The 115343-nt window shown below is 36.4% G+C and carries 100 protein-coding genes (2 of these 100 cut by a window edge); 48 read left to right on the forward strand and 52 right to left on the reverse strand.

The features are described from left to right. The 3 genes from MR062_RS07875 to MR062_RS07885 all read left to right on the forward strand — a co-directional run. On the forward strand, positions 1–411 hold the 3' portion of the coding sequence (locus MR062_RS07875) for a hypothetical protein (protein WP_242203598.1). The gene continues 150 nt to the left of window position 1, outside the view; 411 of the gene's 561 nt are visible here — the last part of the coding sequence; its start codon lies beyond the left edge, outside the window; it ends in the stop codon at positions 409–411. 155 nt (positions 412–566) lie between these two features. Continuing rightward, positions 567–1367 carry a TIGR00266 family protein gene (locus MR062_RS07880; protein WP_242203599.1) on the forward strand — a complete coding sequence of 267 codons (801 nt, stop codon included), beginning with the start codon at positions 567–569 and terminating at the stop codon, positions 1365–1367. Positions 1368–1490: 123 nt separating this feature from the next. Beyond that, the gene (locus MR062_RS07885; RefSeq protein ID WP_242203600.1) at positions 1491–1688 is read left to right on the forward strand and encodes a hypothetical protein; all 198 of its coding nucleotides are present in this window, start codon (positions 1491–1493) and stop codon (positions 1686–1688) included. A gap of 309 nt (positions 1689–1997) precedes the next feature. Here MR062_RS07885 and MR062_RS07890 read toward each other — a convergent pair whose 3' ends face one another. After that, the gene (locus MR062_RS07890) at positions 1998–2939 is read right to left on the reverse strand and encodes a LysR family transcriptional regulator (protein WP_242203601.1); all 942 of its coding nucleotides are present in this window, start codon (positions 2937–2939) and stop codon (positions 1998–2000) included. 105 nt (positions 2940–3044) lie between these two features. On the opposite strand from MR062_RS07890, the gene MR062_RS07895 reads away from it, so the two are divergent. Continuing rightward, positions 3045–3524: a Dps family protein gene (locus tag MR062_RS07895; RefSeq protein ID WP_242203602.1), complete on the forward strand. Its 480-nt coding sequence runs from the start codon at positions 3045–3047 to the stop codon at positions 3522–3524. 78 nt (positions 3525–3602) lie between these two features. On the opposite strand, the gene MR062_RS07900 is transcribed toward MR062_RS07895, so the two are convergent. Genes MR062_RS07900 through MR062_RS07925 form a run of 6 tightly spaced genes read right to left on the reverse strand, consistent with a single transcriptional unit; the run spans position 3603 to position 9733 of the window. Next, positions 3603–4934 carry a DUF58 domain-containing protein gene (locus tag MR062_RS07900; protein ID WP_242203603.1) on the reverse strand — a complete coding sequence of 444 codons (1332 nt, stop codon included), beginning with the start codon at positions 4932–4934 and terminating at the stop codon, positions 3603–3605. Continuing rightward, positions 4934–5932, reverse strand: coding sequence for an AAA family ATPase (locus tag MR062_RS07905; RefSeq protein ID WP_242203604.1), 999 nt, complete (start codon positions 5930–5932; stop codon positions 4934–4936). The genes MR062_RS07900 and MR062_RS07905 overlap by 1 nt, the downstream gene beginning before the upstream one ends. Positions 5933–5935: 3 nt before the next feature. Next, positions 5936–7129, reverse strand: a complete 1194-nt coding sequence (locus tag MR062_RS07910) for a DUF4350 domain-containing protein (RefSeq protein ID WP_242203605.1) — start codon at positions 7127–7129, stop codon at positions 5936–5938. Continuing rightward, the gene (locus tag MR062_RS07915) at positions 7113–7847 is read right to left on the reverse strand and encodes a hypothetical protein (protein WP_242203606.1); all 735 of its coding nucleotides are present in this window, start codon (positions 7845–7847) and stop codon (positions 7113–7115) included. The genes MR062_RS07910 and MR062_RS07915 overlap by 17 nt, the downstream gene beginning before the upstream one ends. Continuing rightward, positions 7840–8760: a hypothetical protein gene (locus MR062_RS07920; protein WP_242203607.1), complete on the reverse strand. Its 921-nt coding sequence runs from the start codon at positions 8758–8760 to the stop codon at positions 7840–7842. Before MR062_RS07920 ends, MR062_RS07915 begins: the two co-directional genes overlap by 8 nt. A 1-nt stretch (position 8761) precedes the next feature. Continuing rightward, positions 8762–9733: a stage II sporulation protein M gene (locus tag MR062_RS07925; protein WP_242203608.1), complete on the reverse strand. Its 972-nt coding sequence runs from the start codon at positions 9731–9733 to the stop codon at positions 8762–8764. 33 nt (positions 9734–9766) lie between these two features. On the opposite strand from MR062_RS07925, the gene MR062_RS07930 reads away from it, so the two are divergent. Next, positions 9767–10492: an RDD family protein gene (locus tag MR062_RS07930; protein ID WP_242203609.1), complete on the forward strand. Its 726-nt coding sequence runs from the start codon at positions 9767–9769 to the stop codon at positions 10490–10492. 158 nt (positions 10493–10650) lie between these two features. Beyond that, positions 10651–11250, forward strand: a complete 600-nt coding sequence (locus MR062_RS07935; protein WP_242203610.1) for a trimeric intracellular cation channel family protein — start codon at positions 10651–10653, stop codon at positions 11248–11250. Positions 11251–11328: 78 nt separating this feature from the next. Here MR062_RS07935 and MR062_RS07940 read toward each other — a convergent pair whose 3' ends face one another. After that, complete coding sequence (locus MR062_RS07940; RefSeq protein WP_242203611.1) at positions 11329–12039, reverse strand: peptidylprolyl isomerase; 711 nt, start codon at positions 12037–12039, stop codon at positions 11329–11331. A gap of 4 nt (positions 12040–12043) precedes the next feature. Here MR062_RS07940 and MR062_RS07945 point away from each other — a divergent pair, with 4 nt between their 5' ends. The 5 genes from MR062_RS07945 (at position 12044) to MR062_RS07965 (ending at position 17184) form a co-directional block, all read left to right on the forward strand. Continuing rightward, positions 12044–12685 carry an NUDIX hydrolase gene (locus tag MR062_RS07945; protein WP_242203612.1) on the forward strand — a complete coding sequence of 214 codons (642 nt, stop codon included), beginning with the start codon at positions 12044–12046 and terminating at the stop codon, positions 12683–12685. A gap of 53 nt (positions 12686–12738) precedes the next feature. Beyond that, positions 12739–13536, forward strand: coding sequence for a lysophospholipid acyltransferase family protein (locus MR062_RS07950; RefSeq protein ID WP_242203613.1), 798 nt, complete (start codon positions 12739–12741; stop codon positions 13534–13536). A 102-nt stretch (positions 13537–13638) separates the two neighbouring features. Beyond that, positions 13639–14004 carry a hypothetical protein gene (locus tag MR062_RS07955; RefSeq protein WP_242203614.1) on the forward strand — a complete coding sequence of 122 codons (366 nt, stop codon included), beginning with the start codon at positions 13639–13641 and terminating at the stop codon, positions 14002–14004. A gap of 329 nt (positions 14005–14333) precedes the next feature. After that, positions 14334–16622 (forward strand): type IA DNA topoisomerase, encoded by a 2289-nt coding sequence (locus MR062_RS07960; protein ID WP_242203615.1) that lies wholly within the window; start codon positions 14334–14336, stop codon positions 16620–16622. After that, positions 16612–17184: a pseudouridine synthase gene (locus MR062_RS07965; protein WP_242203616.1), complete on the forward strand. Its 573-nt coding sequence runs from the start codon at positions 16612–16614 to the stop codon at positions 17182–17184. Before MR062_RS07960 ends, MR062_RS07965 begins: the two co-directional genes overlap by 11 nt. Here MR062_RS07965 and MR062_RS07970 read toward each other — a convergent pair. The 3 genes from MR062_RS07970 to MR062_RS07980 form a co-directional block, all read right to left on the reverse strand. Continuing rightward, positions 17181–17822, reverse strand: coding sequence for a hypothetical protein (locus MR062_RS07970; RefSeq protein ID WP_242203617.1), 642 nt, complete (start codon positions 17820–17822; stop codon positions 17181–17183). The two genes, MR062_RS07965 and MR062_RS07970, sit on opposite strands and share 4 nt — an antisense overlap. A 4-nt stretch (positions 17823–17826) precedes the next feature. Beyond that, a complete protein-coding gene (locus MR062_RS07975) occupies positions 17827–18321 on the reverse strand; it encodes an RNA polymerase sigma factor (RefSeq protein ID WP_242203618.1) in 495 nt (164 codons plus the stop codon). A 198-nt stretch (positions 18322–18519) separates the two neighbouring features. Beyond that, the gene (locus MR062_RS07980) at positions 18520–19188 is read right to left on the reverse strand and encodes a lysoplasmalogenase (protein ID WP_242203619.1); all 669 of its coding nucleotides are present in this window, start codon (positions 19186–19188) and stop codon (positions 18520–18522) included. Between the two features lie 141 nt (positions 19189–19329). Here MR062_RS07980 and MR062_RS07985 point away from each other — a divergent pair, with 141 nt between their 5' ends. The 13 genes from MR062_RS07985 to MR062_RS08045 all read left to right on the forward strand — a co-directional run bounded on the left by MR062_RS07985 (position 19330) and on the right by MR062_RS08045 (position 34445). After that, positions 19330–19641: a DUF6660 family protein gene (locus tag MR062_RS07985; protein WP_242203620.1), complete on the forward strand. Its 312-nt coding sequence runs from the start codon at positions 19330–19332 to the stop codon at positions 19639–19641. 92 nt (positions 19642–19733) lie between these two features. Further along, positions 19734–24068 (forward strand): CusA/CzcA family heavy metal efflux RND transporter, encoded by a 4335-nt coding sequence (locus MR062_RS07990; RefSeq protein WP_242203621.1) that lies wholly within the window; start codon positions 19734–19736, stop codon positions 24066–24068. Between the two features lie 4 nt (positions 24069–24072). Beyond that, positions 24073–25263, forward strand: a complete 1191-nt coding sequence (locus MR062_RS07995; RefSeq protein WP_242203622.1) for an efflux RND transporter periplasmic adaptor subunit — start codon at positions 24073–24075, stop codon at positions 25261–25263. 200 nt (positions 25264–25463) lie between these two features. Next, on the forward strand, positions 25464–25946 hold the full coding sequence (locus tag MR062_RS08000) for an Hsp20/alpha crystallin family protein (protein ID WP_242203623.1): 483 nt from the start codon (positions 25464–25466) through the stop codon (positions 25944–25946). 147 nt (positions 25947–26093) lie between these two features. Continuing rightward, positions 26094–26822: an energy transducer TonB gene (locus MR062_RS08005; protein WP_242203624.1), complete on the forward strand. Its 729-nt coding sequence runs from the start codon at positions 26094–26096 to the stop codon at positions 26820–26822. A gap of 602 nt (positions 26823–27424) precedes the next feature. After that, the gene (locus MR062_RS08010) at positions 27425–27970 is read left to right on the forward strand and encodes a nucleotide exchange factor GrpE (RefSeq protein ID WP_242203625.1); all 546 of its coding nucleotides are present in this window, start codon (positions 27425–27427) and stop codon (positions 27968–27970) included. Positions 27971–27979: 9 nt separating this feature from the next. After that, the gene (dnaJ, locus tag MR062_RS08015; protein ID WP_242203626.1) at positions 27980–29098 is read left to right on the forward strand and encodes a molecular chaperone DnaJ; all 1119 of its coding nucleotides are present in this window, start codon (positions 27980–27982) and stop codon (positions 29096–29098) included. 383 nt (positions 29099–29481) lie between these two features. After that, a complete protein-coding gene (locus tag MR062_RS08020) occupies positions 29482–30408 on the forward strand; it encodes an ABC transporter ATP-binding protein (RefSeq protein WP_242203627.1) in 927 nt (308 codons plus the stop codon). Positions 30409–30412: 4 nt separating this feature from the next. After that, on the forward strand, positions 30413–31726 hold the full coding sequence (locus MR062_RS08025; protein WP_242203628.1) for an ABC transporter permease: 1314 nt from the start codon (positions 30413–30415) through the stop codon (positions 31724–31726). A 1-nt stretch (position 31727) separates the two neighbouring features. Continuing rightward, complete coding sequence (locus MR062_RS08030) at positions 31728–32633, forward strand: mechanosensitive ion channel family protein (RefSeq protein WP_242203629.1); 906 nt, start codon at positions 31728–31730, stop codon at positions 32631–32633. Positions 32634–32653: 20 nt separating this feature from the next. Then, entirely contained in the window at positions 32654–33817 is a 1164-nt protein-coding gene (locus tag MR062_RS08035; protein WP_242203630.1) for a sigma-54-dependent transcriptional regulator, read from the forward strand. Positions 33818–33931: 114 nt separating this feature from the next. Then, positions 33932–34174 (forward strand): hypothetical protein, encoded by a 243-nt coding sequence (locus tag MR062_RS08040; protein ID WP_242203631.1) that lies wholly within the window; start codon positions 33932–33934, stop codon positions 34172–34174. After that, positions 34164–34445, forward strand: a complete 282-nt coding sequence (locus MR062_RS08045; RefSeq protein WP_242203632.1) for a type II toxin-antitoxin system RelE/ParE family toxin — start codon at positions 34164–34166, stop codon at positions 34443–34445. Before MR062_RS08040 ends, MR062_RS08045 begins: the two co-directional genes overlap by 11 nt. 291 nt (positions 34446–34736) lie before the next feature. Here the strand turns inward: MR062_RS08045 and MR062_RS08050 are convergent, their stop codons facing one another. Then, the gene (locus MR062_RS08050; protein ID WP_242203633.1) at positions 34737–35492 is read right to left on the reverse strand and encodes a hypothetical protein; all 756 of its coding nucleotides are present in this window, start codon (positions 35490–35492) and stop codon (positions 34737–34739) included. 89 nt (positions 35493–35581) lie between these two features. Continuing rightward, the gene (locus tag MR062_RS08055; protein WP_242203634.1) at positions 35582–36106 is read right to left on the reverse strand and encodes a flavodoxin family protein; all 525 of its coding nucleotides are present in this window, start codon (positions 36104–36106) and stop codon (positions 35582–35584) included. A 145-nt stretch (positions 36107–36251) separates the two neighbouring features. Here MR062_RS08055 and MR062_RS08060 point away from each other — a divergent pair, with 145 nt between their 5' ends. The 3 genes from MR062_RS08060 (at position 36252) to MR062_RS08070 (ending at position 39160) form a co-directional block, all read left to right on the forward strand. Further along, positions 36252–37103, forward strand: coding sequence for a PPK2 family polyphosphate kinase (locus MR062_RS08060; RefSeq protein ID WP_242203635.1), 852 nt, complete (start codon positions 36252–36254; stop codon positions 37101–37103). A 71-nt stretch (positions 37104–37174) separates the two neighbouring features. After that, on the forward strand, positions 37175–38578 hold the full coding sequence (locus tag MR062_RS08065; RefSeq protein ID WP_242203636.1) for a M20/M25/M40 family metallo-hydrolase: 1404 nt from the start codon (positions 37175–37177) through the stop codon (positions 38576–38578). 27 nt (positions 38579–38605) lie between these two features. After that, positions 38606–39160 carry a hypothetical protein gene (locus tag MR062_RS08070; RefSeq protein WP_242203637.1) on the forward strand — a complete coding sequence of 185 codons (555 nt, stop codon included), beginning with the start codon at positions 38606–38608 and terminating at the stop codon, positions 39158–39160. A gap of 62 nt (positions 39161–39222) precedes the next feature. Here MR062_RS08070 and MR062_RS08075 read toward each other — a convergent pair whose 3' ends face one another. The 10 genes from MR062_RS08075 to MR062_RS08120 all read right to left on the reverse strand — a co-directional run bounded on the left by MR062_RS08075 (position 39223) and on the right by MR062_RS08120 (position 51228). Further along, a complete protein-coding gene (locus tag MR062_RS08075) occupies positions 39223–40179 on the reverse strand; it encodes a TolB-like translocation protein (protein ID WP_242203638.1) in 957 nt (318 codons plus the stop codon). Between the two features lie 55 nt (positions 40180–40234). Further along, complete coding sequence (locus MR062_RS08080; protein ID WP_242203639.1) at positions 40235–41656, reverse strand: amidohydrolase family protein; 1422 nt, start codon at positions 41654–41656, stop codon at positions 40235–40237. Position 41657: 1 nt separating this feature from the next. Continuing rightward, positions 41658–42962 (reverse strand): APC family permease, encoded by a 1305-nt coding sequence (locus MR062_RS08085; RefSeq protein WP_242203640.1) that lies wholly within the window; start codon positions 42960–42962, stop codon positions 41658–41660. 12 nt (positions 42963–42974) lie between these two features. Further along, complete coding sequence (locus MR062_RS08090) at positions 42975–44159, reverse strand: DUF1624 domain-containing protein (protein WP_242203641.1); 1185 nt, start codon at positions 44157–44159, stop codon at positions 42975–42977. 11 nt (positions 44160–44170) lie between these two features. Continuing rightward, positions 44171–45586 carry an MBOAT family O-acyltransferase gene (locus MR062_RS08095; protein WP_242203642.1) on the reverse strand — a complete coding sequence of 472 codons (1416 nt, stop codon included), beginning with the start codon at positions 45584–45586 and terminating at the stop codon, positions 44171–44173. Positions 45587–45597: 11 nt separating this feature from the next. Beyond that, positions 45598–46626: a hypothetical protein gene (locus tag MR062_RS08100; protein WP_242203643.1), complete on the reverse strand. Its 1029-nt coding sequence runs from the start codon at positions 46624–46626 to the stop codon at positions 45598–45600. A gap of 23 nt (positions 46627–46649) precedes the next feature. Beyond that, positions 46650–47531: an ester cyclase gene (locus MR062_RS08105; RefSeq protein WP_242203644.1), complete on the reverse strand. Its 882-nt coding sequence runs from the start codon at positions 47529–47531 to the stop codon at positions 46650–46652. A 28-nt stretch (positions 47532–47559) separates the two neighbouring features. Continuing rightward, complete coding sequence (locus tag MR062_RS08110) at positions 47560–48612, reverse strand: hypothetical protein (RefSeq protein ID WP_242203645.1); 1053 nt, start codon at positions 48610–48612, stop codon at positions 47560–47562. A 315-nt stretch (positions 48613–48927) separates the two neighbouring features. Beyond that, positions 48928–49320 carry a hypothetical protein gene (locus MR062_RS08115; RefSeq protein ID WP_242203646.1) on the reverse strand — a complete coding sequence of 131 codons (393 nt, stop codon included), beginning with the start codon at positions 49318–49320 and terminating at the stop codon, positions 48928–48930. Between the two features lie 138 nt (positions 49321–49458). Continuing rightward, positions 49459–51228, reverse strand: coding sequence for an AMP-dependent synthetase/ligase (locus MR062_RS08120; protein ID WP_242203647.1), 1770 nt, complete (start codon positions 51226–51228; stop codon positions 49459–49461). 433 nt (positions 51229–51661) lie between these two features. On the opposite strand from MR062_RS08120, the gene pflB reads away from it, so the two are divergent. The 4 genes from pflB to ppdK all read left to right on the forward strand — a co-directional run bounded on the left by pflB (position 51662) and on the right by ppdK (position 58919). Beyond that, on the forward strand, positions 51662–53887 hold the full coding sequence (gene pflB, locus MR062_RS08125; protein ID WP_242203648.1) for a formate C-acetyltransferase: 2226 nt from the start codon (positions 51662–51664) through the stop codon (positions 53885–53887). Positions 53888–53965: 78 nt separating this feature from the next. Next, positions 53966–54724, forward strand: coding sequence for a pyruvate formate-lyase-activating protein (gene pflA, locus MR062_RS08130; RefSeq protein WP_242203649.1), 759 nt, complete (start codon positions 53966–53968; stop codon positions 54722–54724). A 20-nt stretch (positions 54725–54744) separates the two neighbouring features. After that, complete coding sequence (locus tag MR062_RS08135) at positions 54745–56001, forward strand: L-lactate MFS transporter (RefSeq protein WP_242203650.1); 1257 nt, start codon at positions 54745–54747, stop codon at positions 55999–56001. 188 nt (positions 56002–56189) lie between these two features. After that, a complete protein-coding gene (gene ppdK / locus MR062_RS08140; protein WP_242203651.1) occupies positions 56190–58919 on the forward strand; it encodes a pyruvate, phosphate dikinase in 2730 nt (909 codons plus the stop codon). A gap of 102 nt (positions 58920–59021) precedes the next feature. Here ppdK and purL read toward each other — a convergent pair whose 3' ends face one another. The 3 genes from purL to MR062_RS08155 all read right to left on the reverse strand — a co-directional run bounded on the left by purL (position 59022) and on the right by MR062_RS08155 (position 65313). Next, positions 59022–62828, reverse strand: a complete 3807-nt coding sequence (purL, locus tag MR062_RS08145) for a phosphoribosylformylglycinamidine synthase (protein ID WP_242203652.1) — start codon at positions 62826–62828, stop codon at positions 59022–59024. A gap of 343 nt (positions 62829–63171) precedes the next feature. Beyond that, a complete protein-coding gene (locus tag MR062_RS08150; RefSeq protein ID WP_242203653.1) occupies positions 63172–64032 on the reverse strand; it encodes a fructosamine kinase family protein in 861 nt (286 codons plus the stop codon). Positions 64033–64098: 66 nt separating this feature from the next. Beyond that, a complete protein-coding gene (locus MR062_RS08155) occupies positions 64099–65313 on the reverse strand; it encodes an RsmB/NOP family class I SAM-dependent RNA methyltransferase (RefSeq protein ID WP_242203654.1) in 1215 nt (404 codons plus the stop codon). Positions 65314–65477: 164 nt separating this feature from the next. Here MR062_RS08155 and MR062_RS08160 point away from each other — a divergent pair, with 164 nt between their 5' ends. Then, a complete protein-coding gene (locus MR062_RS08160; protein ID WP_242203655.1) occupies positions 65478–66527 on the forward strand; it encodes a WD40/YVTN/BNR-like repeat-containing protein in 1050 nt (349 codons plus the stop codon). A gap of 317 nt (positions 66528–66844) precedes the next feature. On the opposite strand, the gene MR062_RS08165 is transcribed toward MR062_RS08160, so the two are convergent. The 7 genes from MR062_RS08165 to MR062_RS08195 all read right to left on the reverse strand — a co-directional run bounded on the left by MR062_RS08165 (position 66845) and on the right by MR062_RS08195 (position 74024). After that, complete coding sequence (locus MR062_RS08165; protein ID WP_242203656.1) at positions 66845–67291, reverse strand: sensor of ECF-type sigma factor; 447 nt, start codon at positions 67289–67291, stop codon at positions 66845–66847. A 2-nt stretch (positions 67292–67293) separates the two neighbouring features. Next, the gene (locus tag MR062_RS08170; RefSeq protein WP_242203657.1) at positions 67294–67806 is read right to left on the reverse strand and encodes a hypothetical protein; all 513 of its coding nucleotides are present in this window, start codon (positions 67804–67806) and stop codon (positions 67294–67296) included. A gap of 34 nt (positions 67807–67840) precedes the next feature. Continuing rightward, positions 67841–68383: an RNA polymerase sigma factor gene (locus MR062_RS08175; RefSeq protein WP_242203658.1), complete on the reverse strand. Its 543-nt coding sequence runs from the start codon at positions 68381–68383 to the stop codon at positions 67841–67843. A gap of 294 nt (positions 68384–68677) precedes the next feature. Beyond that, positions 68678–70507 (reverse strand): ABC transporter ATP-binding protein, encoded by a 1830-nt coding sequence (locus tag MR062_RS08180; protein ID WP_242203659.1) that lies wholly within the window; start codon positions 70505–70507, stop codon positions 68678–68680. Beyond that, positions 70507–72237, reverse strand: a complete 1731-nt coding sequence (locus tag MR062_RS08185) for a phospho-sugar mutase (RefSeq protein WP_242203660.1) — start codon at positions 72235–72237, stop codon at positions 70507–70509. The genes MR062_RS08180 and MR062_RS08185 overlap by 1 nt, the downstream gene beginning before the upstream one ends. A 154-nt stretch (positions 72238–72391) precedes the next feature. Further along, positions 72392–73342, reverse strand: coding sequence for a glycosyltransferase family 2 protein (locus MR062_RS08190; RefSeq protein ID WP_242203661.1), 951 nt, complete (start codon positions 73340–73342; stop codon positions 72392–72394). Positions 73343–73493: 151 nt separating this feature from the next. Then, positions 73494–74024 carry a DUF4199 domain-containing protein gene (locus MR062_RS08195; protein ID WP_242203662.1) on the reverse strand — a complete coding sequence of 177 codons (531 nt, stop codon included), beginning with the start codon at positions 74022–74024 and terminating at the stop codon, positions 73494–73496. Between the two features lie 153 nt (positions 74025–74177). Between MR062_RS08195 and MR062_RS08200 the strand changes: the two genes are divergently transcribed. The 4 genes from MR062_RS08200 (at position 74178) to MR062_RS08215 (ending at position 77741) form a co-directional block, all read left to right on the forward strand. Continuing rightward, positions 74178–74429: a type B 50S ribosomal protein L31 gene (locus MR062_RS08200; RefSeq protein WP_242203663.1), complete on the forward strand. Its 252-nt coding sequence runs from the start codon at positions 74178–74180 to the stop codon at positions 74427–74429. 154 nt (positions 74430–74583) lie between these two features. After that, a complete protein-coding gene (locus MR062_RS08205) occupies positions 74584–75759 on the forward strand; it encodes a GlmU family protein (protein ID WP_242203664.1) in 1176 nt (391 codons plus the stop codon). A 281-nt stretch (positions 75760–76040) separates the two neighbouring features. Further along, the gene (locus MR062_RS08210; RefSeq protein ID WP_242203665.1) at positions 76041–76949 is read left to right on the forward strand and encodes a TolB family protein; all 909 of its coding nucleotides are present in this window, start codon (positions 76041–76043) and stop codon (positions 76947–76949) included. Between the two features lie 369 nt (positions 76950–77318). Beyond that, positions 77319–77741 (forward strand): lysoplasmalogenase family protein, encoded by a 423-nt coding sequence (locus MR062_RS08215; RefSeq protein WP_242203666.1) that lies wholly within the window; start codon positions 77319–77321, stop codon positions 77739–77741. Here the strand turns inward: MR062_RS08215 and MR062_RS08220 are convergent. Continuing rightward, positions 77728–79347 carry an ABC transporter substrate-binding protein gene (locus tag MR062_RS08220; protein ID WP_242203667.1) on the reverse strand — a complete coding sequence of 540 codons (1620 nt, stop codon included), beginning with the start codon at positions 79345–79347 and terminating at the stop codon, positions 77728–77730. The two genes, MR062_RS08215 and MR062_RS08220, sit on opposite strands and share 14 nt — an antisense overlap. Before the next feature lie 90 nt (positions 79348–79437). Here MR062_RS08220 and mtaB point away from each other — a divergent pair, with 90 nt between their 5' ends. Continuing rightward, the gene (mtaB, locus tag MR062_RS08225) at positions 79438–80769 is read left to right on the forward strand and encodes a tRNA (N(6)-L-threonylcarbamoyladenosine(37)-C(2))-methylthiotransferase MtaB (RefSeq protein ID WP_242203668.1); all 1332 of its coding nucleotides are present in this window, start codon (positions 79438–79440) and stop codon (positions 80767–80769) included. A 124-nt stretch (positions 80770–80893) separates the two neighbouring features. Then, positions 80894–81268, forward strand: a complete 375-nt coding sequence (locus MR062_RS08230; RefSeq protein ID WP_242203669.1) for a hypothetical protein — start codon at positions 80894–80896, stop codon at positions 81266–81268. Between the two features lie 76 nt (positions 81269–81344). Here MR062_RS08230 and MR062_RS08235 read toward each other — a convergent pair whose 3' ends face one another. Continuing rightward, entirely contained in the window at positions 81345–81641 is a 297-nt protein-coding gene (locus tag MR062_RS08235; protein WP_242203670.1) for an N-acetyltransferase, read from the reverse strand. A 118-nt stretch (positions 81642–81759) separates the two neighbouring features. Between MR062_RS08235 and MR062_RS08240 the strand changes: the two genes are divergently transcribed. The 7 genes from MR062_RS08240 to MR062_RS08270 all read left to right on the forward strand — a co-directional run bounded on the left by MR062_RS08240 (position 81760) and on the right by MR062_RS08270 (position 92512). Next, positions 81760–82437, forward strand: coding sequence for an alpha/beta fold hydrolase (locus MR062_RS08240; RefSeq protein WP_242203671.1), 678 nt, complete (start codon positions 81760–81762; stop codon positions 82435–82437). Between the two features lie 310 nt (positions 82438–82747). Continuing rightward, positions 82748–84532, forward strand: a complete 1785-nt coding sequence (locus MR062_RS08245) for a LamG-like jellyroll fold domain-containing protein (RefSeq protein WP_242203672.1) — start codon at positions 82748–82750, stop codon at positions 84530–84532. Positions 84533–84678: 146 nt separating this feature from the next. Continuing rightward, a complete protein-coding gene (locus tag MR062_RS08250; protein WP_242203673.1) occupies positions 84679–85947 on the forward strand; it encodes a Gfo/Idh/MocA family oxidoreductase in 1269 nt (422 codons plus the stop codon). A gap of 19 nt (positions 85948–85966) precedes the next feature. Next, positions 85967–89365, forward strand: coding sequence for a DUF1080 domain-containing protein (locus tag MR062_RS08255; protein ID WP_242203674.1), 3399 nt, complete (start codon positions 85967–85969; stop codon positions 89363–89365). Positions 89366–89434: 69 nt separating this feature from the next. Then, on the forward strand, positions 89435–91123 hold the full coding sequence (locus tag MR062_RS08260) for a GMC oxidoreductase (RefSeq protein ID WP_242203675.1): 1689 nt from the start codon (positions 89435–89437) through the stop codon (positions 91121–91123). 1 nt (position 91124) lies between these two features. After that, entirely contained in the window at positions 91125–91718 is a 594-nt protein-coding gene (locus MR062_RS08265; protein WP_242203676.1) for a gluconate 2-dehydrogenase subunit 3 family protein, read from the forward strand. Positions 91719–92011: 293 nt separating this feature from the next. Continuing rightward, positions 92012–92512, forward strand: a complete 501-nt coding sequence (locus MR062_RS08270) for a DinB family protein (RefSeq protein ID WP_242203677.1) — start codon at positions 92012–92014, stop codon at positions 92510–92512. Here MR062_RS08270 and MR062_RS08275 read toward each other — a convergent pair. From MR062_RS08275 to rplS, 9 genes are all read right to left on the reverse strand, one after another. Continuing rightward, positions 92505–92747 carry a DUF6095 family protein gene (locus MR062_RS08275; RefSeq protein WP_242203678.1) on the reverse strand — a complete coding sequence of 81 codons (243 nt, stop codon included), beginning with the start codon at positions 92745–92747 and terminating at the stop codon, positions 92505–92507. The genes MR062_RS08270 and MR062_RS08275 overlap by 8 nt on opposite strands. Then, positions 92734–93552, reverse strand: a complete 819-nt coding sequence (gene murQ / locus MR062_RS08280; RefSeq protein ID WP_242203679.1) for an N-acetylmuramic acid 6-phosphate etherase — start codon at positions 93550–93552, stop codon at positions 92734–92736. The genes MR062_RS08275 and murQ overlap by 14 nt, the downstream gene beginning before the upstream one ends. 141 nt (positions 93553–93693) lie before the next feature. Further along, positions 93694–95154: a TolC family protein gene (locus tag MR062_RS08285; RefSeq protein WP_242203680.1), complete on the reverse strand. Its 1461-nt coding sequence runs from the start codon at positions 95152–95154 to the stop codon at positions 93694–93696. Positions 95155–95230: 76 nt separating this feature from the next. After that, positions 95231–96607: an ABC transporter permease gene (locus MR062_RS08290; RefSeq protein WP_242203681.1), complete on the reverse strand. Its 1377-nt coding sequence runs from the start codon at positions 96605–96607 to the stop codon at positions 95231–95233. 2 nt (positions 96608–96609) lie between these two features. Next, the gene (locus tag MR062_RS08295) at positions 96610–97854 is read right to left on the reverse strand and encodes an efflux RND transporter periplasmic adaptor subunit (RefSeq protein WP_242203682.1); all 1245 of its coding nucleotides are present in this window, start codon (positions 97852–97854) and stop codon (positions 96610–96612) included. Positions 97855–97994: 140 nt separating this feature from the next. Beyond that, entirely contained in the window at positions 97995–98810 is an 816-nt protein-coding gene (locus tag MR062_RS08300) for a DUF4249 domain-containing protein (protein ID WP_242203683.1), read from the reverse strand. 4 nt (positions 98811–98814) lie between these two features. Next, entirely contained in the window at positions 98815–101181 is a 2367-nt protein-coding gene (locus MR062_RS08305) for a TonB-dependent receptor (protein WP_242203684.1), read from the reverse strand. A 72-nt stretch (positions 101182–101253) separates the two neighbouring features. Then, positions 101254–103464 (reverse strand): NADP-dependent isocitrate dehydrogenase, encoded by a 2211-nt coding sequence (locus tag MR062_RS08310; RefSeq protein ID WP_242203685.1) that lies wholly within the window; start codon positions 103462–103464, stop codon positions 101254–101256. Positions 103465–104302: 838 nt separating this feature from the next. Then, positions 104303–104653, reverse strand: coding sequence for a 50S ribosomal protein L19 (rplS, locus tag MR062_RS08315; RefSeq protein ID WP_242203686.1), 351 nt, complete (start codon positions 104651–104653; stop codon positions 104303–104305). Between the two features lie 200 nt (positions 104654–104853). Here rplS and MR062_RS08320 point away from each other — a divergent pair, with 200 nt between their 5' ends. Further along, positions 104854–105228, forward strand: coding sequence for a VOC family protein (locus tag MR062_RS08320; RefSeq protein ID WP_242203687.1), 375 nt, complete (start codon positions 104854–104856; stop codon positions 105226–105228). A 54-nt stretch (positions 105229–105282) separates the two neighbouring features. Continuing rightward, positions 105283–105939, forward strand: coding sequence for a TrmH family RNA methyltransferase (locus MR062_RS08325; protein WP_242203688.1), 657 nt, complete (start codon positions 105283–105285; stop codon positions 105937–105939). Positions 105940–106153: 214 nt separating this feature from the next. Here MR062_RS08325 and MR062_RS08330 read toward each other — a convergent pair whose 3' ends face one another. The 8 genes from MR062_RS08330 to MR062_RS08365 all read right to left on the reverse strand — a co-directional run bounded on the left by MR062_RS08330 (position 106154) and on the right by MR062_RS08365 (position 115215). After that, positions 106154–107641, reverse strand: a complete 1488-nt coding sequence (locus MR062_RS08330) for a cytochrome C (RefSeq protein ID WP_242203689.1) — start codon at positions 107639–107641, stop codon at positions 106154–106156. Between the two features lie 244 nt (positions 107642–107885). Continuing rightward, positions 107886–108422, reverse strand: coding sequence for a DinB family protein (locus MR062_RS08335; RefSeq protein WP_242203690.1), 537 nt, complete (start codon positions 108420–108422; stop codon positions 107886–107888). A 91-nt stretch (positions 108423–108513) separates the two neighbouring features. Further along, positions 108514–108885: a potassium channel family protein gene (locus MR062_RS08340; RefSeq protein WP_242203691.1), complete on the reverse strand. Its 372-nt coding sequence runs from the start codon at positions 108883–108885 to the stop codon at positions 108514–108516. A 153-nt stretch (positions 108886–109038) separates the two neighbouring features. Further along, positions 109039–109773, reverse strand: coding sequence for an NAD(P)-dependent oxidoreductase (locus tag MR062_RS08345; protein WP_242203692.1), 735 nt, complete (start codon positions 109771–109773; stop codon positions 109039–109041). Positions 109774–109909: 136 nt separating this feature from the next. Next, positions 109910–110686 (reverse strand): carboxypeptidase-like regulatory domain-containing protein, encoded by a 777-nt coding sequence (locus MR062_RS08350; RefSeq protein WP_242203693.1) that lies wholly within the window; start codon positions 110684–110686, stop codon positions 109910–109912. A 94-nt stretch (positions 110687–110780) separates the two neighbouring features. Further along, the gene (locus tag MR062_RS08355; protein ID WP_242203694.1) at positions 110781–112553 is read right to left on the reverse strand and encodes a DEAD/DEAH box helicase; all 1773 of its coding nucleotides are present in this window, start codon (positions 112551–112553) and stop codon (positions 110781–110783) included. Between the two features lie 499 nt (positions 112554–113052). Beyond that, entirely contained in the window at positions 113053–114285 is a 1233-nt protein-coding gene (locus MR062_RS08360) for a M48 family metallopeptidase (protein WP_242203773.1), read from the reverse strand. A 135-nt stretch (positions 114286–114420) separates the two neighbouring features. Continuing rightward, positions 114421–115215, reverse strand: a complete 795-nt coding sequence (locus MR062_RS08365) for a TrmH family RNA methyltransferase (RefSeq protein ID WP_242203695.1) — start codon at positions 115213–115215, stop codon at positions 114421–114423. A 78-nt stretch (positions 115216–115293) separates the two neighbouring features. On the opposite strand from MR062_RS08365, the gene MR062_RS08370 reads away from it, so the two are divergent. Beyond that, positions 115294–115343, forward strand: the 5' portion of a protein-coding gene (locus MR062_RS08370) for a DUF6503 family protein (protein ID WP_242203696.1). Its footprint extends 730 nt past the window's final position; only the first 50 of its 780 coding nucleotides appear in the window; its start codon is at positions 115294–115296; its stop codon lies off the right edge, out of view.

A 115343-nucleotide genomic window follows, 5' to 3' on the forward strand; every position in this document is an offset into this window, starting at 1 on the left:
ATTTCAATGGGTGAAGGAGATTATTCGACATTATATTCACAAAATAGTTTTTATGAATTGTTTAAATGGGACTCAATCTTTCAACCAACTTACAAATTAATTAATGTAGAGGAAGCGAATAGTGGAATAATAGCAATAGTTTCATCAGGTTCTCTGAGATATGAATTTTTAAAAAATAATCCCTTGACTTGTAAATACAAATTTTATTTTGAATCTGATAAAATTTCAAATATTGAGGTATTAGAATGCCCGAATTCTGATTGGGTTGTTTGGCAAAGAGAACGTGATTCTTTGGTTAATTGGACTAGTATCCATCATTCTGAACTAGATGGGTTTATTCATAATTTGACTGAGGAAGGTGCATTAAATTATTTAAAAGCAATTGAACTTTATAGGAACAGAAAGGGCTAACTGTAATGAATATGTATAGAACATGTTTGGAAAGTGTTATCTCAGAATTGCAAAAAATACAAAACCTTAAAGTTTAACCTAAATCTGTAACAAAATATAGAACAAATCAACATATAAACAAGTCAACAACAAACAACTTAACAACACACAATATTATGACAGCACACGAAATAGACTATAACATTTACGGTGAAGAAATGCAATATGTAGAAATTGAGCTCGATCCGCAAGAAGGCGTAGTTGCCGAGGCAGGGAGCTTTATGATGATGGACGATGGCATTAAAATGGAAACCATTTTTGGAGATGGCTCACAAAAAGATTCTGGGTTTTTGGGCAAAATATTAGGTGCCGGAAAACGTATTCTAACCGGTGAAAGCCTGTTTATGACCGCTTTTTATAATATTTTAAATGGTAAACGCAAGGTGTCTTTTGCATCGCCTTACCCTGGAAAAATAGTCCCCATAGACCTTACGCAATATGGCGGTAAGTTTATTTGCCAAAAAGATGCTTTTTTATGTGCGGCGAAAGGTGTAAGCATAGGTATTGAGTTTTCTAAGCGATTGGGGCGAGGGTTATTTGGAGGCGAAGGTTTTATCATGCAAAAACTGGAAGGCGATGGTATGTCTTTTGTGCATGCCGGAGGGACTATGGCTAAAAAAGTATTGCAGCCAGGCGAAACCTTACGAGTCGATACCGGGTGCATAGTTGGGTTTACCCAAGATATAGATTACGATATTGAATTTGTGGGAGGCATCAAGAATACCATTTTTGGAGGCGAGGGATTGTTCTTTGCTAAATTACAAGGACCCGGTGAAGTGTATATCCAATCATTACCATTTAGCAGATTGGCAGGTAGGGTATTGGCATCGGCTCCTAGAGGCGGAGGTAAAGATAAGGGTGAAGGTAGTATTTTAGGAGGCTTAGGTGATTTATTAGATGGTGATAACCGATTTTAATTTGTTAAAATTTTAAAAAATAAATCTAAGTTTGTAATTATTTATTAAATTTAGATGTTGAATTTAAAAATCGATGCCTATAGTATACCATTACTTTTCAAACCAAAATCCTAAATACTAATTATGGCAAGAGCAATGCTTGAGTATACAAAAACTGTACTAAAGAAAGTCAGTTTCGACACTACCCTGTTTTGCAAAGAAGTACAAAAGGCGTTAACCCGTTTATTGCCTTACGAAATTGAAGAGCTTAAAGTGTTCATTCAATCTCTTGTACAGCAAAACCCAGAATTAACCCAATGTTTAATTTATTTAAAACCATAAAAAAATTAGAAAAGCGACTTTAAGTCGCTTTTTTTTGTTAATCTAAATTGACATACGTGTATGGTTGCTGAGGTGTTCGAAGTGCTTATGAAGACTTGTTTTAGATTCTATCCATAATTGATGATCAATATTTAGAGCCAACGGTAAAAGATAGTTTTAGACCTCACAAGTTTTAAAACCTGTGAGGTCTTTATATTCAATTCATTATTAATATGTAAAGGGATTTTTGTTATGTACTAAAACCAAGATTACGAGAGCCTGAAACAGAGTGGCCTAACGTTATGGGTAATGATGGACAATCAAAAACTTTTAATTTTTAGACAGCGGACTAACAATCTTGACATTTTGAAAAGCTATGGCTCCTCTAATAATACCAGATATAATATCCTGTAGAGCTTCAATGATCTGCATTTTTAGTTCGCTTTTATGATAAATGAGACTAACTTCCCTGGCTGGCGAAGGTTCGTTAAAATAGTGAATGTTTTCAGTGTCTTTTTCACCTAAATCCAATGTATGTAAATAGGGGAGTAAGGTCATGCCCAAGCCTTCATTTGAAAGTTTTATAAGCGTTTCAATGCTTCCACTTTCCAATTGGAATTTATCGTCGGGATTGTCTTTAAATACCTTACAAAGGTTAATAACACCATCCCTAAAACAATGGCCGTCTTCCAGCAATAACATATCATCTAAATCTAAATCTTCAACAGTTATAGTTTTGTTTGCATGTAATCTGTGGTTTTTGGGAATATAACCTACAAAAGGTTCAAAGTAGAGGACACGTTCTTTAATGTCTTCTTCCTCTAGTGGGGTGGCGGCTATAGCGGCATCTAAATGACCATCCTTAATTTTATTGATTATTTCCTCGGTGGTAAGCTCTTCTATTTTAAGTTTAACCTTAGGGTGTTTCTTTATAAAGCTTTTCAAGAACATGGGCAGTAAGGTGGGCATAACCGTTGGTATGATGCCTAATTTAAATTCGCCGCCAATAAACCCTTTTTGTTGGTCTACAATATCTTGAATTCTATAAGATTCGTTAACAATATTTCTGGCTTGTGTTACAATTTTTTTTCCAACCTCAGTCAATTCGATGGGTTTTTTGCTACGATCGAAAATTTGAACGTCCAACTGGTCTTCAAGCTTTTGTATTTGCATGCTTAAGGTGGGTTGCGTGACAAAGCATTTTTCGGCAGCCTTTGTGAAGTTTTGGTTTTCTGCAACAGCCAAAACGTAATATAATTGGGTAATAGTCATAGGTATTAATTTAGGCTATAAAGATATAAAAACTATCAATAAAATTTATCGAAATACATCTTTATTATAAATTAAATTTGTGGTAAATATAAAAGAGCAATGATAATGACATTAAACAGTATAGGCTTAGAGTCCAATAAGGCAGTAGCCTTAGCTAAAGATTTAAATTATTTACTGGCTAATTTTCAAATATATTATCAAAATTTAAGAGGTATCCATTGGAACATTAAAGGGAAGCGCTTTTTCGATTTACATGTAAAGTTTGAAGAGTTGTATAATGATGCCAATATGAAGGTTGATATGTTAGCCGAACGTGTGTTAACGCTTGGTGAAACACCATTGCACACATTTGAAGATTATTTAAAAAATGCCCAGGTGCCCATTGGTAAAGCTATCTCACAAGATGAAAGGGCAGTCCAGCTTATCGTAGAGTCGCTTACAGAACTTTTAAATATTGAACGCGACATTTTAAATAAGTCGGACGAAGCAAATGATGAAGGTACAAATTCCATGATGAGTGATTTTATTACAGAACAAGAAAAAACGGTTTGGATGATGAAAGCCTGGTTAGGCGAAACCGTTTAGTTTGGTTGGTTAGTTAGTTTAAAAGTCCATTGGTTTCTGCTAATGGACTTTTTTATTCACGCCATTTCCTAATTGTAATTACAATAGTCCACGAGCCTTTATTTCCAGATATTTATTAATGGTGTTAATTGTAAGGTTTTCGGGTGCTGTTAAAATACTTTGTATACCGTGTTTTTGTAATTCGGTTACAATGAGTTTCTTTTCAAACACAAATTTTTCAGCAATGGTTTTTTCAAATATGGCATTGGTTTTGGTTGCAGGATTTTTAATAAAGTCATGCAATTCGGTATTTTCAAAAAATATAACAACCAGTATATGGTTCTTGGCTATGGCTTGCAGATAAGCTAATTGCCTGTACAGTCCATCTAGTGTTTCAAAATTGGTATATAGTAATACTAAGCTACGCTGGTTTAAATTGCGTTTAATATCAATATAGAGTCGGGAAAAATCAGACTCATAAAAATCGGTTTTCAAATTATAGAGTGTTTCCATAATCTGGTTCATTTGAGAGGGTCTGCGTTCTGCAACCACCATATTGTCTACTTTTTTTGAAAAAGTAAACATGCCGGCCTTATCTTGTTTTCTTAATGCAACATTGCTAATAACCAAAGTGGTGTTTATGGCATAGTCCAAAAGACTCAGGCCTTTAAATGGCATCTTCATGGTGCGCCCCATATCAATTACACTGTAAATAGGTTGGGAGCGTTCATCTTGAAACTGATTTACCATAAGTTGATTCCGTTTTGCTGTAGCTTTCCAGTTTATGGTTCTTATATCATCACCAGTAACATAGTCTTTAATTTGCTCAAACTCCATGGTGTGTCCAATTCGCCTTATTCTTTTCAAACCAAATTCAAATACTTTGTTTGAAAAAGCCAATAGCATAAATTTTTTAAGCTGTAAAAAGGACGGGTAATTGGGAACCATTGCATTATTGCCAAACTTAAACCGTCTGGATATAAGCTTAAAGGGGGAGCAGGTATAAATATTGAGATGGCCAAAGTGGTATTCGCCCCGTTCAAGAGGGCGTAGATTGTATTTTATAGTTTTACTGCTTAGCTTGTTTAATTTTGTATTGATTTCGAAATCCCGTTTTTGATATTGAAAAGGGAGTTCGTCTATTAATTTTATAGTGATGTTGAAATTATAATTGTTTTTTAACGTGATGTTAATTGGGTTATCATCACCATTGCTAAGTTTTTCAGGTAATTCCCGTTTGGCCATGATGCCATTTTGTTTGAAGAGCAAAACAACATCCACTAGCACTAAAATGGCAAAAATGAAGCTCAGCATTTTAGCAATAATCAATAGTCCGGGAAACTGAAATGCCAAGATATAAATGGCAATAAGGCAAATTAAGCCCACAAAAAAACTAAACTCTAAATATATGTTCTTTAAAAACAGCTTCACTATCTAGGGATTTCTATGGTTTCTAGAATTTGATCTATAACCTTTTCTACAGTAAATGCTTCCATTTCACGTTCTGGGGTTAGTACCAACCTGTGTTTTAGCACAGCTTTAGCGCATCGCTTAATATCATCGGGCGTTACAAAATCACGACCATTTATAGCGGCGTTTGATTTTGCGGCATTTAAAATAGCAATTGATGCCCTGGGTGAGGCCCCTAAGTATAAATTTGCATTTATTCTGGTGTTGTTCACTATTGCAGCTATATAATTTAATAAATGATCCTCGACTACAACTCGTTTAATCAATGCCTGATATTTAATAATATCGTCTGCTTTCAATATTGCTTTTATGGTATTGAAATCTATTTTGTCTTCACGTTTATGGTTGTCAACAAGTATCTGAACCTCTTCATCCAACGACGGGTAATCCACATCAATCTTAAACAGGAAGCGATCCAGTTGGGCTTCGGGCAAACGATAGGTGCCTTCTTGCTCAATAGGGTTTTGGGTGGCAAAGACCAAAAAAGGACTTTCCATAATAAATCTGTTGTTGTCTATTGTAATTTGACGCTCGGCCATCACTTCAAACAAGGCGGCTTGGGTTTTGGCGGGAGCCCGGTTTATTTCGTCAATTAAGATGATATTTGAAAAAATGGGGCCTTTTTTATATTCAAAGTCATTGGTTTTAATATTGAATATGGAGGTCCCCAAAATGTCACTGGGCATTAAATCTGGTGTAAACTGTATGCGGCTAAAACCAACATCTAATGTCTTTGCCAGTAATTTTGCCGTAATGGTTTTGGCAACTCCAGGCACACCTTCTATTAAAGTATGACCATTTGAAAGGATAGAAATGATTAGCAGCTCTACCATGTTGTTCTGGCCAACAATTATTTTCCCAATTTCGGCTTTTATTTGTTCAACATGTTCTTGTAATGGTTTTAAGTCTATCCTATTTGTAAAGTTTAGATCTTGTGTTTTAGGTTGTAAATCGTCCATGTGTTATGTCGTTTTAGTAAATTCTTCTATTTTTTTATTTAAGGCAATTAACTCTTTTTCAGAGTGTTGGGATTTGGATTTTAAAAATGTAATGAAATCTATCAATGCTCTGGTATACTTCACACTGTTTGCTGACTTTATAGCCAGTTTTTCAATAAATCGTTCATTTAATAAAGAAGTGTCCAAATAATAACTGCTCCTTACTTGCTCTAAAAAATAAGTGATTTTTTTGTTTATGATGTTTGTGTAATTGCCATGCTGAAAATACAAGTTGCCAATCGTTTTTGTGAAATCTAATGTGGTGTTTTTAAGAGGGTGCATTACAGGAATAATGCGTTGGGTGCGTTTGCTTCTAAAAACAATAAACAAAGCTAGGGCTAAAAGTGATAGATAAAACCCCCATTTTAGTGCTTCGTTTGATAGGATAAAACGTAACGGACTTTTTATGACCCTGCGTCCGCTTTTATAATAATTGTCCCAAATGATTTGATTTTTAGGTAAAAAGGAAAGTACCGTAGCCACATAATTTTCTTTGCCATTAAGCATGTGGTAATTGGTGAAAGCAAAGGGGTTGCTATGTACATAAAATGCACCGTTGTTGTTTCCAAAGGGAACTTTTATATAATTGACTTCTTTTTTGGTTTTATCATCTGTTAAAACATGTCCTAAAACAACAGTGTTTAAAGTATCTATTGAGGCTATATAGAAGTTTTCTATAACATCTTCAAACAATGCGTCGTTGGTCCTTAAGCTCGGATTTGTAAACGTGCTATACGAGGGGCTTTTAAAAAAGCCGTCTTGGTTTTGGGCAAATGCAATGTTTAAGGTGTCTGCAAGTTTTCCATAGAAATAATTACTGCTTATAAGCACATTGCTTCCATGTTCAACAAACTTTAAGAGTGCCATGGTGCCTTCTTCATCAATGGAGATATAATTATTGATGAGCAATAAATTGGTGTTGGCAGAATCTTTAAGGCTTTTTAGTTTTTCGTATACCGTTTGTTTTGAGAGTTCTACAGTGTAATCATTCTTCGCTTTTAACTCATTGTATAGTACATAGCAACCTAAGGGTATTTTATCGGAAGCCGAATAGGAATCCCTCCAGTTTATGGCTTTGGGCTTGGTTATTTCGGCAACCATAAGCAGCACGATTATAATGCCAATGGTATATAAGGCTATTTTAGATCGTCTGTCCATTTATGCTTGCATTTAGGTTGTTGAAATCTATTAGATTGCGATTGAATTGATCAACATTTATATCAAATTCACCATACCAAACATAATCGTAAATGTAGGATACACGCTTAAAATTGCTTTTTGCGGTTTTGTTTGTGATTTCGTTGATATAGTCGGAATTGGTTTTGTCGTAATGCCAATCTATTATTCCTTTTTTTGATAATACTTTTAAGGTTTTTAAGTAAAGGTAACGAGTCGCCAACCTATAATTAGTTGTATTTAAAGCCGATGCTATTAAAGTGTCAAAATCTACCTCATTAATGTTTTCTTCGATATAATTAAAACTTTCAATGTCCTGTTCTTCGGTCTTAAAAACAGAGCTAATGGGTGATTGCAATAAAAATTTTATTACCAGATATAATGCCCCTAAAGCCAATAAACCATAAACAATAATTTCCAAGGTACGGTAGTCAACAAAATCTATGTCTACCCCAAATAGGTCACCAAGCCACCGAAATAATTTTCTAAATAAACTTTGAACCAGGTTTATACCCCCCGAATCATTGATATTATAGTTGAAATCATTGCCGGGATAACGTTCTTTAATATTGTGTTCAAAATAGTTGACAACAATTTTAGAAGAATCTGTTTTTATGTCGTTTTGAGCATGTGCTAATGGTGCCATTAAGGAAAACAGGCACCAGATAAAAAAACGGAAATGTGAATTGTTTCTATTCATTAGCACCTATTTGTTCTATGCGTTCACGCAAAAATATATTGTACTTTTCTTCATGCAGATTAAAATATAGTACGCCATTTGCAATTTGCGAAAGTGTTTGCGTATAGATAAATGCTAAAATGAACAAGGCAAACCCAATGGTGAAAACCATGTTGGCAAAAACACTGGTAAATATATCGATAGAACTTTCTATAGAAAAATAGGCATAGATGCCCAAAATAAAGGTTGGGATTGATAGAATGAGCATGGTAATCATAAAATTTAAAATGCCTATGATCAATCCGTAAAATACCACACGCCAAAAATTTGAAAAAGTGAATGTCCAGCCTTCTCCCAAAGCATCTCCTACCGATTTGCTTCCAATAAAAAGAGCAGTAAAAGCGAGACCAAAAAAAGCAGATAGCGTAAAGCTAATGGCATATTGCGCAAGCATGCCCAGTAAGGGGATAAATGCTAAAATTATAGTTACAATAATATAGCCTAAGTACATAAAAAAGCCAATAATGATAAATAGAATTACAGAGCCAATACGTTTTTTAATTTCATGCCATACCGTTTTATGGTTTATATTTCCATTGGTTTTCACATACTGAACAACATAGGCACTGGAAAAACTATAATTCAACACGGCCGTAAGGCCCAAAATAACAATTAAAACAATAAGACCGCCATATAAATACATATCGTTATTGCCTCCACTGTCCATTCCAAAACGAAAGTCTCTGCTGGCCAACCCCATAAAACCCGTGACTAATAAGTATGACCCTATTAACGTTAAAATAATGCTAACCGTATTATAGCGTAAATAAAGATTGGTGTATGGTTTAACGTTGTATTTAAGCCATAAAAAATAAGTGTTAATAATATCGCCAAAACTATTTCTGGTGCGTAGTTCTATATAAGGTTTCTTCACGTTATAAGACGGGGTTGGTTAAATACTTTTTATTGAGTTTGATAGGATAAACAATATAATAATATACAATAAGACTTAGAGAAGCCGTAATGATTCCATAAGCAATACTATTGGGCATTATTTCTCCATAGCGAGTAATAAAGCCTTCAATGAATCCAGCAATTATAAAAAAAGGAATAGTGCTAACAACTACTTTTAAACCATCCTTGGCACCCTTCATAAAGGAAACTCGACGACTAAAGGTTTTAGGGAATAAAAAGCTATTGCCCATTACCAATCCTGCACAACCTGCAATAACGATTACAGATATTTCAATGGTACCGTGCAGCCAAATGGTAGATGTTTTTTCCAGTAAGCCATAATTATAAAAAAAGGTAATGAACGCCCCTAGCATAATACCATTGCTAAAAAGAATGTATATACTACCAACGCTAAAAAGTGCGCCCATCGCAAAAGCAATAATAGCTACTCTAATGTTGTTTATGGTAATCCCTAAAAACGAACCAATATTACTGCCACTTTTGTAAATGGCCATAGGCTCCCCGTTTTCTATATTCTCGATGGTCGTGTTTACATAGCTGTCACCTAGAATTAGGCGTACAAAACTATCGTCATTTAAAGTCGAAACTGTTCCAATTGAAACAGCTGCAATAAAAAACAAAAACGTGTACAATAATGTTTTATGGTACTGTTTAAAGAACAACGGGAATTCATATTTCCAAAACGAAACAATTTTGCTTTTGGACTCTTTTTTAGTGATGTAAATTTTTTGATGTGCTTGAGAGGTCAACGAATTTAAATACAAAAGCGTCTTACTGTCAGGGAAGTAGGTCTGAGCATAAGAAAGGTCGTTTGTCAATTGTATGTAATACGAAGCAAGGTCGTCTGGATTTATTTTAGCATTATTATGTAAAGCTTTTTCAAATCCTATCCATTTTTCCTTATTTTGCTTCACGAAAGATGCCTCGCGCATAGAAAAATTAAATTTAAACGAATATACATTTCCATGGGCAAATTAGCAATTAACACGGCGCAAAATGTCAATTTAGATTACAAATTAATTGGGCTAGGTGAGCGGATTGTTGCTTTTTTAATAGACGGGCTAATACTTACGGCATATATGATTATTATTGAAAACTTGGTTGAAGTTTCAGAAATATTTGATACGGATAGTTGGACTCGTATAGGTTTTCTAAGCTTGTTTATGTTGCCAGCCTTTTTTTATTCATTGCTTAGCCATATCGTTTTTGGAGGTCAGACCATTGGTAAAATGTTGTTGAAAATTAAGGTCGTGCGTTTTGACGGTTCGCCAACCCAATGGTATAATTTTATGGTGCGATGGATGCTTCGTATTATTGATATTTGGCTGTTTTTTTCGTCCATAGGAGTTTTAAGTATCTTGTTGTCCGATAACAAGCAGCGTGTCGGTGATGCGGCAGCAGGTACAGTGGTTATTAGTGTAAAAGAAAAGCATAATATAAAAAGCACTATTTTAGAAGATATCACAGACGATTATCAGCCTGTTTTTAATATGGTTACCCAGTTAAGTGATAAGGATGTTCGAATTATAAAGGAAGCGTATGCAATTGCTAAGAAAAATAACGATTTTAAAACCCTTACACTTTTAAAGAATAAGATTTGCGCAGTACTTCAAATAGAAACCGATTTATTTGACAAAGAGTTTATTGATACTATTTTAAAGGACTATAATTATTATACACAGAACATGTAAGCAGAGAACCTGTTTTTGTTATGCAAAAACAGTGTGAATCGCTTACCCTGAGCGTAGTCGAAGGGTCTTTAGGCCGCCCAATTTTTCAAATGCAATGCAGAAAAACTGAGCGACCCACTCACTCTGGGCTAGTCTCGGGATATTATAATAGAAAACATATGTTTTATACAATAGATATTTTAGGAACTATAGCTTTTGCCATATCGGGCGTGCTTGTAGCGATAAATAAAAAAATGGATTTGTTTGGAATTTTAATCATTGCCTTTGTAACAGCTGTAGGAGGAGGTACACTGCGCGATTTACTTATTGGAGCTACACCTGTAAGCTGGATGAAAGATATGACCTTTACTTATGTTATTGTAACATCCGCGATTTTTGCTATTGTTTTTAGGAGCAAGATCAACTATTTAAGGACTTCCCTGTTTTTATTCGATACCATAGGTATTGGCTTGTATACTGTTGTAGGTATAGAGAAAGGGGTTAATGTAGGGTTGCATCCAATAATATGTATTGCTTTAGGGACGATGACTGCCAGTTTTGGGGGTGTTATAAGGGATATTTTGTGTAATGAGATACCTGTGATTTTTAGAAAGGAAATTTATGCCACCGCTTGCATATTGGGTGGGCTCACATACTTTTTATTACGGGAATTGCCTATTGAAGACAATTTGGTTTTTGTGATTTCTGGAATAGTAGTTATAGTAGTTCGGTTGCTTGCAGTGAAATTTAAAATTGCATTGCCTACAATTTATAAATGAGGCTCCAGGTTTAAGGTTCAATGTTTAAACTTTAACATTGGACATTCACACTGAATACTGAATACTGATAACTAAAAGCTATTCAATAATCTCCACATTTCTAATGTAGATATTCTTTAGTGGCCAATCGGCTTCATCAGTTTCAACGGCAGCAATTTTATCAATCACATCCATACCTTTAATCACTTTGCCAAAAATGGTATAATCGCCATCTAAAAAATGGGCGCCACCTTTTTGTTGCACGATAAAAAATTCATAAGGCGAGGCCAGTTTATGCGGGTTGTCTATTTCGCTACTGGGCATGGATATAACACCACGCTCGTGGGTAAAGCCACGTTTGGTATCTGTAGGGAGTAGGTATTTGCCAATCTTTTTGCGTTTTCTCGCCGTTTTTCTATCGTCACTATTACCTGCTTGAACCATAAAATTGTCGATGACCCTATAAAATTGGGTGCCGTTAAAATACTTTTGCTTGGTTAAAAAGATGAAATTGGCGCGGTGGAACTTAGTCTCATTAAATAATAGAATGTCAACAACACCAAAATCGGTGGTCATACGCACTTTATTTTCTTTGTTCTCTTTTTCATAGTGTAAAAAGAACTCCATGGCGTTTTGGGAGTCTAATTTGGGGTATGTTCTCTCTGGTTTGTTTGTTGTGGGGGTGGGTGTAGTAGCCTTTTCTTCATTTTGTTCAATAGATGTAGATTGTGGCTTTGTGTTTTTTTTAGATTGTTTATCTTCACAATTCAGAATTATAAGGAAAGAGCAAATTAGAAAAACAAGACGCATGTAAATGAATTTTGATGAATTTGTAAAATCGATTTCAAAAATAAAAAATATACCGCTGCCAGGCGAATCTGCACACTTTAAAATGGTGCCGCCTTTCCGTAAGGCATTGCTCAAGAAACAGCAAGAAGCTATAAAAAAGGCAAAGCAAGCAGGGGTAGTGGCCTTATTTTTCCCTGACGCTAATATGCAAACCAAGTTTGTACTCATCTTGCGAAAAGCCTATAATGGTGTGCATTCTGCTCAAATAGGATTTCCAGGGGGTAAGCTGGAAGCGCAAGACCAATCATTACAACATGCAGCCGTACGTGAGACTTTTGAAGAAGTAGGCGTACCGGAAGACACTATTGAAATTGTTAGGTCGTTATCCCATGTTTATATCCCGCCAAGTAATTTTTTTGTATCTCCATTTTTGGGTATAACAAGACAGCTCCCTGCTTTTAAAAAGCAAGAGGATGAGGTGGAAGCTATCATAGAAGTTGCCTTGCAGGACTTTTTAGATGATAAAATATTGATTTACAAAACAGTAAAAACATCGTATAGTATTGCTGTTGAGGTGCCTGCATTTCGATTAAATGGCCATGTGGTCTGGGGAGCCACAGCAATGATGCTAAGTGAAATTAAAGACTTGATAAAGCAAGTGCTATAGCGATTAGATTTATTACTTTTGTAGCAACTAACCAAAATATTGACGTGTGATTTATGGGATTGTTTAAAAGAAATCCGTTTGGGCATATATTGTTTTTAAAAAAATGGCTCATCAGAATTATGGGAGCCATGACACATAGGCGCTTTCGGGGGTTTAATGAACTGCAAATAGAAGGTTCTGAAATTATAAAAAACCTACCAGATAAAAATGTGTTGTTCATTTCGAACCATCAAACTTATTTTGCAGATGTGGTGGCTATGTTTCATGTGTTTAATGCCAGTTTAAGCGGACGTGTAGATTCTATTAAAAATGTGGGTTACCTCTGGAATCCCAAATTAAATATATACTATGTGGCAGCCAAAGAAACCATGAAAGCGGGATTCCTGCCAAAACTTTTAGCTTATGCGGGGTCGGTGAGTATAGAGCGTACCTGGCGTGCCGAAGGTAAAGACGTTAAGCGACAGGTAAAGATGAGCGATATATCAAATATAGGAAAAGCTTTGGACGATGGTTGGGTAATTACCTTTCCGCAGGGCACTACAACACCGTTTAAACCCATTCGTAAAGGGACAGCCCATATTATAAAGCGTTATAAACCTATTGTTGTACCTATAGTTATTGATGGCTTTAGACGCTCTTTCGATAAAAAAGGCTTGCGCATTAAAAAGAAGAACATTCTACAGTCCATGGAAATTAAAGCGCCTTTGGAGATTGACTACGATAATGAAACCACAGAAGAAATAGTGAAAAAAATAGAATATGCTATAGAACAGCACCCGTCTTTCCTCAAGGTAATTTCTAGAAAAGCACTTGAAGAACAGGAAGCGCTTAATAAGTTGAGGGAGTGGTAAGAGGTATTTGTGAAAAGTAGTCAAACGTTTGGAATAAAGTTTGTTATATTTTGTTTAACAGGGGAATTTAAAATAAAATATTATATTTGTTTTACTTAAAAAATGAGAAAAGAAACTATTAACATTGACGTTAAAAAGAAAATCTTTAAAGCCAAGTTGAACGGAATTGGATTTAAAGAAGGTGATTCTCATATTGTTTATCTTCCTAGTCTTCAAATTTCTTCATATGGAGACACTATTAAAGAAGCTAATGAAATGATGAAGGTTTCTTTAAAGGAATTTTCAGAAAGTTTGCTTGAATTGAATGAAAATAAAATTCATTCAATATTAAAACAATTAGGTTGGGAAAAAACTAAATTCTTTAATAAGAGATTAGTTAATTTGAGTGAAACTACTTTTGAAGACATAAAAAAGGAGTTTAATCTTCCAGATGATACTCAAGTTCAAAAAATCCCAATTGCTGTTTAGGAATGGGGGAATACAATAAACCAGTTCCAACTAAATGTTGGGAAGCTTACCTTGTTTTTTGTGGATGTTTTTTTGTTAGAGAGCAAGGAACTCATCACCATTGGAAATGTCCGAATTGTTGGAGGACCATTACTTTTTGGGGGCATAAAAAAGAAGTTCCAAGATTTCATATTGGAACTTGCTTAAAAACAATGGGTAAAACCAATTCTCAATTTAATAAATGGGTAAAAAAAAATTGTTAAAAACGTTTGTCTACCCAGAGCAGAAGGTATGTATAAGTTCTTTAAAATTCCCAATAACTAATAACTTAATAACCATTAACTCAAACCGTGAAAGTCTGTATCGCCGAAAAACCCAGTGTCGCCCGTGAAATCGCAACCGTTCTTGGTGCCAAAACCAAGCACGATGGGTACTATGAAGGTAATGGCTATGCGGTAACCTATACTTTCGGGCATTTATGCACCCTTAAAGAACCTGTCGATTATAAGCCTTATTGGAAAAGTTGGGACTTGAACAACCTGCCCATGCTGCCCGAAAAGTTTGAGACCAAAGTCGTTTCAAATTCAGGAATTCAAAAGCAATTCAATATTGTAAAGCGTTTATTCGAAAAAGCCGAAGTTGTGATAAATTGTGGTGATGCCGGACAAGAAGGGGAATTAATCCAGCGTTGGGTAATGAATGAAGCTAACTATAAAGGCGAGGTGAAGCGTTTGTGGATATCCTCGTTAACTACCGAAGCTATAAAAGAAGGTTTTGATAATTTAAAACCATCCGAACAATACGATAACCTATTTTATGCGGGTTTTTCCAGGGCCATTGGCGACTGGTTACTGGGTATTAATGCTACAAGGCTTTACACCGTTAAACATGGTGGTTACAAGCAAGTATTGTCTGTAGGGCGTGTACAAACCCCTACTTTGGCAATGGTGGTCAATAGGTTTAAAGAGATAGAAAACTTTAAACCGCAACCTTACTGGGAATTGCAAACCGTATATCGGGAAACCTTGTTTGCTTATGAAGAAGGGCGCTTCTTTAAAAAAGAAGATGGCGAAGCACTAGCTAATAAAGTCAAGGAGAGTGAGTTTGAAATTGTATCGGTCGAAAAAAAGAAAGGTAAGGAATATGCACCCAAATTATTCGATTTAACGGGATTACAGGTGTATTGCAATACCAAGTTTGGCTTTTCGGCAGAAGACACCTTAAAGATTGTCCAGGAGCTTTATGAACGTAAAGTGGTTACCTATCCAAGGGTAGATACTACTTTCCTTCCAAGTGATATCTATCCTAAAGTACCGGGAATCCTTCAAAAACTAACCAATTATTCAGGCTTGACCCAACCGCTATTAGGGAAAAAGTTAAAGAAATCATCAAAAGTATTTAACGATAAAAAGGTAACCGACCACCATGCAATCATTCCTACGGGGGTGCAAATTAATTTGCAGGTCAATCAGCTAAAGGTTTACGATATTATTGTTAAGCGTTTTATTGCGGTGTTTTATGATGATTGTTCGGTGGCCAATACCACGGTTATTGGGAAGGCCGATGAGGTGTTGTTTAAAGCAACAGGCAAGGAGATTTTGGATAAAGGCTGGCGCGTGGTTTTCGACACTTCTGGTAAGAAAGAAAAAGAATCGGGGGTATTGCCAACATTCACTAAGGGAGAAACGGGACCCCATGAGCCCTCATTTTTGGAAAAGGAAACCAAACCACCTAACCAGTTTACCGAAGCTTCTTTATTGCGTGCTATGGAAACGGCAGGCAAACAAGTGGACGATGAGGAATTAAGGGATTTAATGAAGGAAAATGGTATTGGGCGGCCTTCAACACGGGCGAATATTATAGAGACCCTTTTTAAGCGCAAGTACATTAAACGTAATAAAAAACAGGTATTGCCTACGGTTACAGGTATACAGTTAATAGACACCATTCAGAATGAGCTTTTGAAGTCGGCCGAATTGACCGGGCGCTGGGAGAAGCAGTTAAAGGACATAGAAAAAGGTGAGTTTAGTGCCTCGGCTTTTATAAAAAACATGAAGCGGATGGTGGATGCCTTGGTATATGAGGTGCGTAGTGAAGCCAGACGCGCCAACATATCGCATGCTGCAACGATTAAAAAGCAGGCAGTTAAAAAGGCTAAAAATGAAAAAGTAGGTATTGCTACCGAAACTTGCCCGAAATGTAAGAAAGGAAGATTGTTAAAAGGGAAAACAGCTTATGGATGCAGTGGTTATAAGGAAGGTTGCAACTTTGTTTTACCGTTTAAATTTCAAGGGAAGAAAATTTCAGAGAAACAATATTTAAGGTTACTTCAAAAGGGAGCGACAGTCAATTTAAAGGGGTTTAAAACCGATTCTGGAACGGTTGAAGGAAAGCTTAGCTTCGATGCTAATTTTAAATTGATACTGGAGTCTAAGAATAAGCCCCAGGATATGAGCCAGTGTCCAAAGTGTAAGAAGGGCACTATTATAAAAGGGAAAACGGCTTATGGCTGTACTAATTATAAGTCGGGCTGTGATTTTAAGGTCACTTTCGAAACGGTTAAAGCGCAACTCAATGGCAAAAAACCTACTATGGCCTTGGTTTATGAGGTGTTAAGAAATAGTCATAATGGATCATAAGCATTATATCATCTATAAGCCCTATGGCTATTTAAGTCAGTTCCATAGTAATTCAAAGCAACAAAAGAAGAAGCGATTTCTAGGGGAGCTCCACGATTTTCCGGAAGGTATCATGGCAATAGGTCGTTTAGATGAAAAATCGGAAGGATTACTGTTGTTAACTACAGATGGTAAAACGAGCGATTATGTCAATAGTCAAAAAGTAGAAAAAGAATATTATGCTTTGGTTGATGGTGCAGTTTCAGAAGAAGCCATTGAACAATTGCGTACAGGTGTAGAGATTGGTTTTGATGGCAAAAAATATAAAACCAAGCCCTGTAAGGTGTTTAGATTGGAGAATGCTCCAAACCTACCGGAGCGTTCCAGGAAAATAAGGGATGCACGACATGGACCAACAACCTGGCTGTCTATAACCTTGCGTGAAGGCAAATTTAGGCAGGTACGAAAAATGACATCGGCAGTGGGCTGTCCAACATTACGTTTGGTACGTGTTAGGGTAGGTGTTATCAAGCTGGATAAAATGTTGGTGGGTGATGTTGTGGAAGCAGATAACTTTATTTAATTTTCCAGTTTCTTTAATTCCCTATAGTTTCTGTTTAAGCGCTTTAATAAAAGACCGTAGATAAGCCAATAAAACACTAACAATATTCCAATGGTGATAATCAATGCAATTATAATGGTTATAATGATGCCGGCATAGATTTTAAAGGTTTCTCCTTGGGATGCTGCCAGTTCTAGTTTTTCAATAAACTCTGGGCTATGGTTTAAGGCGTAAAAAGCCCCTATAAAAGTGCCGACTATTAATGCGGCTAAGTTGAAAATAACGTAGTATCTAACTGTTCTTCTGGTTTTTAAAATATTTTCCATTAATGTTTTAACATTGTCGTTAGCAGAAATGCTTCTATAGTTTCTATAGAAGAGATAGAAAAAATAAATTAAAATAATATAAGAGATTACACTTAAAGGAATCAAGATATGATCCATGTTAAGAGCTTCAACTTTATCAGTAAACGACGAGCCTTTAAATAAAAAAGATATGCCTAGCCAAAATACAAATTCCATAAGGCTAATGATGAAAATCCATTTGACTATTGAAGATGATTTTTTCAAAATCATCTTGTATATCTCGTTATATGAAAGTTTGGGGAAGTTATTGTCTTGTTTATTCCAATCCTTTTTTAGTAAATCTAATTCATTCATAAGCTTACGGATTTAATAGGGTTCTAAGTTTGGTTTTCACACGGTTCATTTTCACTCTGGCATTCACTTCGCTTATACCTAAAGTTTCACTTATTTCTCTATAATTTTTGTCTTCCAAATACAAAAACACAAGGGCTTTTTCAATATCGTTCAGTTGGTGGACGGCTTTATAGAGTTGCTTTAGTTGCTGTTCCTCGGTGTCATCATAATCTTCTGCTTTTAGTTTGAATTCAACGCCGTTAAAGTCTTGGGTGGAAATGCTGCGTTTCGATTTTCTGTAGAGTGTGATGGCTGTATTCAAGCCAACACGGTACATCCATGTACTAAATTTGGAGTCGCCCCTAAACTTGGGGTAGGCCCTCCATAATTGGATGGTAATCTCTTGAAACAAATCGTTGTGCGCATCGTAATTGTTGGTGTACAATCGACATACCTTATGTATGATGTTTTGATGCTTTTCCAGCAATTCTACAAAACTATGTTCGAGTTCTTTATTCAATGTTAACGGTTAGTTATTCTGTAAGTAGCTTAAGTGTAAAAAATGTTACAAAAAAATATTTTATTTAGAATTTTGTTTTAAATTGGGTGCTTCTTCAGGTGGTATGTTTTACAATAGTTAATTGTTAAAGTGATTGTTTAATGTTCGGCGTTTATTATTCTGATTAAAAATGCATTATATTATCACTATAGATTTTGTTTATTGTTGTTTTTTAATCCCTAAAACAATACATAATTGCGCTATTGCGTAAGTTACCATAATACTAATGTTGGCAAAAGGTAATGGTTTGTAAAATTTATTCAAAGCCAATAAACTGTCTGAAATTATAAAACACAAAGCTCCAATAAAAACAAAAATAAAGCTTGTTTTGTTAGCACGGTTTTTTCGTAAATAGGCCATAGTTGCCATGAGTAAAATAACAAACATATAGATAATAACAGGAACTAATAAATCGCCTAAACTATCCTTTAAAATATAAAACAACCCTATAGCGTATAGCAATAGAATAGTTAAAAAACCAATGGGTTTAATATGTGGGTTCCGCTTACTGTAAAATACGTTTACATACATAAGGTGTCCCAACAAAAAAGAGATTAAGCCTCCGATAAAAAAGTTTGGATTTATGTTTACAAACATTAAAAGCACATCACCTATAACAGAGAAGGCCAAAGCCCATAAAGTGATTTGTCTGGTTTTAGGATCCAGATGTTGAGTACTTCTGTAAAAATAAATGATAAGCGTCGTAACAATGGCCGGTTTGGCAACATAGTTAAGCATGTTTAAGGAAGCTATAGAACTAGAAACTAATTCTGAACCAAGAATTAGAACATAAATTAGGCTGAATGATTTTTCAGATTTGGTTAACATGCTACAGTCTGTTTTTTCAAAAGTATAAGAATTTTTTCATTATTGAATTACGTAAAAAGGGTATTAAATAATTTTTATCTTTGTTGGGATGAAATGAACATTAATTAATTTTAAATTAAATAATTACTAAAATTTAAACGTGTGAAGATCTTGACAACCATATTGGCCATTTACATTTTTGCACTTAATATAGTGCCTTGTGAAGATGGTGTGGCTATTAGCGATGAGGTTAAAACTGAACTTTCACAGGCAATAGATCATGACCATCAACACCAAGACGCAGATTTGTGTTCCCCCTTTTGTCAATGCCACTGTTGCCATATCCACGTTACCCATTTTAATGAAGTAGAGTATACCTTGTCCAATCCGCTTATATCTTGTGAAGTATTTTTTCATACTGAAGGATTGGTAAAAGCTTTCAATAATTCCGTATTACAGCCTCCCCAAGTTTAATGAACCTGTGCATACAGGTATCTGTAGGTTTAAGTAGCTAATATCTTATTAGGCTACCATACATTTTTATAAATTCATTAAACTGTTATTCCATGATTAATAAAATCATTGATTTTTCAATCAATAATAAATTCATTATTGGTTTGCTTACGCTTACCATAGTAGGAGCAGGTATTTGGAGCATGACCAAAGTCCCCATAGACGCTGTTCCAGATATAACCAATAACCAAGTTCAAGTGATTACCCAGTCCCCTAATTTAGGGACAGAGGATATTGAGCAAATCATTACTTATCCCATTGAGGTGGCTATGAGTAACCTCCCTAATGTTGAAGAAATCCGTTCCATTTCCCGTTTTGGGTTATCGGTAGTCACCGTAGTTTTCGATGACGATATGGGAACCTATTTACCACGGCAATTGGTGGCCGAAAAACTTAACGAAGTAAAAGGACAAATCCCAGAAGGTTTTGGAGAACCTTTTATGGGGCCTATTTCAACAGGCTTGGGAGAAATATACCAATATACCCTTAAGGTTAAGCCCGAGTATAAAGACCAATATTCAATTACCGATTTACGTACCATGCAGGATTGGATCGTGCAACGCCAAATGGCTATGGTGCCTGGGGTAGTTGAGGTCAATGCCATTGGAGGCAAAATAAAACAATATGAAGTAGCCGTAGATCCAAACGATTTAAAAGCTATTGGGTTGACCATTTCGGATGTATTTGAAGTACTTCGGGACAACAATCAAAATACGGGAGGAGCTTATATAGAAAAAAGCCATCAGGCTAATTTTATTAGAGGCGAAGGCTTAGTGCGTAATTTAGAGGATATAAAAAACATTACGGTAAAGACCGTTAATAATATCCCGGTAACTATAGAGGATATTGCTACAGTGCAGTATGGCTCTACCATTCGCTATGGGGCCTTGACACAAGATGGTGAAGGAGAAGTGGTAGGCGGTCTGGTGATGATGCTAAAAGGAGCAAATTCCAACGACGTTATCGATAATGTAAAAGAAAGAATGGCGCAAATACAAAAGTCGTTGCCCGAAGGTGTTATTATAGAGCCTCTTTTAGACAGAAGTAAGTTAATAGTGGAAACTACTTCTACAGTAGCCACGAACCTTATAGAAGGGGCGTTGATCGTTATTTTTATACTGATATTTCTCTTGGGAAATTGGCGTGGCGGTTTAATTGTAGCATCAACCATACCATTAGCCTTGCTATTTGCTTTTATATTGATGCATGTTTTTGATGTTTGGGCCAATTTGATGAGTTTAGGAGCTATCGATTTTGGGATTATTGTAGATGGGGCGGTGATTATTGTTGAAACCACAGTGTTCCTTATAGCTTCCCAAATCCATAAAAAGAAAAAACTATCGCCTGCTGAACGCGATACTTTAGCAGCCAAGTCATCAAAGAAAATGATGAATGCCGCTTTTTTCGGGCAACTCATTATCTTGATTGTCTTTCTGCCCATTTTAGCATTGCAGGGTATAGAGGGTAAGATGTTTAAGCCCATGGCACTCACATTCATCTTTGCTATGATAGGAGCCATGATATTGTGCCTTACCTATGTGCCTATGATGTCGGCCTTAATATTGCGGGCGCCGAAGCATTTAAAAGCCTCTTATGGCGACCGGTTTGTGCAATGGGTAGAGCACAAGTACCAACCTTTATTAGAAAGTGCTTTGAAGAAAGGTAGGCTTATTATAGGTGTTGCCGTTTGCTTATTTGCAGTAGCTGTATTTATCTTTACGAGAATGGGAGGCGAATTTATTCCTCAGCTCGATGAAGGTGATATTGCCTTTCACGCCATTTTAAAACCAGGCAGTTCGCTTACAGAAACCATAGAGACCACCACCAAGATTGAGCAGGTGGTAAAGGCAAAGTTTCCCGAAGTTGAAAAAATAGTAAGTCGTATTGGAGTGGCTGAAATCCCTACAGACCCTATGCCTATGGATATAGCCGATGTTTTTGTGATTCTGAAGCCAAAAAGCGAATGGACAACGGTCGCTTCAAAAGACGATTTGATTGAAGCTTTGAAGGAAGCCGTTGAAATTATTCCCGGGGTGAATTATGAGTTTACCCAACCCATAGAAATGCGCTTTAATGAATTACTGGAAGGCGTTAGGGAAGATATCGCTATTAAGCTTTACGGTGAAGATATTAATATGTTATCCCAAAAAGCCGAAGAGATCACCAAAATTATTGCTGGTACCCCTGGGATTGGTGACATGAAAGCCGAAGCGACAACAGGTTTACCACAAATGACTATTACCTATAACAGGAGCAAGTTGGCGCAATATGGGCTTCAAATTAATAAGCTTAATAAGGCGGTAGAATCGGCATTTGCTGGAGGTCATGCAGGTGAGATTTTTGAAGGGGAGAAGCGCTTCGATTTGGTAGTTCGTTTGCATGCCGAAAACCGAAAGGATATTTCAGATGTACAAAACTTATATGTTAACCTGCCTTCCGGTGTTCAAATTCCACTTCGTGAAGTGGCCGATATATCATATCAATCAGGCCCCATGCAAATCAGTAGGGATAATACGAACAGGCGCACTTATGTTGGGGTTAACGTAAGGGGGCGCGATGTAAAATCGTTGGTCACCGAAATCAAATCGAAACTGGATGCAGAACTTCAATTGCCATCAGGCTATTTTATTCGTTATGGCGGTGCTTTTGAAAACTTGGAACGAGCCAGCAGTCGATTGCAAACCGTAGTCCCAATTGCCTTGTTGCTCATTTTTGTGTTAATATACTTCGCATTAAAATCACTACCACAAACATTAATGATTTATATAGCCATTCCTATGGCTACCATTGGAGGCGTTGTGGCTCTTTGGCTTCGCGATATGCCCTTTAGTATATCGGCAGGGGTTGGCTTTATAGTATTATTTGGTGTTGCTGTATTGAACGGCTTGGTTATGGTTAGTGGTTTAAATGAATTGAAGGAAGAAGGGGTGACTAGTCTAAAAGATAGAATTGTGGAAGGTACAAAACGGAGGATCAGGCCTATTATGTTAACCGCATTAACAGATATACTGGGCTTCTTGCCTATGGCTGTTTCGGCATCGGCAGGAGCAGAGGTGCAACGGCCACTAGCTACTGTAGTAATAGGAGGTTTACTAACCTCTACTTTATTGACCTTATTTGTATTGCCAATACTTTACCAATGGGTGGAAAGTAAAACGTTTTCATTTAAATGGAATAGAGAATTGGTTGCAGCATCAACAATTCTAGTATTTGTGTTTGTGTTGCCAACACAGGTGAATGCACAACAAGATCTGAAAATACTTCCTAAAATAACCTTGCAGCAAGCAGTGGAACTGTCTAAAAGCAATTACCCCTTGTTAAAACAAAAGCAATTGGAAGTCGAAAAACAGCAACAGTTAAAATCTGCAGCATTCGATTTTGGAACAACCCAAATTTTTACAGGAGGAGAGGAAATTAAAGACGGGGTAGGTGTTTATACTACCATTGGTATTGGGCAATCTAATATTGATGTATTTGGAGTCGCTACCAAAAAGCGATTACAGGAACAACGTATGCAATTGGCCCAAAAGGCTTATAAACTTTCAGATTTAGAATTGGAATTAGAGGTGAAGAAGGCATGGGCCAAATGTTTTCAAACGAAAAGTGTCTATAAGCTTTACAAGGAGTTGGATTCAATATATTCAAAGTTTGAGCAATCTGTAGCGTTACATTATGAAGTGGAGGCCATTTCAAAATTGGAGTATGATGCAGCTAAAAGTCAAGTGCTTCAGATGGACAATAAAAAAAATCAAGCTTATAGTGATTATATCATTGCTTTACAGCAGTTAAACCTTTGGTTGGTTTCCGATAAGCTTTATACGGTTTCCGATGAATTGGATGCTACCATTTTACTTAATATTGAAAATTTTGATGTTCAAGCTCACCCGTCCTACACTATGGCGCAAAACTTATATGATGTGGCCGAAGCCGATTATAAAGCGGCAAAAGCCAGTAGTTTGCCAAGACTTAGTTTGCAGGGTGGTCTTCAGAAAGTAAGTGGTAACTCAGGATTTTATAGCTATCAAGCAGGACTGTCCATCCCATTTTTATCTGGTTCAAATAGAGTACGTATAAAGACCGCTAGGATTGATAAAGCAATAGCAGAAACCCAAATTCAGTTTAAAAAACAAGAAGTAAGTATAAAGTTTGAGCAGGCTAAAGCTAATTATAACAAGTGGAAAGCTTCTTGGGAATTTTATAAAAATAAGGTGTTGCCATTAGCTGCCAATCAAAGAACAGGTGCTTTGTTGGCCTATAAGGAAGGTGAAATAGACTACGCGACTTTTACACAGCTAATAAAAGAAGCCATTCAATCTGAGCAGGAATCGCAAGAGGCATTATCTAACTATTTAGAAAGTACATTTCAATTACAATATTTTAACCCATAAAATCATGCAAAAAACAGTATATAGATTTACAGTGATGTTTTGTTTGTCACTAATCATTTTTTCCTGCGGAAAAGGAGGGCATTCCCATGACGGACATTCACACGACCAAAAAACAGAGGAAAAACAAGAAGAACACCATGATAAAGTCATACTCACAGGGCAGCAGTTCGATGCCTTAAAAATGAAAGTAGATACTCTTACAAGCCGAAATATGGGAGACTATGTGGAAGCCAATGGGACCTTGGAAGTGCCACCGCAAAATGAAGCGGCAATTACAACAGTTGTAGGAGCTAATGTTGTGGCGATTGAGGTGATAGAAGGAGATAAGGTCAATAAAGGACAGGTCGTGGCATATTTATCACATCCAAACATTATTAAGCTTCAAACCGATTATTTGAATGCCTATAGCAATAGTAATCTTTTAAAAAAGGATTTTGAACGTCAAGAGAAATTGTATAAAGCAGGCGTAGGGGCTGGAGCAAACTTTCAAAAAGTAGAGGCGTCGTACCAAGCGTCAAAAGCTATGGTAAGTGGTCTAGCGGCACAATTGAAGTTGCTTAATGTCAATGTTAAAACATTGCAAAAGGGTTCGGTAGCCCAGCGCATCGCTTTGCTTAGTCCCATTGAAGGGTTTGTTCAAAAGGTTGAAGTAAAAACAGGTCAGTATGTTGAACCACAAACCGAGTTGTTCGAAATTGTAAACACGCATCATGTACATGCCGATTTAATGGTATTTGAAAAAGATGTGCATAAAGTTAAAAAAGGACAAAAAGTTACTTTTAAGGTGCAATCCATGCCAGATACAGAGCTCGTGGCTGAAATCTATTCTGTAGGTAAAACTTTTGAGGACAATCCTAAAGCAGTACACCTACATGCCGAAATTGAAAACAAGCAGGGTAACCTTATTCCGGGGATGTATATACAAGGAAAAATACAGGTAGACAACAAAAAAACAATGGCCTTACCAGAAAAGGCTATTGTTGACGATGGAGGAAAATCCTATGTGTTTACTGTGAAAAAAGAAGGTGATAAGTGGGCATTTAAGCCCGTAGAGGTGATTACAGGTGAAAAGGATAGCGATTGGATGGCAGTTACCTTAATGGAAGGGGTGCCTTCAAAAACCAAATTTGCGTTTAACAATGCTTATTACCTTATGGCTGAAATGAAGAAAGGAGAGGCAGAACATTCTCATTAGCTTGGCAATCCCAGTTTGATTATTGCAAAAGTGATTTCTGAAATTTTGTCGTTTGAAAACTAATTCAAAATGTCAAAATTTCAGAAATATGTTAAGGGATTCTTAATAAATATGTCAAAGTTTACAGGTTTTAGGTTTGGTATTTTATTTGTATATATATGGTTGTAAAACAAATGTTTAACAAATAAAATTTTTTAATTATGAGCAATCTAGCGACATTACCAAAAAATGGGAATTTAGCACAGAAAAGTAGAAATAGGTTGCCTAATTTCCCAGGCTTATCAACATGGTTTGATGATTTTACTTTGGGTGAATTCCCATCTTTATTTTCATCAAGTTTCAACACAGGTATTTCAATGCCTAAAGTTAATATCAAAGAGGTATCTGATGCTTTTATTGTAGAAATGGCCGTTCCAGGATTAAAAAAATCAGATTTTGATATCAACTTAGATAATAATCTATTGTCTATTTCAGCAGAACTTAAGGATGAAAGCGAAAATAAAGATGATGGTTATACCCGAAGGGAATTTGGTTATTCTTCATTTAAAAGAGCATTTACATTGCCCGAAACGGTTAATGATAGTAAAATAAACGCGAATTACAACGAAGGTATTTTAACAGTACATCTTCCTAAAAAAGAAGAAGCCAAGCAAAAACCAGCACGTACTATTAAAATTTCATAAAAGAACACAAATTTTGTAGTTAGAAAGCCTGTTGTTTAACAGGCTTTTTTTGTATAAAAGCATGATTTATTAGTTGTTGGTACATGATAATTATCATAGTAAAAGTGTGTGGTTTCCAATAATTTTAAAGTACAAAAATTATGAGTCATGAAAGCGAAAAAGAACCCCGAAAAGGAAATAGGCAGAAATAGTAGCCTATATTTTGCCATAGGGTTAATTCTTATGTTATTCATCTCTTGGAGAGCCTTGGAATATAAAACCTATGAGCAATCTAACATTGATATAGGTGTTGTTGATGTCACCGAAGAAGTCGAAGAAGAGATTCCTGTTATAAATATCAATATGCCACCGCCACCACCGCCACCAGTTACCATTCAAGAATCGATACAAATAGTTGAAGATGTTGAAGAAATTGAAGAAACAATTATAGAAAGCACAGAAACCAATCAAGAAGAGGCCATCGAGGAGCGAGTTATAGAGGTTAGTGAAGTTGAAGTTGAAGAAGTTGAAGAGGAAGTTGAGGTCGCTTTTGCTGTTATAGAAGATGTACCTATATTTCCAGGATGTGAGGGTCGATCTAAAGAAGCCTCTAAACAATGTTTTCAAGAAAAAGTACAGACCCACGTCAAGAACCATTTTAAATACCCTGAAACTGCAGTCGAATTAGGAATCCAAGGGCGCGTATCGGTTATTTTTGCTATTGATGCTAACGGCTATGTTACGGGCATTCGTTCTAGGGGCCCCGATAGGCTTTTGGAAAAAGAAGCCGAACGCATTATAGGTTTATTGCCTAAAATGATTCCTGGCAGGCAGCGAGGTAAAGCTGTAAAAGTAACCTATGCCGTACCTATTTTTTTTAAACTACAAGACATATAAAAGCATTATGTTTATGCCCAATAAAAAAGCAGCCAAGAATTCGGTTGCTTTTTTATTGGGGCGAAATCTGGACCATAATGCTTCAGTCGATAAAAACTACAATTCAGATAATCTCTTTTTTAAGTCTTAAGGCTCTGATGGATACTTGTTTTATAATCGCTATTGGATTTATTCCAATATTAAATTTAAACAGATGAAACATCCATGTCTAAATTTTAGACATATAGTGCAAAATGGTGATATGGATGTTGCATTCCTGTGCTGAGCGAAATCTAAGCATGACCTTTAAAGAAACAGTAAATATTAACACATAAAGCAATTAATCCATATTACAGCATTGCTGGTTAGCGGATTCATGCAATCGCAAACCAATTATAAAGAAGACATGCAAAAGGCCTTTGAATTATGGAAAAGAACTGACAGTATACAGTTATGATGTGTATTTAGGTTGAAAAAACGCTTCATCTCTTTGCGAAAAGAAATTTTCAAACTTAAAAACTAGAAAAAAAGACAAATTTTTTTCGTGACATTATGACATTTTTACAATAATGGCAGTACTTTTGCCAATCAATTTTAGTATTTGCATAAATTAAAAAATTGGCATGAGCAAAAAGGACAAAAATAAGATAGAGAAAGAACAGGTTGAAACCGCCCAAACGGAAACGGTCGAGGTAGAAGAGCCTGTGGTTGAGGAACAAACGCAAGAAGAAAAACTTAAAGCAGAGTTACAACAGGAAAAAGAAAAGTTTTTACGCTTGTTTGCTGAGTTCGAAAATTATAAAAAGCGCACGTCTAAAGAGCGTATCGATTTATTCAAAACAGCCAGCCAGGATGTTATGGTTGCATTATTGCCCATTTTGGATGATTTTGATAGAGCGTACTTAGAGATTTCAAAAACGAAAGAAAAGGAGCTTTTAAAAGGCGTGGAGTTAATTAGCAACAAGCTAAAATCAACTTTGGAACAAAAGGGCTTAACGCAAATAAAAGTGGAACAAGGAGATGAGTTTAATGCCGATAACCACGAAGCAATTACCCAAATACCAGCGCCAAGCGAAGATTTAAAAGGAAAGATTATAGATGTTATTGAGAAAGGATATGCTTTAGGTGATAAAGTTATTCGTTTTCCAAAAGTTGTTATCGGACAATAAACCAAGAACATGGCTAAGAGAGATTATTACGAGGTTTTAGGAGTAAATAAAGGCGCCAGTGAGGCTGAAATAAAGAAAGCTTACCGAAAAAAGGCTATACAATTTCACCCAGATAAAAATCCAGACGATAAAGAAGCAGAAGCTAAGTTTAAAGAAGCGGCCGAAGCGTATGAAGTATTGAGTAATGCCGATAAAAAGGCACGTTACGATCAGTTTGGACATCAAGCCTTCGAAAATGGTGGTGGCTTTGGAGGCGGCAGCATGAATATGGATGACATATTCAGTCAGTTTGGTGATATTTTTGGCAGTGCTTTTGGAGGCGGTTTTTCAGGTTTTGGCGGTGGCGGTGGAGGCCAGCGTCGTACCAAAGGAAGCAACCTACGTATTAGAGTAAAGTTGACTCTTGAAGAAATAGCCAATGGTGTAGAGAAAAAAATAAAAGTTAAGCGAAAAGTACAGGCTCCAGGTACAACATATAAAACGTGTTCTACATGCCATGGAACGGGTCAGGTTACTAGAATCGCTAATACCATTTTAGGTAGAATGCAAACGTCTGCACCTTGTAACGTGTGTGGAGGAGCAGGGGAAATCATAGATAAGAAACCAGCCGATGCTGACGCGCAAGGTCTAAAAATTTCAGAAGAAACCGTTTCTATTAAAATACCTGCAGGTGTGGTAGATGGTATGCAACTTAAAGTTTCAGGAAAAGGTAACGAAGCGCCGGGCAATGGTATTCCTGGAGATTTATTGGTGGCTATACAAGAAGTAGAACATGAGAAGCTGCAACGTGAAGGTGATAACCTACATTACGATTTATATGTTAGCTATCCAGAAGCTGTTTTGGGAGCTTCGAAGGAAATCGATACTGTAACTGGTAAAGTGCGAATTAAAATAGAGCCAGGGGTGCAATCAGGTAAAATTTTGCGTTTGCGAGGAAAAGGCATACCGAGCATTAATGGTTATGGTAAAGGGGACTTATTGGTGCATGTTAATGTATGGACGCCTAAAACCTTGAATAAGCAGCAACGTGAGTTTTTTGAAACCATGAGGGATGATGAGCATTTTACGCCAAAACCCGAAAGTACAGATAAGTCTTTTTTCGAAAAAGTAAAGGACATGTTTTCATAAGAAACTGACTTAAAAACCTAATAATCCGCCATTGAGCGGATTATTTTTTGTGATAAGTTATCGACTAGTTTTGCCAATAGTATCGAAAAAAAAACTATATTTGAACTATCACTAATTTGTTTTAGTGGTAATTTTTCTTTTTCATAGCAATTTTTTTCCCATCCTTAATTCGTTAAGGGTGGGTTTTGTTTTTAGTGAAACCTTGTTTTTTTTAATAACCAAGCTTTGAAAAAAACGCCTCTAGAAACTACTCCTAGATAAATATTAGGATATTATAAAACAACCACATTAAAGGTTTATTTAAATGGTTTTTCTAAGTTAATTCTGCTTCATAGCTACAACATTTAATATATTTACAATCAAAATACCATTAATGCAAATCCATGAGTAACTTACTAGACGTTAAAGAGGTGTCTAAACATTTTGGTGCACATAAAGCACTAAACAAGGTGTCGATTGCAGTGCCTCAAGGCAGTATTTTTGGGTTATTGGGTCCAAACGGAGCCGGTAAGACCACACTTATTAGGATTATCAATCAAATAACCATGCCAGATGAGGGGAATGTCATTATAGATGGAGAGCCTCTTCAGAGTAAACATATTAGGGATATTGGCTATTTACCAGAGGAACGAGGTTTATATAAATCAATGAAAGTAGGCGACCAGGCATTGTATTTAGCACAGCTAAAAGGGTTGAGTAAAACCGAAGCAAAAAAACGCTTGAAGTACTGGTTTGAACGCTTGGAAATAGGTGATTGGTGGGATAAAAAAATACAAGAGCTTTCAAAAGGGATGGCCCAAAAGGTACAATTTGTTGTAACGGTGTTGCACCAACCCAAATTACTTATTTTCGACGAGCCTTTTTCGGGTTTCGATCCTATAAATGCCAACTTAATAAAGGACGAGATTTTACGTTTACGCGAAGAAGGGGCCACTGTAATATTTTCAACCCACCGTATGGAATCGGTCGAGGAACTTTGTGATGACATTGCCCTAATTAACAAATCGAATAAAATATTGGATGGCAAATTGTTGGATGTTAAAAGGCAATATAAAATAAATACATACGAAGTAGGAATTAAAACCAATAATAAGTTAGTATTACAAAACGAACTCACTGAAAAATTTGAAATAGCACCGGCCAACTTTAAAACATTGGACGATGAGTTAAAACTCAATATTAAATTGCCACAAGGCGAGGATCCTAACCATTTGTTAAGCTATTTGACAACAAAAGGAGAGGTGTCCCATTTTGTTGAGCTTATTCCAAGTGTTAACGATATTTTTATTCAAACAGTAAAGAATAACTAGCCAGATGAACCATTTACCTCTTATTATAAAGCGCGAATACTTTACTAAGGTAAAAAATAAGCCTTTTATTGTGATGACCTTTTTAAGCCCCATGATAGTTATTGCTCTTATTGCTATTGTGGCCTATATTTCGAAAGTAAATAATGATAAAGTACACCTTATTTCGGTTTTGGATGAATCGGGAGTTGTTGGTGAGGTTTTTAAAAGTTCTGAAAAAATTAAATATAATGTACTGGATAATATATCGTTGGAAGCGGCTAAGTCCATTGCCAAAGAAACGAAAAGCTATGGCCTGTTGCATGTACAGCAATGGGATGATTTTGATGCAATATCCAATAAGGTTTATTTTTATTCAGAAGAATCGCCCTCACTTATTATAATTTCAGATTTGGAAAAAAAAATAGGAGATGAACTAACGAATTTAAAACTAGAGCAGAATAATGTTAATGTAGCCACGGTTCACCATTCAAAAATTAGTATAGACATTGTTCAGGAAAATTTTGATGGGGAAAAAACCTCAAAAATGGATAGCCTTTTAAAATTAGCCTTTGGTGGTGTAGCGGGGTATTTGCTGTTCATGTTCATCATTATTTATGGCAACATGATTATGCGAAGTGTCATTGAAGAGAAAACAAGCCGAATTATTGAAGTGATTATATCATCTGTAAAACCAGTACAGCTAATGCTGGGTAAAATTATAGGGACATCGTTGGCAGGTATTACGCAGTTTGTAATTTGGATTATTTTGGGTGGTGTTTTAATGACTGTGGTGTCTTTAATTTTTGATATCGATATGGGGCAGTTACAAACGCCACAGCAAGATATGATGCTGCAAGCCATGGAAAACTCCGAATTGAATATGCAGATCCAAAATGTTATGGCATCGTTTTATCACTTGCCCATAACTAATTTGATTGTAGCCTTTATTTTGTTTTTTATAGGCGGTTACCTATTGTACAGTTCATTGTACGCTGCTATAGGTGCGGCAGTAGATAGCGAAACAGATACCCAACAATTTGTATTGCCCATTTTAATGCCATTAATTTTGGCCGTTTATGTGGGGATTTTTACAGTTATTGAAGACCCGCATGGTACAGTTTCTGTGGTGTTTTCGTTTATTCCGTTCACCTCGCCTGTGGTTATGCTTATGCGAATTCCTTTTGGCGTGCCTTTATGGCAACAGTTAGTGGCATTGTTATTGTTAATTTTTACCTTTATGTTTACAGTATGGTTTGCTGCAAAAATATATCGTGTGGGTATTTTAATGTACGGTAAAAAACCAAGCTATAAAGAGTTGATTAAATGGATAAAATATTAAGATGAGTCAGGGATTAGAAAAAATAGAAGAAACAATAAAAGAAAGTTCTATCTGGGAAAAGATTGTAAATTTTTTAGAATTTAAGCTTATAGATTTTAACTATGGGACAGGTGATAACATGGGTCACATCGAACTAAAAGTATGGTATGTCCTAATTGTTGTTATTGTTTTATTAGCTACCACCTATATTTTAAGATGGACAAAAAAGGTGGTTACACGAAAGATGCCTAATGAAGATAAAGCAAAATTTAACACTGTTTTTTCGTTCTCAAGATGGTTAATCTACCTTATTGTAGTTCTTATTGTTTTTGATTCCATAGGGATAAATGTTACAGCCATTTTTGCGGCTTCGGCAGCTTTATTGATAGGTGTTGGTTTGGCCTTGCAAACCCTATTTCAGGATATTATTTCCGGTATTTTTATATTGGTAGACCAAACAGTGCATGTAGGAGACATTATTGAGATAGAAGGAAAAGTGGGTAGAGTAGAAGAAATTAAGTTACGAACCACTAGGGCGGTAACCATAGATAATAAAGTATTGATTATACCTAACCATCTATATTTAACCAATAGCCTTTACAATTGGACGCAAAATGGTACAACTACTAGGGAATCGGTTGCTGTAGGTGTGGCTTACGGTAGCGATGTGCAATTGGTGAAGAAATTGCTTATTCAGGCGGCAAGTACCCATCCCGATGTTTTAAGCGAACCAGAACCAACGGTTGTTTTTACCGATTTTGCAGATAGTTCATTAAATTTTAAAATTGTTTTTACGATAAACGATAGTTTTAAGGCACAGTTTCCAAAAAGTGATATTCGTTTTGAAATAGATCGTTTGTTTAGGGAGCATAATGTAACCATTCCGTTTCCACAAAGAGATATACACATTATAGAAAGTTCAAAATAATCAAGTAGAAGAAAATAAATATGTCAAGAATATTAGTAATCGAAGATGAAGCAGCCATTAGACGTGTATTGGTAAAAATCCTTTCTGAAGAAAACGATGCTTACCAAGTTGAAGAAGCAGAAGATGGTCTAACAGGAATAGAAAAAATTAAAAATGAAGATTTCGATTTAGTCCTTTGCGATATTAAAATGCCTAAAATGGATGGTGTTGAAGTCTTGGAAGCTACTAAAAAAATAAAACCTGAAGTTCCTATGGTGATGATTTCCGGCCATGGCGATTTAGACACGGCTGTAAACACTATGCGTATGGGGGCTTTCGATTACATATCTAAGCCACCAGATTTAAACCGTTTGTTAAATACGGTTAGAAATGCCCTGGATAGAAAGGAATTGGTGGTTGAAAACAAAATTCTTAAGAAAAAGGTAAGCAAAAAGTATGAGATGATTGGAGAGAGCGAGGCGATTTCCAAGATTAAGGATATTATAGATAAGGTCGCCCCAACCGATGCCCGCGTATTGATTATAGGGCCTAATGGAACGGGGAAGGAATTGGTAGCCCATTGGTTACATGAAAAGAGCGAACGCTCCAAAGGCGCCTTAATTGAAGTAAACTGTGCGGCAATTCCAAGTGAACTTATTGAAAGTGAATTGTTTGGTCATGTAAAAGGAGCCTTTACCAGTGCCAATAAGGATAGGGCGGGAAAATTTGAAGCAGCCAATGGTGGTACTATTTTCCTTGATGAGATAGGAGATATGAGTTTGTCTGCTCAAGCTAAAGTGCTTCGTGCTTTACAGGAAAATAGAATACAACGCGTTGGTAGCGACAAAGACATACAAGTTAATGTTAGGGTTATTGCGGCAACCAACAAAGATTTGAAAAAGGAAATTGAAGAAGGCAGGTTTCGTGAAGATTTGTACCATAGATTGGCCGTTATTTTAGTGGAAGTTCCGGCACTTAATGAAAGACGTGATGATATTCCGTTATTGGTTAATCATTTTGCTGAAAAAATAGCCGGTGAACAGGGTACGGCTATAAAGACGTTTTCCGATAAGGCCATTAAACAACTTCAGGAATACGATTGGACCGGAAACATTCGTGAACTTAGAAATGTTGTGGAACGCTTAATTATTCTTGGAGGCAAAGAAGTAAGCGAAACTGATGTTCAGCTTTTTGCGAGTAAATAGTAGGTTAATTAATTGCTAAATATGTTGGTTTTATGGTAATATTTAGATCTCAGGTTTTAAGTCTACTATTGTGGGTATAAAAATTGCTATATTTGTTATACAAACCCAACAGTTATGGATTTAGCGGCTAGAAAATATAGATTAATAGAGCGTCTTACTAATTTAGTGAGTGAAGAGAAGTTGGAAAAAATAGAACAGTTCTTGAATAAAGAAATATTTAACGACACTGAACCCGTACTTACCCAAGAGATTAAGGATTTATTAGATGAACGTTTAGACAGTCATAAAGCTAATCCTGGTGCAGGAAGAAGTTGGGATGCTATTAAGGCAGATTTAGATAAGAAATATGCCTCATAAATTGATCGTCAAGCCTGAAGCTGAACTAGAGTTGGTTGAAGCTTTGGAGTGGTATGAAGAGCAACTAGTAGGATTGGGCAGTAGATTATATCATGAGATAAATGAGGTCTTAGATGAGATAGTTGCTAATCCAGAATATTTCCAGAAAAAATATCGCAACATTAGGGTTAGATATACCTTTAAGTTTAATTATGGTGTACATTATACTGTTGAAAGAGATACAGTTTATGTGCATGCTATATTACATACCAGTAGGAAGCCAAAAAAATAAACAGTATTATTACTATATACTCATACTCCGTTCTTCGCTCTTCGGAGTTTGCAATTTCGAAGCAAACTAATAAGGTGAAATATAAATAAATACAACAAAGCTACATTTTGAGAAAAGTGTGGCTTTTTATTTTTATATAAATTAATGATATGAAGTGTTCTTGTACTGCGCTTGCCGAAGTAAAACTTTGTGTAATTACTTTGCATTTCATTGAAAATAAATTGTTTTGTAAATAAAAATGCCCCAGAAGGTGTCTAACATTTTGGGGCATTATAAGTAGTGACATTTTTGTTAATCATCACACAAATCCAACTGAGCCACATAATTAGTGGCCAACGTTTTGATAGTGCGGTTAAAATGGTTTTTTATGGCCTCTAAACTTTGGTTTTCTAAATCTTTTGTGTCCCCACTGGCAGTTAAAGCATCGTGTTTGCAATCGCAAACGTCCAAAGTTTTATTATAGGTTTTAAGATTTGAAGCTATTGCATTTTCATAGGCCTGTATTAACTGTTTCTTTTTTAGCGCTAATTCTTGCTTTTGCTGTTGGGCCAGCTTAGCTTTTATTTCATGTTCTTTTTGCTTTAAGGCTTCTTGTTGTTGCTTGAGTTTTAATTGTTCTTCTTCCAAATCGGTTAGTGTACTTACTTCAGGTGTTTCAATGGTTTCGGTACTTTCATTACCCGTAGCAACTGAACACCTATCAATTTCAATAACACTTTTCTTGCTTAATTCTCTAGCTTGCTTAACAAAAAAGCGACCATCTTCATAGGTGGTTACGTGCTCAACTTTTGCTAGCAAGTCAATACTTTTGTTGGCAAGGGTAAGCGCTTTTTCACAGCCACAATCGCCTAAAGTGTTTTTAGAGAGTTTAAAGGACTTTAAAGACCGATCGGCATAATATTTCAAGTGGCTAATGTTGTTTGAGTCGTATGAGTCCTTAACATGGGAATAAGCGCTAACTAAATAGGAATTGGCTTCGTCGCAATTGGTTTGTGCATTACTGGTTAAACAGACTATTGATAAAAAAAATAAATAATACGTTTTCATAGTAATTTGGGGTTGATTACATAAATAGGTTCAGCGAATGTATTAAAAACAATACACTTTAACGTGCCGTTCATCGAAAATCCAAAAAACTAATGGACAGGAATTTGCTCATTTATAGCCTTAATGAAGGCTGTAATACGTTGTTTAATATCTTGATTTATAGTGTCTTTGTCTATAAAAGTGTGGGTGTCGCCCAAATAATTCATGCCTAGGTAATTGGCAGTTTCATAAAAAGGCATATTAAAGCCCTTTTTTAAATCATCTGAGTTACTACAGCTAAGCATGGCCATATTTTTGCCCCGTAATTTTATGCCTAAGTCTTTGTGGATTTTGAGTAAATCGGACATGCGATCAAAAAACACTTTAAGCGTACCACTCATGCTGTACCAGTAAACGGGAGTGGCAAAGATTATCGTATCATATGTTTCAATAATATCTGTAATCAACCCCATAAAATCATCATTTTGGTTTTTATATTCATAATCAAAATGACCAATGGTTTTGGTACTCAAATCAATAATATCAAAATCGTTTTCAGAAGCGATATAATTTACAACCTTCCCAGTATCTCCATGGCTTCTGGAGCTCCCTTGTATAATAACTGTTTTTGACATAACCTAGAATTTGAAATAAGTCAAAGGAACAACTATTAAATTCGTTTGGAGTGTTGTTTATATTGAAACAATTAATGGGGCTAAAAATAAAATCGATAGTATTTTATATATTTAAACCACATAAATCTTAAAATAGACTCTAAGCATGAATGAATATAAAGTAACCTCGAATATATCATTAAAAGACACAAAAACAAAAGTTGTTATTGAAGGCGCAAAAAAGGAACTTAAAGCCATTAGAAAGCAATTGGGAGCGTGGCAAAATACCATGTACGCCCATAATAAATATTCCGTTTTAGTGTGTTTGCAAGGTATGGATACCTCGGGTAAAGACAGTTTGGTACGGGAAGTTTTTAAGGATTTTAATGTTAGGGGCGTAGAGGTGCAAAGCTTTAAAGAGCCAACCGAGCTGGAGTTAAGTCATGACTATTTATGGCGTCATTATATTGCGCTTCCAGAGCGGGGTAAGTTTGGTATTTTTAATCGAACACATTATGAGAATGTTCTGGTTACTAGGGTACACCCTGAATATATTTTAGGAGAAAACATTCCAGCAATAAATTCTATAGATGATATAGATGAGGCGTTTTGGGACAAGCGTTTTGAACAGATCAATGGTTTTGAAAAGCATCTTGCCGAAAATGGCACTATCATTTTTAAGTTCTTTTTGCACCTTTCAAAAGAAGAACAAAAAAACCGATTGTTGCGTCGTTTACGCAAGCAGGAAAAGAATTGGAAGTTTTCACCTGGCGATTTAAAAGAGCGTAAATTATGGGGCAACTATCAGGCATGTTATGAAGATGCGATAAACAGAACATCAAAAGCACATGCGCCTTGGTACACCATCCCAGCAGACGATAAACCAACAGCACGTTATTTGGTGGCAAAAATTTTGTACGATGCTTTAATACAGTATACCGATATAAAAGAACCAGAACTAGACGATAAAATTAAGGAAAACCTGGCCTTGTATAAAAATCAATTGCAAGAGGAATAACATATTTTAAGATTTCTTTTAGATTAACCGTCTTATTAAGTAATATATTTACCCAATATATAAACCCTACTATGAAATTTTTTAAAGCATCCATTTTATTTTTCAGTTTGATATGTTCAACTGTTCTGTTTTCACAAACCGATGAGGCCATGTTTAAAAACATATATAAAGCCTCGTTAACCAATGGAAAGAGTTACGATTGGCTAAACTATCTTTCAAATCAAATAGGGAGTCGTTTATCGGGGTCTTTAGGAGCCGAACGGGCCGTGGCCTGGGCTAAGGAAGAATTGGAAAAAGTTGGATTGGACAAAGTATGGTTACAACCCGTTATGGTGCCTAAATGGGTGCGTGGTGCCAAAGAATATGCGTATATTAAATCTTCTGAAGGTAAAACAACAACGGTTAACATATGTGCATTGGGAGGATCTGTGGCTACGCCGGCATTGGGCTTAAAAGCCAAAGTAGTCGAGGTGCATAATTTTGAAGAACTTGAAGCCCTGGGCAAAGCCCAAGTTGAAGGTAAGATTGTGTTTTATAATCGCCCAATGCAAGCCGATTTAATCCAAACCTTTGAAGCTTATGGCGGTTGTGTAAATCAGCGCTATCAAGGTGCTCTTGAGGCTATTAAGTACGGTGCCATTGGTGTTATTGTACGTTCTATGAATTTACGCTTGGACGACCTGCCGCATACAGGAAGTATGACCTATGGTGATTTACCTATAGGAAAACGTATTCCATCTGCAGCCATAAGCACTAACGATGCAGAACTGCTGAGCACCATGTTAAAATTAGACCCATCTATAGAATTCTTTTTTAGGCAAAACTGCAAGCAATTCAAAGATGTGCTGTCGTATAATGTGATAGGTGAAATTACCGGTAGCGAATTTCCAAATGAATATATGGTCGTTGGAGGCCATCTCGATTCTTGGGATTTGGGAGACGGCTCACATGACGATGGAGCAGGAGTAGTGCAGTCTATGGAGGTGTTACGTTTATTAAAGGAATTAGGGATAAAACCAAAGCGTAGTATAAGGGTTGTTTTATTTATGAATGAAGAAAACGGTTTGCGTGGTGGAACTAAATATGCAGAAGAAGCCAAGCAAAAGGGAGAAAAGCATCTATTTGCCTTAGAAAGTGATGCTGGAGGTTTTACGCCTCGTGGTTTTAGTTTCGATTGTACAGATGCCGTATTTAATCAAGTATTGGGGTGGCGGCACTTGTTTAAACCCTACTTAATTCATTTTTTTGAAAAGGGAGGAAGTGGTGCCGATGTAGGGCCATTAAAAACGAATACGAATGTATTAGCGGGTTTACGCCCAGATTCCCAACGTTATTTCGATCACCATCATGCCAGTAACGATACGTTTGATGCCGTAAACAAAAGGGAATTGGAATTGGGAGCGGCTACCATGACCGCTTTAGTGTATTTGTTTGATAAGTATGGTGTTAATAATGTAATGGCTTTAAAAAATTAATACGCTAATTATAAATAGAATAAGGCAATGAATAAACTAATTATAGCGATAGCGTTAATGCTATCGGTTTTTGCTATGGCACAACAAGAAGAAAAATTACCATATTATGAAATTCTGGAACATGCAGAGAGCTACACAGCTGGTGCTGTAGCTTCTAGAATGGTGGATGGTTTAGGGTTTCGCTACTACTGGGCAACAGAAGGACTGAGACCAGAGGATTTAAATTATAAACCAAGCGAGTCGGGGAGAACTTCAGGGGAAACCATAGACCATATTTTAGGCTTGTCGAATTTTTTATTAAATAGTATTTCCACTGAAAAGAGTAGAGGTGAAGATAAAGCATTGTCGTTTGAAGACAAGCGAAAGCAAACGTTGCTTAACTTAAAAGCAGCTTCAGATATTCTAAGGAATGCAGATGATTTATCACAATTTGATAATGAAAGGTTTCCATTTTGGAACCTTATAAATGGTCCAATAGCTGATGCTTTATGGCATTGCGGGCAAGTGGTATTATTAAGACGGGCCTCTGGTAACCCATTTAATTCTAAAGTGAGTGTGTTTTCTGGAAAGTTAAGGGAGTAATAAGTTGGTGAAATACCTAATTTTTAACTGAGTATTTTGACAGCATACTTCTAATTGAATAGCTATATTTGCTGATGGTGTAAAGGCTTGTTTTTAGGGCTTAAAGGCTCCTTTAGTAAAATTTTACAAATTTGGTAATGGCCATTTCGGTAACCGGTAATTAACAGGTTAATGTCGTTGGGAGACCAAGAGGGCAAAATATCCTCCACATTATTAAACGTCACTTGCGTTTTATGTCTAGAATCATTGCGCATAATAAATATTTCTGTTTGTTGCATGTCGTCCACTTTAGCGGCATAAGCCACTCTGCTACCTCTTATATTGGACCAACTGGGGTATTCGCTGTGGTCTTTAAAATAACTTAACCTATCTCGGTTTTTTGTAATAATATTATACGAGTAAATAATATGTCCTTCACCTTGTGTATTTCTGTTAGAAAAGTAGATGAGGTTGTCTCCTCTTGGCGTAAAGTTAGGGTATAAATTCATGTGCTTGTTGGAGATGATCTTTTTTAAGCGCTTGCCTTTGTTGGAACACATGTATATGTCGTATATACTGGCTTGCTCCCTATAACTAAAAACTACTTGAACCCCATTGGGAGCAAATCGGGCAAATGACTTATTGCCATTAAGGGCTATGGGGACTTTATCAATGCTGTTTGTTTCAAGCGCGTAGGTGTAAATTTCAGAAACGCCGCTTCTATCCGATTCAAACAGTACCATATCCTTATAGGGGTGCCATGTTGGTCGCCTATCGTTTGAATTACTTTTAAATAATGGTTTTTGGTGTCCCCCGTTCTTATCCATTGTGTAGATTTGCCAATGGCCGTCTCTATTCGACTCAAAAACTATTTTGGTGCCTTCCTTGTTATAACTGGCATATCTATTATCTGCCGATGTATTGGTTAACAATTCTTCTTTATAACCTTCTTTTATATTTTCATCCTGGGCAAAACTTGTTAAACCAAATAGTATGGTGAAAAGTAAAAAGGGAGGTTTAAAAAAGAGAGATAAGCGCATAGTAATGAGTTAGTTTTTAGCTAATTTAAAAAAAAATATACTCAACAAGTAGGCGCTAATTTCTACCAACTTGCCCATTAACCGATTCAAATAGTTTTTTTGAATTGTAACCAATCCCATCTTTAAAAACAATTTCCATATTTCTTATGGTCTTAATATTCTTTTCTAAGTCACCATCTACTAAAATAAGATCGGCTATTTTGCCGCTTTCAATGGTGCCAATTTCATGGGCTTTATTTAAGTATTTTGCACCGTTATGTGTACATATTTTTATAACATCAACTAAAGGAAATCCAGCTTCAACTAATAATTCAATAGTATGCTGATTGGCATAACCAGCTACGGTTCTTCCAGCGCCAGTTGGATCTGTTCCGGCAACTAATTTTCCGCCTAAGTCATAAAACCGCTTAAGCCAAGTCATATTTTTATGATATGAAGCTGTTTGAACGGAATCTTTGTATACCATACGATCATATATGTTTTTAACATCCTTGAGAACTTCTGGGGATACAGCACGTTCACCTCCACCAGGAATAAGTTCCCTGTTCGTATAAGGTTCGAATACATTTGGTGTTGTAGTTATGGTGGTGCCGTTTTTGATAAGAACTTCAATAAGGTGTTTTATTTTAGGACTGTCTATAGGTTCTTCGTTGAATGATTTTCTGGCCGCAAATGGGTCACAAATGTTTTCTTCTTTACGCTCAAGAAAGTCTGTTGAAACTCTAAAGCCATGTTCTAGATTATCAATACCTAAATTTGAAGCTTCTTCGTAAGTTACAGAACATAAGTGTCCAGTAACTTTAAAGCCACGTTTATGTGCTTCCGCAATGCAAACCTTCATATCTTCTTGTGTAATATTGTTGTAGAGTTTAAAAGAAGTCACTCCTCGTTTTGACCAAAAATCTACAATTTCTGATACTTCATCTGTTTTTTTAATAAAGCCCAGTTCGGCAATGGGTAGGCCTTCACGTTCTATAAAGGGGCTGGTAACATCCATTTTAGGGCCAATCATTTTCCCATCAGTAATCCATTGTTTTACATTAAGGTCACTTTGAGGTTGAATGCTTCCAGCAGTTCGCATAGTGGTTACCCCTCCAGCAAGATATAATCTGGGGAATGTAAAAGTGGATTGTCCTACACTAAACCAGTTTTCAAAGAATTTGGTGTAGAATAAATGCTCATGTAGCATGACCAAACCAGGGATTATTGTTTTTCCTGTTCCGTCAATGATTAAAGCTCCATCGGGAATTAAAACAGTATTTGAATGGCCAGTATGTTCTATTTTACCATCATGAATTATAACGGTTAGGTTGTTTTTAATGCTATCTCCTGTGCCATCAATAAGCTTAACATGGGTTATTGCCACCATTGTGGTGTCAATAGAGATAAAAGCTTTAACCTCCTTTGTGAATTCTTGGGCCCGAATTTGAAAGGAAACATATAGCAGGAGAACCAGTGTTAGTGTTAGGGATTTCATATTATTCCACGCTTTTGTTTTTAATAAATTTAATTAGCAAATAAATGATACTCAGCAAAGTAATGACAATTAGGGTGGTAATGATTTCATCAGATGCTAAATTGGCCAGAAAATAAGATATAATAAGTACTGATAAAACTGGTACCGTCCAACCGCCAGGTATTTTAAACTCTTCAGGATTACTCTTTAAAGCATACCGCAGTTTAATGACAGACAGCGCAACCAATAAATAGATGATGAGCATAGAGCTGCTCGCAATAACAGCCAACTGTTCAAAACTGCTACTAACAGCAATAGTAAAGCATAGCATGGTATAAACAATAATAGCTATATATGGCGTAGCAAAAGCTTTATGGATATTAGATAGTTTGTTTATCGGTATAACCCGATCTCTTGATAGGGCATAAATCACTCTAGGGTTATTAAGGATAGAGCCACTCAAATAGCCAAACATAGAAACCAAAGCCCCAATAAAAAGTAAGGTAAACCCCATGGGGCCAAAAATCGTTTTTGCCGTTTCAATAAGTGGTGTGGCGGTAAAATCTGGAAGCGTGTCGCCTAGAACACCTTGTGAAACACCTTGGATGAGTATATAAACTAAGACTACAGTTAAAATACTTATAAAAATACCTTTTGGGACGTTGCGCTTCGGATTTATAATCTCGCCACCAATAACAAGACCAGTTTCTGCCCCTTGAAATGCAAAGAACAGAATGAGGGAGGTTTCACCAAGTGTTTTAAAGCTTGGGGCAGATTGAATGTATAAATTTTCAATAGATACATCTTTCCAACCCAATGTCATCAAAATAAATAAAGGAATTAGTTTTACAATGGTATTAAATTTTACAACACCCATGCCTTGTTTTATGCCAATAACATTAATGAAGGCAAACCCGCCTAAAATAATGAATAAGAATATCGCCCGTACCCACTGGGCTTCAAAAAAAGGATACACAGTGGCCAGCATGTTTACCAGGGCATTAGATACAGCGGCATCTGCAAATAAGGCACTACCTATGGCAAGGAAGCCACCTATAAATCCCGCATAATTACCAAATGCCGTTTCAATATAGGTATAGGGACCACCAGTGGTGTTGACCTTACTGCCCGCTTCGGCAAAGCACAACATCACTAAGGTTATTAATATGCCACAAAGTAAATAGGCTATAATGCTGGAAGCTCCCATTTTGGAGGCTATTACTGCTGGCAGGGCGAAAATGCCTGCACCTATTATGATGTTTACAATATTAGCTGATAAACCTAATGCACCAATGCTACGCTTTAAACCTTCGTCTTTTTGTGTCATAATTTTAGTTTCTTAAAAGTAGCTTAACCACGATTTATCTTTATTATTGGCCTTATAGATCATATATTTTTTACAGGGGAAGTAAAGCAAAAAAACAAGAGCTAACCATACCATATAAGTTGTGAAAAGCGAATACCCATGACTGGCTAGGCCTCCAATAGGATTTCCTGCTATAGTAGACAATAATTCCATGCCGTTTTCATTTAACAGGGCAATACCTATCATAGCCCCTATATGAATGATGAACACATGTATAAAATAATAGAATAATGGGACACGCCCGAAAACCAAAAAGAAATCGGATATTTTATTTTTTAAATTTTCAAACACCTGTAACAACAATAATGAAGGACCGATAGTAATTAATAGATAGGCTAACGAGGGTGGGTATTTAGTAACGTTAAAGAATGATATGATTGTTTTAGCTGTAGTATCTTGGCTTATCCAAGGTACTAAGTCGCCATAATTATTTAAGCTTCGCAGAATAACAAATAATAATATAGAACCCATTCCTAGCCTAAGCAGCCATTTTTTTCTAACATCGGCATTATACCCTTTGGTATATAAAGAACCCAAACAGTAGCCCAGTGCCATTAAGCCAATCCAGGGTATAACAGGATAGGCAAAATAAACGAATCTGGTTTCACCCATTGGAATACCATTAGCTTGATGGAGTATATACCACATTACAGATTTAAGGCCACTACCCTGCATAACTATGTTGTCTAGCATATTATGTAGGCCAACCAAAATAAAGCCTATAATGGCAATAATCTTTTTAGGTAAAAAAATGAAAAAGGAAAGGCATACCATACTAATGCCAATGGCCCAAATAACCTGCAAGAGGATGAAACTATAGGTGAAATCGAATGTCCAAATGAACGTGTTGAGAACAATTTCCAAAATGATGAGCCATACTCCTCTGGTAAATAAGAACTTAAAAAGTCTAGGTTTTGTTTTGTTGCTACCATAAAGGAATGCCGATGTACCAGCTAAAAACACAAATACCGGTGCACAAAAATGCGTAATGAACCTAGTGAAAAATAAAAATGGTGTTGTCGTTTCTAAATCAGTTGGGTCATGAATTGCTGCATCGTAATGAAAATAATCCCTAACATGGTCTAAGGCCATTAGTACCATAACCAGACCTCTTAAAATGTCTATAGATGTTATTCTGGTTGATTTTACTAAGGCCATAGCTTAAATCCTTAAAACTGAAAATAAATAAACTGTTCACCACTTCCCTGCGCTATTATAATTAAAAAGGTCATGATGGCCCAGATAATGCCTAATACATAGGGAGATGTTTTAAGGGATACTTCTTTCATAGACGTATTTCTCATAAACCAATGGCATAAAAACATAATAGCAATGATTACAGATACTTTTAAAATGGTAAAAGTGTCCAAGATTTTTTCACCACCGGTTTGCATGTAAAACATAGATTTTATCATATTCCATGCAGTTTCAAAGGATCTTGCCCTAAAAAACACCCAGGTAATATTAACGCAGCTAAATGTGGTAAATGCTAGAAACATACCATTCCATTTGGTTATTTCAAAAGGTAAATAGCGCCTTTGCAAACGTTCTAGAATTAGATATGTGCCATGTAGACCACCCCAAACAATAAAGGTCCATTCGGCACCATGCCAAAGTCCACCTAATAACATGGTAAGCATTAAAGCCACATACATTCTTGTAATCCCATGACGGTTACCGCCTAACGGAATGTACAAGTAGTCTTTTAACCAGCTTGATAATGAAATGTGCCAACGTTTCCACAGGTCTGAAAATCCTAAAGAAGCGTAGGGATATTTAAAGTTGTCGGGTAAAATGATGCCCAACATTAGGGCGATACCTATGGCACAAGTAGAATACCCTGCAAAATCAAAGAATATCTGTCCGGAAAACGCTATGGTACCTATCCAGGCATCTACACCATGCAGTAATTTATCGGAACCAAAAACGGTATCAGATGTGTCGGCTAAAAGGGTATCGGCCAATACTATTTTTTGAAACAAACCTATGGTCAATAAAAATAGACCCCATATAAATTGGTTAGTAGTAGCCCTTTTTTCTTCATAAAATTGACTAATTAACTCTTTGGCTCTTACAATAGGGCCTGCAACCAATTGTGGAAAGAATGTAACATATAAGGCAAAATCTAAAAACGTTCTGGCTGGTTCTATTTTACGTTTGTACATGTCTATGGTATAAGACATGGTTTGAAACGTATAAAATGAAATACCCATAGGCAGGATAATATCCATAGGTTGGGCTTGAAAGTCTATGCCAAAGGCATTCATTAGTATTACAAAATTTTCAAGGAAAAAGTCCCCGTATTTAAAGAAGGCCAAAAAACCTAGGTTTACAATCATACTTAAAAGCAGCCACATTTTTCGCTTTTTTTGGTTTTCCTCAACGGCCAACTTTTTCCCTGCAGTCCAGTCTACAATAGTAGAAATCCATAGCAGTATAACCAATGGCGGGTTCCACATACCATAAAAGATATAGCTGGAAAGCAAGAGCATTCGCTTTTTACCTGTCCAGTTAAACAATTTTGTATAATATAAGGCTAAGACTATTATAAGAAATAAAACAAAACTTAATGAGTTGAATAACATAGTTGGTTGGTTTAAAGGTTGGTTAAAGCGTTATCTGCTTTCATTATTTTGATAATTTCAGATGTAAAATAATTGGCGTCTTCGAGTGATAAGTGAGATTCCTCTGGACAGCTTAAATTTTTAAGCTGGTCGTAATCCTCAAAATGATAACTTTTAACTTGCGCTTTTTTTACCAATTCATCCCAAAACTCTTCACGTGGTAATCCCATTTTCTCGCCCATTCTTACGCCCCCACTTGAAGGACATCTTACTAGAATTACAGTGCCTTTTCGGGCTTTAAATTTTTTCAGATCTTCTAAGAAAAATGCCATTGTAGATGCTTTGTCTGGCGGTGGAGCTCCCTTTCCGAAGAAATGCCATACCTTGATTATGGAATTAGCAAAGGCAGTGTCCTTTACGGTCTTGGGCATCATACTTATGTTTCTTGGAATTGATACATCTCCAAAATTGTAAAAAGGAGGCATTTTAGGATCGCTTGTTCTGTGGCCAATGGAGACATTTCTTAATAAAGATTTTAAATCTATATCATCACTCCATTCTTCTTCGTCGGCCGACATGAATACAAGGTTTTCCTGTAAAGGAATTGATAACTGAAAGTTAAGTTTTTGGGCATAGGTCTCATCTTCGTAATATTCAACTTTGGATTGTGCCCTTTTCCAGGGAGATGCACCTGGGAAGGTAGTTGAAAAGAATAGACCAGGTGTAACGCCTATAACAACGGTTCCTGAAAAATTGGTATTATTAACAATGTCATGAAAGGTGGGCAATGGTGACGAGCCTGTGGAAGCTAATTGAATGGGTTCTTGCCCTGTGTCTTCTCGCCATTTATCAACCTGGATATCAAAGTAGGCCCTGGAAGCGCCAAGGATGACTACATCACTTTTAGAGCCCGTTTCCACTTTTTTACGGGCTAATGCCCAAAGCGCTTTTTCGTCATTTACTGTGGGGTGAAACCCTTTAGATCTCCAATAGAGTTCCCAGCTTGCAGTTGCTATTAGTGTTATGGCCACTGCAAGGATTAGCGATTGCTTCAAATTCATTTTGGTTGCTTTTGGTTATAAAATTATTTTGCCATAGCATCGGTAATGCCTTTGGTATCTGCGAATTGTTGGAAGGATATAATTTTACCATCCTTAAGGGTCCACAAATGTGCCATTTGTAGGTTTATAACAGCACCGTTCTTTTTATATTTTGCCTCATACCTACCAGTTACCAAAACTTTATTGTTAGTCATTTCTTGGAATTCTAGGTTAGCAAGGTTCCAATACTCCCATTCGTTCATAATCCTGGAAAAAACACCGTCTACTACTGCTTTAAAACCTTTATACGGATTGCCATCTGCAAGGGGAAAATTTTCGGCTTCGTTCCATACTAAATTATCATCCATAACGGCTCCGACAGCTTCAATATCGCCTTTGGCAAAATCGTTGTATACTGTTCTAATGGTTATAACGTTGCTTGGATTTAATAAGGGATCGATACCAAGTTGCTCCATAAAAGCAAGGTTATCCATAAAATCTTGCTCTTGGGCAATCTTGCCATCCTTCATTTCTGTTATGGTTGCGCCTTCGATATCTATCGTTTTGCCAGTGGCGGGGGTACCAAAGAAGTCTCCCGTATGGGTACCTTTGTAGTGCCAATGTTTTACAATTTTATCGCCTTGTCCAAAGACATCAACAATGGTAAAGGAAACATCAGAGAAACCATTAATAAAGTTTGAATAATAGGCTTTGAAATCTTCAATACCAATAATGTTTTCTGGACTCGTAACAAGGGTAACATCCTCTGTAAAATTAGTACTGTTAATAAGATCTAAGTTAGCATCATTAACAATTTGATCCCAGGTTTCGGTATACATTTTAATGTTGTTTTCTACTTTCGAATCTTTACAAGAATACATTGAAAATAAGATTAAGCAAATAAAAGGTGTGATTAGTGTTTTCATTTTTGGTTAGTTTTAAATGTTGTTATGATTAGTTGTGTTTATTTAAATGGCCATCTGCTATTAATTTAATTACTAGGTCTTTGGTGTAGGTTTTGGCATCTTCAGCATTCATATGGGACCATTCGGGCAAAGTGTGCTTAGACATGAATTCGTAATCTTCAAAATGATAGCTAGGACAATTGACGGTTTTTATAAATTTATCCCAGACTTTATCCCGAGGGAGCATGCGCTTGGTGTATTTATTCCAGCCTTCTTCGGCCTTATGGCGAATGAAAATAATCTTACCGCCCCTTGCTTTAAAATTTTTGATAAGAACTGAGAGGTTATCAATTGCTTTTGAAACCTCTTTTTCTACATCACTAGAGTATTCTGTGAGCACAAAAGGAATCACCTTATCCCATTCGTCGGTAATTTCTTTTTGATACATAGGATTATTTGTCAGTCGGGGAATCATGATGAGGTTCCTGTCTTCATCATTATAGCCGATGTTAACTAGGTTAAATCGGTTGTGTTTTGATCTGCCATCATCAATGTAAATAGTATTTATAAGGGACTTTAAATCCAAATCGTTATAGCTCTTTGCTTCAGAGGCTGTAAGCATCACTAAATACTGTTGTAAAGGTTTTGAAAGAAGAAAACCAAGTTTTTGAGCATTAGTTCTGTGGTAATAGTGCTCTATCCAATTTTTTGCCGTTTGCCATCGGTCACCACCATTAAACAGAAAAACAGCGACTGGTGTTACCCCAAAAACTATGGTTCCGTTAAATGTGGTATTGTTTACGATGTCCTCAAAAAATGGCCCTGGCGGTTTCCCGTTGGCCGATAGGTTAATGGGTTTTATACCTTGTGTCTCTTCCCAGATGTGGGTATTAAAGTTATATCCGGTTCTTGAGGCGCCTAATAGGATGATATCTTTAGAAGTAGCGGTTTCTACTTTTAGTCTTTGTTCTGCCCATAAGTTTCTGTCGTCTTCGAGGTAAGCTATATAGTATTCTGGTTTAGACCTCCAATAGAATTCCCATAAGGTCAAAGCTATAATACTTAAAGCTAAAGCAGTTATTAAAGACGTTTTTAAATTCAAATGCTTTGGTTTTGGTTGGTTGATAATTTTTATAATAATCTAGATTGCATCAATAATAGGGAATACTGTTAGAATAGTTATAATTATGTTGAGAGGCTATACTGCTATAAAAGGAAGAGAAAAATAGCGCGTGCAGCATAGAAAGCCTTTGTTTAAAATTAATATTTATAAAGACTTAGGGGAAATACAGTTACAAGTTAAGAAAAATTTAAAAACAACAAAACTAATGTTCATAATTTTAAGATACGGTTGAAATAAAAAAGAACCATATGAATTAAGATATGGTTCCTTTTAATATCCTTATAAATTATGTGATCATCCCATTTTACCATTAACAATAGCAACTATAGCTCCTGTTATGGCTCCCATGACAACCATTAAAATAATGTCTAGTCCTACCATTTGATAGGTGACCTCAGAATTCATGGCCAATTGAAAAAAGTCATAATAAAGCGCAATAAATAATGATATGATTGCGCCTGCTTTAGCACCTGTGCCTCCTGTGGATATTTGTGCCCATTGTATAAAAATATAAGCCATAAATAACCCAAAGGTTAAGCATCCTAAAAAGATCATAAGCATGGTCGTGGAATTTTCTTCCGGTTGCGGAAAACTGTCCTTAAATAACATACCATAAAAAAGCCATCCTAATAGGAAGTTAACAACGGCGCCAGCAATACCAGCAGCTAGGAAATTTTTTGTTTTCATTTTTTTATAATTTTAATTAGTTAGTTGCTACTAAAAGTATAAAAAAAATGTTTATTTCTTAAATTTGAAGCAAAAAAATTAAATATAATGTATTTTTAATGTGTTTGTTTTGTGTTAAATGAATTATAGCAAAAAGACTCAAGGTCTATAAATAGCTTCAATAAGCGCACGGTATTTTTCTGTTATAATGCTGCGTTTCATTTTTAAAGTGGGCGTAAGATGACCGCTTTCGATAGACCATACATCTGGGGTTAACTTAAACTGTTTTATTTGTTCCCATTTGCCAAACTTTTCATTGCATTTATCAATCTCTTGTTGGATTCTAGAGCACACCACCTCTGCACTAACAATCTCTTCATTGGTTTTTCCAACGGAGTGGTGCTTTCTGTCTATCCAATCTTTTATAAACTCAAAATTGGGTTGTATTAGGGCGGCTGGCATTTTTTCGCCTTCTCCAATTACCATTATATGTTCTATAAAGCGTGATTGTTTCAATTCGTTTTCAAGTAGTGTAGGGATAACGTATTTGCCGCCAGAGGTTTTAAACATTTCCTTTTTACGACCTGTAATTTTTAAAAAGCCTTCATCATCAAATTCACCTTTATCGCCAGTATGAAAATAGTCGCCAGTCATGACACTGGCTGTTTTTTCGGGGTCTTTATAATAACCCATCATAACGTTTGGCCCTTTACAAAGAATTTCGCCATCGTCTGCAATTTTTACTTCAACACCATCAATCGCTTTACCAACATAGCCTATTTTCCAATTGTGGTTTCGTTTGTCACTTGCTGAAATGCCAGGCGATGTTTCTGTGAGTCCATAACATTCCATAATAGGCATATTTGCTGCTCCAAATATTTTGCCTAGCCTAGGTTGCAGAGCCGCACTGCCCGATGCCATAAAAACAATCTTTCCTCCTAAAGCTTCCTGCCATTTTTTAAAAATAAGTTTTCTAGCTATGCCAAGCTTTATAGCATAGCAAAAACCATTTTGTTTATAAGGTTTATATTCGGCGCCAACTTCAACTGCCCAAAAAAACAATTTCTTTTTTAGCCCTGTTAATTCGGTGCCCTTGGCAATAATCTTATCGTATACCTTTTCTACCAATCTTGGTACCACGGTCATTGTGGCGGGCTTTATTTCTTTTGCATTATCGCCTATTTTATCGATTGCTTCAGCAAAATAAGTTTCTATGCTTCCATATTGGTATAGGTAAGTGAAAACACGTTCAAAAATATGGCAGATAGGTAAAAAGCTTAAGGCCCTTTCTCCATATGCTAAAGGAAACCTTTTTGCTGCGGAGAGCACATTGGATACAATATTGTTATGGGAAAGCATAACGCCTTTGGGTTTGCCCGTGGTTCCCGAAGTGTATATTATTGTTGCTAATTCTTCGGGTTTTACATTGGCTTTTCTATGTTCAACTTCATCTTGATTACTCTTGTCCTGCCCCAAATCCAGCAATTCTGAATAGTGTTTACAGCCTTTAATATGATCAAACGAATAAACTTCTATTAGTTTGGTGTTGGATTTAATTTTATTGATTTTTTCCAAAACTTCCTGATCTGAAACAAAACAATAAATAGATTCACTGTGGTTTAAGATATATTCATAATCTTCATGGTTAATGGTTGGATAGATGGGAATATTTTGAGCCCCAACTTGGAGCACGCCAATGTCTACAATATTCCATTCAGTTCTATTGGTAGAAGAAATGACGGCAATTTTATCATTTTTTTTAACGCCGAGCTTTAATAATGCCCTGCTCAAGGCATTGGCTTTGTCTATGTATTCTTGGGTGGATGTTTTAACCCACTTACCATTATATTTTGTTACTAAACAAGCCTCTAAGGGGCTATTTTCTAGTTGGTAGTATGGAAAATCAAAAAGTCGTGTTATTGCTGTCATTCAAAATTTATATAAAGCGTCAACGCAAAGTATGAAATTAAAAAAGGATTTTCAAATTGCTCAAGAGAAAAGAAACAATTCCTAAAGTATTTAATGTTGGATTAAGGTTTAAACTAATGAGGAATATAGGGCTTTGAAAATTATTTTGAATGATTTGAAACTTTTACGAAAAATGATTAAAAAGCATTCAAAAGTGTTCTGTTTTTGCAAAGAAAATTAACTTTTGATGCTATTAATTTTGAATAGGGAATAAAACCTTGAATAATTCTCTTTTTTGGCGTGGGATTTCAAACGTTTTCGTAACAAAAAAAGCTCTCAGCTATTGTTATTATTGAGTTTACTGACTTTTGTCAGTTTTATTGTTTGTCATTGCAAGTACTTTTGGATTGTTCTTTTAATGAAGATTTTTTCAAAATATTAATTGTATATAGCCATGGAAGTAAAACCATTTGTAAACGGAATTTGGACAGATAGAGTGGATGTTAGAAATTTTGTTATTAATAATATTACACCTTATTATGGGACGCATCATTTTTTAGTTGGTCCGAGCAAAAGAACCCAAAAATTATGGGATATATGTAAAGAAGCTACTAAAGAGGAACGTAAGAATAATGGGGTTCGTGCCGTTGATACTGAAACGATTTCTACAATAAGTGCCTTTAGCGCAGGATATATAGATAAAGAAAACGAAGTGATTGTGGGCTTGCAAACCGATGAGTTGCTAAAACGTACCATGAAACCTTTTGGAGGTTTTAAAGTAGTTCAAAAAGCGTTGTCCGAGCATGGAGTAAAACCAAACAAAGCCATAACAGAATTATTCTCTAAATATGTTAAGACCCATAACGATGGCGTTTTTGATGCCTATACCAATGAAATAAAGAAATACCGCTCTTTAGGGTTTTTAACAGGCCTGCCAGATAATTATGCTAGAGGTAGAATTATTGGTGATTACCGTAGGGTTGCTTTATATGGAGTTGAATTTTTAATTAAAGCCAAAAAAGTCGATTTAAATAACATTCAAGGGCCAATGACCGATGCCGTTATTCGCTTACGGGAAGAGGTATCCGAACAAATTAAAGCCTTAAAAGAGATCATTGAGTTGGGGGCTAAGTACAATTTAGACTTAAGCCGTCCTGCCGAAAATGCTAAAGAAGCGGTGCAGTGGACCTATATGGCATACCTAGCTGCGGTTAAGGAACAGGATGGTGCAGCCATGTCTTTAGGTAATGTGTCTACTTTCTTGGATATTTATATTGAGAACGATTTGCAGGAAGGTTTAATTACCGAAGTAGAAGCCCAAGAATATATAGACCAGTTTGTGATGAAATTACGAATGGTACGCCATTTAAGAATGGGCGCTTACGACGAGATTTTTGCTGGCGATCCAACTTGGGTAACCGAAGCTATTGGTGGTATGTTTGAAGACGGTAGGACTAAGGTATCCAAAACTTCTTTTAGGTTTTTAAATACATTATATAACCTAGGCCCTTCACCAGAACCTAATATGACTGTGCTTTGGTCTGAAGATTTACCGCAAAATTTTAAGGATTATTGTGCCAAAGTGGCCATAGATACATCATCCATCCAATTTGAGAACGATGCCCTAATGCGAACAAGTAGGGGAACAGACGATTATGGCATAGCCTGTTGTGTATCCCACCAAGCCTTGGGGAAATCCATTCAGTTTTTTGGGGCACGTACCAATTTAGCTAAAACATTATTGTTGGCCATAAATGGTGGTCGTTGTGAAATTACAGGAACCAAAATGGTAGACGGTATTGCCCCATGCGATGGGGAGTATTTAGATTTCGATACCGTTATGGCTAACTTTAAAACAGCCATGAAACAAGTGGCTCGTGTGTATAACGATTCCATGAACATTATCCATTATATGCACGATAAGTATTATTACGAAAAAGCACAAATGGCATTAATCGATACCAATCCAAGTATTAACATTGCTTATGGTATAGCAGGCTTGTCTATTGTAGCAGATTCCTTATCGGCAATCAAATATGCCAAAGTAAAACCCATTAGAAATGAGGAAGGTTTAACCGTCGATTTTAAAATTGAAGGCGAGTTCCCTTGCTATGGTAATGATGATGACCGCGTTGATTTGTTAGCCGCTAAGGCGGTGGCCGATTTCAATAACGAACTCAAACAATTGGATGTCTATAAAAATGCAGAGCCTACCATGTCTGTGCTCACCATAACATCCAATGTGGCCTATGGTAAAAAAACAGGGGCAACACCAGATGGAAGAGCAAAAGGAGTGCCATTTGCACCAGGGGCCAACCCTATGCACGGACGGGATTCCCATGGGGCAATAGCTTCCCTTAACTCTGTAGCAAAGATTAATTATAGCGACTCCCAAGATGGTATTTCCAATACGTTTTCCATTGTGCCAAAATCTTTAGGGGCCAATGAAGGAGATAGGATTGAAAATTTGGCAAGTATTTTAGATGGTTATTTTTCTAGAAATGCACAGCATATTAATGTGAATGTTTTAAATAAGGAAACCTTGCTTGACGCCATGGAACATCCCGAAGAATATCCACAATTAACCATTCGTGTTTCTGGTTATGCCGTAAACTTTGTGAGGTTAACCAAAGAGCAGCAACTGGAAGTCATTACACGATCGTTCCACGAATCCATGTAAACATTTTTTAATATTTTGAATTAGCAGCACCTGAATAAGGAAGTGTAACAGCTTCTTGTTCAGGTGCAAATTTTAAAATTGGAAATTATTAAAACTGAAGATAACATATTGCACGTACACTCAGTAGAATCCTTTGGAACTCACGACGGACCGGGTGTTCGTATGGTTGTATTTTTACAAGGGTGTAAACTAAAATGCTTGTATTGCCATAATCCAGATACTATAGATACACATGGAGGTAAAGCCTATCCTATTGAGGAACTGGTACAAATGGCTATAAAAGAAAAACCCTATTTTGGAAAAAAAGGAGGGGTAACAGTTTCTGGAGGAGAACCTTTGTTGCAATCCAAAGCATTGATTCCATTTTTTAAGCGCTTAAAGGAAGAGGGCATTCATACCAACATAGATACTAACGGTAGAATATTAAACCATTTTACCGAGCAATTGTTGGATAACTATACAGATTTGGTGATGTTGGATATCAAGCACATGACCGAAGCAGGATACGAAACCTTAACAGGAGCTAAAAACAAAGAAACCACATTCAATTTTGCAAAATACAGAGAAGCTTCAGGAAAGCCAATGTGGTTGCGTTATGTGCTTATTCCTGAAATAACCAATAAGCCAGAGTTGTTGCATGCTATGGGGGAGTACTTTAAAGAGTATAAAACCATTGAAAAAATTGAACTGCAACCCTATCACAAGCTTGGCATTCATAAATGGGAGGCATTAGGATGGGACTATCAATTAAAGGAAGCTCGAGAAAATACAGAAGAAGAAATTGATGCAGCAGTACTGGTATTGCAACACTATTTTAAAGAAGTAAAAGTAAACTAACAATACTAAACTTATCAATAATGAATACACAAAAACTAAAAAACCGATGGTTAATAGCGGCTTCAGCAGTTGGGATACACATTTCAATAGGGTCTGTTTATGCTTATTCTGTAATGACCAATCCTGTTAAGGACATCTTCAGTGTAGAAGGTAGTACAGTAAAATGGGCCTTTAAGATTGCCATTTTGTTATTAGGCTTTTCAGCTGCTTTTTTAGGGCGTTGGGTTGAAAAAGTAGGCCCAAAAGTAAGTGGTACAGCAGCAGGACTTTTTTATGGTATAGGTATTTTGGGCTCGGGCATGGCCGTGCAGTTGGAGTCCTTGCCCTTATTTTTTCTATGCTATGGGGTTATTGGGGGAATAGGTTTAGGATTGGGGTATATTACTCCGGTTAGTACATTAGTAAAATGGTTTCCAGATAGACGCGGCTTGGCAACTGGAATGGCTATTATGGGCTTTGGGTTTGCGGCCTTAATTTTTGGTCCCATTATGCAATCCCTTTTTGATGCTGTAGGGGTTTCCAATGCCTTTTATATTTTAGGGGTAATTTACATGGTACTCATATTAGCATCGGCAAGATATATAGAAAAACCTCCTGAAGGCTATTTGCCAGAAGGGTTTCAGAAAGGAGAAGGTAAAAACATTAAAGCAGATATGGCAAATATCGATGCCAGCACAGCTTTAAGAACCACTCGTTTTTACTATATCTGGGTCATGATGTTTATAAATATTGCTTGTGGTATTGCTATTATCTCTGCTGCAAGCCCGATGATGCAAGAAAAACTAAACTATACGCCAATGGAAGCGGCTGCAATAGTGGGCTTAATAGGAGTGTTTAATGGCTTGGGCAGAATATTATGGTCAACCCTTTCAGATTATTTAGGAAGATCCAATACCTATATCGTGTTTTTTGTATTTCAAATATTGGCTTTTTACTTTTTGCCGAAAATCTCGATGGAATTAACATTCTTAGTGGTTCTGTTTACAGTTATTACCATGTATGGTGGTGGTTTCTCAACACTACCAGCCTTTTTGGGCGATTTATTTGGTACCAAACAATTAGGAGCCATTCACGGGTTGGTATTAACGGCTTGGGCATTGGCGGGTGTTGTAGGGCCCACCATTTACGATGTGGTTAAATCGGCTACAGGATCCTTAGATACAACCTTAATGGTGTTTGCAGGATTGTTTTTAGTGGCTTTTGCTATAGCATTATTAATGAAGCGTGAAGTAGCCAATGCCTATAAGAAATTAGATAAAAGATTAAGGTTTGCTTAGTTAAGCTGTAGAAATCTGTTTTTTTCATCAATTGCCTTAAACCATCTTCATAATTATTGAAGGTGGTTTTTTTATGAAGAATGAGGGTGTATAAATCATTCATAATATGACTTTTATCATTAAAATACTGCTTTTTAGTAGGTACTTTTATCTAAGTTTTTTAAATTATAGAATCAAAATTAGTAATCATGGAAATACTAGAAGATGTGAAAACAAGAGTGTATAAATTCGGTAATAAGACAGCCGATGGAAATAGTACAATGCGTAACCTTTTAGGAGGAAAAGGAGCTAATCTAGCAGAAATGAGTGCCATAGGAATTCCTGTGCCACCAGGTTTTACCATTACAACCGAAGTTTGTACAGAATATAACCAATTAGGTCAGGAAGCTGTTATTGAAATGATTAAACCAGAAGTTGAAATTTCTATAGCAAATATTGAATCTTTAATGGGAAGTACTTTTGGCGATAAGGAGAATCCGTTATTGGTTTCGGTACGCTCTGGTGCTCGGGTATCCATGCCGGGTATGATGGATACCGTTTTAAATTTGGGCATGAACGATGAGGTGGTACAAGGTTTGGCTGCAAAGACCAATAACGAACAATTTGCATGGGATTCTTACCGTCGCTTTATCCAAATGTATGGGGGTGTGGTTTTAGGTATGAAGCCAGCTTCAAAAGAAGATATCGATCCTTTTGAGGAAATCATGGAGCACTTAAAACATAAAAGAGGCATTCAATTGGATACCGAGTTTACGGTACAAGATTTAAAAGATTTGGTATATGATTTTAAGGATGCGGTCAAGAAACGAACTGGGCATGATTTTCCAACCAATCCTTGGGATCAGCTTTGGGGGGCAATTGTAGCCGTATTTAATAGTTGGAATGGCGATAGGGCAGTATATTATAGAAATATGCATGGTTATCCAGCCGATTGGGGAACCGCAGTAAATGTGCAGGCCATGGTGTATGGTAATATGGGAGATAATTCCGGTACGGGGGTTTGTTTTACGCGCGATGCAGGAACCGGAGAAAATGTGTTTAATGGAGAGTACCTTATAAATGCTCAAGGTGAAGATGTGGTTGCTGGTGTGAGAACGCCACAGCAAATTACAAAGCTAGGGTCTCAACGTTGGGCAGAATTGGCAAAAGTTGAAGAAGAAGATCGCTTGAAAAACTATCCTTCTTTAGAAGAATTAATGCCGTCCATATTTAAAGAATTAAACAGCTATCAGGACACTTTAGAAAAGCACTATCGAGACATGCAGGATATGGAGTTTACCATTCAGGATGGTAAACTATGGATTTTACAAACAAGGAATGGTAAGCGTACAGGAGCTGCTATGGTGAAAATTGGAATGGATCTTCTAAAAGAAGGTATGATTGATGAAAAAGAAGCTTTATTATTGGTTGAGCCTAATAAGTTGGATGAATTGTTGCATCCTATTTTCGATCCTTCAGCATTAAAACGAGCCCATGTTATTGCACAAGGGTTGCCAGCCTCTCCTGGTGCAGCTACAGGTAAAATAGTGTTCTTTGCCGATGAAGCAGCTAAATACAAAAACAGTATTTTGGTTCGTATTGAAACCTCGCCAGAAGATTTGGAAGGGATGAATATCGCCAAAGGTATTTTAACGGCTCGAGGCGGTATGACCTCACATGCAGCTGTTGTGGCCCGAGGTATGGGTAAATGTTGTGTGTCTGGAGCGGGAGCCTTAAAAATTAATTATAAAACGAGAACATTAACTGTTGATGACCATGAGTATCATGAAGGCGATTGGATTTCATTAAACGGATCAACAGGTAATATTTTTGAAGGCAAAGTAGCGACTATGGAGCCTGAGTTAAGCGGTGAATTTGCAGAACTTATGGCGCTAACAGATAAGTATGGCGAAATGAAGGTGCGTACCAATGCCGATACACCTAAAGATGCTAAAATAGCCCGTAATTTTGGAGCGCAAGGAATAGGGTTGACCAGAACGGAACATATGTTCTTTGAAGTGGATAGGATTAAGGCCATGCGCGAAATGATTCTGGCTGATACGGTAAAAGGTAGAAAACAAGCCCTTGAAGAATTGTTGCCTATGCAGCGTTCAGACTTTGAAGGTATTTTTGAAGCTATGGAAGGGTTATCGGTGACCATTCGTTTATTGGATCCGCCGTTACACGAATTTGTACCCCATCAGTTAGCAACCCAAAAGGAACTGGCTGAAGATATGCATATTTCGTTACAGGCCGTAAAAAATAAAGTGGCCGAATTGGAGGAATTTAACCCTATGTTGGGGCACAGAGGTTGTCGCTTAGGAAATACCTATCCAGAGATTACCGAAATGCAAACCCGGGCCATTATTGAAGCAGCGCTTAATTTAAAAGAACGTGGTATTATTTGTAAACCGGAAATCATGATTCCGTTAGTGGGAACCGTTAAAGAGTTTGAAGCTCAAGAACAAGTTATTAGAACTACGGCGAATACGGTTTTTGAAGAACGAAATGATAGTGTTGAGTATTTGGTAGGAACCATGATTGAAGTGCCTAGAGCGGCATTGATGGCCGATTTAATTGCTGAAAAAGCCGATTTCTTCTCCTTTGGTACTAACGATTTAACACAGATGACCTTTGGGTACTCTCGCGACGATGCTAGTAAGTTCTTACCTATATATATTGAAAAAGGCATTTTGAACGTCGATCCTTTTGAAGTACTGGATCAAGAAGGCGTAGGGCAATTGGTTAAACTAGGTACTGAACGCGGAAGAAGTGTAAAACCAAACTTAAAAGTTGGTATTTGTGGTGAGCATGGTGGTGAACCAAGTTCTGTTGAGTTTTGCTATAATACAGGAATGGACTATGTAAGTTGTTCACCTTATAGAGTGCCTATTGCACGATTAGTTTCTGCACAAGCGGCTATAAAAGCCACTATGTAATAAGTTTTTCATTTTTATAAGTTTGATAGTAAAAAAGCCTAAGATGATTTTAAATCACTTAGGCTTTTTTTATTCTAGATTTTTTGCTTTTTATAACTAGTTTTAATTATGGCTTTCAATCCACTTTCGTGCATTTACAAAAGCTTCCAGCCAAGGCGAAACTTCATCTGTCCTGCCTTCTGGGTAGTGTGCCCAGTTCCATTGGAAAGTAGAACGTTCAATATGCGGCATGGTTACCAAATGACGTCCAGAGGCATCACACATCATCGCGGTGTTAAAATCTGAACCATTAGGATTATGCGGATACTCTGCATAACCATATTTGGCTACAATATTGTATTGGTCTTCGGTATAAGGTAAACTAAATTTGCCTTCACCATGTGAAATCCAAACACCTAGCGTACTGCCTGCCAATGTAGATAACATCACCGAGTTGTTCTCTTGTATTTTTACCGAGGTAAAGGCGCTTTCGTGTTTATGGGATTCGTTGTAGGTTAATTTTCCATGAATCTCATGGTCTGGATTAATTTCTTCCAATTCCATAAACAATTGGCAACCATTACAGATACCTACCGATAAGGTGTCTTTTCTGTTAAAGAAATCCTGAATGGCCTTATTGGCCTTTTCATTATATTTAATAGCACCGGCCCAACCTTTTGCTGATCCTAAAACGTCTGAATTAGAGAAACCACCAACAGCACCTAAAAACTGGATGTCCTCCAAGGTTTCGCGACCAGAGATTAAATCGGTCATATGCACGTCCTTAACATCAAAACCAGCTAAGTACATGGCGTTGGCCATCTCACGCTCGGAGTTACTTCCTTTTTCACGTAATATGGCTGCTTTTGGTCTTGCAGTCTGAGGCTCTCGAAGACTTGGCGAGGCAATCTCACCATCAGATTGCTTCACTTCGTTCGCAATGACGTCGGTTAATTTACCGGTGAAATGTTTAGGGAACGTGTATTTTAAAGGTTGATTTTTATAATTGTTATATCGGTCTTCAGCTAAATTATTGGCAGTTTGCTTTTGGTCCAATAAATAGGATGTTTTGTACCAAGTATCACGAAGCGTAGAAACTGTTAGGGTAAATACATCGGTATCGTTAATTATACTTAGTGTATCAGATTCTGTTACTTTACCAATATTGAAGAATTCAATATTAGCTTCAGATAAAATCGCTTCTATTGAAGCATCTTTGGACTGAATAACAATTCCTGCATTTTCAGCGAACAATAGTTTTAATGAGTCTTTCTCGCTTAAAGCCGATAAATCTAATGCAGCCCCTAAGTTGTTATCTGCAAAACACAGTTCCAATAGGGTAGTAATCAATCCACCCGATGCCACATCGTGTCCCGCAACAATTTGTCCGTCTACAATTAATTGCTGAACAGTATTGAATACGGTTTTAACATAACCGGCATTTTTTACGGTTGGAGCTTGATTACCCACTTTATTAAGAATTTGGGCAAATGAACTACCACCTAATTTAAAGTTGTCTTGGGATAAATTGATGTAATAAACAGCACCGCTATTTTTCTTGAAAACAGGTTCAACTACTTTATTGATATCGGTACAATTAGCTGCTGCCGAAATAATAACCGTACCAGGAGCAATAACCTCTTCATTAGGGTATTTTTGCTTCATGGACAACGAGTCTTTGCCTGTTGGTACGTTAATCCCTAAATCGATGGCAAATTCCGAAACCGCTTCAACCGCTTCATATAAACGGGCATCTTCACCTTCGTTTTTACAGGGCCACATCCAGTTTGCCGATAATGATACATTTTTTAAACCCTCTTTTAAAGGCGCCCAAATAATATTGGTCAAGGCTTCTGTTATGGAATTTCTACTTCCTGCAACGGGGTCTATAAGTCCCGAAATAGGGGAGTGTCCAATAGAGGTTGCAATACCTTCTTTTCCTTTATAATCCAGAGCCATAACCCCTACATTATTTAAAGGAAGTTGTAATGGGCCAGCACACTGTTGTTTCGCCACTTTACCCCCAACACAGCGGTCTACCTTGTTGGTTAACCAGTCTTTACAGGCAACAGCTTCCAACTGTAATAACTGTTCTAGGTAGTCGTGGAATTTATCTGTTGCATAGTTTACATCTTGGTAATTTTGCTTTACCGTTGTATCGGTCATGATGGTTTTTGGAGAACTGCCAAACATATCCTCCAAAGCTAAATCCATTGGAGTATTGCCTTTGGTTTTAGATTGGAACGTGAATCTATCGTCACCTGTTACATCACCTACGGTATACATTGGTGAACGTTCACGATCTGCTATTTTATGAAGAATTTCTAAGTGTTCCTCGCCAATAACCAATCCCATACGTTCTTGGGATTCGTTACCAATAATTTCTTTGTCGGATAGGGTAGGGTCTCCTATAGGTAAGGCGTCTAAATCTATCTTTCCTCCGGTATCTTCAACCAATTCAGAAAGACAATTTAAGTGGCCACCAGCACCGTGGTCATGGATGGAAACAATAAAGTTTTCTTCACTTTCTACCATACCCCTTACAGCATTGGCAGCACGCTTTTGCATTTCCGGATTGGAACGTTGTACGGCATTTAATTCTATACCAGAAGCGAATTCCCCGGTATCTGCCGATGATACCGCAGCACCACCCATACCAATACGGTAATTTTCACCACCTAGAATTACAATTTTATCGCCTGTTTTGGGAGCGTCTTTTAGCGCTTGGTCTTTTTTGCCATAGCCAATACCCCCAGCAAGCATAATAACCTTATCGTAACCTAGTTTACGTGATTTGGAGGCTGAGGTTCTCGAAGCCTCCATATTTCCTGCTCCTTCTGGCACTTCGAGAGCCTCAGTGCCCGCCACATCTCCTTCAGTGTCTTCCTCATGCTCGAAAGTCAATACCGAACCACAAATAAGGGGTTGACCAAATTTGTTTCCGAAATCGGAGGCGCCATTGGATGCTTTTATTAAAATGTCCATTGGGGTTTGGTATAACCAGTCGCGTTCTACAAAAGCTTTTTCCCAGGGACGTTCGTCTTCCAATCTGGAATATGAGGTCATGTAAACGGCTGTTCCTGCTAGTGGTAAAGAGCCTTTACCTCCTGCTAATCTATCGCGAATTTCCCCTCCAGATCCTGTTGCAGCACCATTAAAAGGTTCTACGGTAGTAGGGAAATTATGGGTTTCGGCTTTTAATGAGATAACCGATTCAAATTCTTTTGTTGTATAGTAGTCTGGAACATCGGCGCGTTTGGGTGCAAATTGTTCCACTTTAGGGCCTTTAATAAAGGCTACATTATCTTTATAGGCAGAAACAATATCGTTAGGATGGGTTTCAGAGGTTTTTTTGATTAATTTGAAAAGTGATGTAGGTTTTTCTACGCCATCAATAACAAAGGTGCCATTAAATATTTTATGGCGACAATGCTCACTGTTCACTTGAGAAAACCCAAACACTTCAGAGTCTGTTAGCGGTCTGCCAATTTTTTTGGCTACCCCTTCTAAATATTCAATTTCTTCATCGCTCAATGCTAAGCCTTCTTGTTCGTTATAGGCCGCAATGTCTTCAACATCTAAAATGGGTTCAGGTTCAATGTTTATTGTGAATGATTCTTGGTTCAAACCGTTAAATTTCTCCGAAATCATTGGGTCGTAATCCTTGAAATCTTTTGAAACAGCTTTAAATTCCTCGATACGGAGAATGCCTTCGATGCCCATATTTTGGGTGATTTCCACGGCGTTGGTACTCCAAGGCGTAATCATGGCTGCTCTGGGACCAACAAAAAAATCCGCCAAGGCGGATTGCTCTATTTTAGGTTGGTTGCCAAATAACCACGTTAATTTCGATATGGTTTCGGGTGATAATTCTTTTGTTGCTTGAACAGCAAATACCTTACTGTTTGTGTTTCCAAAGAAATGAATCATTGTAGATGTATTATGTTGGGTTTTGAAAATGCAAAAATACGTTTTTATTTTAGATTGTATAGTGCCGAATTTTGATTTTTGAGCAGTTTGTGAACAAGCTTTTTAACAGGGGTTTTATTTGGTAGGCAGTAGCAGTATTCTGTATGCAGTTTTCAGTTTGAAGTAGCGATTTTGGACGTGTTGGAGACGGAAGACTAGTGACAGGTGGCGGGGTGGTGGAAGAAATTAAAAAACAGAACTCAAAAGTATGAAACTTTAAGCTTGAAACTTAAAACAGTCATAGTCTCAGTTTGTGGTACTGCAAGTTCTATTCACTATTAATGATTCAGTCATCAGGAAAGGCCTAGAAGTACTTTTTTAAAATAGAAATCACCGATTGGTGATAGGAAGGTCCAAACAAATTTAAATGTACCAAAAGATAATACAGTTGATAGATTTCTATTCGTATTGAAGTGTAGTCGTCTTGCGGTATGATACTAAAATAGGTGTCATAAAAAGCTTCGCCAAAACCGCCAAAGAGTTTGGTCATGGCCATATCTACTTCATGATGGCCATAATAAACAGCGGGGTCAATAAGATAGGGGATATCGTCGTTTGAAATTAAATAGTTGCCATTCCATAAATCGCCATGTAGCAGGGATGGTTTTATGTTCTTGAATAGTGGCTTTAAATTTTCAAGAATTTGTGGTTCGCTTGGGCATTCTTTATCTGTAAGCAAGTGCTTTTGTTTGGCCAATTTCAATTGAGGCCATAAACGTGCTTTAGTGTAAAAATCCAACCAGTTACTGCACTGCGTATTGCTTTGGGATAAACTGCCAATAAAATTATCTTGGGCTAAGCCAAAAGCGTTTGATGTGCATAGGTGCAGTTTGGCCAATTGGTAACCTAAGGTTTCAAAATCGTTAGGTGAAGGTGACTTACGCTCTATAAACTCCAAAAGTAGGAATGGCATATTTTCAAAAGTATCGCAAGCGAAAACCTTTGGCGTTTTTATGGTATTGGTATTACGAATTGATTGCAGCCCGTTAGCTTCAGTCTGAAACATTTGTAAGGCACTGGATTCGCTATTTAGTTTTAAAAAGTATGAATTATTAGGGGTGTCAATTTTATAAGCTTTAGAAATGTCTCCACCAGTAACCGATTGAACTTTGCCTATGGTTTCATTTAAAAGGGTTGATAGGTGAATTTTTAGGTCGCTAGTCATGGCTTAAAAATAAGAAAGACCAGCAAATATAGCTGATCTTTTCTATTATAAATACAAACCATTTATTTATGCTTTCCGTTCCAATAGAGCCATGTAAAACCCATCAAATCCAGATTTATGTGCTAAAACTTTCTTGTCTTTAGCCAAGGTGAAATCTTTTCCAGATTCAGACTTTAAAAATGTTTCAACTTGTTTTTGGTTTTCAGAAGGTAATACCGAACAGGTAGCGTAAACCAATTGTCCGCCAGCCTTTACCATTTTAGAGTATTGTTGTAAAATATCTTGTTGGGTGGCTTTTATTTTGTCGACAAAAGCAGGTTCCAATTTCCATTTGGCATCGGGGTTTCTGCGTAATACTCCCAATCCGGAACAGGGCGCATCAATTAAAACGCGATCGGCTTTTCCATATAGTTTTTTGATGACTTTTGTGGAATCGATATGACGTGTCTCAATGTTATGGGCACCGTTGCGCTTGGCCCTACGTTTTAATTCGTGTAGCTTGTTGGCATAAATATCCATGGCAATAATTTGCCCTTTATTTTCCATTAACGAGGCGATGTGCAATGTTTTGCCACCTGCACCCGCACAGGCATCTACCACGCGCATGCCTGGTTTTACATTTAAAAATTCGGCTACTAATTGCGACGAAGCATCTTGTACTTCAAACAGGCCATTTTTAAAGGCTTGTGTCGTAAAGACATTAGCACGTTCATTAAGTTTTAAGGCCTGTGGGTAGCCTTTTAAAATCGTGGTTTCGATATCTAGATCGAATAATTCTGCCTGAAGTTTTTCTTTAGTTGTTTTAAGGGTGTTTGCTCTTAAAATAACGTCGGCTTGTTCATTTAGTGCAGCAATCTCCTTAGTCCATATAGCTTCACCCAATTCTTCAAGCCCTATCTTATCGATCCAGTCTGGGATGGACTCTTTGAATTTTCTTATTTTAGAAAGTTCATCGAAGCGTCCTTTTATTTTTCGGGTTGGGGTGCTTTCAAAATATTTCCAATCGGGTAGTTTAATGCCTTTTAGGGTTGCCCAAACGGCAAATAAACGCCAAAGGTTATCCCGGTCAAAAGGAGGTTTAACTTCGGCAATTTCGGCATATAAGCGTTTCCAACGAACAATATCGTAAGTTGTTTCGGCAACAAAGGCCCTGTCTCTTGCTCCCCAACGTTTATCACGTTTTAATAGTTGCTGAATGACTTTATCGGCATAGTGGCCTTCATTAAAAATAAGGGTCAAGCCATCAATAACCGCAAAGCATAAGTTTTTGTGTAGTCGCATTTTTTTAGTCCTCGGTGTTCAGAGTTCAGTACGCAGTTTCTGCATTCACTAAAACCCAAACTATTAAATTATTGAGAGCGCAAAGTTACGTTAAATGCCACGAATACACGAATGTTTTTATTATTTGAATGTTTAACTTATCTTTCTCAAAAAAATCTTAGTTTATGAAGTTCTCTTTGCCCTTTTTTGTATGCTTTATGCTTTTGTGTTCTTGTGGAAGTAAGGATCGGTTCACTCCTAGGGATTTTAGCGAAGTTGAAATCGAAACTATTTTAGATGATTCGTTGCTAAGCATTAGGGCCATAGAAATACTTAATGACCAAAGCTTAGCTTTTGCAGCTAACAATGGTGCTTTTGGCTTGTATAATCCAAAATCTAAATTATGGCAAACGGCTGTAAAAAAACAGGATTCTATAAATCTTCATTTTAGATCGGTTGCCCATACTAGTGAAGACTTTTTTATGTTAAGTATAGAAAACCCGGCGTTGTTATTTAAAACAGGGGATAAGGGGAGTATGGAATTGGTTTATGAAGAGTTTGCTGATGGCGTCTTTTATGATGCTATGAGGTTTTGGAACGATAAAGAAGGTATCGCTATAGGAGATAGTGTAGCAGGGTGCATGTCTGTTATTATTACGCGGGATGGAGGGGAGACTTGGGCCAAAATACCTTGCGATGATTTGCCAAAAGGATTAGAAAATGAAGGGGCTTTTGCTGCTAGCAATACCAATATTGCCATTATTGGTGACCATACTTGGATAGCCACTACTGCTGGACAGGTTTATTATTCACCAGATAAAGGTAACACATGGGAGGTTTTTGAGACACCTATCGTTAAGGAAAAAGCGACAGAAGGCATTTATTCTATCGCTTTTTATGATGAACTCAATGGCTTTGCCATAGGTGGTGATTATACCAAACCCAATGTTAATGTTGCCAATAAAATAAAAACTAATGATGGTGGTAGGACCTGGCAGTTGGTAGCAGAGAATGAAGCGCCCAGTTATAGAAGCTGTGTGCAATATATGCCAGATAGAGCGGGGAAGGAGCTAGTAGCTGTGGGTTTTAAGGGCGTTGATTATAGTAATGATTCTGGAATTTCATGGAAGCATTTAAGTGATGAGGGTTTTTACACTTTACGCTTTCTAAACGATAGTGTAGCTTATGCTGCAGGTGCTGGACGGATTTCAAAATTGATGTTTAGGGAACAATAGCAAATGGTGTGTCTCGTTAAGTCGCAAGGCTATTAAGTGTTTGTTTACTGTTAACTGTGAACAGTGACTGTGACTGAACATTGTGAGCTATAATTCCGCAAAAGCGATTGGAGCGGCAGCTTTTTTAAAATATCTAGTAAGGGAGCCAAGACACAAAGAATCAAGAACCAAGATGGCTAACAATTATAGTTGTTGAAAAAAACTTACATATTTTAAAAAACTATAGCGGAAAGCGCGGTGGCTTGCCATTTGCCCAAAATCTTGCTGCAATTAAAAGAGGAGTATAGGTTTGATTTGCGTGAAGACTTAGGCTTTAGTTATTTCTTTTGATGTTCTGGTCGATGTCTTTTATATTGTTCAAAGAGTTTTCTTTTAAAGTCTTCTTCGGCTATTTTTAGCATCAGTATTTTTTGTGCAGGTAAAATGCTTTTCAATTTAGAAATCAATATTTTATTTTCCTTTTGAAGTTTGTCTTGGGCCATAGTTAATCTGTCTAATAAAGCTTTGGCGTCGTTCTCTGAAAGTGTACTTAAGTTTTGCTTTATCTCTTTTCGAATGCTTCTTAACTCTTTATGCTTAATTAGCATGGTGTTTTCTTCAAAAGTATTATAGATTGGCCAAAATGCTTGGGCTTCCTTTTCGGTTAAGCTTAACCTTTCGGTTATAAAGGACACTTTTAGTGCTTTAATTTCTTCTCGCTTGGGTTGTGCAAAAGCGCCAGCGGTAAATAACAAGATGTATAAGGAGAGTATATAATTTTTCATGACTATTCGTTGTAGTTCTTCTCAAGAATTAAATCTTCAATATCTGAATTATTTAATAAATAGGTTTCAATAGTTTCATCTTTCAAGTTATAATTAATAAAATCGGCTTCCTTTAAACCATCATCAAGTAATAAGGTTGCTATTTCGTATGAGTCTATATTTTCATCAATAATATAGTTTTCAACGGTTTCCGTGTCTAAATTATTCCATTGGGGTTTGTGATTAAATACAACGAGTGTTAAAAGCAATAACACAGCCGCTGCAATACCTGAAACGTAAATGAGGTTTTGTTTGCTAAAAATGGAAATGACCTTTTTAGGCTCTTGGTCTATTGTTTTTTTAACGATGTGTTCCTCAACAGATTCAAAATAGAGTTCAGGAGTTTTAAAACCAGAACTACTAGCTAATTCCTTGAGTCTGATATTGCTCAATAGACTATCCTCTAGATTATTAAAATAATCCTTTGGGACTTTAAATCCAGTTTTCTCGATGTTATGTATTTGTTTTTTGTTCATCTTATTTAATAAGACTTCTTTTTTTGTTAATGGTTTAATTTTTAGTTAAATAAGCTTCTATTTTTTTTACTGCAATATGGTATGATGCTTTTAGAGCACCTTCGCTAGTCTCTAAAATCTCTGCCATATCTTTGTATTTTATATTTTCGAAATATTTCATATTGAAAACCAACTGTTGTTTTTCTGGTAGGGTAGCAATAGCTTTTTGTAATTTTAATTGAATCTCATCACCTTCAAAATAGACGTCTGAAGTTAAATTGCCAATGGCAAGTTGTTGCACCTCTTCATTGGTAATCTGTAATCGTTTGGCTTTTTTGTTTAAGAACGTAATGGCCTCGTTGGTAGCTATACGGTACATCCATGAAAACAGTTTGCTATCGCCTTTAAAGTTGTGGATGTTTTTAAAAACCTTAAGAAAGGTATTTTGTAATACATCATCTGCATCGTCATGTAACTTTACAATATTTCGAATGTGCCAATACAAACGTTCTTTATAGAGTTTTACTAATGTTCTATAAGCTTGTTCCTTTGATGTATTGGATTGTAATTGTTTTACTAATTGTACCTCGTCGGTCACTAATTTTTTTCTTATTTGACATCTAAAGATAGCAAAAGTTTAAATGCATGATTTTTTTATTTTAAATAGCTGATAGTAAGAGTTTTAAAAGTTCGAAATTCGATTAAGTGCGTGAAAACAACGATAAAGTGTATTTTTTTCTTGTTTGGTAAGAAGTTTTGTGTTATGTTTGTATCAGAAACCTACTTATGTTGTTAGTCGTCCCCAAATCTAACAATGGACAAAAAAAAGGATAGAAGCCCAAATCTCTATCCTTTTTTCTTTTTTATCACTTAGTCTTAAAGCGGTGCTGTGTTATTCGAAGCTTTGCATGTCTACCAACTTTTTGTAAACGCCATTTTGGGCAATGAGTTCGTTATGTTTGCCTTGTTCTACGATTTCCCCTTTGTTAAGTACAATAATGGTATCTGCATTTTGAATGGTAGATAATCTATGTGCAATAACAATAGATGTTCTATTTTTCATCATGTTTTCCAAAGCTACTTGTACTAAGCGTTCGCTTTCAGTGTCCAATGCCGATGTGGCTTCGTCCAGTACCATTATGGGTGGGCTTTTAAGTACAGCTCGAGCAATGCTTAAGCGTTGTTTTTGTCCGCCAGAGAGTTTATTGCCAGAGTCTCCTATATTGGTGTCTATACCTTCTGGTAAATCTTTTACAAACTCCCAAGCATTGGCTATTTTTAGGGCATCGATAACGTCTTCATCTGAGGCTGCATCGTTTCCTAATTTCAAATTGTTTTTGATACTGTCGTTAAACAAAATGGCGTCTTGGGTAACAATACCAAGTAGGCCTCTTAATGATGCCGTTGTTAGGTCGCGTATGTCTTGCCCATCTATTAAAATGGAACCTTCGTTTACATCGTAAAATCGTGTAATTAAATTGGCTATGGTAGATTTTCCACTACCAGATTGTCCAACCAAAGCAATGGTTTGTCCTTTGTTTATGGTTAGCGAAAAGTGTTTTAGTACATATTCTTTTTCATATTTAAATGAAATGTCATTAAACACAATATTCTTGACAAAATCAGGTTTATTAACAGCGTCAATTTTATCCTTTAATGGGTTTTTGGTATCTATAATTTCTTGTATACGTTCGGCTGCGGCATTCCCTTGTTTAATATTGTAAAGCCCTCTGGAAATGGCTTTTGCAGGCACCATAATATTGTAAGCCAAACCTATATAGGCAATAAACGAAGCGCCATCAAGAGATTTGTCAACTAAAACCAACTGGCCTCCATACCAAAGCAGGATTGAAATTACTAAAATGCCCAAAAACTCACTGGTTGGCGATGCCAGATTTTGTCGGTTTAACAATTTATTGGAAAAGCTGTAGAAGCGATTTGAAGACTCATGAAATTTTGTTCTAAATCTTTCTTCGGCATTAAACCCTTTAATGATTCGAAGCCCAGTTAACGTCTCTTCCAGAATGGAAAGAATAGTGCCTTGTTCTTTTTGAACGCGATCTGATTTTCGTTTTAGGCTTTTACCTATTCTAGAAATTACAATTCCGGATAAAGGAATAAAAACAAAAACAAAAAGAGTAAGCTTAAAACTGATGATAAGCATCATGATTATTGTAAAAATTATCATTAATGGTTCTCTCGCAATAAGCTCTAGAACAGGAAGCATGGAATATTGTAGCGTGGCTACATCATTAGTTACCCGAGCCATAATATCGCCCTTTTTTTGCTCTGAAAAATAAGATAATGGCAAGGCTACAGTTTTCTCATAAACAGCATTTCTTAAATCACGAACAACACCGTTTCTTAAAAATACCATGAAGTAGTTAGCCAAATACCCAAATATATTTTTTAATAGAAAAAGGGATATTATAAGGCCAACGACCATAAGCAAAGCTTTTTGTGGGTCGTTTTCAGCGTAAAGATTTACTTGATAGGCTAAATAGTCTTTGAAAAAATCTTTTAGATTTCCAATACCAGAGTATACAGGTTTTACAATTTGGGTGACTTTATCTTTTTTTTCGAATAAAATATCGAGCATTGGAATTAATGCAACGAAAGATAATGCTCCAAATAAAGCAAAGAACACATTAGAAATAATGTGTCCTATGGCAAAACGTTTATAAGGCTTGGCGTACCTTAAAATATTATAAAAATGGTTCATTAAATAAGTTTCATGTCTTTTAGAATGGCTTCAGCTTTTATGTCAAGAGTAGTTTCGGTTGCTTTAAAGTCTTCAATTGACTCTAACGTCGTGTTAACACTCACATAAAATTTAATTTTTGGTTCAGTCCCACTAGGTCTTAATGCCACTTGACTGCCATCCTCGGTATAATATATCAATACGTTGGATTTAGGAATGTCTATTGTGGTCTCTTCCCCTGTAAGCATGTTTTTTGAGGTAGAGGCCTCATAGTCTTCAACTTTTAAAACATTGGAGCCATTAATCACCTTAACAGGCGTTTCCCTGGCATCCACCATCATTTGTTTGATTTCCTGAGCGCCTTCAATTCCTTTTTTGGTTAATGACACCAATTTCTCTTTGTAGAAACCGTGCTTTATATAAAGTTTTATTAATTCATTAAAGAAAGAACTTCCGTTAGACTTTGATATGGCAGCAATTTCACAAGCTAATAGGGTTGAGGTAACGGCATCTTTATCGCGTACAAAATCGCCAACCATATACCCGAAACTTTCTTCGCCACCACCAATAAAATTGAGTTCAGGGTGGTCTTTAATTAACTTGGCAATCCACTTAAAGCCTGTTAATACAATTTTACTGTCTACGCCATAGGCTTGTGCCAGTTTAGTTAACATAGGTGTTGATACTATGGTAGAAGCAATAAATTCCTTTCCTTTTATCTTGCCATCGGCTTTCCATTGTTTTAAAAGGAAGTCGGTCATCATAAGCATGGTTTGGTTACCATTAAGCAATTGCAGCTCGTTATCGTTATTACGTACGGCAACGCCCAATCTGTCGCAATCTGGGTCGGTTCCAATAACAATATCGGCGTTTACTTTATCGGCCAGTTCCAATGCCATTTTTAAGGCCGCTGGTTCTTCGGGGTTTGGAGAATCTACAGTTGGAAAATCACCATTAGGAATTTCTTGTTCCTTTACAATATGTACATTTTTATAGCCTGCCTGTTTTAAAGTTTCAGGGACTGCTGTGATTGACGTACCGTGTAATGAAGTGAACACAATAGTCAAGTTATCTTTGGCTTCTTGGGTAGCCCCTACGCAGCCGTTTTCAACAGATGCTTTAATAAAAACATCATCCACATCTTTTCCTATATGATGGATTAGGTCTTCATTGGCATCAAACTTGATGTCGGAATAATCAATTTCGTTTATCATGCTAATAACGGCACCATCATGCGGTGGTACCAATTGACCGCCATCCTGCCAATATACTTTATAACCATTGTACTCTGGTGGGTTATGGGATGCCGTTAACACAATACCACAATGGCAATTTAAATGTCTTACGGCAAAGGATAGCTCTGGTGTTGGGCGTAAATCTTCAAATAGGTACACTTCTATACCATTGGCCGAAAATACATTGGCAACCACTTTAGCTAATGATTTACTGTTGTGCCTACAGTCGTAAGCAATTACAGCCTTGGGTGTTTCGTTTGGAAACTGTTTATGTAAATAAGCACTTAAACCTTGTGTGCTTTTACCTAATGTGTATTTGTTTATTCGGTTGGTGCCTACACCCATGATACCACGCATACCACCTGTACCAAATTCCAAATCCTTATAAAAGCTTTCTTGAATATCCTTAGGATTGTTTGCTATACTTTCTTTAATGGTTTCTTGGGTTTCACTATCAAACACAGGGGTTAACCATGTATTGATGCGCTCTAGAATTTTTGGTTCGATGTGTATCATGTTGTCATTAAATTAATATTTGCAAAATTAAGCAATTGATAAATAACAATTTTTGAAAACTTGTAATTTTGGATCAAATTGGAACGAAACCGTAATAGTTGCTATTAAACAAACATAGGGCTCATGTAAAAAAAAGTTAAGGTGATACCTCCCCTTACTTAAAGTTCAACTTGTCTTTTATAAGGTAGCGTTTTTTTCCATCTTTGGTTCGTAATATGATCTCTCCTAAAAATCCAGCTACAAAAAATTGTGTACCTATAATCATGGTTGAAAGCGCAAGATAAAATTGAGGACGTTCTGTGATGAGTCTTCCTGCTGGGTTTAAGAACAATTTATCGATGCCCAAATACAAAGCAAAGCCAAAACCAATAGCAAACATAAGCACACCCAAAGCACCAAACAAATGCATGGGGCGTTTACCAAAGCGTGATAAGAACCAAATGGTTATTAAATCTAAAAAACCATGAATAAAACGGTCCATGCCAAACTTGGTGTAACCATATTTTCTAGCTTGATGGAGTACTACTTTTTCTCCTATTTTGGTAAAGCCGGCATTTTTTGAAAGCACAGGAATGTAACGGTGCATCTCACCATTAACATCAATGTTTTTAACAACAACTTTATTATAAGCCTTTAGGCCACAGTTGAAATCATGTAATTTAACACCAGAAGTTTTTCTGGCCGCCCAATTGAATAATTTGGAGGGTAGATTCTTTGTAAGTATGGCATCGTAGCGCTTTTTTTTCCAGCCCGATACCAAATCGAACCCGTCATTAACAATCATATTGTAGAGTTCGGGTATTTCATCTGGATTGTCCTGTAAGTCGGCATCCATAGTAATTACTACATTGCCTTGTACTTTTTCAAATCCTGCATGTAGTGCTTGGGATTTGCCAAAGTTTTTTAGGAATCTAATGCCTTTTACGCTTGTGTTTTCTTCAGAGAGTTGCTTAATCATTTCCCATGAATCATCCGTGCTGCCATCATCAATAAAGATAATTTCATAAGAAAAATGATTGGCAACCATGACTTTAGCAATCCAATCATTTAATTCTTTTAAGGATTCATACTCGTTAAGTAGTGGTATAACTACAGATATATCCATAGGGTGATTTGAAATTTAACCTTTCAAAAGTACGTGAATTTTTTCATTTGTAAATTCATATAAAACAAATAATAAAAATCTTGTGCTAAAGAAGTGGTTGCCAAGTGGGCTTAAGTCTAAAATTTAAATTTTTTAGAAGGGAAATACGAAGTTATTGTGAATCAGGTTTGGTTCTTTTCATTGCTGCAGCAACAATAAGTCCTATTATACTATATATTACAATGTTTATAGCAAGGCTTTTTAATATATTGGCAATGCCAAACTGATTTTGCGACTCAATTTGCTCAACAGATTTCGCTATAACCTCGTTAGGAGTGTTAAGGCCTTCAAGTATATTAACGGTTTTTTCGATAGTCTTTTCTTTCAGAACTAGAGCGGCATCGGTATCAATAACATTAAAAATTAGAAAGTAAACAAGCGTGCTAATAGCAATGCCTATAATAATGGTAATAAAGAACCCTGTAAATGCTTCTTTAAAGGAAGCAAATCCATTTTGGGCTTGCTTTACTTTAGCAACAGCAATTATACCCATAACTATAATTATAGCCATTAGGGTTAGTCCGAACCAAACTTCTGTAAATAGCCCTAAATTTACGGCGTAGGTTAATATTGAAACTACGGCTAAAATAGCACCGAGATATAGGCCGTAATTGGATGCAACAGACTTTAAAGATTTTTCCATAAGTTTAAATTTTTGGGAGTTTAGTTGTTAGTAACCAAAGGTACTAAAACGTTACGGTATTATTAAAAATAAAAAATAATTAAAAGTATTGCGCATTTATAAAAAATGCTTAAATTTGCAGCTCGAAAATTGAATAGACAAAAGCATTTAGCGATGAGAAAAGGTATACACCCAGAAAATTATAGATTAGTAGCATTTAAAGACATGTCTAACGACGATGTTTTTATAACAAAATCTACTGCTAACACTAATGAAACTATTGAAGTGGATGGTGTTGAGTATCCATTGATTAAAATGGAGATTTCAAGAACATCGCATCCATACTATACTGGTAAATCTAAATTAGTAGATACAGCTGGTCGTATTGATAAGTTTAAAAATAAATATGCTAAATTTAAAAAATAAGTTTAGTTTAAATATAAATAATGAAAGCCTTTCAGTAATCTTGAAAGGCTTTTTTTATGGATCATGTTAATGTTTTCGAACACATTTAAAGTATTTTTATAAAAGCTTAAATGGTATTTTATAGCAACATTTTGTAATTTGAAATTACTTTTTTATGAATTATATTCTTTTTGATGGCCCTTCGCGTAATAATTTATTGCCATTTACATTTACTAGGCCAGTGGCCGATATTAGAGTGGGTATTTTAACCATTCGCGACAAATGGGAAGCCTATTTACAAACAACCACAACTACGGTTACCGAGGATTACTTATCTGATAAGTACCCTATGGTGGAAATGGATGAAAATATTATGATTAATGCCGCTTTCTTGCCTAATCTGGAATTGGTAGAGATGGTAAAGGCACTACAAGAAAACCAAGCCATTTTTAAAGGGGAAGATATCATTGCTTTTTATACTAGAGAAGCCCAAGAGGATATCGATTTTGAACTATTTGAAGCTTTAGAGTTTGAAGATGATATTATTAAGATAGAAAACACTTGGGATATATTCTCTAAGAATAACGAGGCGATTCAGGAAGATTTTAATTTGCTTACCAAGGATAGAGCGTCTCAACCTATTCCCTCAAGTAATAACGTAACAGGGGCAGACCAAATTTTTATTGAAGAAGGGGCTACAGTAGAATTTGCAACACTAAATGCCAGTACAGGGCCAATTTATATTGGCAAGGATGCTTTAATCATGGAAGGCGCCTTAATTAGAGGGCCATTGGCTTTAGGTGATCATGCTGTTATTAAATTAGGAACTAAAATTTATGGAGCAACAACTATAGGGCCTTATTCCAAAGTAGGTGGGGAATTAAAGAATGTAGTGATTTTTGGTAACTCAAATAAAGGTCATGAAGGTTACCTTGGAGATTCTGTATTGGGTGAGTGGTGTAATTTAGGTGCCGATACCAATAATTCCAATCTTAAGAATAATTATGCTGAAGTAAGATTGTGGAATTATAACACAGAAGGCTTTGCTAGAACTGGATTACAGTTTTGCGGACTTATGATGGGAGACCACAGTAAATGCGGTATTAATACTATGTTTAATACAGGAACTGTAGTGGGGGTTAGTGCCAATATTTTTGGTTCTGGATTCCCAAGAAATTTTATTCCTAGTTTTAGTTGGGGTGGTCATAGCGGATTTACAACGTACCATACTAAAAAAGCTTTTGAAGTTGTTGACAAGGTGCTCTCTAGACGGGGCATTGAGTTTAACCAACAGGAAAGAGCTATTCTTGAGTATGTTTTTGAGTTAACGAAATCATACAGAAGATCCTGATTTTTTGATACATAACCGATAACTTTATGCTATTGCTTTCAAAATGCTATTTTTGAATAGTATTGAACCTCTTGGTACATGACTGTTTTTTTCTTTGGGTTCTTTGTGCTTCTTTGTTGGCTTGTGGTTATAGTAAAACACAAAGGACACCAAGAAAGGCACAAAGGGTACTAAGTAGGATACCTTTTTGGTTAATAACTACTGATGGAAAGTCATTGGTAGATAGTAAACACATTAGGTAGAAGGTGGTCCGTGTACTAAAATAACATTTAGCATACGTTATGAAGCCTATTTTTCTTGTTGTCTTCTTTTTGGATTTATATTGTTTTTCACAGAATTTAGATTATAAACTAACCAATATAAGTATTAATACAGAACAGCCCCATTTTGGTTTAATGAAAATCAAATCGGATAAAGTTTTGTTTACTTCCTATATGTTGAACAAAAGGGGCAAGGTGCAATTAGTTGGGGGTAACCCTGTACTAACCATTTATGAAGGCGATTTATCCGAAAGAGGCGAAATTATAAATCAGCGTGCCATTAAAATTGACGATAGTGCTAATATTCCAACCATAACCAGTGCGACACTATCACCAAACGGTGAACATTTAGTCATTACCACGTTGTACACCAATAAAAATAAACCCAAAGGTAATTTTAAAGACACAAATTTCCATTTAGAAATAGGAACATTTCAAGACGGTGTGGGCTGGACCAATTTTAAGGTATTACCGTTTTGTAATCCAAAATATTCCTATGCCCACCCAGCTTTTAGTAACGATGGAAAAACACTGTATTTTACGGCTAATATTAGGGGAGGTAAGGCTACTACAAAGGGTGGGTCGGATATTTTTAAGGTTGATGTTTTAGGTAAAGGTTCCTTTAGTGAGCCTATTAATCTAGGGAGCAATGTGAACTCGTATAGCCGTGAAATGTTTCCTTGCGTAGGTGATGATAATGCGTTGTATTTTGCCTCAAACCGTCCGGGTTATGGTGGGTTTGATATCTATAAATGTAATATGAATGAAAAAGGCGATTTTGAAAAAGCCGAAAAACTACCCAAACCCTTAAATAGCAGTAAGGATGATTTTTCGTTAATTATAAATACAAATAATACATCTGGTTTTTTGGTTTCTAAACGATTGGGGGGTAAAGGTGATGATGATATTTATTATTTTATGCAGGATTAGCTTAGAACTGTTGTAAATAAAAGTGCATTTCATCTAAAAAAAGCTCCGTTTATTTGTTTTTAATAAATTTTAACTTTTCTTGTTGATAAATATAGACAATGAAAAGTTTCTTTATCAATCATAAAAAAATTGCTTTAATTTTTTTTATAATTCTTTTTATTGATATTTATGTTAAACACCATATTTCGGTTTTACATATTAGGTTTATTTCTAAGCCTTTCGTATTGATGCTTTTATTTGTGTATTATTATTTTAATAGAGAAGAAAACAAAAAGAAAAGTGTATGGGTATTTTTAGCGTTGGTTTGTTTTTTTTTTAGGAGATTTAACAATAATATATCATGCAAACATCGTATTTCTAAGTATTAGTTTGTTCTTTTTCTCATTAGGGAAAATATTTTTTTGTTTTAGGTTTTCTCATAAAAAAGACTTTAATATTTTAAAGTTGATTCCTTTTTCCTGTATTTTATTTTTATATGCGGTATTTATTATAAGCATTGTTTTCAAAGGGTTGGGAGGATTTTTAATCCCCGTTCTTTTAAGTTTCTTTTTAACTCTATTAATGTTTCAATTTGCTTATTTGAGAAAAGGAGTTTATGCAACGAGAAGTTATGGCTTTGTGTTCTTTGGAGTTATAATGTTTATGATTAGTGAAAATATTATGGCTATAAAAACATTTAGGCAAGATTTGCCATTTCAAGATTTTATGATTATGTTTTTTTATGGATTGGCAATGTACAGTATTGTTTATGGATTGGTAAAGGAAAGGATTGGTATTCCTACTCTTTCTTAACATACCTTAAATCCAATAAGTTTATAGGGTTAATACCCAGTCCTTTTACATTTTTTCTAGTAAAGCGCACCACTTCGTCATAAAACAATGGCACCATAATGGCATGTTGCATGGCTATGGAATCCATTTTGGTATAAAGTAATTTTCGTTCTTCTATATTGGTAATGGTAAAGGCTTTATTGTATAAGCTATCTAATACATCATTTTTAAAATGAAAATAGTTGGAGCCGTTAGGCGCAAAATTTTTACTGAAGAAAATTGATAGGTAGTTTTCGGCATCCAAATAATCGGCCACCCAGGAGCTTCTAAACATATCTACCTTGCCATTGGACCGCGCACTACGTAATGTAGCTTCGGGCATTACATCAACATTGATTTTCAATCCGGCTTTTTGGAGTTCCCGTTGAATAAATTCACAAAAACTCAAATAATTACTGGTCGTATTTAAGGTGATTTCAGGGTTGCGTATGCCACTTTCGGTTTTAAATTGTTCAACAAGCTGTTTGGCTTTATTTGGTTGATAGGTGTAACCAATAGATGTACTATGCCCCGGTAACCCCACGGGAATAAAACCACCAATAGCAGGATTGCCAACGCCATTATTTAAATAAAGCATCATTTTTTTTCTATTGAAGCCATAGTTTATGGCCTTCCGTATTAATTCCGATTGTATTTCTGGTGTTTCGGAGTCTAAATAAAACCCAAGATATTCTGTATTCAAATAAGGGCCTCGAATCATATTAACCGTTTCATGATATTTTTTACGAAGCTTGCCATCACTGGTTAACAGCTCATCTTTATAAGAGGCGTCCAATCCAGAGACATAATCGATGTTGCCTTGGGCAAATTGCAAAAATTCACTTTGTTTATCGGGAAGAAAAGTAAGTGCTACGGCTTCTAGATAAGGTAATTGATTGTCCTGTTCGTCTTTTTCAAAATAAAGCTCATTTTTTCTAAATACCAGTTTTATGTTTTCTTCCCAGCGTTTAAACTTAAAAGGCCCGGTGCCTATGGGGTGCGATCTAAAATCTGTGCCATAATGCTCAACAATTTCCTTAGGAACGACCGAGCAATACTTCATAGTCAATAAACCAATAAAAGCAGGGAAGGGTTGTTTTAGTTTAATTTGAAAAATGGTATCGTTTATGGCTTTAAAATCATCAACTTTATTGAGCACCCAGCTTCCGGGAGCTGCTATTTTGGGGTCGCGCAATCTGTTGAGGCTATAGTAGAAGTCTTTTGCGGTGACGGTTCTTGTTGAATCTTTTCCAAAAAGGTAATGCTTATGGAAATACACATCGTTTCTTAAGCTGAAGGTGTAGAGGATACCGTCTGGGGAAACGGTCCATTTTTTTGCAATGCTAGGGGTAATGTTAAGGTTTTCATCAAATTGAACCAACCCGTTAAACAATTGGTTGCAAGCCGAATTATCTTGTAGGGTCCTAGAAAAAGCGGGGTCTAATGTATTTAGGTTAGCATATTCATTATACCGAAAAACCAAATGATCCTTGTTGAGGTTTGAATTGTTTTTGCAGGAGAAGAACAGTAAAGCAATACAACTAATTGATAAATAGTTTATTAATTGTTTTAATGTTGGTTTTATCATGTAACTTATTAGTTGTAAATTTGCAATCTTTTAACGGTAAATATAAATCTTAAAAGCTCCTGAAACAAGTTCGGGATAGTAAAAGACTAAATGAACAAAAAAGTCGCATTTTATACCTTAGGTTGTAAGCTTAATTTTTCTGAAACATCAACCATAGCCAGAAGTTTTAAAGATGAAGGCTTTGAGCGTGTTGACTTTTCGGAAAAGGCCGATATGTACGTAATTAATACTTGTTCGGTTACCGAAAATGCCGATAAGCGTTTTAAAACCATTGTGAAGCAGGCTCAAAAGGCAAATCCGAAGGCTTTTATTGCTGCAGTTGGTTGTTATGCCCAGTTAAAGCCTGAAGAATTAGCCGATGTTAATGGGGTGGATTTGGTGCTTGGTGCAACCGAGAAGTTTAAAATTACCGATTATATAAACGACTTAAGCAAGAACGACTATGGCGAGGTACATTCTTGTGAAATAGAAGAGGCCGATTTTTATGTGGGCTCTTATTCCATAGGAGATAGAACACGTGCCTTTTTAAAGGTTCAGGACGGATGCGATTATAAATGTACCTATTGTACCATTCCGTTGGCCCGGGGTATTTCGCGAAGCGATACGATGGAGAATGTGTTGAAAAATGCCCGGGAAATTTCAACCAAAAATATTAAGGAAATAGTATTGACAGGGGTTAATATAGGCGATTATGGTAAAGGTGAGTTTGGTAATAAAAAACACGAACATACCTTTTTGGACCTGGTTACCGAATTGGACAAAGTAGAGGGTATCGAGCGTTTGCGCATTTCGTCCATAGAACCCAATCTATTAAAAAACGAAACCATTGAATTGGTGTCTAGATCCAGGGCATTTGTACCACATTTTCATGTGCCCCTGCAATCTGGAAGTAATGACATTCTAAAAAAAATGAAGCGTCGTTACCTACGTGAGTTGTATGTGGATAGGGTTGCTAAAATAAAGGAAGTGATGCCACATGCTTGTATTGGTGTTGATGTGATTGTTGGTTTTCCAGGTGAAACTGACGCTCATTTTTTAGAAACCTATAACTTTTTGAACGAACTGGAGATTTCTTATTTGCATGTGTTTACCTATTCAGAACGTGATAATACGGAAGCCGTTGAAATGGATGGTGTTGTGCCTAATAATGTAAGGAGCAAGCGCAGTAAAATGTTGCGTGGCTTATCGGTAAAAAAACGTCGTGCATTTTATGAAAGCCAAATAGGAACTACAAGAACAGTTTTGTTTGAAAGCGAAAATAAGGAAGGTTATATACATGGGTTTACCGAAAATTACGTCAAGGTAAAGTCGCCATGGAATCCTAATTTGGTTAACACCTTACATGAAGTAGAGTTGACCAAAATTGATGATGATGGTTTGGTAAGATTTGACTTTGTGAAGCACTTAGAACCTGTGAAATAGCCGGAAAATCGTCCATTTGACATTTTTTATTGACTTTAAACGGATTTTTTTGACACCCCCGAAAGACTAATGTAGGTTTGGCTTGTAATGATATTTCAATACTAAGAATCCAAATCTATTAGTTATGAAAACTATTTTAAACTTAACCGTTGTTTTAATTTTTGTTTCACTTTTCGCTTCTTGCTCTAAAGAGGATATTAATCAAGATGATAATTTATTGGGAGTCTGGGAGACTAGCATTTCCAATACAGCGTCTGTAAAGACCCATACCTTGGTTTTTGGGGAAGATAATACGGGACTAAGTATAGAAACTAATAAAGTTGGTTCTGAAATGACTTCTAGTGCTGTCCCTTTTAATTGGGTAAAAAGCAATAAAGAAGTTAGGCTTTTAGATAACGGATCTACATATACAATAAATGCCGAAGGCCAATTGGTATCAAGTACTTCCAGCAATTTACACTTTGTGAAGATTTCAAAAGATTATTCAAAATACTATTAAGCTAAGATAAAGAGTAATAAAACAAAAAACTCCAAAGCCATTGACTTTGGAGTTTTTTGTAATACGTTATTTAAACTTATATCCTTACACCAACGGGAAGCATACGTTTGTATTTTCTATTGCTCCTTACAAATTTTGCGATTTCTGGACTTGTAGGAACAATGCTTAAGTTGCGTTCTTCAATCAGTTCAAAGACAGCAGCTAAAAAATCTTTTTTAAAACCATCATCGTTAATCTCGTTAGGAATTACAAGCTTTGTTAAAAAAATCTTGCGTTCTTGAAGCGAGTATTCGATTTTAGCTAAATGATTGTCGATTTTTAATTCGTATTGGCGTAAAAAATCGTTGTCAATTAATTCTGCTACATCAACCATGGCAAGTGTGTTAATTTATTTTTAAGGAGTGATAAATAGTGACTACTATTTGTCTAAATTTGTTTGCAAAAGTACAAAAAAAAATCGCATAATAAAAGAGAATGTGCGTTAAAAGCTTATGAGTCAAGAGTTAATACATGTGTACTTAATGCCAGGAATGGCTGCTAGCCCAAAGATTTTTGAGTATATCCAGTTGCCAGTAGACCAATTTGAGCTTCATTATTTAGAGTGGATAATTCCTGTTGATAACGAGCCTATTGCAGACTATGCCTTGCGTATGGCATCATTCGTAAAGCATGATAATATTGTTTTGTTAGGCGTATCGTTTGGTGGCGTTTTGGTGCAGGAAATGAGTAAGCACATTTTGGTTAGAAAATTGATTATTGTGTCTAGCGTGAAGTCTATGTACGAACTCCCTAAGACCATGGTATTGGCAAAAAAATCTAAAGCCTATAAATTATTGCCTACCCAATTGGTTTCCAATATTGAATTGGTAGCTAAATATGCCATGGGTGAATATGTCCAAAAGCGATTGGATATGTATAAGATGTACCTATCTGTTAACGATCCTAAATATTTAAAATGGGCGATAACCAATATGCTGTGTTGGGAACAAATAGAAGTTATCCCAAATATTGTGCATATACATGGTGATAAGGATACTGTTTTTCCTATAAAACATATAGATAATTGTATTATCGTAAAAGGAGGTACGCATATTATGATTCTTAATAAACATAGGTGGTTTAATGAGAATTTGCCTAGAATTATTTTAGAAGGTAGTAAGACAGATTAATGAGATTGAAAGAGATTGATGGGATTGATGGGATTGATGGGATTGAAAAGGGAGAATTGATATTTGATATAAAGTTTGAGTTGCAACCAGCCGACTAATGGCTAATGCCTAACGGCTAAACTACCGCAAAAACGATAGGAGCGGCAGCTTTTTTAAAATCCAAAAAATTTTTAAAAACTATAGCGTATAGCGTGGTGGCTTGCCATTTGCCCTAAAAGCAACTAAAAAGTTTAAATGGGTTCGATTAAATATAATTTATAGATTTCTATTTTAGATGTTTTTTATACCTTCGGGGAATTGTTGGATAGCTATGGGAATATCGAAAAAGATAAGTGTAATTTATTTAAGCTTTGTTGCCTGGATATGTTATTCCCAAGAGCCAATAGACTCCCTAAAAACCATACCTGTAGAATTGCTCGGGCATGATTATAGTGTTAGTGCCGAAATTAACGGAGAACCTCTAAAGGAGGTTAGTTGGATAGAACTCCCGGGTAAACGCACTACGGGGGTCTTTACTTCAAATACCAGTAAGTTAACGCCCCAAAAAAGAGGATACTGGTTCTCTCCAGATATATTTAATTTCAATAGCTATAATGAAGATACTCCCAAAATTTTTAGGGCGCATAAGTACAATTTAAGAGAGAAATTAAAGATTTATATACCGCTGGAAGGGCATGTAAATAATTTGGCTTCATCGGACAATCTGGAAGTATCTAATGACATCTCTTTTTTTGAAGATAAAAAGCATGGTTCGGTAGCATATTTTAATGGAGTCTCCAGTTATATAGATCTTAGGGATGAAAGCAATGTTGTTTTTAATGAGCTTACCGTTTCGGTTTGGGTAAAACCAGATAAAATTGATGGAAAGTTAAGCGTTATTGGTAAGGGAGAAGTGTTTTCGGCTAAGATAACCGATGGTTTTTTGCAATTTACAACACCTGGAATTAAAGACCATTCTGGAGGCAAACGCGTGGTTGAGCCAAATGTATGGACCCATGTGGCGTTTGTGTATTTGCCAAACAAAGACATGTACTTTTATGCTAATGGAGAATTGGTTTATAAAAGTATAGCATCTGGGATTGAGCAAACCAACCATTCCATGCTGGTAGGTACAAATCTGTGGGGCGAGAACTACATGGGGTTTATGAGTGATTTGGCCGTATGGCAGCGCGCCCTAAGTGACGATGAGATTAAAGAGGTTTACAGTGCAGGTATTGCTATTAATGAAAACATATCAGACCTGTTGATTGTTGCTGTTATAGGTGGCGTTTTTATTTTGATCCTTATCATAGTAATTGGTGCAAAAGCTAAAACAAAAAAGCGTAAATCATCAAATGCCCCTAAGAAACGCCCAATTATAATTGGTGAGGCTATAGAAACGCAGTACACCATTCAATGTTTGGGAGGGTTTAAAGTCTATAATTCAAAACGAGAGGATATTACACATAAATTTTCTCCCAAACGAAGGGAATTGCTATTATGTTTAATATTATATACACTTCAGGAAGGGGGGATAACTTCAAAAAAGATGGGGCAAATGCTTTGGCCTGGCTTCTCACCTGCACGTGTTAAAAACAACAGAAGCACACAAATTAAAGAGATTCGAAGTATTTTCAATGATCAGCCTCATATAGAAATTGTGTATTCAGATAAGAAATGGAGGCTTAAAATTGAAGGCACGAATGTTTTAGATATCTTAGAGCTGCAATATATGGTGCCTAACCTATTTAGTTATAAGCAACATGGAACAAAAACTATAGGAGACCTAAAAAAAATATTGTCCATAGTAAAGGTAGGTGTGCTTTTACCAAATTTTGATGCAGAATGGATAGACCCTTTTAAGGCCAGATATGATAGCTTTATTTTGGAAATTCTAACGCCATATTTGGATGAAAATGATTTTGAAGATGATTTTCTAATTGAAATAATTGATGCTATTTTGGTTATAGATCCATTGCATGAAAATGCAGTTAAGGCAAAAATTGAGATTTTAATTAGACAAGGGAAGCATATGTCGGCCCAAAAAGTGACCGAACATTTTAAAAGATTGTACGAGCAATTTTATAAAGAGCCCTATATAAAAGAACTTATTTAGCTTAAAATTCACTTATTTTAAGTTAATTACCCTTTTTATTACCCCTGTTACTATATCCCTAGCTTATAGATTTACGGTTCAAAATGAGTTCATGATATATATTGAACGCATTGAATTTAATGTTTACCTTATTATAAATAATCTATATGAAGAAACAATTAAATACCAGAAGGGACTTTGTTAAAAAAGCAATAGTCGCAACAGCAGGTATAAGCATTATCCCGAGACATGTTATGGGGGGAACCAATTTTATAGCCCCGAGTGATCAACTAACAAAAGCAGTAATTGGTGTTGGGGGTATGGGACAAGGACATTTAAATTATGAAGGCACCAAATTACTAGCCATTTGTGATGCCGACGGGAATCACCTAGCCAATACTTTAAAAAAAGTTGGTAGCGACGTAAAAGGCTATCGAGACTTTAGGGAAGTCCTGCAACGTCCAGATATAGATATTGTTCATATAGCAACACCACCGCATTGGCATGGTCTAATGTCTATAATGGCTGCTGAGGCAGGTAAAGATGTTTGGTGTGAAAAGCCAATGACACGAACCATAGGAGAAGGAAAACGTGTCGTTGAAGCCATGAAGCAACACGGAAGGATGTTTCGATTGAATACATGGTTTCGATTTAAGGACAATTTCTACGGTATGGGAACACCAGTTAAAAAACTTAAAAAAGTTGTAGATAGTGGTGTTTTAGGTTGGCCGTTGAAAGTTACAATAAGTGGTGTTACAGGATTTAACTGGAAGTTTTATTGGGTTGGAAAAGAAAATCTAAAACCCCAATCCGTTCCTGCTCATTTAGATTATAACATGTGGTTAGGGCCAGCACCCGAAAAACCATATAACCCGCATAGAGTTCATTCTACGTTTAGAGGGTATTGGGATTATGATGGTGGTGGATTAGGAGATATGGGGCAACATTATATAGACCCCGTTCAGTACTTTTTAGGAAAAGACAATACCAGTCCGGTAAAAGTAGAGGTCGATGCCCCACAACAACATTATGATGCGATTGGTACTTGGCGAAAAATAACTTTTACCTATGCCGATGGCTGTCAAATTATTTTAGATGGCGCAAATGAAGATAAGAACGCTGCCTATATAGAGGGGCCAGATGGTAAGATCTTTAATGGCTTTAAGTCTACCATCCCTAACATAGAAGGCATTATTAATAGTATACCTGATCCTGAAGAGCAAATAATAACATTTACAGAATCTGTTAAGACACGTCAAAAATTTGCCTTAAATGAAGAGAATGGTCATCGTTCAGCAACTGTTGTTAATATGGGCGTAGTAGCGCTTCGTTTAGGAAGAACATTGGAATTTGACCCTGTTAAACAGGAGTTTATAAATGATGAAGAAGCTAATAGGTTAATAAATCAGCCCATGAGAAGTTCTTGGGCATATTAAAAACAACAAAAATATAGAGATGAAACGAATTATAGCGATTATATGTACAGTTGTTTTAATGGCAACTCAAACAGTATCAGGACAAATTAATAGAACACTAGAAACCAAAGTCGCCGATATTTTAGCACAGTTACCGACCAAGGATTTAAGCCACAGAGATAGATTGATGGAAGAAATGATTGGTCTTAATGTGGCTGGGATATTGCAATTTACAGATATGTTAGTGCCTCTAGGAACAGGAGATGATACAAAAGCACGTTACGCTATACAAAGCGTAGCGGTTTATGGTGGAGGAAAAGCCAATGAGGTGCAGCAGGGAAATGTAGTGGAACAAGCTTTGCTTAAGGCGATTAGCAAGACTTCTAACAATGAAGTGAAAACCTTTTTGTTGGAACGTTTGATGTTTTGTGGAACCAATGCAAGTATTCCACTTTTAAAAAGCTATTTATCCAATGCAGATTTATTTAAGACAGCATTGGGCGCTTTAAGATCCATAGGGACCAATGAAGTCGCACAAACTGTTTTGGAAGCCACCAAATTGGCCAAAAATGACCAAAAACCAGCATTTATTGAGGTTTTAGGGCAATTGCAATATAAGCCGGCAGAAGCATTTCTCTATGAGCTGGGCAAGTCTACTGACATAGATATTAAACAAAGAGCTCTTATGGCCTTGGCAGAACTGGGCTCGGTAGATACCATGGGATATTTAATAGCAGCAGCTAAAGCATCCAATTACAGATTAGAGGCATCGAAAGCTATTTTAGCCTTAATACGTTATGGAAACAGGTTACAGGAAACGGGAGAAAATCAGCTAAGTGTAGAGATAGGTAAACTATTACTTAAAAATTGTACAGCTAACGATCAATTGCATTTTAGATCGGCCGGAATACATTTGGTTAGTGAAGCGGAAAAACAAGTAGCCACCAAAATATTACTTAAGGAAATTAAAAAAGGAGATGCAGCTTATAAAGCTGTGGTACTTGATGCAGCCTCCCGGAATTTAAATTCGGCTAGTGTTTCCATGTGGATCAAAGCATATAAAAAGGCAGCTTCAGATACCAAGCCATTAATTATTAATATGCTGGGTATAAAAGAAGACCCAGTAATATTTGAAAAATGTTTGGAACCAGCCATCCAATCGGATAACGAAGGTGTTAGAATTGCCGCAATAAAAGCGATGGCCTATCAAAATAAAGAAAAGGCATTGTCGGTTTTACTGAATAGTTTAAATACCCTGAATTCGGAAGCACAATACCTAGCCATGCAAGAGACACTACTTCGAATTGTCGCTTTGCAGGACGCCGAACTATTGTCGAGCCGATTAAGTAGTAGTAATTCTGAAGCAAAGCAAGTGTTGGTTTGTGTATTGGCTTTACGAAATGCCAATGCCCAGTTTAGTACCATAGTAGAACTTTTAAAGGATGGGGATAAGAATCTTAAGGAGACTGTTTATGAAGCTTTGCCATTGATTGCAACAGCCAATAATCTATCAGATCTTATAGCTTTGCTTTCCGAAGCCAAAGAAGAAAAGAATATAGCTAACCTACAAAAAGGTATTGTTAATATCCTGAAATCCCAGGAGGCAGTAAATGTAGATCAGGTATATAATGCATATCTAACGGCTTCCGAGAAATCCAAATGGATTCCCTTATTATCTGCTTTAGCCAGCGAAAAAGCGTTGATGCTGGTATCGGAGCAAATAAAAACAGGAAGTCCTAAAGCTAAGAAATTGGCTTTGGAAGCATTGTCTAATTGGCAAAACAACGATGCTATTCCTGTGCTATTTGAAGCTGTTAAGCATATTGATATAGCGTTACAGGCGAAGGCTTTTGATGGCTATTTGAAAAAAGTGGACAGATCGGGATACCCAGACGATCAGAAGTTGCTTTTAGTGCGAAAGCTTGTGCCATATGCTTCAACAACAAATCAGAAAAAACAAATTATAAGCGCGGCTGGAAAGATAAAGACCTTTTTGTCATTGATATTTGTATCGGAGTTTTTAGAAGTAAAGGAATTAGTGTCCTCGGCCTCCAATGCCATTATTGGAATAGCACTTCCTGCACCCGGGAAGAATGATGGGTTAAGTGGCAGCTTGGTTAGGGACATTGTCTCTAAAAGTGTTGATAATTTAACTGGTCCCGATAGTCAGTATATAAAAATTGATGTCAAGGAGTTTTTGGAAAATATGCCTAAAGAAGCAGGTTTTGTTTCCATTTTTAATGGGAAGGATCTTTCTGGTTGGGAAGGCTTGGTTAAAAACCCTATTGCACGTCAAAAAATGTCTCAAAAAGAATTGGCTAAGGCACAGGCAGAAGCTAATGCGCAAATGCAAAGGGATTGGTTTGTAAAAGATGGTGTTATTGGGTTTAAAGGTGAAGGTTATAATAACATTTGTACAATAAAGGATTACGGTGATTTTGAAATGCTTGTCGATTGGAAGATAACTAACGGTGGCGATAGTGGTATCTATCTTAGGGGAACACCACAGGTGCAAATATGGGATATTGCCAGAACCAATGTAGGCGCCCAAGTTGGTAGTGGCGGCCTGTATAACAATCAGAAGTACGAAAGTAAGCCCCTTGTGGTAGCCGATAATCCTGTAAATGATTGGAACACATTCCGTATAAAAATGGTGGGCGATCGCGTAACCGTTTATTTAAATGGCGTTTTGGTAACCGATAATGTGCCGTTAGAAAACTATTGGGATCGTAGTCAAAGTATTTTTCCAAAAGAGGCCATAGAACTACAGGCACATGGCGAAGACCTTGGGTTTAGAAATGTATATGTACGTGAAATTGTATCGGGAGATGATTTATTGACCAAAGCCGAACAAAAGGCAGGTTTTAAATCCTTATTTAATGGCAAAGATCTAGACCATTGGATTGGAAATAAAGTCGATTACGTTGTTGAGAATAACGAGATAGCTGTGCGTCCTAAGCAAGGCGGGCATGGTAATCTTTATACAGCAGAGGAGTATTCTGATTTTATTTTCCGTTTTGAATTCAAATTAACACCTGGAGCCAATAACGGATTGGGAATTCATGCACCATTGCAGGGAGATGCGGCCTATGTGGGTAAGGAATTGCAAATATTGGATAACACGGCTTCTATTTATGCTAATTTAAAACCTTATCAATATCATGGATCCGTATATGGTATTATAGCTGCTAAACGCGGCTATTTAAAACCTGTGGGCGAATGGAATTATGAAGAAGTTCAAGTAAAAGGCGACCATATAAAAATAACACTTAACGGGACTGTTATTGTAGATGGCAATATTAAAGAAGCCACAAAGCATGGTACGGCCGATCATAAAGACCATCCAGGGTTAAAAAGAACCAAGGGACATATTGCCTTTTTGGGCCATGGCTCCGAACTTTGGTTCCGTAATATCAGAATTAAGGATTTAGCACCCTAAAATGAAAAATTTGTAACCTGTTTAAGTTATACTGAATACTTATTTTTATACCCCAAAAGAAGATTGTTAATGAACGACGTTTATGATGCCATTGTTATAGGCACTGGGATTTCTGGTGGATGGGCAGCTAAAGAATTATGCGAAAATGGCTTAAAGACTTTGGTACTTGAAAGAGGACGCATGGTGAAGCACATCGAAGATTATCCAACGGCAAATAAAAATGCTTGGGATTTAAAATACCGAGGATTAGTGACCCGAGCTGACTTAAAAAAACAAGAAAAGCAGAATAGGGCAGGTTATACTGTACGTGAAGAAACCAAGCATTGGTTTGTAAATGACCTCAAACACCCATATAGTGAAAGCAAACGATTCGATTGGATTCGAGGTTATCATGTAGGCGGGCGTTCCCTAACTTGGGGACGCCAAACCCTTCGGTTGAGTGATCTGGATTTTGAAGCGAATAAAAAAGAAGGTATTGCAGTGGACTGGCCTATTCGTTATAAGGATATAGCACCATGGTATGATAAAGTGGAACGCTTCATTGGGGTTTGTGGAGAGAAATTAGGTTTGCCTCATTTGCCAGATGGTATTTTTACACCTCCTATGGAATTAAATTGTGTAGAGCAGGAGTTTAGAGATAAGATTACTAAAAATTATACCAATCGCTATTTAACCATGGGACGGTTTGCCCATCTTACTGGCGATGTAAAACATGAAGGAAGAACCAATTGTCAGTATAGAAACCAGTGTATGCGAGGCTGTCTTTTTGGAGGGTATTTTAGCAGTAATTCCTCCACGTTGCCGGCAGCATCTAAAACTGGCAACATGACGCTTCGCCCTAATTCTATCGTCAATAAAATTATTTATGATGATGCAAAGCAATTGGCTACTGGAGTTGAGGTTATCGATGCCCTAACACATGAAAAGCTTAAGTTTTCGGCAAAAGTTATTTTTTGTTGTGCATCAACTGTGGCCAGTACGGCAATATTGCTAAACTCTACATCAACCAGATTTCCCAATGGCTTGGGGAATGACAGTGGTGAGTTGGGACATAATTTGATGGATCATCATTTTAGAGTAGGGGCTACAGCTACGGCAGAGGGCTTTGATGATAAGCATTATATTGGGCAAAGGCCAACAAGTTTCCATATTCCGAGATTTAGAAACTTGGGAGATGAAGCTACAAAACAGGATTATTTAAGAGGTTATGGGTTTCAAGGTAGTGCAAGTAGGAGCAGTTGGCAAAGTGCCATCAAAGAGCTTTCGTATGGTGAAGGGCTAAAAGAAAAGCTATTGAAACCCGGTCCATGGACTATTGGCATGACCGGTTTTGGTGAGTGCTTGCCTTATCACGACAATAAAATGTACTTGGATAAGGAAAAGAAAGACGAATGGGGTATTCCAATCGTAACATTTGATAGTGAGTTCAAGGAGAACGAACACAAAATGCGTGAAGACATGCAAAAGGAAGCGGTTAACATGCTCAAGTCGGCAGGATTTAAAAATGTTAAAGGCTATAATGAACCCTGTTTTCCTGGGCATGCCATACACGAGATGGGAACTGCAAGAATGGGGCATGACCCAAAAACATCGGTTTTAAATAAAAATAATCAGGTGCATGCAGTGCCTAATGTGTATGTTACCGATGGTGCCTGTATGACGTCTTCGGCCTATCAAAATCCATCGTTAACTTATATGGCCCTATCGGCTAGAGCAGCTAACCACGCCGCAAAACAATTAAAGTTAAAAGCATTTTAATATGGATAGAAGACGTGTATTAAAAACCATACCGCTATCTATAGGAGGCCTTATAGCAACACCGGCATTGATGCAAGTATTGACATCGTGTGGTGATGAGCGGCATCTACAATGGAAACCTGCTTTTTTAAATTTAAACCAAGCGTTTATTGTTGAACAAATAGCCAATGTTATATTGCCCAAAACAGATACCATTGGTGCATTGGATGTATATGTGCCCCAATTTTTGGATATATTATTGAATGATGTTGTACCAACAGCAGAACAAGATATTTTTATAAAAGGCGCAACTGTTTTTCAGCAAAAATATAAGGCGCTTTTTAAAAAGGAAATTTCAAATGCCAATACAGAAGAGATTGCGAAAATGATTTCCATGTATTTTGACCTTAATGAAGAAGATGAGCAAAAGGTATTTGAACTGGTTGGCTCGAATTTAGAAGATGTAAAAGATTCAGATACGTACTATCTTTATAAATATTTATATTTTATTAGATATTACAGCATATTTGCTTATTTAACTACACAGGAAGTAAAAGAAGGGCTATTGGGGTTTAATCCTTACCTGGGGAATTATACCGCTTGCACTTCGTTGTAGTTAAATTTGAAAAACGAAATTTTAATAGGGTGCACGACAAATTCCCATTTCTTGTGAAAATGCGTCATTGGTAATGTCATGGCGAGGAACGAAGCCATCTTTTGAATTTTAGTCTTAATTACTTACAGGTTGCTTCGTCGCTCTTGCCTCGCTTCTCGCAATGACAAAAATTTGTTGTATACCTTTTAAACAGTCTAAACTGTGTAGTAAAAAATAATATTGTTGTAAGTTTATTTCTTTTTTTAGACTAAATCGATAATTTTTTGTAAAATTAAATTAGTATTTTAGTCTTCATGAACAGTATAATCCAGTCTACGCTTAAAACACTTCAAAAATCAGAACACTTATTGGTTAATTTAGAGGATACTGTTTTTTCCAATGTATCGGTCTCTCCTTATTATTCAAGTATAGGAAGTCATATGCGCCATATTTTAGATTTTTATGATTGTATTCTCAATAGAGAAAATGGGGATATAATAGATTTAACGGACAGAAAAAGAAATAAAAGTGTTGAAACCTGTGGTGAACAGGCTTTATGTTATTTAAAAGATATTGTTGCTAAATTAAAAATCTTGGACAAGCGGATAGACGATACCGTTATGGTTAAAGATGATTTGGGTATGGGAACCGTTGAAATGCCTTATACGTATGCTGCATTGTTAGCTCAGGCCAATAGCCATACCATACACCATTATGCAATCATTAACTATATTTTAGACCGTTTGGGGATTGTTTTTTCTGATAGTGATTTTGGATATAATCCAACTACACCTAAAGCAACGAACCTTAATTAGGTTCTTTTTTAAACATACTATCCAAGATAGTTTGGATGCCCTTAAAAGCTAAAAATATAGCTAAGCAGCAAATTAATATGGCTATAATTAAAATAATGGTGTCAATGGGTTGCTTTAGTTTTGTTTGGGAAATGTAAATAAGCGTTGGCCCAGTAAACATACAGGCTAGAGAGCCTCCCATTAATTTAAGCCCATCAACAAGAATGGTTTTGTTTGTTCTTTTAGTTTCTGTCATTATAATTCTTAATGGCTAAACGAACGCTTCCATATTTATCCAATAATTTTTGCGCCTCTTCCTCGGTTATACTTAATTCTTTCATGATCATTTTAGTGCCACGGTCTACAAGCTTATTATTGCTTAATTGCATATCCACCATTTTATTGCCTTTTATATGGCCCAGTTGAATCATGGTTGAGGTAGTAATCATGTTAAGGACTAATTTCTGGGCAGTTCCAGCCTTCATTCTTGAGCTTCCAGTTACAAACTCTGGTCCTACAATAACTTCAATAGGATATTGTGCTGTGTTTGATAGCGGACTGTTATGGTTACAAGCGATACAGCCCGTAATGATATTGTTTGCATTACATTTTTCAAGAGCACCTATAACATAAGGCGTTGTGCCCGATGCTGCAATCCCTACAACAACATCTTTGCTTGAAATATTATAGGTTTGCAAATCTTCCCAGCCTTGTGTGGTAGAGTCTTCGGCAAACTCAACAGCATTTCTAATAGCAGTATCTCCTCCGGCAATTAACCCGATAACTAAATTAGGCGATACGCCAAAAGTAGGCGGACATTCCGAAGCATCTAAAATGCCCAAACGGCCACTGGTACCAGCACCAACATAGAATAAGCGCCCACCGCTTTTTAATTGTTTAACGATTTGCTGGACTAAAACCTCAATTTGTGGTAGAGCCTTTTCCACTGCCAGCGGAACAGTTTTGTCTTCGTTATTAATGCTTTGAAGCAATGTTGCGACATCCATCTTTTCCAGATGGTTATAATTAGAATCTTGTTCTGTTGTTTTTATAAAACCCATACTTCAAAAGTACATGAATTTTTTCATTTAAAAATTAACAAAAACTAAATAGAAAAAAAATTATGGACTTACGAAGCGACGCTCAGAGCCTGTCAAAGGGAGGTTTTTTGCAAAATAAAAGTATGTGTTAATCGCTGGTTTTTAATCATAAAGAATCGTTTCTGCTTCTATTTTTTTATTATTTATAAAATCATAAAGTGTAAGTTGCCTTAGTACATAATAGTCTCTCCAAAAACTTCCAAGAGAATTTAAATACTTTAGCACGGCATCATCTCTTTTTTGCAAGGCTATGTTTAGTTCAGTAATGGAAATTTTATCCACAACATATCTTTTCTTTGAAATTTCATAGCTTTTAGTGGCTACTTCTTTAGCTTTTTCTGAGGTGTACAGAAAATCTCTTTGATTGGACCAATTAAGAACATGCAGGTAGATTTCCTGCTCAAATTCCAACTTATCTTGGTTTATATTATTTTTGGTTAAATCCAGATTCGCTTCAGCCATTTTACGTCTCGATTTGGATACGCCCCAGTCAAAAATAGGCATGCTCAACGTTACTCTTACATTTTGTTGCTTGTTAAAATTATTGAAGAGGTTATTAAAGTCATCACCATTTTGGGAAATCCCCAAGTTAGCTGAAATTCCTAGCTTGAGTCTATTATTGCCTTTTTGTTCAGCAACTGCTTTTTCGGCTTCCAATCGTTTTCTTCTAAATTCTATTACTGCTTTTCTATTGGCTTGTGCCTCACTTAAAGCTTTATCAATATCCACATCAAAAAGGGGGAGCTCTTCTGGGATTTCCAATTCTAAATCCTCGGTATCCAATTCTAAATAACGGGCTAAATTTTGGGATGCCCGCTTTAGTTCTAAGGTATTGGTTGTTACCGTATTCTTAGAATTTAAAACCGTTAACTCCATTTGCAGCAAATCATTTTCTGCAATTTTACCTACTTTATACCGCCCTTTTGCAATTTGATATAGTGTGTCTTGATTGGATAAATTGGTTTTGGCAATTTCCAATTGCATTTGGGCTTTTAACAAATCGAAATAACGTCTGGCTGTATTCACTGATATCTCTTCCATATTTTCAACAAACTCCCGTTTGGATTCTTCGTAGAGTAGAGGTTCTATTTTTTTGTCCCATTTAAAGGGGTTGTAAAAAAGTGAGTTTTGAAAATAGTTTATAGAAAATGGAATTACGGAATAGTTTATGTTATCATTAAGACCAAAGAGCTCCACACGTTCTAAATTGGTGTTTATAGATAATACGCCACCAGTGTAGGGAACGCTTTGCGCAATTGAAAGTCCTCCTTCTATCAATAATTGATTTTGATTGACAAAGATATCTTGACCTGCATCATTTGTAATTCTATTGACTGCATTTCTATATTCAGGTAGGGTAGCCCTTAAACTCAGTTCGGGAAGAAAACTTGCTTTATAACGTCTAAACCGCCAATAGTAGGCTTGGTTTCTATTAAGATTGATTTTATAGTCTGGCGATTTTTTTTGGGCTATAGCAATGGCTTCATCGAGCGTTAACTTTTTTGATTGTGAGAAGGTGAACAATGGAATGATAACTAGGGCAAAAAGAAAAATATGTTTCATTTAATTAATAGGTTTTTTTGATTGATGAGGTGATTAATTATAGATGAGATATGTTTTGAGATAAATTAATCATTTGTTATTCCGATCTTAAAGCTTCAATAGGTCTTTTCTTAGCGGCGGCCTTTGCTGGAAATATTCCGAAGATTAACCCAACTGAAACAGCTATAACGAATGAAATCATGATGGAATTAATAGATAAAACGGTCTCTATCCCAGAGAACATCTCAATGATATAAGCACCGGTAATCCCCAAAAAGATGCCTATTATTCCACCGCCAAGACTAATGAGTACCGATTCTGATAAAAATTGCAGAATAACGTCTTGCTCGGTAGCCCCTATAGCTCTAATGACCCCAATTTCTTTAGTCCTTTCTAAAACTGAAGCCAGCATAATATTCATAATACCAATACCGCCAATGAGTAATGAAATGCCCGCAATGATGATAAGAACGATATTAAAGATTTGCTTTGTTTTTTGCTGTTGTTTCAAAAGCTGTATGGGAATTTCTATTTCAAAGTCCAATACATCATTATGCCTGCGCTTAAGCATTTTACTTAATACTTCGGCAGTGGCTTTTAGCTCATTGGAATTAGACACTTGAACAGTCAGTCTATCTATTTGATGATAGTTACCACGGGGAATCCTTTTTTTTGGCCCATTTTGATTGCCTCCAAAAACAATAAAGCCTCCACCTCCAGCTGAGGCCGCTTTATTGCTTATAATTTTTCGATCTTTATACCTAACCAAAAAGGTGTTTATTGGAATATATACATCTTCATTTAAGTCTCTAATACCTAAATTTTCCTGTGCTTTATCCGAAATGAATTTTTCCTCAATAATGCCAATGACTTGAAGCCAAACATCTTTAACTTTAATTTGTTTGCCTAATGCACTTTCACCGGTAAATAACTTTTTTTCAACTTTTTTCCCAATAATACAAACGGGAAGTGCATTTTTTATTTGATAATTAGAAAAGCTTTTTCCGCTTTCTAAGTTAATGTTGGATGTTTGAAAGAATGCATTGGAAACACCTATAAGCTTCACTGGGTTTTGTTTCCCATTATTGATAACGTAAGTGTCCATTATTATCTCAGGACTAACCAATGCTACACTGGGGATATAATCTTTTATACTTTCTGCATCCAGTATATCCAACCCTTTTGTGAATCGCTTTGCTTCTACACTTTCATTTTCTTCTTCGTTATCATTGTCGTCTTCCTTTTTTTCATCAGGAATAGGTGTTACAACGATATTATTAACACCTACCAACTCTAATTGAGATAGTATTTCCTTTTCTGCACCATTACCTATGGCCAGCATGGTTATAACAGATGCAACGCCAAAAATAATACCTAAAGCGGTTAAAAAGGTTCTAACCTTATTCGTTTTAATAAACCAGAACGCTTCGGTGAAGTTAGATTTGAGCTTTTCTAAAAGTATTTTATCTATCATCTTTATTGTAATAGCGTTATACTTTTTTCTTCTAAGCCTTCAGGTTTGTTTAGGTATACTACATCGCCTTCTTCCAAACCTTTGTTGATAATTACAACTTCGTTATTGGATAGGCCTAATTCCACTTGCTTTTTTGTAATAGAGTACCCCGATTTTACATAGGCATAGCTTATAGAGTCTTTAGAAAATACACCTTCTAATGGCATCATGAGCACATCGTCCTCTTGGTGAGTAAGTATTCTATTGGATGTTGTCATGCCAGGTCTAATATTTTCATTGGTTCCATTAAGTTTAATCAATACCTGAAAAAGTTTAATATCAGAACCGGCTTTGGTTTCCCCAACGTTGGCAACATCTGTTACAATACCCTCTAATTCAATATCGGGGAAGGCATCAAAACCTATTTTGGCTTTTAAGCCTTTCTTTAGTTTTCTTACATCAACTTCGTTACTATACGTTTTAGATTCCATTTTGCTGAGGTCTGGGAGGCTGGCTATGGCAGGTTCCCAAGGGGAAATGGTAGCGCCAACTTTCTTTTTGGTACCATTCCATTCCTTGACGTAAGTTATCATGCCGTCATCTTCAGAGAAAATGGTGAACTCCTTTTGAAGTTCCCTTAGTTCTTCTATTCGCTTTTTGATTTTAGAAACTTCGGTACCAACCTCAATCATTTTAGCATTGGCCTGCCTTTTTTTAATAGAATAGTCGGCCCTTTTTTCTTTTAAGTTACGTTCTGTTTTTTCAATTTTAATTTCTAAGGATCTAATAGTGGCAGGAGGTTCATATTTAGAGCGTTCAAGCTCCAATTTGTCCTCTTCAATACTAAACTCTAGGTCTTTTATGGTATTACGTTCTTGTTTTAGGGTTAGCGTGGTATCTAATTGTTGTTGGGTGAATCTGGATTCTGCTTTGTCTAGGTTTAATTGTGCATCAAGAATTTTACCGTTAAGTTCAGATACATCCAATTTGCCTATATAATCGCCTTTTTTTACAACAGTACCTTCTGGGACTAAATCTTGTATTTTAATGTTGTATATGCCATGTCGTCTAGCATTTGTTGGACCATTAATTTTTTTAGAGCTTGTAGATTGGGCTTCGCCAGAAATGTACACTTCATCTTTAAAGATGCCTTTCTCAACCTTGGCGGTAAGGGAAACGTTTTCATTATCGGTAGATTTTAAAAAGGAATAAAGTGTTGCTATAAGTATAAGAGCTATACCTATATAAAAAAGCTTTTTTTTGTTCATGATGGGTTAATTGTTAATTGATTGACTAAAACGTAAATATATATTAGAATATTATATAAAACAGTTAAACATTACTTAATATTCTCACAATATTATGTTATTTTCTCTCAATTATTGTGCCAGTAACCTTATTTTTAAATTTATTTTACTGTGTAGATGAAGGTTGCAATTTCTGAAGCTCTAAAATAACCTAGGGGATAGCGTTCTGGATTCGTTATATTTATACAATTCCCCCTTACTGTTGCTGGTTGTACTTCAAAGGGATCTCCAGACTCTTCATCGGTTTGCTGTAAGAGTATGTTCATGTATTCATAAAACCGTTTGGAAATCCCATAGTTTCTTATTTCCAATTTATCGTTAGGTTCTAAATTTTCATCAGAATGAAATGCAAATATTTGATTACCATCGGTAAATTCATCATCGTAAACTTCAAGGCTAGCAAGGTTCGTTGAAGTATTAATAAACTCGAACAAATAGTAATTATCAACCCCTTCGGGATCGGTGTAGTAAGCTTGAATTTCTGTTTCATTTCCGCTAAATCCACCATTGTCATTTTGTTCTACAAATTCGATGGAAGCAACGGGCATTAACTGTTCGGAGGCTGTATAGGTTTCGTTATTGTATACTACTGTTAAGTTATAGACCCTATTTATTTCAGGAATAAAGGAATCGTTTAAATAAATGCCGTTTTGCTCTTGTTCAATAAAATTAAAGGTATTGTTAAAATTATCGGTCACGCTTACGGTAGCTCCGGTTGCGGGAGGGATTTCGTCGTCAAAAAAAGGAGCGGTTAAGGATAGTTTAATCATTTGAAAGTTGCCATTGGTTCCTTTAACCCAATTTAAGGCTGCATCAATAACCAATTTGGGCTCGCCAGTTTGTAAATCGACATCAATGACATCCTCACATGCTAAAAGGCTCAAACTTAACAAGGCTATGTAGAGTATCTTTTTCATTGGCTTAAAACTTAAAATTATAAGAGATTGATGGGACAATCCCAAATATTGATAATCGTGTGGCTTCATTTCTTCCACTGTCTGGATTGCTCTTAAAAGCTATAGATGCTGCATTACGTCTGTTGTAGATATTGTAGATACCAAATACCCAGTAACGTTCCCGTTTTTTAGTTCTTTTGGGGTTAAGGGTGGCTGTAATATCTAAACGGTGGTAGGATGGCAGCCTATCGTCATTTCTACCACTATAATTGGGTATTGTTATGCCGTTAAACTGATATTGCCCATTGGGAAAAGTAGTAGGTTGTCCTGTTTGAAATATAAAATTAGCATTTAACCTCCATTTGTTATTGAGTTCATAACTTCCAGTGAATGATATGTCGTGCGTTTTGTCAAATGGTGTTTTGTACCAACGGCCATTGTTGATTCCCAATTCTTGAGGGGTTCTTCCTGGAGTTTGCTGCTCGGATTTCGATAGGGTATAAGCCACCCAACCTTTAAAGCGTCCTTTATTTTTTCTTAATAGAAGTTCGGTTCCATAAGCTCTGGCTCTACCATTCAAAATAACCTGTTCTACAGCATTGTTTGCAATTAAATCGGCACCATCTATATAGTCAATTCTATTTTTAATAGTTTTGTAGAAGCTTTCAAATTCCAATGTGTAAGAACCGTTACCAAATGTTCTAAAGTAACCAATGGCATATTGGTCCAGCAACTGGGGTTTTATATATTTTCCGCTAGGAGTCCAAACATCAAGTGGCGTTGGTGAATTGGTATTGGACAGTAGGTGCAAGTACTGACTCATTCTATTGTAACTGGCCTTTATGGAACTTTTGGAATTAAGTTGGTGAGCCAATGAAACTCGCGGCTCTAGATTTTCAAATTTAGCTATAACATCACGACGTTTATAGGTTGCTTCGCCTATTGGAGTTGCTTTTTCATAGATTTTAAGATCTTCATTAAATAGCACGGCTTGGTTGTTGTTGTAAAGGTTCAATTTATTTTGCCCTAAGCGATGAAATGTACTTAGTCGTAAGCCATAAGAAACAGATAGTTTATCAGATAATTGATGTTCGGCATCTAAATATATCGCATGCTCTAAAGCATATTTATCGGTAAGTTTAAATGGGTTTATTCCAGAGGTTTCTGTTGTGGGTTTAATATCGCCTGGATTAAATTTATGGTAAATGCTATTTAAGCCATATTGAAGTTTGAATTTATCACTTATATAATGTTTCAAATCATATTTTAAATTAAAGTTCTTGATACCTGAAACCCAATCGAATTCAACAAAGCTTAATTTTAAATCGTAATCGTAATCTGAATATATTAAAGACAAGTTTGAAAATAGTTTATCCGATATCAAATGGTTCCACCTAAAGTTAAAAACCGCATTGCCATAAGCGTTTTCAAACGAATCTTGAATTCTAAATACATCCCGCCCAAAATACCCAGATAGATAGATACTGTTGTTATCGTTAATCTTATAACTCAATTTGGTGTTCAAATCATAGAAATAGGCAATGTTATCAACATCGAACAGTGGTAGAAACAAATGGGCATAGCTAGAGCGACCACCAAAGAGAAATGAGCCTTTGTCTTTTTTTAGAGGGCCTTCAGCTAAAACCCTGCTTGTAACCATACCTATGCCTCCATTCATATGGAAGTTCTTACTATTGCCCTCCTTTTGATAAATATCCAGAACTGAAGATACACGCCCACCATAACGAGCGGGAATACCGCCTTTATAGAGCTTGAGATCTTTTATGGCATCTGGATTGAATACTGAAAAGAAACCGAATAGATGGGATGAATTATAGATTGTGGCTTCATCCAGAAGGATTAAATTCTGATCTACAGACCCGCCTCTTACATTAAATCCTGAAGCACCTTCTCCTGCGGTAGTAATTCCTGGCAGTAGGGTAATGGCTTTAATAACATCGGCTTCGCCTAAAACAACTGGTATTTCCTTGATGGTATTGGCCGTTAACTTATTAAGGCTCATTTGAGGGGCTTTAATATTTAACCGTTCAACATCTTCTGTAATTACTACTTCGTTTAAATTCTCAAAGGAAGCTGTTAAGTTAAAGTTTTTTACAATGTTTTCTGATAGGGTAACCGTTTCAGAAATAGTATTAAACCCCAAATAACTAACCAAAACCTTATAGGTGCCTTTGGGTAAGGTAATGGAATAAAAGCCGTATTCATTAGTTGTGGTGCCCGACTGTATTTCGGGAAAGATTATATTAACCCCAATTAATGTTTCATTACTGCTATTTTCTGAGATTGTACCACTTATGGTAAATTTTTCCTGAGCGTTTAATAGCATACCATTTAAAACAAGAAACAAAAACCAGAAATGGATTTTATACATGAAGCATTTTCTATAAAAATAAAAAAAAGCCCCTACATAGAGGAGCTTTAATTTGAAATATATAATTTTTATTTAACCAATAATGCTATTAAGGGTTTTACTAGGGCGCATTACCTGGTTTGCTATAGTATCGTTGGGTTCGTAGTAGCCTCCTATGCTTACGGCACTTCCTTGTATGTTGTTTAATTCGTTAATAATTACCGATTCGTTATCGGATAATTGTTTAGCAATTGGAGCAAACTCAGCTTTTAAAGCTTCATCTTTAGATTGATTGGTTAATTCCTGTGCCCAGTAAAGCGCTAAGTAAAAATGGCTGCCTCTGTTATCCAATTCACCAGCTTTTCTTGATGGACTTTTTTGATTTTCCAAAAGTTTTTCGGTAGCAGTGTCAAGGGTTTCAGCTAATATTTTAGCTTTTTCATTGGTATTTGCTTCACCAAAATGTTCTAAAGAAACAGCTAGGGCTAAAAATTCGCCTAATGAATCCCATCTTAAATGGTTCTCTTCTAATAGCTGTTGAACGTGTTTAGGAGCAGATCCTCCAGCACCTGTTTCAAAGAGTCCGCCACCATTCATTAAAGGTACAATGGAAAGCATTTTGGCACTGGTACCTACTTCCAATATAGGGAACAGGTCGGTTAAGTAATCGCGCAATACGTTTCCTGTAACCGAAATGGTATCTTTTCCAGCCTTTAATCGTTCACATGTAAAAATGGTCGCCTTTTCAGGAGAAAGAATTCTTAAATCCAATCCTGTTGTATCGTGGTCTTTTAAGTAGGTATTTACTTTTTTAATTAATTCTGCATCATGTGCTCTTTCTTCATTTAACCAGAATACGGCAGGTGTTTGCGAAGCTCTGGCACGGGTAACTGCTAATTTAACCCAATCCTGTATAGGGGCGTCTTTAGCTTGACACATTCTCCAGATATCTCCTGTTTCTACATCGTGTTGTATTAAAATGTTTCCTGCTGCATCAACAACCTTTACAGTCCCGTTAGAAGGAATTTCAAAAGTTTTATCGTGAGAACCATACTCTTCAGCTTTTTGAGCCATAAGTCCAACATTAGGTACTGTACCCATTGTTGTTGGATCGAAAGCACCATGTGCTTTACAAAAATCTATGGTTGCAGCATAAACGCTTGCATAGCTGCTATCTGGTATTACAGCTTTAGTATCCTGTAACTCGCCTTTTGCATTCCACATTTTTCCAGAAGTACGAATCATAGCTGGCATGGAAGCATCGATAATAACATCACTAGGAACATGCAAATTGGTAATGCCTTTATCACTATTTACCATAGCAATTGCCGGACCGTTTTTGTACGTTGCTTCAATATCGGCTTCAATTTCTTGGCGTTTATCTTCTGGTAATTCTTGAATTCGCTCCAAAAGATTTCCAAGACCTGAGTTTACATTAACACCAAGGGCTTCAATGGTTTCGCTATGTTTTACAAATACATCTTTAAAAAAGGCTTTTACGGCGTGTCCAAAAATAATAGGGTCACTAACCTTCATCATGGTACCTTTCATATGTAAGGAGAAAAGAATGTCCTTAGTTTTTGCATCGGCAACTTGTTGGTCTAAAAAGTCCACCAAAGCTTTTTTGTTCATTACCGTAGCATCAATAATTTCACCTTTCAATAATGGCAAACTGTCTTTTAAAACAGTTAGGTTGCCATTGGTATCGGTATGTTCGATTGTTATGGTCGTAGCCTCGGCAATGGTAACAGATTTTTCATTATGTGCAAAATCACCACTGGACATAGTTGCCACATGGGTTTTAGAATCGCTTGACCAAGCACCCATAGTATGCGGATTCTTTTTAGCATAATTTTTTACGGCCTTTGGAGCGCGTCTATCACTATTACCTTCCCTTAATACAGGGTTAACGGCACTACCTTTAACTTTATCGTACCTCGCTTTAATGTCTTTCTCGGTATCGTTACTAGGCGTATCTGGATAATTTGGAACGGCAAATCCTTTTTCTTGCAATTCTTTTATAGCGCCTTTCAATTGTGGTACAGAAGCACTAATATTTGGTAATTTGATAATGTTGGCTTCTGGCTTTTTTGCCAATTCACCCAGAAAAGCCAAGTCATCCGAAACACGTTGGTCTTCATTTAAAAAATCTGGAAAAACAGATAATATCCTTGCTGCCAAAGAGATATCCCTTGTCTCAATTTTAATACCAGCTGGTTTCACAAAGGTTTCAACAATAGGTAAAAAAGAGCGCGTAGCTAATGCTGGAGCTTCATCTGTTTTTGTATAGATAATTTTTGACATCCGTGTCGGTTTTAAATTTTAAAAAATATAAATAATTGATTTTCAATCAAAGGCCTTTTTAAGGCGATGCGAATATACAAAAAATGATAGTTATTGGAAGTTTATTTCTAAGGCAAAGCCTAAGAAGGTAGGCTAATTAATAGGAATATAAAAAAAGGCGATGGCCAATAGCTAATTGATAAAAAAAGAGGAGTAAAATTATTAAAAAACAAAAGCCATATCACTGTAGAGTACTACTTTGACATGGCTTTCTTTGAAATAACATTCCGTGACCTATTTGATATTGCTATCAAATCGGTTTGAATTTTCATCAAACCTTTTCAATTCAAGTGCAGTTATTTCAATGAAGCATTTGTTGTAATTTTCAAAATGTATTGACCTATTACCAAATGCTCCCGTTTAATTGTTTTTCTTGATGCTAGTTACTATGCATTCATTTTCATGATTGTATAGTTGCTTAGCATTGTTCATATTACAGTACTACTGCTTTTTTGAACTTTCAACTACAATAGTTGCCCCTTGCTCGCACATGTGGTACTTTTTGCGGTATCATGGTTTTTTGCTCACACACGCATACACGCGGCACATCCAAACCTCAAAAAACAATTATATTTAAAGAACGTTACTTTAATTGGAATCGCCGTAAATTCATTTTTTAAATGAAACCAAACTAAGTTGTCATTGATTCTTCTGCTAAGATAGATTATGGATTCAAATTTTCAAATTTTTTATGGCATTAGATATCAACCATTTATGAACCATAGTTATTAACTTTTGTTAATAAAAAAAGGGTTTTGAAAATATCAAAACCCTTATATATGCTGTAGCTAGTTTACTACTAGTGTCTGCTTTCTTTAATTCTTGCTTTCTTACCTGTAAGTCCTCTAAAGTAGAAGATACGTGCTCTACGTACTTTTCCACGTTTGTTAACTTCAATTTTTTGTAAAGCTGGCAAATTGATTGGGAAAATACGTTCAACTCCAATCGATCCAGACATTTTTCTAATGGTAAAGGTTTCTGAAGCTCCAGAACCTCTTCTTTGAATAACAGTTCCTCTAAAGAACTGAGTACGTGTTTTATTACCTTCCTTAATTTCGTAATAAACAGTAATAGTGTCACCAGCTCCAAACTCTGGTAAGTCTTTTTTTGTTACAAATTCGTCCTGAACAAATTTTACTAAAGATTCCATATCTTTAAATTTAAATGGTTGATTCGAAACAACATTCACGATTTTCGCCAGAGGTTAATCCGAAATTGGGTGCAAAAATAGTTATTAATTGCCAACATGCAATACTTTGTGTTTGTTTTTTTGATTCTTTTTTGAAAAAATAGATTTATGGCCTTGTTAATTTTGTAATTTTAGAAAACGTCAATTAAACAATTAATATTATGGGCAATAACATGGTAGGCTGGTTCGAGATACCGGTGCACGATATGGATAGGGCAAAGCAATTTTACGAATCGGTTTTTAATGTAGAAATAGGTATTCATGACTTTGGAGGCCTGTTAATGGGATGGTTTCCAGATAGGGGAGAAGCCCATGGTGCCCAGGGGACATTAATTAAGCAGGATTCCTATATTCCTAGTAAGGAGGGTGTACTCATCTATTTTATGAGTGAGGATGTGCAAGATGAACTAGATAAAGTTGTGGCCGCCGGTGGTGAAATATACCAACCCAAAACGCAGATTTCACCAGAGCATGGCTATATGGCAGTATTTATAGATAGTGAAGGAAACCGTATTGCGCTCCATTCTAAAAATTAGCGTGGTACTGCTTCTTTAACTATGGCTTAAAATAAAAGATGATATCTTTACACCATGATAGATATCGATCTTTTGGAGTACATAGAATCTTATTTAACACCTTCTCGAAGGGTCAAATTCGAAAAGGTTTTATCCCAACGTACTAAGCATTTTGCAGTTGCGATTGAAGATGTGTACCAGTTGCATAACACAAGTGCAGTAATTCGCAGTTGTGATGTTTTTGGTGTTCAGGAAGTCAATATTATTGAGGAAATTAATACCAAACGGATAGACAGGGAAATAGCCATGGGTGCTCAAAAGTGGGTAGATATTAACCGCTATAATACAGTGAAGGATTGTATTAAGGATTTGAAACAGCAGGGCTATCAAATTGTGGCTACTACACCACATACCAATGATTGTGAACTCCACGATTTTGATGTGACCCAAAAATCCTGCTTTTTCTTCGGAAGGGAAACCGAAGGGTTATCTGATACAGTACTAAATGAAGCCGATTGCTTTTTGAAAATTCCTATGGTAGGTTTTACCGAAAGTTTAAATATTTCGGTTTCGGCAGCTATTATTTTACAACACGTTACGACGAAACTAAAACATACCAATATCAATTGGCAACTTAGAGAACAAGAACTATTGGAGAAGCGTTTGGATTGGTGCAAAAAAACGATTAAAAGCTACCAAAAAATTGTGGATAGGTATTATCAGGATAAATAAAGCATTTGCTTATTCTGCTTACTTTACAAAGTAAAATAGCCGTCAATATAGTTTTTATAAGTGTTTGTCAGGTTGAGCGCAGTCGAAACCGATTGTTAATTGTCTGTAAACTAAAACATTTCAACTGCATTTCGACAAGCTCAATGACCACGTTCAATGTGACATTTAAATTATTATATAGACGGCTATTTAATTATAATTTTTTAATTATGTTTTACAAACACATCATATAAGCGGTAAGTGCTTTTTTCTCTTCTTTATTTAAATTTAATTCCAATATCAAATTAAAAAACTCTACAGTATCATCTAATGTTGGAAGTCTACCATCATGCAGGTACGGTGGTGAATCTTTTATCCCTCGTAAAGGAAATGTTTTTATAGGGCCTTCAGGTCGTCCTTTATAAAAACGCTCAACTTTTAGGTCGTGCATATAATCATCTACAAAGGCAGGTCCGTAATGACATGTTGCACATTTAGCTTTCCCTTTAAATAAACGCTCACCCAACAATTCCTGTTTGGTAGATTTACTTGGTATCAAATTACTCATGGCGTCTAATTTTGGTGCTGGAGGGAAATCTAGCATAGAATTAAAATCGCCCATTCTATTTGATAGTGCTCTTTGTAAACCTCTTTGTCCAATATGCTGTTGCATACCTGGGTCGCCATCAAAATATTCTTCTACTTCCGCAAAATGATCCATGCTTCTAATGGAACGTTTGGAGGATAATTGCATTAAATTAAAATTACCACGCATAGTAGGTGTGTCCACGCGTAAACGAGCTAAATTTGGTCTGCTGTCCGGCCCTAACTCAATGGCACCGTTGGTATGGCCATTAACATGACAGGAGAAACAAGACACTCCCGCACTTGGTTCCAGGGTAACCCTATGTGAGGTATGGTTAAACCATGTGGTTGGTGTAGGGGTCAACAGTTCATTTAACCCTTCCATTTGTTCTGGTGTGAGTAAGCCGTTAAAAATCTCATAGTAATTGGCTAGCGTTACTTCCCTTCCCTTCGTTACGTCTCCAAGTTCCTTATGATTGGACAAGAACATTGGTGGTGGAAATTCTGGTAAATATTCGTCTGGAAAATCATGGTCTACATCAATCCTGGCATGTTCTGGATGTACTTTGTTCCAGCTGTCTGGAAATAGCATATGTGCCGTTGTTTGTAACGGATGCGCCAAAGGTTTGAACGGAAACAGGTCTTTGTATTTAATTTCTTCTGGAGAATATTTAGACAATTCTTCATACGAAGAAACCCCTTTAGGTAACCTGGTAATAGGGCCTTTCATGATTGGTTTTCTTCCACCGGACATCACCTTGCCTTCATAAGATTCTCCGTTAAAATCAAATCGTGAGTTCATGTATTTTCTAACATCGGCCATTAATTCTGGCTTTTGTTTTTTGTGAAAAGCAACCCATTCTTCCCAACTCATGGGGAGTTCTGGCGTAGTAAACGAACTTTTACCTTTGCCCCCATATCGCCATAGGTCAAAAGGTGTGCGTTCCCCCTTTTTTAAAGCGGGGTATGGAATCAAGGAATCGATATGTCCTGCTCCTAACTCGTAATCGGGCTCTTCGTAATCTTCAATTACAGCTCCCGGCGATTGCAATAAATGCAATTTGTTATTGATAATCTGGAAGCTTAAAAGCAATAAGCACCCAATGGCTACCAATAACGGAATTCGAATCTTCTTCATGTTGATTTAATCGGTTTTGATTGGTATTCAGTGATGATAACAAATGTATTTTTGTTGAAATGAGATTACCAAACTTAATTGTTTATATTAAAAAAAACAAAATAAAGTAGTTAAGCTTCCTTGAATGTTTTACAGAATTACTTTCATGTTTGGTTGTAGAGTGCACAAGAGACTGTCTTTTATAATGAATTTAGATGAAAACAAAGAGTATGTAAAACATTAAAAATGGCTAAATGATGATTATTTAGATGTAAGGCTTCTTATTGTGCTTAACTAAAGCAAGTGCAGATTCCAATCCCATCGCTCGCCGCCATGCGGCTAATTGCCCTAAATGCATAGCCTCATGGTTAATGCACATAAAGGTAACAACATCTCCTAGTGTTGGCATAAAATTACTGAATCGCCAGGCTTGTGGTTCCTCCAGTTCTTTTTCATTAAGTCCCTCCAATAATGTCTTAACCTTATTATGTTGGTTTTCCAGTTCATTTATTAATTCATGTTTTGAAGGGTATTTGCTTTTTTCAAGGTTGGGCTTCCTTGGATCGCCAGGGCCTCGTCTTACAAACAATTCGGCCCACTTATCTGGCATTTCAAACGCCCCGCCCAAATCTTGCACTAAATCTGCACTGCCGGATATGAGATGCCCAATGGTAAACGCTGGATGGTTATCAAGCCCTGCAGCCGGAACAATGGTCATTTGTTCTTCGGTGAGATCATGAACAAGGGCTTTTGCATATTCAAGATTAAAATCATATTGATTGATGATTGATTGTATTGTCATATCAATATATTTAAACTAGTCTTTAATAGTATTGTGTTCTATTTGTAAAGATATGGAATTTTACAAATGGAAAATTTAACTTAAAGTCTAGTCATAGGCTTTGTTTTTTAGCCTTTCTTTCTTTTTTCCAAATACGGCTACTTCTATTTCCTAATGTCAAGCCTATCATTTTGGCTGTAAAAGATACAAAAGCCCCAATAGATAAAAAGGTGAAAATAATGGTGAATATTTTGCTTATTAATGTTGAGGGCACAAAATCACCATACCCAACTGTAGACATGGTCATAACAGAAAAATATAAAGAATCGATGGGTGCCCAATTTTCAATATTGGAATAAAAAAGGGTAGAACTGGTTAATAATAGAATGATGAAGATTAATAGAAACCTGAATTCTGAGTCATCTCTAATGCCTTGATAAATAACCTTGGCAAAACGGAAAAGGGTTATAAAAAAGGATACCATGTTTTATTAATTTTAGTTAGCTTAAATAGCAATTATGTCACGTATGGAAACAGTTTGAGAATCGTTTCTTAACGAGAAAAAGAAATATTACGTTTCTTCTTTGTGCTACCAAGTTAACAAAAAAGCCAGAATTTTATAGGTAAAGTACAGTCCTTATTGCGTTTGGTATGATGTGTTATAAATAACTGGCATTTGCCCTTTCCACTTATTCCATAAATCATTATCATGTACCAAATTGGCCATAAAGTTTCCGACGTTTATTCTACTTGTTTTGCCCGCATTAAAAATAGCACTTCTAATAGGGGAAGGGTGTATTTCATATTCTGTTACGTCGTCTTCATTAATTAAACTGTCGGGTCTAACCGCTACCCACTCAATGTGTTCATGATGTTGACCGATTTGGACTCGCAAATAATCTGCTGCTTTTTCATTATCTACGTGAGGAGGTAATAACAACCTAAGTAGCCCTACAATGCACTTTTGGGCAATGGAAATAGGTTCGTTTAAGTCGCGGTTTCTATTCCCTGTAGTATTCATTAAAAGATACTTAATTGGTTTTTCAGGATTATTGCTTTTTATGGCATGGCATAAACGACGTGTAGCATCCGTTACCAGTTTTCTGGGCCGCCCATAAATACCTTTCCAGCTCAGGGTATGTCCAAGGCAAGATGCAATTGCATGGCAACCAGAAACATGGGTGCTCATTTCTTCATCGCTTAATTTTAAGATGCTGGCCACAATAATCTGCATGTTGTCATTACTTTTCCAAGATTCTGGTAAATTTTCTAGAGAACGAACAATAACTTTAACTTGATGTCCTAGAATTAAAAGTTGATTAACCAACTGTTTGCCTGTTGCGCCACTGGCACCTGCCACTAAAATGGTCATAAGCGTTTAATTATATAAGCGTTTAAATTCTAGAGACGAATTAAAAATGGAAATGTTACTTGAACCTTAAACAGGTAAGTTCTTATTTGGGAATAATTCTTTGGTAAATGGTATTTAATGGAAATCATAGATATGCTTATAACCGTTTACTTCTTCCGTGGCTTAACAGCTTGTATTCTTCATAGCATTCGCTAATAGCATCGAGTATCTGCAAGTCGTTGGCCGATTGGATAAAGCCTTTGGAGTAATTGCACTGGCTTACAATTTCATCTAAATCAACCCGTTCTACCTGTAGTAATACCGTTAACATTTCACGGTCAAAACGGGTCGCCAGCAAATTACGGATTTCGTCATCTTCCTTCATCTTTTTTAGCTTACGCAATTCGTTGGGTTTCTTCCCAAACATACGGTGCAAGAAATCGGCAGGATTAAAAATGGAGCCTAAAATTTTATTGATGCCACTGGACTTTCTGGCTTCATAACCTGTGCTGGGTAATCCAGAAATACTATAGCGGTAATTGTCGTTAATAATAGGCACTTGTTTGATGTCTACTTCCAAATAGCCTGTAAGCTTAAGTTGGTTTACTACAACTTCCTCTAAGGCAAGTGCCAATTCGGTCAGTTCAATTTTAGCATTACCAAATTTTAACCAGTCATTGGTTACCCTTACTTTTATAGATTTGAAACCCAGGTATGAAAAGTGAAGGGTATCATTTGCTTTGGCATTAATTGCAAATTCCCCTTTGCTGTTGGTAGTTGTACCAATAACTTGGTTGAGGTTAACAATATTAACGCTTTCCAGAGGAACACCACCAGTAGCATTAATGACTACTCCTACTGCTTTTCCTGCTTCTTGGGCCATAAGCATAGCAGAAGTGAATAGAAAAACAATAAGGAGCAGGTAATACTTCATAGTCTATGTTATTTTTTTTATAAAAGTACTAAAGAAAAAATTAGTAAGGAGTCTATGATTTTCTTTTTGACTTAAAATTAACAAAAAAGTTTAACTATCTACGGGAGCGTCTAGGTCTAGAAGCTACAAAATCATCGGATTTTGAACGTCTTGACTTCGATTTCCCGCTAGACGATTTTCTGTCGTTTTTGCCTTTAAAATTACTTCGTCTGTCATCGCGTTGGCCGCCACCGCGTCTTCTGTCCCTTTTTCGGCCGCCACCGCCACCACGGTTTTCAGATACTTCAACATTAACATAACGCCCATTATATTTAAAGTCGGTAAAGAAGGCCAAGACCTTTTCTTTCATTTCGTTTTCAGTATTAAAAAACGAAAAACTATCTTTTACCTCTACTTTAAATACATCGTCACGACCAAGTTCAAGGATTTCCTTTAAAAAGTCTTTTAAGCTCATCCAATCGTAGCCATCTTTCTTACCAACGTTTATAAAGTATCTTGTAGTGTTACTTGTAGAACGATCGTCGTCATTGCTTTTTGAGCTTTCCGAAATGTTTAAGTCTGGTGCTTTTTGGTAATAGTTGTGAAAACGTGAAAACTCTACCGAAAAAAACTTTTTAATCAATTCGTCTTTGGTTGAATCTTCAAACAGTTCATTTATTTTTCCTAGATAATTGTCTATGTCATGGTTTACTTCAGTATTATGTACTTTATTGGCCAACGACATCAATTGCACCTCACAAATTTCCATGCCGTTAGGAATTTCCTTTTTAACGAACTGTTTATTTATAATGCGCTCGATACTTTTTATTTTACGAACTTCGCTTTTGGAAATAATAACCATGGAAACCCCAGTTTTTCCAGCACGCCCAGTACGACCGGAACGGTGGGTATAGGTTTCAATTTCATCGGGCAATTGGTAATTGATAACGTGGGTGATATCATCTACATCTATACCACGGGCTGCTACATCAGTAGCTACCAACATCTGTATTTGGTTGTTTCTAAAAGCCTTCATTACCAAATCACGCTGGTTCTGACTTAAATCGCCATGTAATGCTCCCGCATTGTAACCATCCTCTATTAATTTTTCGGCAACCTTTTGGGTATCGCGTTTGGTTCTGCAAAACACGACTGAGAAGATGTCTGGATTGGCATCGGCCAAGCGTTTTAATGCTAAATATCGATCCCTGGAGTTTGTCAAATAATACTCATGCGACACTTGACTGGAACCTTCATTTTTTGTGCCAACCGTAATTTCCTGCGGTTTGTGCATGAAATTTTTAGCTATCGCCGCCACTTCTTTAGGCATGGTGGCAGAGAACAACCAAGTGTTTTTGTCTTTTGGGGTGTGCGATAAAATATCGGTAATATCTTCTTTAAAGCCCATATTCAACATTTCATCGGCTTCATCTAAAACGCTATATTCTATTTTGGTAATATCTACCATATTTCGGCTTATCATATCCTTCATTCTACCTGGTGTTGCCACAATAATTTGTGCCCCCCGTTTTACTTCCCGAGCCTGTTCTGTAATGCTGGCGCCACCATAGATGGCAACTACATTTAAGCCTTTACAATACTTGCCATAAAGTTTTATTTCGTTGGTAATTTGTAAACATAGCTCTCGTGTAGGCGATAGGATAAGCCCTTGAGTGGTTCTACTATCTACATTAATTTTTTGTAGCATGGGAAACCCAAAAGCAGCCGTTTTTCCAGTACCTGTTTGGGCCAAGGCCACTAAGTCGGTTTCAGAATTTAATAAAACAGGAATTGCTTTTTCTTGAACTTCACTAGGCTTTGTAAATCCTAAATCGGTAATAGCGTGTAGCAGGTCTTCATTAAGACCCAAATCATGGAATGTGTTCATTCTAGTATATGTATGCGATTTATTATGTAGTGTTACATAAAGAAGAGAATCGACATACTTAACCTAAAACTTCTTGTAACACATCCTCACCCTGAGGAATTTTGTGAAACCCAAATTTGAAACATTCAAATTTGTTGGTTGAACTAACCCCGTTTTGACAACGAGATCCTTTTCTTGATTTCAAGCGGCAAAGATACATAAAAGTTTTAAGTTACAAGTTTAAATTTTTAAGTGAGTGATTTTTAGGTTTTTGGGCGTTCCCCATTTGGTGCCTTCGATACCCTCAGGCACCAAATGGGGCCGGGCTTTTCGCTTCAAGTCCTCGCGCCCCCAATAACTATTGGAAGCGCTGCGGGCTTTCCACTACAATCCCTAACGCAAATAACACCATGTCTGTCATGGCGAGTGCAACAAAGCAACATGTCTATTAGAAGTTTTTAAGAGATTGTTACAGTTGCTTAACTTCTTCAAAATAATGACACTCAGTTTTCAAGATACGTTACTTCCTCAAATTCTTAATGCGCTGTAACAAGGTAGGATGCGAATAATGCATGAATACATAAGCTGGGTGTGGGGTTAAATTGCTTAAACTGTTTTTAGAAAGTTTTTTAAGCGATGTAATTAAAGGTTCTGCTTTATAAGTGTTTTTGGCATAATTATCGGCTTGGTATTCAAATTTCCTTGAAAACACATTCATTATTAAACCAGTTATTTCAGAAATGGGCGAATATAACAGTGCGAAGGCAATCAAGCCTATATGGAAGCTAGCAATGTCTACGCCTAAAGCATTTGATAACAATGGATTTGAAATAAATAAGGATAAAATATATAGCATTACTCCAGTTAATAAAATAGAGGAGATGAGGTTGAAAATAATATGCTTCCTTTTATAATGTCCTACCTCATGTGCCAATACAGCTACAATTTCTTCGTCATCCAAATCGTTTATTAAGGTATCGTATAAGGTCACCCGTTTTTCGCTACCAAACCCAGAAAAATAGGCATTGGCTTTGGTGCTTCGTTTAGAGCCATCTATCACAAAAATCTTATCCAATTTAAAGCCAACAGTTTCGGCATATTCCGAAATTTTTTCGCGCAAGCTACCGGCTTCTAAAGGGGTTTGTTTATTGAATAAGGGAACAATAAGCTTGGAATAGAACATATTCATAAAAATGGTGAAGACGGCAACCAAGCCCCAGGCATAGAGCCAAAAATTTGCTCCTGTGGCCTCATAAAACCAAATGATAAGTGCCAGAATACCACCGCCAATTATCGCCATCATGAGCCAGCCCTTTATTTTATCCAAGATAAATGTCTTGATAGTGGTTTTGTTAAACCCAAACCGCTCTTCTATTACAAAGGTGCTATAATAAGAAAAGGGCGTGGTTACTATGTCGCTACCAATCATAATGATGCCAAAGAAAATTAAAGCGATTAGTATGGGGCTGTCTGTATAGCTACGGGCGATGTTATCTACAAATTCAAAACCATCAAACCATAGAAACCCTAAGGTAAGCAATAAAGAAAATGTGGAGGTGAGTATTCCAAATTTATAGGTTGTCGCTTTATATTGCTGCGACTTTTTGTATTCAGCATCATCGTAAACATCCTGTAAATCTTCAGGAAGGCTATCATTAAAATGTTTAGCGTTTAATGCGTCCAAAATTTTATCAACTACATAATTGATAATTAATATGGCAATGATGATATAAAATAAGCTTTGAGCGGTCATAATTTTTTTGTGTGATTGCGAATCCAGACCGTTAACGTCTGGATGTGGCAATCTGTTAAATTGTTTTTATTTTCAGAAGATTACTTCAGTCATACTCATTTCGACGAGCTCTATGCAACGCTTTGTAATGACTGTTTATTTAAAATCCCGTTGTCTTTTGGCTTCAAAAATAAGAATTCCTGCCGCAACCGAAACATTCATCGAATCTATTTCGCCCTGCATGGGAATAATAATGTTTTGGGTTGAATGGTTTAGCCATGTATCACTCAATCCCGTGGCTTCGGTACCAACAACAATGGCACTTGGTTTGGTGAAATCTTGGGTATGGTAGTTCACCGATGCTTGTAAGGCAGCACAATAAATGTTAATGTTATGCTCTTTTAAAAATGAAATAATCTCTTGAGTGCTTCCTGTGGCAATATGTTTTGTAAAGATACAGCCTACACTAGACCTGATAATGTTAGGGTTGTATAAATCGGTTTTGGGATTGGCAATAATTACAGCATCGACATTGGCAGCATCGGCAGTTCGTAATAACGCACCAATATTGCCCGGTTTTTCAGGGGCTTCGGCCACTAAAATTAAGGGAAACTCATGTTGTAATTGTAGTCCTGTTATGTCGTGATTTTTACATTTGGCTACGGCTAGAATGCCTTCGGTCGTATCTCTATAGGCTAGCTTTTGGTAGACCTCTTTAGAGATCTCAATACGGTTGCTTTGTCCATTTGTTATGGTATCAAGTTGTTCCAAAGAGAAAAGCTCTGGGTTATATAAAATGGTGTCCAAGTCATAACCGCCTTTTAAAGCTAGTCTAATTTCACGTTCCCCTTCAATTAAGAAAAGGCTACGTTTTTTACGTTCGCGTGATTTGTCCCGTAATTGAACGAGTTGTTTAATGTAGGGATTTTGTGTGCTGTTAATTGCTTTCATAATGCAAAGCAAAAATAATTTATTTCATGTAATTATTTGGGTTTCCTTTCGTCAAAGGATGAATAACAAATCAACACCATGAAGTACATCTTATTTTTGGCATTACTGTCAATGCTTTCAATTTCCTG

The organism is Aestuariivivens insulae, from assembly GCF_022662195.1.
Lineage (GTDB): Bacteria > Bacteroidota > Bacteroidia > Flavobacteriales > Flavobacteriaceae > Aestuariivivens > Aestuariivivens insulae.

Excerpts from the sequence above, each read along its gene's own strand:
- MR062_RS08180 (WP_242203659.1), bottom strand. The coding sequence starts at position 70,507 with ATGAACCATTTTTATAATATTTTAAGGTACGCCAAGCCTTATAAACGT.
- MR062_RS08025 (WP_242203628.1), top strand. The coding sequence starts at position 30,413 with ATGAACCATTTACCTCTTATTATAAAGCGCGAATACTTTACTAAGGTA.
- MR062_RS08355 (WP_242203694.1), bottom strand. The coding sequence starts at position 112,553 with ATGAACACATTCCATGATTTGGGTCTTAATGAAGACCTGCTACACGCT.
- MR062_RS08270 (WP_242203677.1), top strand. The coding sequence starts at position 92,012 with ATGAACAGTATAATCCAGTCTACGCTTAAAACACTTCAAAAATCAGAA.
- MR062_RS07990 (WP_242203621.1), top strand. The coding sequence starts at position 19,734 with ATGATTAATAAAATCATTGATTTTTCAATCAATAATAAATTCATTATT.
- MR062_RS08030 (WP_242203629.1), top strand. The coding sequence starts at position 31,728 with ATGAGTCAGGGATTAGAAAAAATAGAAGAAACAATAAAAGAAAGTTCT.
- MR062_RS08240 (WP_242203671.1), top strand. The coding sequence starts at position 81,760 with ATGAGTCAAGAGTTAATACATGTGTACTTAATGCCAGGAATGGCTGCT.
- MR062_RS07965 (WP_242203616.1), top strand. The coding sequence starts at position 16,612 with ATGGATCATAAGCATTATATCATCTATAAGCCCTATGGCTATTTAAGT.
- MR062_RS07940 (WP_242203611.1), bottom strand. The coding sequence starts at position 12,039 with ATGCGTCTTGTTTTTCTAATTTGCTCTTTCCTTATAATTCTGAATTGT.
- MR062_RS08250 (WP_242203673.1), top strand. The coding sequence starts at position 84,679 with ATGAAGAAACAATTAAATACCAGAAGGGACTTTGTTAAAAAAGCAATA.
- MR062_RS07905 (WP_242203604.1), bottom strand. The coding sequence starts at position 5,932 with ATGGACGATTTACAACCTAAAACACAAGATCTAAACTTTACAAATAGG.
- MR062_RS07995 (WP_242203622.1), top strand. The coding sequence starts at position 24,073 with ATGCAAAAAACAGTATATAGATTTACAGTGATGTTTTGTTTGTCACTA.
- MR062_RS08010 (WP_242203625.1), top strand. The coding sequence starts at position 27,425 with ATGAGCAAAAAGGACAAAAATAAGATAGAGAAAGAACAGGTTGAAACC.
- MR062_RS08050 (WP_242203633.1), bottom strand. The coding sequence starts at position 35,492 with ATGAAAACGTATTATTTATTTTTTTTATCAATAGTCTGTTTAACCAGT.
- MR062_RS08135 (WP_242203650.1), top strand. The coding sequence starts at position 54,745 with ATGAATACACAAAAACTAAAAAACCGATGGTTAATAGCGGCTTCAGCA.
- MR062_RS08285 (WP_242203680.1), bottom strand. The coding sequence starts at position 95,154 with ATGAAACATATTTTTCTTTTTGCCCTAGTTATCATTCCATTGTTCACC.
- MR062_RS08320 (WP_242203687.1), top strand. The coding sequence starts at position 104,854 with ATGGGCAATAACATGGTAGGCTGGTTCGAGATACCGGTGCACGATATG.
- MR062_RS08190 (WP_242203661.1), bottom strand. The coding sequence starts at position 73,342 with ATGGATATATCTGTAGTTATACCACTACTTAACGAGTATGAATCCTTA.
- MR062_RS08275 (WP_242203678.1), bottom strand. The coding sequence starts at position 92,747 with ATGACAGAAACTAAAAGAACAAACAAAACCATTCTTGTTGATGGGCTT.
- murQ (WP_242203679.1), bottom strand. The coding sequence starts at position 93,552 with ATGGGTTTTATAAAAACAACAGAACAAGATTCTAATTATAACCATCTG.
- MR062_RS08100 (WP_242203643.1), bottom strand. The coding sequence starts at position 46,626 with ATGAATTTGAAGCAATCGCTAATCCTTGCAGTGGCCATAACACTAATA.
- MR062_RS08035 (WP_242203630.1), top strand. The coding sequence starts at position 32,654 with ATGTCAAGAATATTAGTAATCGAAGATGAAGCAGCCATTAGACGTGTA.
- MR062_RS08230 (WP_242203669.1), top strand. The coding sequence starts at position 80,894 with ATGAAAACTATTTTAAACTTAACCGTTGTTTTAATTTTTGTTTCACTT.
- MR062_RS08170 (WP_242203657.1), bottom strand. The coding sequence starts at position 67,806 with ATGAACAAAAAACAAATACATAACATCGAGAAAACTGGATTTAAAGTC.
- MR062_RS08295 (WP_242203682.1), bottom strand. The coding sequence starts at position 97,854 with ATGAACAAAAAAAAGCTTTTTTATATAGGTATAGCTCTTATACTTATA.
- MR062_RS08165 (WP_242203656.1), bottom strand. The coding sequence starts at position 67,291 with ATGAAAAATTATATACTCTCCTTATACATCTTGTTATTTACCGCTGGC.
- MR062_RS08205 (WP_242203664.1), top strand. The coding sequence starts at position 74,584 with ATGAATTATATTCTTTTTGATGGCCCTTCGCGTAATAATTTATTGCCA.
- MR062_RS08060 (WP_242203635.1), top strand. The coding sequence starts at position 36,252 with ATGAATGAATATAAAGTAACCTCGAATATATCATTAAAAGACACAAAA.
- MR062_RS08220 (WP_242203667.1), bottom strand. The coding sequence starts at position 79,347 with ATGATAAAACCAACATTAAAACAATTAATAAACTATTTATCAATTAGT.
- MR062_RS07935 (WP_242203610.1), top strand. The coding sequence starts at position 10,651 with ATGTTTTATACAATAGATATTTTAGGAACTATAGCTTTTGCCATATCG.
- MR062_RS08305 (WP_242203684.1), bottom strand. The coding sequence starts at position 101,181 with ATGTATAAAATCCATTTCTGGTTTTTGTTTCTTGTTTTAAATGGTATG.
- MR062_RS07930 (WP_242203609.1), top strand. The coding sequence starts at position 9,767 with ATGGGCAAATTAGCAATTAACACGGCGCAAAATGTCAATTTAGATTAC.
- MR062_RS07890 (WP_242203601.1), bottom strand. The coding sequence starts at position 2,939 with ATGACTATTACCCAATTATATTACGTTTTGGCTGTTGCAGAAAACCAA.
- MR062_RS08350 (WP_242203693.1), bottom strand. The coding sequence starts at position 110,686 with ATGAAGTATTACCTGCTCCTTATTGTTTTTCTATTCACTTCTGCTATG.
- MR062_RS08160 (WP_242203655.1), top strand. The coding sequence starts at position 65,478 with ATGAAGTTCTCTTTGCCCTTTTTTGTATGCTTTATGCTTTTGTGTTCT.
- MR062_RS08095 (WP_242203642.1), bottom strand. The coding sequence starts at position 45,586 with ATGTTATTCAACTCATTAAGTTTTGTTTTATTTCTTATAATAGTCTTA.
- MR062_RS08150 (WP_242203653.1), bottom strand. The coding sequence starts at position 64,032 with ATGACTAGCGACCTAAAAATTCACCTATCAACCCTTTTAAATGAAACC.
- MR062_RS08000 (WP_242203623.1), top strand. The coding sequence starts at position 25,464 with ATGAGCAATCTAGCGACATTACCAAAAAATGGGAATTTAGCACAGAAA.
- rplS (WP_242203686.1), bottom strand. The coding sequence starts at position 104,653 with ATGGAATCTTTAGTAAAATTTGTTCAGGACGAATTTGTAACAAAAAAA.
- pflB (WP_242203648.1), top strand. The coding sequence starts at position 51,662 with ATGGAAGTAAAACCATTTGTAAACGGAATTTGGACAGATAGAGTGGAT.
- MR062_RS07915 (WP_242203606.1), bottom strand. The coding sequence starts at position 7,847 with ATGAATAGAAACAATTCACATTTCCGTTTTTTTATCTGGTGCCTGTTT.
- MR062_RS08055 (WP_242203634.1), bottom strand. The coding sequence starts at position 36,106 with ATGTCAAAAACAGTTATTATACAAGGGAGCTCCAGAAGCCATGGAGAT.
- MR062_RS08365 (WP_242203695.1), bottom strand. The coding sequence starts at position 115,215 with ATGAAAGCAATTAACAGCACACAAAATCCCTACATTAAACAACTCGTT.
- MR062_RS08330 (WP_242203689.1), bottom strand. The coding sequence starts at position 107,641 with ATGAAGAAGATTCGAATTCCGTTATTGGTAGCCATTGGGTGCTTATTG.
- MR062_RS08115 (WP_242203646.1), bottom strand. The coding sequence starts at position 49,320 with ATGAAAACAAAAAATTTCCTAGCTGCTGGTATTGCTGGCGCCGTTGTT.
- MR062_RS08090 (WP_242203641.1), bottom strand. The coding sequence starts at position 44,159 with ATGGCCTTAGTAAAATCAACCAGAATAACATCTATAGACATTTTAAGA.
- MR062_RS08200 (WP_242203663.1), top strand. The coding sequence starts at position 74,178 with ATGAGAAAAGGTATACACCCAGAAAATTATAGATTAGTAGCATTTAAA.
- MR062_RS08070 (WP_242203637.1), top strand. The coding sequence starts at position 38,606 with ATGAATAAACTAATTATAGCGATAGCGTTAATGCTATCGGTTTTTGCT.
- dnaJ (WP_242203626.1), top strand. The coding sequence starts at position 27,980 with ATGGCTAAGAGAGATTATTACGAGGTTTTAGGAGTAAATAAAGGCGCC.
- MR062_RS08310 (WP_242203685.1), bottom strand. The coding sequence starts at position 103,464 with ATGTCAAAAATTATCTATACAAAAACAGATGAAGCTCCAGCATTAGCT.
- MR062_RS08065 (WP_242203636.1), top strand. The coding sequence starts at position 37,175 with ATGAAATTTTTTAAAGCATCCATTTTATTTTTCAGTTTGATATGTTCA.
- MR062_RS08265 (WP_242203676.1), top strand. The coding sequence starts at position 91,125 with ATGGATAGAAGACGTGTATTAAAAACCATACCGCTATCTATAGGAGGC.
- MR062_RS07885 (WP_242203600.1), top strand. The coding sequence starts at position 1,491 with ATGGCAAGAGCAATGCTTGAGTATACAAAAACTGTACTAAAGAAAGTC.
- MR062_RS08325 (WP_242203688.1), top strand. The coding sequence starts at position 105,283 with ATGATAGATATCGATCTTTTGGAGTACATAGAATCTTATTTAACACCT.
- MR062_RS08345 (WP_242203692.1), bottom strand. The coding sequence starts at position 109,773 with ATGACCATTTTAGTGGCAGGTGCCAGTGGCGCAACAGGCAAACAGTTG.
- MR062_RS08040 (WP_242203631.1), top strand. The coding sequence starts at position 33,932 with ATGGATTTAGCGGCTAGAAAATATAGATTAATAGAGCGTCTTACTAAT.
- MR062_RS08235 (WP_242203670.1), bottom strand. The coding sequence starts at position 81,641 with ATGGTTGATGTAGCAGAATTAATTGACAACGATTTTTTACGCCAATAC.
- mtaB (WP_242203668.1), top strand. The coding sequence starts at position 79,438 with ATGAACAAAAAAGTCGCATTTTATACCTTAGGTTGTAAGCTTAATTTT.
- MR062_RS08185 (WP_242203660.1), bottom strand. The coding sequence starts at position 72,237 with ATGATACACATCGAACCAAAAATTCTAGAGCGCATCAATACATGGTTA.
- MR062_RS08290 (WP_242203681.1), bottom strand. The coding sequence starts at position 96,607 with ATGATAGATAAAATACTTTTAGAAAAGCTCAAATCTAACTTCACCGAA.
- MR062_RS08210 (WP_242203665.1), top strand. The coding sequence starts at position 76,041 with ATGAAGCCTATTTTTCTTGTTGTCTTCTTTTTGGATTTATATTGTTTT.
- MR062_RS07980 (WP_242203619.1), bottom strand. The coding sequence starts at position 19,188 with ATGTTAACCAAATCTGAAAAATCATTCAGCCTAATTTATGTTCTAATT.
- MR062_RS08005 (WP_242203624.1), top strand. The coding sequence starts at position 26,094 with ATGAAAGCGAAAAAGAACCCCGAAAAGGAAATAGGCAGAAATAGTAGC.
- MR062_RS08255 (WP_242203674.1), top strand. The coding sequence starts at position 85,967 with ATGAAACGAATTATAGCGATTATATGTACAGTTGTTTTAATGGCAACT.
- MR062_RS08045 (WP_242203632.1), top strand. The coding sequence starts at position 34,164 with ATGCCTCATAAATTGATCGTCAAGCCTGAAGCTGAACTAGAGTTGGTT.
- purL (WP_242203652.1), bottom strand. The coding sequence starts at position 62,828 with ATGATTCATTTCTTTGGAAACACAAACAGTAAGGTATTTGCTGTTCAA.
- MR062_RS08340 (WP_242203691.1), bottom strand. The coding sequence starts at position 108,885 with ATGGTATCCTTTTTTATAACCCTTTTCCGTTTTGCCAAGGTTATTTAT.
- MR062_RS07945 (WP_242203612.1), top strand. The coding sequence starts at position 12,044 with ATGAATTTTGATGAATTTGTAAAATCGATTTCAAAAATAAAAAATATA.
- MR062_RS08260 (WP_242203675.1), top strand. The coding sequence starts at position 89,435 with ATGAACGACGTTTATGATGCCATTGTTATAGGCACTGGGATTTCTGGT.
- ppdK (WP_242203651.1), top strand. The coding sequence starts at position 56,190 with ATGGAAATACTAGAAGATGTGAAAACAAGAGTGTATAAATTCGGTAAT.
- MR062_RS08080 (WP_242203639.1), bottom strand. The coding sequence starts at position 41,656 with ATGAAATCCCTAACACTAACACTGGTTCTCCTGCTATATGTTTCCTTT.
- MR062_RS08360 (WP_242203773.1), bottom strand. The coding sequence starts at position 114,285 with ATGACCGCTCAAAGCTTATTTTATATCATCATTGCCATATTAATTATC.
- MR062_RS07925 (WP_242203608.1), bottom strand. The coding sequence starts at position 9,733 with ATGCGCGAGGCATCTTTCGTGAAGCAAAATAAGGAAAAATGGATAGGA.
- MR062_RS08195 (WP_242203662.1), bottom strand. The coding sequence starts at position 74,024 with ATGGAAAAATCTTTAAAGTCTGTTGCATCCAATTACGGCCTATATCTC.
- MR062_RS08075 (WP_242203638.1), bottom strand. The coding sequence starts at position 40,179 with ATGCGCTTATCTCTCTTTTTTAAACCTCCCTTTTTACTTTTCACCATA.
- MR062_RS07910 (WP_242203605.1), bottom strand. The coding sequence starts at position 7,129 with ATGGACAGACGATCTAAAATAGCCTTATATACCATTGGCATTATAATC.
- MR062_RS08020 (WP_242203627.1), top strand. The coding sequence starts at position 29,482 with ATGAGTAACTTACTAGACGTTAAAGAGGTGTCTAAACATTTTGGTGCA.
- MR062_RS08105 (WP_242203644.1), bottom strand. The coding sequence starts at position 47,531 with ATGAAAACACTAATCACACCTTTTATTTGCTTAATCTTATTTTCAATG.
- MR062_RS07970 (WP_242203617.1), bottom strand. The coding sequence starts at position 17,822 with ATGAATGAATTAGATTTACTAAAAAAGGATTGGAATAAACAAGACAAT.
- MR062_RS08300 (WP_242203683.1), bottom strand. The coding sequence starts at position 98,810 with ATGAAAAAGATACTCTACATAGCCTTGTTAAGTTTGAGCCTTTTAGCA.
- MR062_RS07880 (WP_242203599.1), top strand. The coding sequence starts at position 567 with ATGACAGCACACGAAATAGACTATAACATTTACGGTGAAGAAATGCAA.
- MR062_RS07950 (WP_242203613.1), top strand. The coding sequence starts at position 12,739 with ATGGGATTGTTTAAAAGAAATCCGTTTGGGCATATATTGTTTTTAAAA.
- MR062_RS08085 (WP_242203640.1), bottom strand. The coding sequence starts at position 42,962 with ATGACACAAAAAGACGAAGGTTTAAAGCGTAGCATTGGTGCATTAGGT.
- MR062_RS08120 (WP_242203647.1), bottom strand. The coding sequence starts at position 51,228 with ATGACAGCAATAACACGACTTTTTGATTTTCCATACTACCAACTAGAA.
- MR062_RS08155 (WP_242203654.1), bottom strand. The coding sequence starts at position 65,313 with ATGCGACTACACAAAAACTTATGCTTTGCGGTTATTGATGGCTTGACC.
- MR062_RS08245 (WP_242203672.1), top strand. The coding sequence starts at position 82,748 with ATGGGAATATCGAAAAAGATAAGTGTAATTTATTTAAGCTTTGTTGCC.
- MR062_RS07955 (WP_242203614.1), top strand. The coding sequence starts at position 13,639 with ATGAGAAAAGAAACTATTAACATTGACGTTAAAAAGAAAATCTTTAAA.
- MR062_RS08335 (WP_242203690.1), bottom strand. The coding sequence starts at position 108,422 with ATGACAATACAATCAATCATCAATCAATATGATTTTAATCTTGAATAT.
- MR062_RS07895 (WP_242203602.1), top strand. The coding sequence starts at position 3,045 with ATGACATTAAACAGTATAGGCTTAGAGTCCAATAAGGCAGTAGCCTTA.